110 protein-coding genes, 2 tRNA genes, 1 other RNA gene and 1 riboswitch (1 of these 114 cut by a window edge) are annotated in these 111,412 nt (G+C 66.5%); of the genes, 78 read left to right on the top strand and 35 right to left on the bottom strand.

The features are described from left to right. Positions 1 to 1,237: the 5' portion of a DNA topoisomerase IV subunit A gene (locus tag PVW49_RS11530; protein ID WP_074835887.1), read on the bottom strand. It extends 1,070 nt beyond the left edge of the window; only the first 1,237 of its 2,307 coding nucleotides appear in the window; it begins with the start codon at positions 1,235 to 1,237; the stop codon falls past the left edge of the window. Between the two features lie 203 nt (positions 1,238 to 1,440). On the opposite strand from PVW49_RS11530, the gene PVW49_RS11525 reads away from it, so the two are divergent. From PVW49_RS11525 to PVW49_RS11505, 5 genes are all read left to right on the top strand, one after another. Beyond that, positions 1,441 to 2,010, top strand: coding sequence for an SH3 domain-containing protein (locus PVW49_RS11525; RefSeq protein ID WP_148562892.1), 570 nt, complete (start codon positions 1,441 to 1,443; stop codon positions 2,008 to 2,010). Positions 2,011 to 2,320: 310 nt separating this feature from the next. Beyond that, complete coding sequence (locus tag PVW49_RS11520; protein WP_274590580.1) at positions 2,321 to 3,061, top strand: SH3 domain-containing protein; 741 nt, start codon at positions 2,321 to 2,323, stop codon at positions 3,059 to 3,061. 79 nt (positions 3,062 to 3,140) lie between these two features. Continuing rightward, the gene (locus PVW49_RS11515) at positions 3,141 to 3,968 is read left to right on the top strand and encodes an SDR family NAD(P)-dependent oxidoreductase (protein ID WP_048533153.1); all 828 of its coding nucleotides are present in this window, start codon (positions 3,141 to 3,143) and stop codon (positions 3,966 to 3,968) included. 70 nt (positions 3,969 to 4,038) lie between these two features. Further along, positions 4,039 to 4,242, top strand: a complete 204-nt coding sequence (locus PVW49_RS11510; protein ID WP_048533994.1) for a twin transmembrane helix small protein — start codon at positions 4,039 to 4,041, stop codon at positions 4,240 to 4,242. A gap of 1 nt (position 4,243) precedes the next feature. Continuing rightward, entirely contained in the window at positions 4,244 to 4,816 is a 573-nt protein-coding gene (locus tag PVW49_RS11505) for a cob(I)yrinic acid a,c-diamide adenosyltransferase (protein ID WP_048533152.1), read from the top strand. Positions 4,817 to 4,882: 66 nt separating this feature from the next. On the opposite strand, the gene PVW49_RS11500 is transcribed toward PVW49_RS11505, so the two are convergent. The 3 genes from PVW49_RS11500 to nudC are packed head-to-tail and all read right to left on the bottom strand — an operon-like array spanning position 4,883 to position 7,242. Then, positions 4,883 to 5,698: a DUF4198 domain-containing protein gene (locus tag PVW49_RS11500; RefSeq protein ID WP_074835883.1), complete on the bottom strand. Its 816-nt coding sequence runs from the start codon at positions 5,696 to 5,698 to the stop codon at positions 4,883 to 4,885. A 58-nt stretch (positions 5,699 to 5,756) separates the two neighbouring features. Then, positions 5,757 to 6,236 (bottom strand): hypothetical protein, encoded by a 480-nt coding sequence (locus PVW49_RS11495; protein ID WP_074835882.1) that lies wholly within the window; start codon positions 6,234 to 6,236, stop codon positions 5,757 to 5,759. A 40-nt stretch (positions 6,237 to 6,276) separates the two neighbouring features. Next, positions 6,277 to 7,242, bottom strand: a complete 966-nt coding sequence (nudC, locus tag PVW49_RS11490) for an NAD(+) diphosphatase (protein ID WP_274590579.1) — start codon at positions 7,240 to 7,242, stop codon at positions 6,277 to 6,279. An 86-nt stretch (positions 7,243 to 7,328) separates the two neighbouring features. Between nudC and ffs the strand changes: the two genes are divergently transcribed. Together ffs and PVW49_RS11480 are read left to right on the top strand one after the other, a co-directional pair. After that, positions 7,329 to 7,425: signal recognition particle sRNA small type (gene ffs, locus PVW49_RS11485), an RNA gene on the top strand. 328 nt (positions 7,426 to 7,753) lie between these two features. Further along, positions 7,754 to 8,506, top strand: a complete 753-nt coding sequence (locus PVW49_RS11480; protein ID WP_074835879.1) for a helix-turn-helix transcriptional regulator — start codon at positions 7,754 to 7,756, stop codon at positions 8,504 to 8,506. 59 nt (positions 8,507 to 8,565) lie between these two features. On the opposite strand, the gene PVW49_RS11475 is transcribed toward PVW49_RS11480, so the two are convergent. Together PVW49_RS11475 and PVW49_RS11470 are read right to left on the bottom strand one after the other, a co-directional pair. Further along, a complete protein-coding gene (locus PVW49_RS11475) occupies positions 8,566 to 8,940 on the bottom strand; it encodes an STAS/SEC14 domain-containing protein (RefSeq protein WP_074835877.1) in 375 nt (124 codons plus the stop codon). Positions 8,941 to 9,008: 68 nt separating this feature from the next. Continuing rightward, positions 9,009 to 9,311, bottom strand: a complete 303-nt coding sequence (locus PVW49_RS11470) for an HNH endonuclease (RefSeq protein WP_274590578.1) — start codon at positions 9,309 to 9,311, stop codon at positions 9,009 to 9,011. Between the two features lie 272 nt (positions 9,312 to 9,583). Here PVW49_RS11470 and PVW49_RS11465 point away from each other — a divergent pair, with 272 nt between their 5' ends. The 4 genes from PVW49_RS11465 (at position 9,584) to PVW49_RS11450 (ending at position 13,758) form a co-directional block, all read left to right on the top strand. After that, entirely contained in the window at positions 9,584 to 10,774 is a 1,191-nt protein-coding gene (locus PVW49_RS11465; protein ID WP_074835874.1) for a TIGR03862 family flavoprotein, read from the top strand. A gap of 27 nt (positions 10,775 to 10,801) precedes the next feature. Further along, on the top strand, positions 10,802 to 11,977 hold the full coding sequence (locus PVW49_RS11460; protein WP_048533144.1) for an MFS transporter: 1,176 nt from the start codon (positions 10,802 to 10,804) through the stop codon (positions 11,975 to 11,977). A gap of 171 nt (positions 11,978 to 12,148) precedes the next feature. Beyond that, the gene (locus PVW49_RS11455; protein ID WP_048533143.1) at positions 12,149 to 13,171 is read left to right on the top strand and encodes an aspartate-semialdehyde dehydrogenase; all 1,023 of its coding nucleotides are present in this window, start codon (positions 12,149 to 12,151) and stop codon (positions 13,169 to 13,171) included. A 233-nt stretch (positions 13,172 to 13,404) separates the two neighbouring features. Beyond that, entirely contained in the window at positions 13,405 to 13,758 is a 354-nt protein-coding gene (locus PVW49_RS11450; protein ID WP_048533142.1) for a hypothetical protein, read from the top strand. 88 nt (positions 13,759 to 13,846) lie between these two features. On the opposite strand, the gene PVW49_RS11445 is transcribed toward PVW49_RS11450, so the two are convergent. Next, a complete protein-coding gene (locus PVW49_RS11445) occupies positions 13,847 to 14,500 on the bottom strand; it encodes a carbonic anhydrase (RefSeq protein WP_048533141.1) in 654 nt (217 codons plus the stop codon). 133 nt (positions 14,501 to 14,633) lie between these two features. Here PVW49_RS11445 and PVW49_RS11440 point away from each other — a divergent pair, with 133 nt between their 5' ends. The 4 genes from PVW49_RS11440 (at position 14,634) to speB (ending at position 18,368) form a co-directional block, all read left to right on the top strand. Beyond that, positions 14,634 to 15,029, top strand: a complete 396-nt coding sequence (locus PVW49_RS11440) for a hypothetical protein (protein ID WP_274590577.1) — start codon at positions 14,634 to 14,636, stop codon at positions 15,027 to 15,029. Positions 15,030 to 15,134: 105 nt separating this feature from the next. Next, positions 15,135 to 16,547, top strand: coding sequence for a leucyl aminopeptidase family protein (locus PVW49_RS11435; protein WP_274590576.1), 1,413 nt, complete (start codon positions 15,135 to 15,137; stop codon positions 16,545 to 16,547). Continuing rightward, positions 16,544 to 17,416: a C40 family peptidase gene (locus PVW49_RS11430; protein ID WP_274590575.1), complete on the top strand. Its 873-nt coding sequence runs from the start codon at positions 16,544 to 16,546 to the stop codon at positions 17,414 to 17,416. The genes PVW49_RS11435 and PVW49_RS11430 overlap by 4 nt, the downstream gene beginning before the upstream one ends. A 1-nt stretch (position 17,417) precedes the next feature. Beyond that, the gene (speB, locus tag PVW49_RS11425) at positions 17,418 to 18,368 is read left to right on the top strand and encodes an agmatinase (RefSeq protein WP_074835868.1); all 951 of its coding nucleotides are present in this window, start codon (positions 17,418 to 17,420) and stop codon (positions 18,366 to 18,368) included. A gap of 56 nt (positions 18,369 to 18,424) precedes the next feature. Here speB and PVW49_RS11420 read toward each other — a convergent pair whose 3' ends face one another. Beyond that, positions 18,425 to 18,910 (bottom strand): DUF3576 domain-containing protein, encoded by a 486-nt coding sequence (locus PVW49_RS11420; RefSeq protein ID WP_048533136.1) that lies wholly within the window; start codon positions 18,908 to 18,910, stop codon positions 18,425 to 18,427. A 297-nt stretch (positions 18,911 to 19,207) separates the two neighbouring features. Here PVW49_RS11420 and PVW49_RS11415 point away from each other — a divergent pair, with 297 nt between their 5' ends. The 5 genes from PVW49_RS11415 (at position 19,208) to PVW49_RS11395 (ending at position 24,444) form a co-directional block, all read left to right on the top strand. After that, entirely contained in the window at positions 19,208 to 20,260 is a 1,053-nt protein-coding gene (locus PVW49_RS11415) for a porin (protein ID WP_048533134.1), read from the top strand. Positions 20,261 to 20,398: 138 nt separating this feature from the next. Next, positions 20,399 to 21,055, top strand: a complete 657-nt coding sequence (locus PVW49_RS11410) for a YggS family pyridoxal phosphate-dependent enzyme (protein WP_274590574.1) — start codon at positions 20,399 to 20,401, stop codon at positions 21,053 to 21,055. A gap of 500 nt (positions 21,056 to 21,555) precedes the next feature. Next, positions 21,556 to 22,008, top strand: a complete 453-nt coding sequence (gene hpaR, locus PVW49_RS11405) for a homoprotocatechuate degradation operon regulator HpaR (RefSeq protein WP_048533131.1) — start codon at positions 21,556 to 21,558, stop codon at positions 22,006 to 22,008. A gap of 90 nt (positions 22,009 to 22,098) precedes the next feature. Beyond that, positions 22,099 to 23,430 (top strand): UDP-glucose dehydrogenase family protein, encoded by a 1,332-nt coding sequence (locus PVW49_RS11400; protein ID WP_274590573.1) that lies wholly within the window; start codon positions 22,099 to 22,101, stop codon positions 23,428 to 23,430. Between the two features lie 3 nt (positions 23,431 to 23,433). After that, positions 23,434 to 24,444, top strand: a complete 1,011-nt coding sequence (locus PVW49_RS11395) for an NAD-dependent epimerase/dehydratase family protein (RefSeq protein WP_074835863.1) — start codon at positions 23,434 to 23,436, stop codon at positions 24,442 to 24,444. Positions 24,445 to 24,729: 285 nt separating this feature from the next. Here PVW49_RS11395 and katG read toward each other — a convergent pair whose 3' ends face one another. Further along, a complete protein-coding gene (gene katG / locus PVW49_RS11390) occupies positions 24,730 to 26,901 on the bottom strand; it encodes a catalase/peroxidase HPI (RefSeq protein WP_274590572.1) in 2,172 nt (723 codons plus the stop codon). A 154-nt stretch (positions 26,902 to 27,055) separates the two neighbouring features. Between katG and PVW49_RS11385 the strand changes: the two genes are divergently transcribed. From PVW49_RS11385 to PVW49_RS11355, 7 genes are all read left to right on the top strand, one after another. Next, a complete protein-coding gene (locus PVW49_RS11385; protein ID WP_274590571.1) occupies positions 27,056 to 28,006 on the top strand; it encodes a hydrogen peroxide-inducible genes activator in 951 nt (316 codons plus the stop codon). Between the two features lie 180 nt (positions 28,007 to 28,186). Then, complete coding sequence (locus tag PVW49_RS11380) at positions 28,187 to 28,432, top strand: DUF4170 domain-containing protein (RefSeq protein ID WP_048533120.1); 246 nt, start codon at positions 28,187 to 28,189, stop codon at positions 28,430 to 28,432. A 35-nt stretch (positions 28,433 to 28,467) separates the two neighbouring features. Beyond that, positions 28,468 to 29,652, top strand: a complete 1,185-nt coding sequence (locus PVW49_RS11375; RefSeq protein WP_074835859.1) for a 3-deoxy-D-manno-octulosonic acid transferase — start codon at positions 28,468 to 28,470, stop codon at positions 29,650 to 29,652. Further along, positions 29,652 to 30,641: a tetraacyldisaccharide 4'-kinase gene (gene lpxK, locus PVW49_RS11370; RefSeq protein WP_074835857.1), complete on the top strand. Its 990-nt coding sequence runs from the start codon at positions 29,652 to 29,654 to the stop codon at positions 30,639 to 30,641. The genes PVW49_RS11375 and lpxK overlap by 1 nt, the downstream gene beginning before the upstream one ends. 165 nt (positions 30,642 to 30,806) lie before the next feature. Further along, positions 30,807 to 31,280, top strand: coding sequence for an SsrA-binding protein SmpB (gene smpB / locus PVW49_RS11365; protein ID WP_074835856.1), 474 nt, complete (start codon positions 30,807 to 30,809; stop codon positions 31,278 to 31,280). A gap of 155 nt (positions 31,281 to 31,435) precedes the next feature. Next, entirely contained in the window at positions 31,436 to 32,293 is an 858-nt protein-coding gene (sseA, locus tag PVW49_RS11360; protein ID WP_048533114.1) for a 3-mercaptopyruvate sulfurtransferase, read from the top strand. Between the two features lie 5 nt (positions 32,294 to 32,298). Then, positions 32,299 to 33,483: an amino acid aminotransferase gene (locus tag PVW49_RS11355; RefSeq protein WP_274590570.1), complete on the top strand. Its 1,185-nt coding sequence runs from the start codon at positions 32,299 to 32,301 to the stop codon at positions 33,481 to 33,483. Between the two features lie 122 nt (positions 33,484 to 33,605). Here PVW49_RS11355 and PVW49_RS11350 read toward each other — a convergent pair whose 3' ends face one another. Continuing rightward, positions 33,606 to 35,768 (bottom strand): transglycosylase domain-containing protein, encoded by a 2,163-nt coding sequence (locus PVW49_RS11350; RefSeq protein ID WP_170850521.1) that lies wholly within the window; start codon positions 35,766 to 35,768, stop codon positions 33,606 to 33,608. A 260-nt stretch (positions 35,769 to 36,028) separates the two neighbouring features. On the opposite strand from PVW49_RS11350, the gene PVW49_RS11345 reads away from it, so the two are divergent. From PVW49_RS11345 to PVW49_RS11330, 4 genes are all read left to right on the top strand, one after another. Continuing rightward, a complete protein-coding gene (locus PVW49_RS11345) occupies positions 36,029 to 36,367 on the top strand; it encodes a P-II family nitrogen regulator (RefSeq protein WP_048533111.1) in 339 nt (112 codons plus the stop codon). 27 nt (positions 36,368 to 36,394) lie between these two features. Next, on the top strand, positions 36,395 to 37,735 hold the full coding sequence (locus tag PVW49_RS11340) for an ammonium transporter (protein WP_048533109.1): 1,341 nt from the start codon (positions 36,395 to 36,397) through the stop codon (positions 37,733 to 37,735). Positions 37,736 to 37,956: 221 nt separating this feature from the next. After that, positions 37,957 to 39,822, top strand: a complete 1,866-nt coding sequence (mutL, locus tag PVW49_RS11335) for a DNA mismatch repair endonuclease MutL (protein ID WP_274566218.1) — start codon at positions 37,957 to 37,959, stop codon at positions 39,820 to 39,822. Continuing rightward, positions 39,819 to 40,985 (top strand): DNA recombination protein RmuC, encoded by a 1,167-nt coding sequence (locus PVW49_RS11330; RefSeq protein ID WP_274590569.1) that lies wholly within the window; start codon positions 39,819 to 39,821, stop codon positions 40,983 to 40,985. The genes mutL and PVW49_RS11330 overlap by 4 nt, the downstream gene beginning before the upstream one ends. A gap of 98 nt (positions 40,986 to 41,083) precedes the next feature. Here the strand turns inward: PVW49_RS11330 and PVW49_RS11325 are convergent, their stop codons facing one another. Continuing rightward, complete coding sequence (locus PVW49_RS11325) at positions 41,084 to 41,725, bottom strand: ChrR family anti-sigma-E factor (RefSeq protein WP_274590568.1); 642 nt, start codon at positions 41,723 to 41,725, stop codon at positions 41,084 to 41,086. Positions 41,726 to 41,733: 8 nt separating this feature from the next. Further along, the gene (locus PVW49_RS11320; RefSeq protein ID WP_048533103.1) at positions 41,734 to 42,279 is read right to left on the bottom strand and encodes a sigma-70 family RNA polymerase sigma factor; all 546 of its coding nucleotides are present in this window, start codon (positions 42,277 to 42,279) and stop codon (positions 41,734 to 41,736) included. Positions 42,280 to 42,503: 224 nt separating this feature from the next. Between PVW49_RS11320 and PVW49_RS11315 the strand changes: the two genes are divergently transcribed. The 3 genes from PVW49_RS11315 (at position 42,504) to PVW49_RS11305 (ending at position 45,431) form a co-directional block, all read left to right on the top strand. Then, complete coding sequence (locus PVW49_RS11315; protein ID WP_048533101.1) at positions 42,504 to 43,802, top strand: NAD(P)/FAD-dependent oxidoreductase; 1,299 nt, start codon at positions 42,504 to 42,506, stop codon at positions 43,800 to 43,802. Continuing rightward, positions 43,799 to 44,554 (top strand): DUF1365 domain-containing protein, encoded by a 756-nt coding sequence (locus tag PVW49_RS11310; protein WP_074835846.1) that lies wholly within the window; start codon positions 43,799 to 43,801, stop codon positions 44,552 to 44,554. The genes PVW49_RS11315 and PVW49_RS11310 overlap by 4 nt, the downstream gene beginning before the upstream one ends. Positions 44,555 to 44,699: 145 nt before the next feature. Continuing rightward, on the top strand, positions 44,700 to 45,431 hold the full coding sequence (locus PVW49_RS11305; protein WP_074835843.1) for an SDR family NAD(P)-dependent oxidoreductase: 732 nt from the start codon (positions 44,700 to 44,702) through the stop codon (positions 45,429 to 45,431). 40 nt (positions 45,432 to 45,471) lie between these two features. Here PVW49_RS11305 and PVW49_RS11300 read toward each other — a convergent pair whose 3' ends face one another. Both PVW49_RS11300 and PVW49_RS11295 read right to left on the bottom strand, forming a co-directional pair. Continuing rightward, complete coding sequence (locus PVW49_RS11300; RefSeq protein ID WP_074835841.1) at positions 45,472 to 46,068, bottom strand: MlaC/ttg2D family ABC transporter substrate-binding protein; 597 nt, start codon at positions 46,066 to 46,068, stop codon at positions 45,472 to 45,474. A gap of 1 nt (position 46,069) precedes the next feature. Continuing rightward, positions 46,070 to 46,882 carry an MlaA family lipoprotein gene (locus PVW49_RS11295; protein WP_082154540.1) on the bottom strand — a complete coding sequence of 271 codons (813 nt, stop codon included), beginning with the start codon at positions 46,880 to 46,882 and terminating at the stop codon, positions 46,070 to 46,072. A 192-nt stretch (positions 46,883 to 47,074) separates the two neighbouring features. Between PVW49_RS11295 and PVW49_RS11290 the strand changes: the two genes are divergently transcribed. From PVW49_RS11290 to PVW49_RS11265, 6 genes are all read left to right on the top strand, one after another. Continuing rightward, on the top strand, positions 47,075 to 48,799 hold the full coding sequence (locus tag PVW49_RS11290; protein WP_074835840.1) for a type I secretion system permease/ATPase: 1,725 nt from the start codon (positions 47,075 to 47,077) through the stop codon (positions 48,797 to 48,799). Next, positions 48,796 to 50,094, top strand: coding sequence for an HlyD family type I secretion periplasmic adaptor subunit (locus PVW49_RS11285; protein WP_274590567.1), 1,299 nt, complete (start codon positions 48,796 to 48,798; stop codon positions 50,092 to 50,094). The genes PVW49_RS11290 and PVW49_RS11285 overlap by 4 nt, the downstream gene beginning before the upstream one ends. A 68-nt stretch (positions 50,095 to 50,162) precedes the next feature. Continuing rightward, a complete protein-coding gene (locus tag PVW49_RS11280) occupies positions 50,163 to 50,627 on the top strand; it encodes a RidA family protein (RefSeq protein WP_074835837.1) in 465 nt (154 codons plus the stop codon). Beyond that, entirely contained in the window at positions 50,624 to 51,376 is a 753-nt protein-coding gene (locus PVW49_RS11275; RefSeq protein WP_074835835.1) for a glycerophosphodiester phosphodiesterase family protein, read from the top strand. Before PVW49_RS11280 ends, PVW49_RS11275 begins: the two co-directional genes overlap by 4 nt. 47 nt (positions 51,377 to 51,423) lie before the next feature. Continuing rightward, positions 51,424 to 52,611, top strand: a complete 1,188-nt coding sequence (locus PVW49_RS11270; RefSeq protein WP_074835834.1) for a GNAT family N-acetyltransferase — start codon at positions 51,424 to 51,426, stop codon at positions 52,609 to 52,611. Then, entirely contained in the window at positions 52,608 to 52,904 is a 297-nt protein-coding gene (locus tag PVW49_RS11265; RefSeq protein ID WP_048533087.1) for a 4a-hydroxytetrahydrobiopterin dehydratase, read from the top strand. Before PVW49_RS11270 ends, PVW49_RS11265 begins: the two co-directional genes overlap by 4 nt. Positions 52,905 to 52,999: 95 nt before the next feature. Here PVW49_RS11265 and PVW49_RS11260 read toward each other — a convergent pair whose 3' ends face one another. Next, entirely contained in the window at positions 53,000 to 53,488 is a 489-nt protein-coding gene (locus PVW49_RS11260; protein WP_048533085.1) for a peroxiredoxin, read from the bottom strand. Between the two features lie 101 nt (positions 53,489 to 53,589). Between PVW49_RS11260 and PVW49_RS11255 the strand changes: the two genes are divergently transcribed. Beyond that, positions 53,590 to 54,798: an NAD(P)/FAD-dependent oxidoreductase gene (locus PVW49_RS11255; RefSeq protein WP_274590566.1), complete on the top strand. Its 1,209-nt coding sequence runs from the start codon at positions 53,590 to 53,592 to the stop codon at positions 54,796 to 54,798. Next, positions 54,795 to 55,358 carry a 16S rRNA (guanine(966)-N(2))-methyltransferase RsmD gene (rsmD, locus tag PVW49_RS11250; RefSeq protein WP_048533082.1) on the top strand — a complete coding sequence of 188 codons (564 nt, stop codon included), beginning with the start codon at positions 54,795 to 54,797 and terminating at the stop codon, positions 55,356 to 55,358. Before PVW49_RS11255 ends, rsmD begins: the two co-directional genes overlap by 4 nt. A gap of 267 nt (positions 55,359 to 55,625) precedes the next feature. Here rsmD and rlmH read toward each other — a convergent pair whose 3' ends face one another. From rlmH to PVW49_RS11230, 4 genes are all read right to left on the bottom strand, one after another. Next, complete coding sequence (gene rlmH / locus PVW49_RS11245; RefSeq protein ID WP_074835829.1) at positions 55,626 to 56,096, bottom strand: 23S rRNA (pseudouridine(1915)-N(3))-methyltransferase RlmH; 471 nt, start codon at positions 56,094 to 56,096, stop codon at positions 55,626 to 55,628. Between the two features lie 9 nt (positions 56,097 to 56,105). After that, a complete protein-coding gene (gene rsfS, locus PVW49_RS11240) occupies positions 56,106 to 56,555 on the bottom strand; it encodes a ribosome silencing factor (RefSeq protein WP_082154539.1) in 450 nt (149 codons plus the stop codon). Between the two features lie 63 nt (positions 56,556 to 56,618). After that, on the bottom strand, positions 56,619 to 57,974 hold the full coding sequence (locus PVW49_RS11235) for a mechanosensitive ion channel family protein (protein ID WP_082154538.1): 1,356 nt from the start codon (positions 57,972 to 57,974) through the stop codon (positions 56,619 to 56,621). A 183-nt stretch (positions 57,975 to 58,157) separates the two neighbouring features. Next, complete coding sequence (locus PVW49_RS11230) at positions 58,158 to 58,319, bottom strand: hypothetical protein (RefSeq protein WP_158499046.1); 162 nt, start codon at positions 58,317 to 58,319, stop codon at positions 58,158 to 58,160. Positions 58,320 to 58,572: 253 nt separating this feature from the next. On the opposite strand from PVW49_RS11230, the gene leuC reads away from it, so the two are divergent. Together leuC and leuD are read left to right on the top strand one after the other, a co-directional pair. Further along, entirely contained in the window at positions 58,573 to 59,976 is a 1,404-nt protein-coding gene (gene leuC / locus PVW49_RS11225) for a 3-isopropylmalate dehydratase large subunit (RefSeq protein WP_048533080.1), read from the top strand. Between the two features lie 85 nt (positions 59,977 to 60,061). Beyond that, positions 60,062 to 60,667, top strand: coding sequence for a 3-isopropylmalate dehydratase small subunit (gene leuD / locus PVW49_RS11220; RefSeq protein ID WP_074835828.1), 606 nt, complete (start codon positions 60,062 to 60,064; stop codon positions 60,665 to 60,667). Positions 60,668 to 60,736: 69 nt separating this feature from the next. On the opposite strand, the gene PVW49_RS11215 is transcribed toward leuD, so the two are convergent. Then, complete coding sequence (locus tag PVW49_RS11215) at positions 60,737 to 61,135, bottom strand: CVNH domain-containing protein (protein WP_274590565.1); 399 nt, start codon at positions 61,133 to 61,135, stop codon at positions 60,737 to 60,739. A 508-nt stretch (positions 61,136 to 61,643) separates the two neighbouring features. On the opposite strand from PVW49_RS11215, the gene PVW49_RS11210 reads away from it, so the two are divergent. The 13 genes from PVW49_RS11210 (at position 61,644) to PVW49_RS11150 (ending at position 73,245) form a co-directional block, all read left to right on the top strand. Next, positions 61,644 to 62,471 (top strand): hypothetical protein, encoded by an 828-nt coding sequence (locus tag PVW49_RS11210; RefSeq protein WP_048533074.1) that lies wholly within the window; start codon positions 61,644 to 61,646, stop codon positions 62,469 to 62,471. 68 nt (positions 62,472 to 62,539) lie between these two features. Further along, the gene (locus PVW49_RS11205) at positions 62,540 to 63,517 is read left to right on the top strand and encodes an endonuclease/exonuclease/phosphatase family protein (protein ID WP_244526452.1); all 978 of its coding nucleotides are present in this window, start codon (positions 62,540 to 62,542) and stop codon (positions 63,515 to 63,517) included. Positions 63,518 to 63,680: 163 nt separating this feature from the next. After that, positions 63,681 to 64,787, top strand: a complete 1,107-nt coding sequence (gene leuB, locus PVW49_RS11200; protein WP_074835824.1) for a 3-isopropylmalate dehydrogenase — start codon at positions 63,681 to 63,683, stop codon at positions 64,785 to 64,787. Between the two features lie 155 nt (positions 64,788 to 64,942). Continuing rightward, positions 64,943 to 65,887: a DMT family transporter gene (locus tag PVW49_RS11195; RefSeq protein WP_048533071.1), complete on the top strand. Its 945-nt coding sequence runs from the start codon at positions 64,943 to 64,945 to the stop codon at positions 65,885 to 65,887. Between the two features lie 47 nt (positions 65,888 to 65,934). Continuing rightward, positions 65,935 to 66,011, top strand: a tRNA-Pro gene (locus PVW49_RS11190). Between the two features lie 198 nt (positions 66,012 to 66,209). Further along, positions 66,210 to 66,635: a GFA family protein gene (locus PVW49_RS11185; protein ID WP_274590564.1), complete on the top strand. Its 426-nt coding sequence runs from the start codon at positions 66,210 to 66,212 to the stop codon at positions 66,633 to 66,635. Between the two features lie 492 nt (positions 66,636 to 67,127). Beyond that, positions 67,128 to 67,892 (top strand): FadR/GntR family transcriptional regulator, encoded by a 765-nt coding sequence (locus tag PVW49_RS11180; protein WP_274590563.1) that lies wholly within the window; start codon positions 67,128 to 67,130, stop codon positions 67,890 to 67,892. Between the two features lie 18 nt (positions 67,893 to 67,910). Beyond that, positions 67,911 to 68,882 (top strand): tripartite tricarboxylate transporter substrate binding protein, encoded by a 972-nt coding sequence (locus PVW49_RS11175; protein ID WP_274590562.1) that lies wholly within the window; start codon positions 67,911 to 67,913, stop codon positions 68,880 to 68,882. A gap of 10 nt (positions 68,883 to 68,892) precedes the next feature. Beyond that, complete coding sequence (locus PVW49_RS11170) at positions 68,893 to 69,375, top strand: tripartite tricarboxylate transporter TctB family protein (RefSeq protein WP_274590561.1); 483 nt, start codon at positions 68,893 to 68,895, stop codon at positions 69,373 to 69,375. Positions 69,376 to 69,384: 9 nt separating this feature from the next. Further along, on the top strand, positions 69,385 to 70,884 hold the full coding sequence (locus PVW49_RS11165) for a tripartite tricarboxylate transporter permease (protein WP_048533065.1): 1,500 nt from the start codon (positions 69,385 to 69,387) through the stop codon (positions 70,882 to 70,884). Between the two features lie 19 nt (positions 70,885 to 70,903). Next, positions 70,904 to 71,443 (top strand): 2,4'-dihydroxyacetophenone dioxygenase family protein, encoded by a 540-nt coding sequence (locus PVW49_RS11160; RefSeq protein ID WP_048533064.1) that lies wholly within the window; start codon positions 70,904 to 70,906, stop codon positions 71,441 to 71,443. Then, on the top strand, positions 71,443 to 72,213 hold the full coding sequence (locus tag PVW49_RS11155; RefSeq protein WP_274590560.1) for an SDR family NAD(P)-dependent oxidoreductase: 771 nt from the start codon (positions 71,443 to 71,445) through the stop codon (positions 72,211 to 72,213). Before PVW49_RS11160 ends, PVW49_RS11155 begins: the two co-directional genes overlap by 1 nt. Positions 72,214 to 72,231: 18 nt before the next feature. Next, complete coding sequence (locus PVW49_RS11150) at positions 72,232 to 73,245, top strand: zinc-dependent alcohol dehydrogenase (protein ID WP_274590559.1); 1,014 nt, start codon at positions 72,232 to 72,234, stop codon at positions 73,243 to 73,245. A 12-nt stretch (positions 73,246 to 73,257) separates the two neighbouring features. Here the strand turns inward: PVW49_RS11150 and PVW49_RS11145 are convergent, their stop codons facing one another. Continuing rightward, the gene (locus PVW49_RS11145; protein ID WP_074840075.1) at positions 73,258 to 74,166 is read right to left on the bottom strand and encodes a LysR family transcriptional regulator; all 909 of its coding nucleotides are present in this window, start codon (positions 74,164 to 74,166) and stop codon (positions 73,258 to 73,260) included. A gap of 165 nt (positions 74,167 to 74,331) precedes the next feature. Between PVW49_RS11145 and PVW49_RS11140 the strand changes: the two genes are divergently transcribed. The 3 genes from PVW49_RS11140 to egtD all read left to right on the top strand — a co-directional run bounded on the left by PVW49_RS11140 (position 74,332) and on the right by egtD (position 77,449). Beyond that, positions 74,332 to 75,015: a type 1 glutamine amidotransferase domain-containing protein gene (locus PVW49_RS11140; protein WP_274590558.1), complete on the top strand. Its 684-nt coding sequence runs from the start codon at positions 74,332 to 74,334 to the stop codon at positions 75,013 to 75,015. Positions 75,016 to 75,236: 221 nt separating this feature from the next. Further along, positions 75,237 to 76,499, top strand: coding sequence for an ergothioneine biosynthesis protein EgtB (gene egtB / locus PVW49_RS11135; RefSeq protein ID WP_074840071.1), 1,263 nt, complete (start codon positions 75,237 to 75,239; stop codon positions 76,497 to 76,499). Next, a complete protein-coding gene (gene egtD, locus PVW49_RS11130) occupies positions 76,499 to 77,449 on the top strand; it encodes an L-histidine N(alpha)-methyltransferase (protein WP_074840069.1) in 951 nt (316 codons plus the stop codon). Before egtB ends, egtD begins: the two co-directional genes overlap by 1 nt. Positions 77,450 to 77,489: 40 nt before the next feature. Here egtD and PVW49_RS11125 read toward each other — a convergent pair whose 3' ends face one another. Continuing rightward, on the bottom strand, positions 77,490 to 79,145 hold the full coding sequence (locus PVW49_RS11125; protein ID WP_274590557.1) for a mechanosensitive ion channel family protein: 1,656 nt from the start codon (positions 79,143 to 79,145) through the stop codon (positions 77,490 to 77,492). Positions 79,146 to 79,254: 109 nt separating this feature from the next. Beyond that, positions 79,255 to 79,330 (bottom strand) — tRNA-Lys (locus PVW49_RS11120). 107 nt (positions 79,331 to 79,437) lie between these two features. Between PVW49_RS11120 and dapF the strand changes: the two genes are divergently transcribed. The 7 genes from dapF to PVW49_RS11085 all read left to right on the top strand — a co-directional run bounded on the left by dapF (position 79,438) and on the right by PVW49_RS11085 (position 85,817). After that, the gene (dapF, locus tag PVW49_RS11115; protein ID WP_274590556.1) at positions 79,438 to 80,274 is read left to right on the top strand and encodes a diaminopimelate epimerase; all 837 of its coding nucleotides are present in this window, start codon (positions 79,438 to 79,440) and stop codon (positions 80,272 to 80,274) included. After that, the gene (gene mtaB, locus PVW49_RS11110; RefSeq protein WP_074840063.1) at positions 80,271 to 81,524 is read left to right on the top strand and encodes a tRNA (N(6)-L-threonylcarbamoyladenosine(37)-C(2))-methylthiotransferase MtaB; all 1,254 of its coding nucleotides are present in this window, start codon (positions 80,271 to 80,273) and stop codon (positions 81,522 to 81,524) included. Before dapF ends, mtaB begins: the two co-directional genes overlap by 4 nt. Continuing rightward, positions 81,525 to 82,154 carry an FMN-binding negative transcriptional regulator gene (locus tag PVW49_RS11105; RefSeq protein WP_074840061.1) on the top strand — a complete coding sequence of 210 codons (630 nt, stop codon included), beginning with the start codon at positions 81,525 to 81,527 and terminating at the stop codon, positions 82,152 to 82,154. 43 nt (positions 82,155 to 82,197) lie between these two features. Continuing rightward, entirely contained in the window at positions 82,198 to 82,803 is a 606-nt protein-coding gene (locus tag PVW49_RS11100; RefSeq protein ID WP_048533052.1) for a glutathione S-transferase, read from the top strand. A gap of 281 nt (positions 82,804 to 83,084) precedes the next feature. Continuing rightward, on the top strand, positions 83,085 to 83,648 hold the full coding sequence (petA, locus tag PVW49_RS11095; protein WP_048533050.1) for a ubiquinol-cytochrome c reductase iron-sulfur subunit: 564 nt from the start codon (positions 83,085 to 83,087) through the stop codon (positions 83,646 to 83,648). Positions 83,649 to 83,660: 12 nt separating this feature from the next. Then, positions 83,661 to 85,004 (top strand): cytochrome b, encoded by a 1,344-nt coding sequence (petB, locus tag PVW49_RS11090; RefSeq protein ID WP_048533049.1) that lies wholly within the window; start codon positions 83,661 to 83,663, stop codon positions 85,002 to 85,004. A gap of 18 nt (positions 85,005 to 85,022) precedes the next feature. Beyond that, complete coding sequence (locus tag PVW49_RS11085) at positions 85,023 to 85,817, top strand: cytochrome c1 (RefSeq protein ID WP_074840059.1); 795 nt, start codon at positions 85,023 to 85,025, stop codon at positions 85,815 to 85,817. 144 nt (positions 85,818 to 85,961) lie between these two features. Here PVW49_RS11085 and PVW49_RS11080 read toward each other — a convergent pair whose 3' ends face one another. From PVW49_RS11080 to thiB, 3 genes are read right to left on the bottom strand one after another with little or no spacing between them, the layout of a single operon-like run. Further along, positions 85,962 to 86,654: a thiamine ABC transporter ATP-binding protein gene (locus PVW49_RS11080; protein ID WP_074840055.1), complete on the bottom strand. Its 693-nt coding sequence runs from the start codon at positions 86,652 to 86,654 to the stop codon at positions 85,962 to 85,964. Then, positions 86,647 to 88,176 carry a thiamine/thiamine pyrophosphate ABC transporter permease ThiP gene (locus PVW49_RS11075; protein ID WP_274590555.1) on the bottom strand — a complete coding sequence of 510 codons (1,530 nt, stop codon included), beginning with the start codon at positions 88,174 to 88,176 and terminating at the stop codon, positions 86,647 to 86,649. Before PVW49_RS11075 ends, PVW49_RS11080 begins: the two co-directional genes overlap by 8 nt. Continuing rightward, complete coding sequence (gene thiB / locus PVW49_RS11070) at positions 88,152 to 89,138, bottom strand: thiamine ABC transporter substrate binding subunit (RefSeq protein ID WP_274590554.1); 987 nt, start codon at positions 89,136 to 89,138, stop codon at positions 88,152 to 88,154. The genes PVW49_RS11075 and thiB overlap by 25 nt, the downstream gene beginning before the upstream one ends. A 35-nt stretch (positions 89,139 to 89,173) precedes the next feature. Then, a riboswitch (TPP riboswitch) is annotated at positions 89,174 to 89,282 on the bottom strand. A 92-nt stretch (positions 89,283 to 89,374) separates the two neighbouring features. On the opposite strand from thiB, the gene aroC reads away from it, so the two are divergent. Further along, entirely contained in the window at positions 89,375 to 90,490 is a 1,116-nt protein-coding gene (gene aroC / locus PVW49_RS11065) for a chorismate synthase (protein ID WP_274590553.1), read from the top strand. Positions 90,491 to 90,641: 151 nt separating this feature from the next. Here aroC and PVW49_RS11060 read toward each other — a convergent pair whose 3' ends face one another. After that, positions 90,642 to 93,374, bottom strand: a complete 2,733-nt coding sequence (locus tag PVW49_RS11060) for a [protein-PII] uridylyltransferase (RefSeq protein ID WP_083416193.1) — start codon at positions 93,372 to 93,374, stop codon at positions 90,642 to 90,644. A 28-nt stretch (positions 93,375 to 93,402) separates the two neighbouring features. Continuing rightward, positions 93,403 to 94,596, bottom strand: coding sequence for a penicillin-binding protein activator (locus PVW49_RS11055; protein WP_048533040.1), 1,194 nt, complete (start codon positions 94,594 to 94,596; stop codon positions 93,403 to 93,405). Positions 94,597 to 94,688: 92 nt separating this feature from the next. Here PVW49_RS11055 and rsmI point away from each other — a divergent pair, with 92 nt between their 5' ends. From rsmI to PVW49_RS11035, 4 genes are all read left to right on the top strand, one after another. Next, positions 94,689 to 95,564 (top strand): 16S rRNA (cytidine(1402)-2'-O)-methyltransferase, encoded by an 876-nt coding sequence (gene rsmI, locus PVW49_RS11050; protein WP_274590584.1) that lies wholly within the window; start codon positions 94,689 to 94,691, stop codon positions 95,562 to 95,564. A 17-nt stretch (positions 95,565 to 95,581) separates the two neighbouring features. Next, the gene (locus tag PVW49_RS11045) at positions 95,582 to 95,986 is read left to right on the top strand and encodes a YraN family protein (protein ID WP_074840047.1); all 405 of its coding nucleotides are present in this window, start codon (positions 95,582 to 95,584) and stop codon (positions 95,984 to 95,986) included. 70 nt (positions 95,987 to 96,056) lie between these two features. Then, positions 96,057 to 96,992 carry a glutathione synthase gene (gene gshB / locus PVW49_RS11040; protein ID WP_048533038.1) on the top strand — a complete coding sequence of 312 codons (936 nt, stop codon included), beginning with the start codon at positions 96,057 to 96,059 and terminating at the stop codon, positions 96,990 to 96,992. A 5-nt stretch (positions 96,993 to 96,997) separates the two neighbouring features. Next, a complete protein-coding gene (locus PVW49_RS11035; protein WP_274590552.1) occupies positions 96,998 to 97,888 on the top strand; it encodes an alpha/beta hydrolase in 891 nt (296 codons plus the stop codon). Here PVW49_RS11035 and PVW49_RS11030 read toward each other — a convergent pair. Together PVW49_RS11030 and PVW49_RS11025 are read right to left on the bottom strand one after the other, a co-directional pair. Further along, the gene (locus PVW49_RS11030) at positions 97,854 to 99,368 is read right to left on the bottom strand and encodes a YifB family Mg chelatase-like AAA ATPase (protein ID WP_274590551.1); all 1,515 of its coding nucleotides are present in this window, start codon (positions 99,366 to 99,368) and stop codon (positions 97,854 to 97,856) included. The genes PVW49_RS11035 and PVW49_RS11030 overlap by 35 nt on opposite strands. Positions 99,369 to 99,447: 79 nt before the next feature. Then, positions 99,448 to 100,320: a glutathione S-transferase gene (locus tag PVW49_RS11025; protein WP_274590550.1), complete on the bottom strand. Its 873-nt coding sequence runs from the start codon at positions 100,318 to 100,320 to the stop codon at positions 99,448 to 99,450. Positions 100,321 to 100,518: 198 nt separating this feature from the next. On the opposite strand from PVW49_RS11025, the gene PVW49_RS11020 reads away from it, so the two are divergent. The 6 genes from PVW49_RS11020 (at position 100,519) to PVW49_RS10995 (ending at position 107,004) form a co-directional block, all read left to right on the top strand. Next, on the top strand, positions 100,519 to 101,397 hold the full coding sequence (locus PVW49_RS11020; protein ID WP_048533982.1) for an RNA polymerase factor sigma-32: 879 nt from the start codon (positions 100,519 to 100,521) through the stop codon (positions 101,395 to 101,397). Next, complete coding sequence (locus PVW49_RS11015) at positions 101,394 to 102,167, top strand: ChaN family lipoprotein (RefSeq protein WP_274590549.1); 774 nt, start codon at positions 101,394 to 101,396, stop codon at positions 102,165 to 102,167. The genes PVW49_RS11020 and PVW49_RS11015 overlap by 4 nt, the downstream gene beginning before the upstream one ends. Before the next feature lie 71 nt (positions 102,168 to 102,238). Further along, the gene (coaBC, locus tag PVW49_RS11010; protein WP_274590548.1) at positions 102,239 to 103,432 is read left to right on the top strand and encodes a bifunctional phosphopantothenoylcysteine decarboxylase/phosphopantothenate--cysteine ligase CoaBC; all 1,194 of its coding nucleotides are present in this window, start codon (positions 102,239 to 102,241) and stop codon (positions 103,430 to 103,432) included. A 61-nt stretch (positions 103,433 to 103,493) separates the two neighbouring features. Beyond that, on the top strand, positions 103,494 to 103,931 hold the full coding sequence (gene dut, locus PVW49_RS11005) for a dUTP diphosphatase (protein ID WP_048533032.1): 438 nt from the start codon (positions 103,494 to 103,496) through the stop codon (positions 103,929 to 103,931). Continuing rightward, positions 103,931 to 104,995, top strand: a complete 1,065-nt coding sequence (locus tag PVW49_RS11000) for a HesA/MoeB/ThiF family protein (RefSeq protein ID WP_048533031.1) — start codon at positions 103,931 to 103,933, stop codon at positions 104,993 to 104,995. Before dut ends, PVW49_RS11000 begins: the two co-directional genes overlap by 1 nt. Further along, a complete protein-coding gene (locus tag PVW49_RS10995; protein ID WP_274590547.1) occupies positions 104,992 to 107,004 on the top strand; it encodes a M3 family metallopeptidase in 2,013 nt (670 codons plus the stop codon). Before PVW49_RS11000 ends, PVW49_RS10995 begins: the two co-directional genes overlap by 4 nt. A gap of 10 nt (positions 107,005 to 107,014) precedes the next feature. Here PVW49_RS10995 and PVW49_RS10990 read toward each other — a convergent pair whose 3' ends face one another. The 5 genes from PVW49_RS10990 to msrB all read right to left on the bottom strand — a co-directional run bounded on the left by PVW49_RS10990 (position 107,015) and on the right by msrB (position 111,169). Continuing rightward, positions 107,015 to 107,992: a TraB/GumN family protein gene (locus PVW49_RS10990; protein ID WP_274566251.1), complete on the bottom strand. Its 978-nt coding sequence runs from the start codon at positions 107,990 to 107,992 to the stop codon at positions 107,015 to 107,017. 21 nt (positions 107,993 to 108,013) lie between these two features. Beyond that, positions 108,014 to 108,457, bottom strand: a complete 444-nt coding sequence (locus tag PVW49_RS10985; protein WP_048533027.1) for a hypothetical protein — start codon at positions 108,455 to 108,457, stop codon at positions 108,014 to 108,016. Between the two features lie 26 nt (positions 108,458 to 108,483). Next, positions 108,484 to 109,965 carry a protein adenylyltransferase SelO gene (locus PVW49_RS10980; protein ID WP_274590546.1) on the bottom strand — a complete coding sequence of 494 codons (1,482 nt, stop codon included), beginning with the start codon at positions 109,963 to 109,965 and terminating at the stop codon, positions 108,484 to 108,486. 242 nt (positions 109,966 to 110,207) lie between these two features. Further along, a complete protein-coding gene (gene msrA, locus PVW49_RS10975; RefSeq protein WP_048533025.1) occupies positions 110,208 to 110,723 on the bottom strand; it encodes a peptide-methionine (S)-S-oxide reductase MsrA in 516 nt (171 codons plus the stop codon). Further along, positions 110,720 to 111,169, bottom strand: a complete 450-nt coding sequence (gene msrB, locus PVW49_RS10970; RefSeq protein ID WP_274590545.1) for a peptide-methionine (R)-S-oxide reductase MsrB — start codon at positions 111,167 to 111,169, stop codon at positions 110,720 to 110,722. The genes msrA and msrB overlap by 4 nt, the downstream gene beginning before the upstream one ends. Between the last annotated feature and the right edge of the window lie 243 nt (positions 111,170 to 111,412).

Below are 111,412 nucleotides of genomic sequence, written 5' to 3'. Positions count from 1 at the left end.
CTGCCTTGGGCGCGTCGTCATAGCGGATGATGTCGATCACCCGGTCGAGGTTGAGAAAGGCGATGATCAGGCCTTCGAGCACCTCGAGCCGGTGGTCGATCTTTTCCATCCGGTGCAGCGAGCGGCGTTGCAACACCTCGCGGCGGAAATCGAGGAAGGCGCGCAGCACCTCCTTCATCGAACAGACCTTGGGTGTGACGCCGTCGATCAGCACGTTCATGTTGAGCGAGAACCGCACCTCGAGATCGGAGCTGCGGTAGAGCATGCCCATCAGCACATCGGGATCGACATTCTTGGACCGCGGTTCCAGCACCATGCGGATGTCATCGGCGCTCTCGTCGCGGATGTCGGCGAGGATCGGCACCTTCTTGGTCTGAATCAGCTCCGCGATCTTCTCGATCAGCTTCGACTTCTGCACTTGAAAGGGGATCTCGGTGATGACGATCTGCCATTGGCCACGGCCCAGATCCTCGATCTCGTGTTTCGCCCGCAGGCGGAATGACCCGCGACCGGTGCGATAGGCCTCGGCGATGTTCTCTTTCGGCTCGACGATCACCCCGCCGGTGGGGAAATCGGGGCCGGGCACATAGTTCAGCAGGGTCTCGTCGCGGGCGTCCGGGGTACGGATCAGATGCAGGCAGGCGTCGATCAACTCGGGGATGTTGTGCGGCGGGATGTTGGTGGCCATGCCGACCGCGATGCCCGACGAGCCATTGGCCAGCAGGTTGGGGAACTCGGCCGGCAGGACGGCGGGTTCGGTCAGGCGGCCATCGTAATTGTCGCGAAAATCGACGGCGTTCTCATCCAGGCCGTTGAGCAGCGCCTCGGCGACAAAGGTCATCCGCGCTTCGGTGTAGCGCGAGGCGGCCGGATTGTCGCCGTCGATGTTGCCGAAGTTGCCCTGGCCGTCGACCAGCGGATAACGGACGTTGAAATCCTGCGCCAGACGCGCCATCGCATCATAGATCGCGGCATCGCCATGGGGGTGGAAATCGCCCATGGTGTCGCCCGAGATCTTGGCCGATTTCAGGAACTTGCCATTCGAGGCCAGCCGCAGCCGGTGCATCGCGTAAAGGATGCGCCGGTGCACCGGTTTCAACCCGTCCCGCGCATCGGGCAGGGCCCGGTGCATGATGGTCGAAAGCGCATAGGTCAGGTAGCGTTCGCCCAGCGCCCGGCGCAGGGGTTCTGCCAGATCGGCCTGGCCGATGTTGTTGTCGGAAGTGTCGTCGCTCATGGATATTGTGTAGCCTCAGCAGCGGTGACCGTAAAGCACCTGATGTCTCACAGCGCCTTGTACCTGAAAGGAGATGTAAAGGGGCATCGGGATAGGAGGGGAGCGCCAGGCAGCTTTTCCCTTAGTCCGTGTGTTCGAATCAGCTATCCAGACACCGGAGCAAAGTAAAGTCTGCCAGTACGAGTAAGCGGGGGCGTTTGGGTATGAAATCCTATGTTTGGGTGACGTTCGGGCTGTTGGGGTTGATCTATTACGAGATGTCCGGCGGCGCCGATTTCGTGCCTGGCGACCGGGGCGTCAAGGTTTTTGCCCGGGTCGATCCGGTGATCGTCCGGGAAATGTCCGGCGGAGCCGAGGTGACGCGCCTGGCGCTGGTCGATGCGGCCAGCCTCGGCCCCGATCCGGCCGAGTACCCCGACAGCATGCAGATCGAGCTTGAAACCGCGGTCCTGACCGCGATCCGAAGCCAGGAACCCTCGACCGAACCGGCCGCGTCCCGGGAAGAGAACCGGGTTGCCGTCGCGCTGGCAGTCGCCGAAGCGGTGGCGGATCGGCCGGGTCAGGACGCCGCGCCGAGAGACCTGCGGTCGGTCAATGGTTCGCGGGTCAATCTGCGCGACGGGCCGGGCACCGGCTTTGGCGTTCTGGGCACGCTTGCGCGCGGCACCGAGGTCGAAGTGCTGGAAGACCCCGGTGCCGGCTGGGTGCGGTTGCAAGTGGTGCCCGAAGGACAGATCGGCTGGATCGCGGATTTCCTGCTCGACGGAGCCTGATCTCGGCACCGGTTCGCCGGGCCGCCCTCTCTCTTGCGAGGAATGTGCCATCGCGCGGCCCCCGCAGGCCTCGGGGTGTGTCGCGGATCAACAAAAATCCGGGAGCAATGGAACCATCGGACTCCCCGCAGTGTTAACCTGACAACCGGCCGCGACGGCTGAGACGGCACAATCAGGCGGCACCATTTCCGGGAAACCTGCTTCGGTTTTCCCCGCGTTTCGCGGGCCCTGTTGTGCAATCCAGATCTTAGCCCGGGCGCGGGACCTGCCGCATCGGTTGCGGCATCGGATGTGAACGGGAGATCGCGCCATGAAAACTTATGTCTGGTTGACTTTCGCCTTTCTTGGCTGGGGCTATTACGAGGCCTCTGGCGGCGCAGATTTCCAACCGGGAACCGCCAATGCCGACGGCGCCGCCATTGCCGCCGAAGCGCCGCAGGCCGAGACGCCGCGGAAGGTGGCCCGCCGGCAGGCGGCCGATCTCGCCCCGCGCGGCACCGTCCAGCGGCAGCTTGAAACCGCGTTGCTGACTGCGCTGCGCGACAAGCACCCCGCCGCGCAACCCCGGACATTGAGCAACGTGAAGGCCCTGGCCTTTGCCGCAGAGGCGCAAGAGCCGGCACAGGACGACCAAGTCTCCGCCGCGCCGGCCGTCGCCCGAACCGATGCACCGCCGCTGCGCCCCGATGACCTGGGTGAGGCGGTCGGCGAGTCCGAGATACCCGTGGCCATTGCCTCGAACACCCGGGCGGCCCCCGAGGCCTCGCTTCGCCCGCGCCTGCGTCCGCGCGCGCTGGCCGGAGCGCCGTCGGGCGCGACGCTCACGGTCTCGACCCGCAGCCCGGCCGGGCAATTTGCCAGCGGCCGTATCACCGCCTCGCGGGCCAATCTGCGGATGGGGCCGGGAACCAATTTTCCGGTGCTGTCGGCGATGACCTCGGGGACCGAGGTGCGCATCCTGCGCAGCGGCCAGGACGGCTGGGTCAAGCTGAAGTCGGTCGAGAGTGGCCGGATCGGCTGGATGGCCGGTCATCTCGTCGCCACACGGTGACGCCTGCGGATCTCTGCTTGCGTCTGCCGCCCGCCTCGCTCACATCATGCGCGTGACGTGACCACCGACAGGAGCCCGCATGCGCAAGTCCATCCTGATTACCGGCTGTTCCTCGGGCATCGGCCGCGACGCTGCCCTGGGCCTGCAACGGCGGGGCTGGCGTGTCTTTGCCTCTTGCCGCAAGGAGGCCGATTGCCAGGAGCTGCGCGATCAGGGCTTTGAGAGCCCGCGCATCGATTATGCCGACCCCGACAGTATCCGCTCCGGTCTGGCGCAGGTGCTCGAGGCCACCGGCGGGCGGCTCGATGCGCTGTTCAACAACGGCGCCTATGCGGTGCCCGGCGCGGTCGAGGATCTGCCGCGCGAGGCGCTGGCCGAACTGTTTCAGACCAATGTCTTTGGCGTGCACGACCTGACCCGGCAGGTGATCCCGGTGATGCGGGCGCAGGGCCATGGGCGGATCGTCAATTGCTCGTCGATCCTGGGGTTCATCGTCGCCCCATGGCGCGGCGCCTACAACGCCAGCAAACATGCGCTCGAGGGGCTGACCGACACGCTGCGGATCGAGATGCGCGACACGCCGATCCGGATCATCACGCTCGAACCGGGGCCGGTGACCTCGCGCATCCGGCAAAACTCCGTGCCGCATTTCGAACGCTGGATCGATTGGGAAAACGCGCCCCGCGCCGAGCAGTACCGCACCCGGCTGCGCAAGCGGCTGTATGACGAACGCGGACCGGACCGGTTCGAGCTGCCGGCCTCGGCCGTGACCGAAAAGCTCTGGCGGGCGTTGGAGGATCCGGCGCCGCGAGCGCGCTATTACGTGACCACGCCGACCTATGTCTTCGGCCTGCTCAAGCGGCTTCTGCCGACCGCCTGGCTCGACTGGATCCTCGCCAAGGGGTGAGGCGATACGCCATTTCGCTTTCGCCCGGCGATGGCGTATGTCACAGGCAATCACCAACCGGGAGGCCGTCATGGCGAATGATCCGCTCTTTTACATCATCGGCGTCGCCCTGCTCTGCGTCGTGGCCATTCTGCTCTTTGGCATCGGCAGCTTTGCCAAGGGCGGGGCGTTCAACAAGAAATACGCCAACAAGGCGATGCGCTGGCGGATCATCGCACAGTTTGTTGCGGTGGTGCTGATTCTGCTGTTTGTCTGGATCCGGGGAAAGGGCTGACATGGTTGTACTGAGCAAGATCTACACCCGCACCGGCGACAAGGGCGATACCGCGCTGGGCAATGGCACCCGGGTGGCCAAACATGCGCTGCGGGTCGACGCCTATGGCACCTCGGACGAGCTGAACGCCACTGTCGGGCTGGCGCGGCTGCATGCCGAGGGCGAGGCCGACGCGGCGCTGGCGCGAATCCAGAACGACCTGTTCGATCTGGGCGCCGATCTCTGCAACCCCGAGCCGGAAGACGGCGAGACACCGGAGTATCCGCCGCTGCGGATGGTGGCCGAACAGACCACGCGGCTGGAGGCCGAGATCGACGCGATGAACGCGCGGCTGACGCCGTTGCGGAGCTTCATCCTGCCCGGCGGCTCGGCGCTGGCGGCGCATCTGCATCTCTGTCGCACGGTGGCGCGCCGCGCCGAGCGGCTGGCGGTGGAGCTGGCCGGGGCAGAGCCGATCAACAGCCACGCGGTGACCTATCTCAACCGGCTGTCCGACTGGTTCTTCGTGGCCGGCCGGATCGCCAATGACGATGGCGCCGCCGACGTGCTCTGGGTGCCCGGCGCAAACCGCTAGGCCGGTAATCCCGCGCGCCCCGGGCGTGTCCCGGGGCCCCTGCCTGTCGAGGGGCGGACCTTCTGCCTACTCCGGCACCTTGAAGGTCAGCGAGGCCCAGAGCGATTCCCACACCGGGTCATCCTCGGCCACCGGCTCCAACGGACGGACCACCACCGCATCGGCAAGATAGACCTGCCCCGGGGTCACCGGCAGCAGCGCAACCCCCTCGGCGTCGGTGCGCAGCAGCGTGATCTCGACCTCGCCCTCGGGCGATTTGGCAAAAAGCTCGACCTGCGCATCGGCCCGGGGCGCGCCCTGATAAAGCACCCGGACTGGCAACCCGTCCGAGAGATCGTCGGTATAGGGATTGGCCAGCGCCACGATCTCGGTTTCGAGGCCTGCCTCGCGGTCGGCCCCCGCGCCATCGCCGACCGCGATCAGCGCCTTGCCATACCGCGAATAGCGCTCGCGCACGCCGGTCTCGGACAGGCCGCGCGCCTTGTGTTCCTCAAGCAGCGGCGCCCAGTCCTTGTGGATCAGGAAACTTTCGAACAATTCGTAGTCCTGATAGGTCAGGACGGTGTCGTTGGTCACATGCACGACCACCGCCAACCCGTCGTCCGGCGTCGGCACGCGCAGGGCCGGCCGGTCGCCGGCGCGGCCCCGGATCTGATAGGTCTGGTCGTTCATCAGGATGTCGAACCGCCGGATGCGCGGCGGAAAGTAGGAATAGGCCGGGCCTTCGAATTTTTCTCCGACGCGGATATTGGCCATCAGGAAGCTGTTCGACGGCACCTGCCAGGCCAGCGCATCGATGTAAAACTCATGCGCAGCCGCGAGAAGCGGAAAGGCGCTGAGCCCCAGTCCGAGGCCAAGTGTGGCGGTCAATCGTCGTATCATCGGGAACCCTCCTGCAAGATGCGAACGATAGCGCGCCCGGCGACATCGGCAAGCCGGCTCACGCAGCTTTGCGCGCGCGACCCTCGATGGTCTTGGCGAATTGCGCCACCCGAACCGAAAACTTCCTTGTCATCCGCGCCTTGGCCAGCTTCAGCGACTGCACCAGGAGCCGCGCCGAGAGCGTTCTGGGGGCCAGCCGCGCCTGCACGTTCATCCGGGTGCGATTGGGCGTCAGCGCGGTCAGGTCGATGGTCATCTCGGTCTCCATCCCGCCGGCCTTGCCGGCAAAGGCCAGAGCCTCCGGCGGCAGGATGCGCAGCAGCGCGATATCGGCCTCCATCTCGCGTCCGCGAAACTTGAAACCGGCGGTCCAGCGCTGGCTGGCCTCAGGGTCTGTCCCGACCCCGGCCGGGGCGCCATGCCTGCGAACCTTGACGCCCCGGCGCATCGCCTGGCGTTCCATGGTTTCGAAATCCGAAAGCGCGGCAAAGACCTTGTCGATCGGCGCTTCGATGTCTTCCTGACTGGTGAATTCCATCTGACGGCCCGGCCTGTTTTTGTTGGCCGTCAGTCTTGCGTCAATCCAGCGTATCCGCAAGCCAGTTCCGCAGGAGAAACTGTGCAATTGCACCTTTCCGCGCCGGCAGGAGCACCGGATGATCGCCGGCAAAGGCGGAGACCATCTCCTCTCGGCTGACCCAGCGCGCATCCTCGAGCTCGACCGGGTCGAGGGTGATGGCGCGCGCCAGCGCCTCGCCCTGGCAGCCAAACATCAGCGAGGCCGGAAAGGGCCAGGGCTGCGAGGCGAGATAGCTGACCTGGCCCACCGGAATGCCGGCCTCTTCCAGCACCTCGCGGCGCACCGCCGCCTCGAGCGTTTCGCCCGGTTCGACAAAGCCGGCGAGCAGGGAATACATCCCCTCGGGCCACCCGGGAGAGCGGCCGACAAGCACGGAATTGCCATGGGTGATCAGCATGATGACCACCGGATCGGTGCGCGGGAAATGCTGTGCGCCGCAGTCGCGGCAGGCGCGCTGCCAGCCGGCGTTGATGATCTCGGACTTGCTGCCGCAGCGCGAACAGAAGCCATGGCTGTCGTGCCAGCCGAGGATCGCCTTGGCAGTTGCCGCCAGTTCGGCGTCGCGCGGGGTGAGCCGGGTCATGTTCATCCGCAGCTCGGCAAAACCCATGCCGCCGGGCAGGTCGGGGTGGCGTTGCACCGAGGCATCGACGAAGTGCCCCAGCGTCCCGCCGTCGAGATCCACCGGTTCCCACGCCGAGAGGTTGCAGGCAAAGATCGCCGCACCGCCCTCGCGGCCGAGCAGCATCAGGTCGTCGTCGCCCTGCGCCAGCACCGGGTGATCGAGCGGCAGGCGGATCAGCGCGCCGGTTTCCTCGTCCAGCAGCGGCTTGCCGCGCCAGATCAGCACGGCGCGGGCCTGCGGGTCGGCCTGCGCGGCGGCGAGGGCCGCGGCATCGCCGCGAATCTCGGCCGCGCGGTCGAGGGCCGAACCGCCAAAAGTGACCGTTTCCGCGTGTTTCATGCTGGCTCTCCCGTAGGTGTCAGCGTGGGGATGGCATGCGGATGCCCCTCTTGCAAGCGGCGGCGCGGTTGATTACATAGCGGGTCGAGAGGTTGGCGCGGGCAGGCGCCTCGCCAACCCGGTCAGGTCCGGAAGGAAGCAGCCGTAACGAGCCCCGCTTGGGTCGTTGTCCAGCCTCTCACCAGATTTCTTCACAAGGCGTTGAAATTTATCAAATGCCCTGCTCTCAAGGGCTTGGGACCGTTTGCGGTGACGGTCACGATGACAAAACGGATGTGAAGATGGCAGACGCGACAGATAATCTCGATGTGGCTGGAGGCCGGGCGGTAATTGTTTCGTGCCCTTCCAAGGCGCTACGATTCGGTCCCGGGCAGAGAGCGCCATCAACGGTGTCCGGCCCCGGCGAATGGATGCGGGAGCGTCGCGTGGCCCTGCCGTTTTGCCCGGTCTTCCGCTAAGCTTCTGATCAGAGCCATTTCCTCGACGCCCTCATTTGCAGGAGACCGCCACCGTGAAGACGACGCGCATCGGGCAACTGGTGATCGACACCGCCGATGCGCTGGCGCGCGCGCAGGATGCCGACAGCCATTGGTGGGCGACCATGGGCATTGCGCGTCGCCTTGGTGCCGAGGCGGTGAACATCGGGGGTTTCAACACCGCTCCCCGCCAGGTCAATTGGGTGCGAAGCTCGAAGGATCCGCTCTGGCTCGAGCAATACAGCCAAGAAGGCTTCGCCACGGTCGATCCCCTTGTTCGCGGCGCCTTGTCCAGGGATGTCCCTTTGCTTGTCGATATTGCGCGCGAAGAACGGCGTGCGCCGGCTTCGGGAAAGCTTCGCGACTGGCGCGCCGCGAGCCTGAGCTACGGCTACAATTTCCTGATTTCTTACGGTTGCTATTCAGGGGGGCAGGGAGCGGGCATCACGCTGAGCTGCCGTGATGATCCCACCTCGCTGTTCGGGGCCGGAACCCTGCGAGCGTTTTCCGCCGTTTCGGCGATGATGGCGAACACGCTGATCGAGTCGAAGGACGATATCCACGAGGGCTGGGCCTATGGCGCGGAATGTGAGCGGTTGTCGCCATCGGAACGCGACGTTCTGGCGTTTATCGCCAACGGGCTGACCGGACATATGATCGCGGATCTGTTGAACGTCACCGAATTCGAGATCTGGCGGCGCATTCGCAATGCCTGCCTCAAGATGCAGGCGAAGACCGTGGAACAAGCGCTGGCCAAGGCGATTTCGAGCGGTCTGGTGGAGCCCTGACGCGACAGGGCCCCAGACGCAATCGCGGCGTGCGGGGCAAGACAACCCCGCCTGCCGCCTCAATCCTCCGGGTTTTCGCCGTCGAGCCAGGCCCGCGCCGCATCCAGCCCGTCGCGCGGGAACACCCGCATCCGGGTGGGCAGAAGCGCGCCCACCGACCGGGCAATCGGGCTCAGCCAGCCGATGTCGGTGACCACCGCGATATGGCTGATATGCGGCAGCGCCTTGATGTCAAACCGGAGGCCGGGCAGCAGAAGGCCCGGGTCGAAGCCCGAGAAATGATCGACCACCTCGATCATCTGCACCGTGCCATGGGCGTCGATGAAGGCTTCCATCGGACCGGCAATGCTGTCGTAGTCCGCCTTGGTGATCTGGCCGCTGACGGTGAATTCGACGCGCTTTTTCTCGGGGAACTCGGTGTAGGTGATGGCCATCGTGCGTGCTCCCTTGGTTGGATGCCGGCGGTCTTCAGGCCGGCGTGGCGGAGGCGCCCTCGTCCGGCTCAGCGTTTGCGTCGCCCGCCGGCGCTGCGGGCATGAAAGTCCGGCGGGCGTTTTGCCACCCAGCGGATGAATTTCGCCAGCCGGGGATGGGCGCGCAGGGCCTCGGCCGTGTTGAAGTCGCGCGCCAGTTCGGTCTCGGTCAGCGTGGCGTGTATCTCGTTGTGGCAGATCTGGTGCAGCAGCACCGTGGGCCCACGCTTGCCGCCCTTGAGCCTGGGGATCAGGTGATGCAGCGATTGTTTCGCCGCCGGCGGGATCGGGCGGTGGCAGAGCGGGCAGATCGGGTCGGGCGCGTCGGTCATCCTGGGCCAACCCTAGCCGGAGACGGGCCGGAAATCAGCCCCGACGGCCGGGGCGCAGCAAATCCCCGGCCCGGGGCACCTTGCCAGCCGCGCCACATCGCGGCATCACGGGGCGCGGGTCATCGCGACATGAGGACAGCAATGAACTTCGATCTCGCCGGTGGGCCAACAATTGCACAGCGGGCCCGGGCCATCGCCGCGCACCGGCGCCCGGGTGCAATGCCGCGGCCCGGTGGCCGGGTCGGGACGGGCGATCGCGCCTTTGCGGTGACATGAAGGTCGCGGCGCTGGTCATTGGCGCTGGCCCGGCCGGGCTGATGGCGGCCGAGGTGCTGGGGCAGGCGGGGCATGCGGTTCTGCTGGCCGAGGCCAAGCCCTCGCCGGCGCGCAAGTTTCTCATGGCGGGGAAATCCGGGCTGAACCTGACAAAATCCGAAGACTTCGACAGATTTCTCGCCGCCTTCGGGCCCCACGCCGACCATCTGCGCCCGATGCTGGAGGCCTGTGGCCCGGACGAGGTGCGGCGCTGGGCCGAGGCGCTAGGCCAGCCGCTGTTCACCGGCCCGACCGGCCGGGTCTTTCCGCAGACGATGAAGGCCTCGCCGCTGCTGCGCGCCTGGCTGACCCGGCTCGACGGATATGGTGTCACCCGCCGCACCCGCTGGCGCTGGCAGGGCTGGGCGGACGGGGCGGCGGTCTTTGCCACCCCCGAGGGGGTGCAGCGTGTCACGGCCGGGGTCACCGTGCTGGCGCTGGGCGGGGCGAGCTGGGCGCGGCTCGGCTCGGATGGCGCCTGGGCCGAGGCCCTGCGCGCCGCGGGCGTGCCGCTGGCGCCGTTCCGGCCGGCCAACATGGGCGTTCGCGTCGAGTGGTCGGCGCATATGGCAGCGCGGTTCGGCATGCCGGTCAAGGGCGTCGCCTGGCAGGCAGGCCCGGCCCGCAGCCGCGGCGAAGCGGTGATCTCGGACCGCGGGCTCGAGGGCGGCGGCATCTACGCGATCTCGGCCGCGGTCCGCGACGGCGCGCCCCTGAGCGTCGATCTCGCGCCGGACACGGATGCGGAGACATTGGCCCGCCGGCTCGCCAAGCCGCGCGGCAAGATGACGGCGGCGAATTTCCGGCGCAAGCAGGCCCGGCTCGATCCGGTGAAACAGGCGCTGCTGATGGAATTCGGCCAGCCGCTGCCCGAGGATCCCGGCCAGCTTGCCCGGCGCATCAAGGACTTGCCGATCCGCCACGCCGGGCCACGGCCGATGGACGAGGCAATCTCCACCGCCGGCGGCATCGGCTTCGAGGCGCTGACCCCGGGGCTCGAGCTGATCGCGCGCCCCGGCACATTCGTTGCCGGCGAAATGCTCGACTGGGAGGCCCCGACCGGCGGCTATCTGCTGACCGCCTGTCTGGCCACCGGCGCCTGGGCCGGGCGGCAGGCCGCGGCTTGTCTTGGCGCCGGCCCTGTGTAATCCAGACCGGGTTTCCAGGGAGGTCACATGAACGCCGGTCTGATCCTGCTGACGCTGAGCTATGTGTTCAGCCAGTTCTTTCGCTCGTTCCTTGCCGTGCTGGCCGAGGTGCTCGAACGCGACATCGGCGCCCGTCCCGATGACCTCGCCACTGCCTCGGGCGTCTGGTTCCTGGTCTTTGCGCTGATGCAGATCCCGGTCGGCGCGGCGCTGGATCGGATCGGGCCGCGCCGCACCGCCGCGGTGCTCTTTGCCATCGGCGGCGCCGGCGGGGCGGCGGGGTTTGCCCTGGCGCAGAGCCCGGTGCATGTGACCCTGGCCATGGGGCTGATCGGGCTGGGCTGTTCGCCGGTGCTGATGGCCTCCTATTACATCTTCGCGCGCACCTGCCGGCCGGCGATCTTTGCCTCCCTGGCGGCCACGGTGCTGGGCATCGGCACTCTGGGCAACCTCGCCGGCACCCTGCCACTCACCCTGCTGGTCGAGGCCATCGGCTGGCGCGAGACGCTCTGGGCGCTGGCGGCGGCCTCGGCGGCGATCGCGTTTGGCCTGTTCTTCCTGGTGCGCGACCCGCCCGGCGCCGAAACCACCCTCCGCGGCTCCGTGCTCGACCTGCTGCGCCTGCCGGCGCTCTGGCTGGTCATTCCGATGATGTTCGTCAACTACGCCGCCTCGGGCGGGCTGCGGGCGCTCTGGATCGGGCCGTACCTGCGCGACGTGCACGGGCTGACGCCGGGCGCCATCGGCCTGGCGACGCTGGCGATGGGGGTGGCGATGATCGCCGGCACCTTTGCCTACGGGCCGCTCGACCGCTGGTTCGGCTCGCGCAAATGGGTGGTCCTGCCGGGCAATGCCCTGGTGGTGATGGGCTGCACCGCGCTCTGGCTCTGGCCGGCCCCAGGCGTGGTCACCGTTCTCGCGCTGTTCTGCATCGTGGGGTTCTTCGGCATGACCTTTCCGCTGATCCTCGCCCATGGCCGCAGCTATGCGCCGGATCACCTGATCGGGCGCGGCGTGACGCTGATGAACCTTTTCGGCATTGCCGGCGTCGGCATCTTTCAGGTCGTCACCGGTCGCGTGCAGGAGGGGGCCGCCGCCCAGGGCCCGATCGAGGCCAGCTATGCGCCGGTCTTTGCCATCTTTGCGCTCGTCACCCTGGCCGGGATGATCCCCTACCTGTTCAGCCGCGACCGGCTCGACTGATCCCGCAGCTTCTTCTCTTGTGAAATACCGCCGGGGGGCGGCCGCAGGCCGGGGGGCAGAGCCCCCCTGCACCCGGCCCGCCAGGAGCGTTGCGGCGAATGCCCCTTTAACAACCGGCCGCAACCCTGTATCAGGCGCCCCATTCATACCGAGACGAAGGAAAAGGAACCGATGGGTTATCGAATCGTCGTCGCAGGCGCCACCGGCAACGTGGGCCGCGAAATGCTCAACATCCTCGCCGAACGGGGCTTCCCCGTCGACGAGATCGCAGTGCTGGCTTCGCGCCGGTCGCTGGGCACCGAAGTGAGCTTTGGCGACAAGACGCTCAAGACCAAGGACATCGAGGGCTTCGACTTCGCGGGCTGGGACATGGCGCTGTTTGCCATCGGCTCCGATGCCACCAAGAAATATGCCCCGATCGCGGCCGCGGCCGGCTGCGTGGTGATCGACAATTCCTCGCTCTATCGCTACGATCCCGATGTGCCGCTGATCGTGCCCGAGGTGAACGCCGATGCGATCGAGGGCTATGCCAAGAAGAACATCATCGCCAACCCCAACTGCTCGACCGCGCAGATGGTGGTGGCGCTCAAGCCGCTGCACGACCGCGCCCGCATCAAGCGCGTCGTGGTCTCGACCTATCAGTCGGTCTCCGGCTCGGGCAAGGACGGCATCGACGAGCTCTGGGATCAGACCAAGGCGGTCTACAACCCGACCGACGAATACGAACGCAAGGTCTATCCCAAGCAGATCGCCTTCAACGTCATTCCGCATATCGACGTCTTCCTCGAGGACGGCTCGACCAAGGAAGAATGGAAGATGGTCGCCGAGACCAAGAAGATCGTCGACCCGTCGATCAAGGTCACCGCGACCTGCGTGCGGGTGCCGGTCTTTGTCGGCCACTCCGAAGCGCTGAACGTCGAATTCGAGGATTTCCTCGACGAGGACGAGGCGCGCGACATCCTGCGCGAGGCGCCGGGCGTCATGGTGATCGACAAACGCGAGGATGGCGGCTATGTCACGCCGGTCGAATGTGTCGGCGATTTCGCCACCTTCATTAGCCGCATCCGCCAGGACAGCACGATCGAAAACGGCCTGAACCTGTGGTGCGTCTCGGACAACCTGCGCAAGGGCGCGGCGCTCAACGCAGTGCAGATCGCCGAGACCCTGGGCAACCGGGTGCTGAAAAAAGGCTGATCTCCGTCAAGAGGTTACGAGACAAGGGCCGCCCTGGGGCGGCCCTTTTTCTTTGCCGTGGGGCAAGGGGCAGGGGCCCTGAAGACCGCAGGCAAACGTCCACCGTCTTCACGCGATATTCACGTCTGAGAAACATTGTGTTGCAGTATGGACGCTCCGCACAATATATGAAAACACCTGCCCCGATGTTGCCACAATCCGCGAGCACGCTAGATGCGTAGGAGGTTATGAGCATGGCACATCACATTGAAATCCTCGCCGAGCCCGGTCTGGCACAGACCCGCTGGCGGGGTCCGGAAAGCAGCAATCGGCTGGATTGCGAAACCGGTGTTCTACTGCGGGCAATGCTGGCCCCAGTGTTCCAACAGGCAACAAGCTGGGGCAATCTGAGCCGCAAACTGGCGCGCAAGGGCTTCGGCCTCGGCTTTCACCAGGGACGGCTTGTCCTGACCGACATGGACAGCGGCGAGCGGATCTGCTCGTGCAAATATCTCGGTCATCCGCTTCGGGCGCTGAGCCTGCGGTTGGGCCGGGCCAAGGTGCTGGCCTCGCACGATGGCCGCGGCCGCGGTGTCCTTCTGGCCTGACCCGGTTTGCGGCCGGTGGCAAAACCGGCCCGACGTCAGGCCCGATCCAGTAGCCTTGCCGGGGTTTGACGCCCGGCGCAGGCCGAGCTCAGCCCACCGGGCGGAACTGGTCCGATGCCGGATTGTATTCCTCGAGCGCCCCTTCGCCGATGCCGGTCCATAGGCCGTGCAGCGACAGGGCACCGCTCTTGACCCGCTCTTCGACGAAGGGAAAGGTCATCAGGTTTTCCAGCGAGATCACCACCGAGCGCTTTTCCAGCGCGCGCGCCTGGGCCTCGCCCTCGGGCGCATCCTTGATCGCGTCGTAACCGGGCCGCAGGATGTCCATCCAGCGCCCGACAAAGGAATTGGGCTTTTCCAGCTCCGGCGCCTTGCCGTTGCACATGTCGATGCAGCCCTGCACCCCGCCACATTGCGAATGCCCCAGCACGATCAGATGCGCCACCTTGAGCGCGGTAACCGCGTATTCCACGGCCGCCGAGGTGCCGTGGTGGTCGCCGTCGGGCGCATAGGGCGGCACCAGATTGGCGATATTGCGGTGAATGAAGAATTCCCCGGTGTCGGCGCCAAAGATCGAGGTCACGTGAACCCGGCTGTCACAGCAGGAAATCACCATCGCGCGGGGCCGCTGCCCTTCGGTGGCAAGTCGGCGATACCACGCGGCGTTTTCGGCGTAATCGGTGGCTTTCCATCCCTGATAACGCTGGACCAGGTACTTCGGCAGGCTCTTGGCGTGTTCCATTGGCGGTCTCCCGTCTTCTTTCCGCGCAGCGGTGATACGCCCGAATTGCCGAGAATTCGAGCGAAATAATCTGTCGTCCGCAAGGTTTCCAAAACTCTTTGCCGTCATCCTAAGCCAGGCCGTGGGGGCGTGAATGAAGGTGGGAACCGTGGAACGGATAGGAATGCTCGCATATGACGAAGGCGTCAGGCTCGACCAGGAGCGGATCGAAGACCTCTATCGCCGCATGGGCGACGCCGGCGCCGAGGATGTGGTGTGCCGCGCGCTCGAGGAAATTGCGGTGCGCATGTCTTACGCCAACAAGCTGCACAAGCGCGGCGATCTGGCCGAGATGCGCAAATGCCTGCGCTCGCTGTCGCGGATCGCCGATCAAATCGGGATGGTCGCGCTCTCTTCGGTGGCGCGCGATGTCTGTGCCTGCATCGATCAGAACGATGCGGTGGCCATGGCAGCCACGCTGTCGCGGCTGGCGCGCACCGGCGACCAATCGCTGACGGCGATCTGGGATTTGCAGGAATTCATGATGTAGCCCCCCGCGCTGGCGGCAGGACACGAGACAATCGCACCTCTGCCCTTGCAGGTGCGCCCGGGCAGGCTAGGCTGCGGCAAAATCCATTCCGCCGGAGTAACCGTCATGCCGCAGGACCATCCCCTGACATTCGCCGATGCCGATCAGGCATCGATCCCGCTTGCCCTGCTCACCGCCGAGGCCTTTGACGGCTGGCGCCTGGCCCAGGAGCCGGGCGCGCGTGGCTGGGCCGAAGCCAATGGCTTTGTGGCCGGGCCGGGGCAGGTGCTGCTGTTTCCTGGTGACGATGGCGCGCCCGAGGCCGCGCTGGGCGGTGTCGGATCGGCCAAGGACCGGGCCCGCGGCCGTTTTGCCCTTGCCGCCGTGGCGCAGAGCCTGCCGGCGGGCACCTATCACATCGAAAGCGGGCTGCCGCAGGATCCGGCTGATATCGAGGCCGAGCTTCTTGGCTGGCTTCTCGCCGGCTACAGCTTTGACACCTATAAGGAAAAACCCGGGAAACAGGTCCGCCTCGTGGCCCCCGAAGGGGTCGATACCGCCCGGATCGAGGCGATTGCGGCCGGCGAGGCGCTGACCCGCGACCTGATCAACACCCCCGCCAACGACATGACGCCCGACGGGTTGCAGGCCGCCGCCGCAGCGCTGGCGCATGACCACGGCGCGCAATGCAGCGTGATCGGCGGCACCGAGCTTCTGGCCGAGAACTTTCCGCTGATCCACGCCGTCGGCCGCGCCTCGGATTGCGCCCCGCGGCTGATCGACATGCGCTGGGGCCAGTCCGGCCCCAAGGTGACGCTGGTGGGCAAGGGCGTGTGTTTCGACACCGGCGGGCTCAATCTCAAGCCCGGCAGCTCGATGGGGCTGATGAAAAAGGACATGGGCGGGGCCGCCACGGTGCTGGGGCTGGCGCAGATGATCATGGCGCTGGATCTGCCGGTGCAGCTGCGCGTGCTGATTCCGGCGGTGGAAAACTCGGTCTCGGCCGGCGCCTTCCGCCCCGGCGACATCCTGACCTCGCGCAAGGGGCTGACGGTCGAGATCAACAACACCGATGCCGAGGGCCGTCTGGTGCTGGCCGATGCGCTGGCACTGGCCTGCGAAGAGGAGAGCGACCTGGTGATCTCGATGGCCACGCTCACCGGCGCCGCCCGGGTGGCGGTGGGCCCCGATCTGGCGCCTTTCTACGCCGATGACGCCACCGCCGCCGCACTCGAGGCCGGCGGCAGGCGGGCGCAGGATCCGCTTTGGCGCTTGCCCTTCTGGGAGCCCTACGAGACCATGATCGAACCCGGCATCGCCGATCTCGACAATGCGCCCAAGGGCGGGTTCGCGGGCTCGATCACCGCCGCGCTCTTCCTTCGCCGTTTCGTGAACGAGGATACCCGCTACGCGCATTTCGACATCTACGGCTGGCAACCCGAGGCCCGGCCCGGCCGGCCCAAGGGCGGCGTCGGCATGGGCGCGCGCGCCATCCTCGCCGCGCTGCCCGACCTGATGGGGCTGGAGCCGGCGGAATGACCGCCGACCCCCGGGTGCTCAAATCCAACGGTCGTGTGGCGCATGTCTCGCTCGAAGGGCAGGTGGCGGCGGCGCGGTTCACCGAAGGGGAGCTTTGGCAGGTGGTGACCGCCACCGCCGTAATCAGCGATGCCGACGGAGCCAGGCGCGAACGCGAGCTTTTGCTCGGACAGGGCTTTCGCGTGCTCGAGGTGAGCGATGGCATGGCTTTCGGCTATTGCGAGCACAACGGTTACGTCGGCCATGTCGAGACCGACGCCCTGTCACGTGACATGCCGGCACCGACCCACCGGGTCGCTACGCGGATGAGCTATTGCAAGTCCGACCCGGATCTCAAGGCGCGCAACGAAGTTGCGGTTCTGCCGCATGGCGCCCGGGTCGCCACCCGCGATCAGAGCGGCGATTGGACCGAAATCGCCATCTGCGCCGGCGCAGACAAGGTAACGGCCTGGGTCTGGGCCCCCTCCGCGCATCTGGCGCCGCTGGCGCAGCGCTGCGCCGATCCGGTCGCGGTGGCCCGGCTCTACCTCGGAACGCCTTATCTCTGGGGCGGCAATTCGGCCTTCGGGATCGATTGTTCCGGGCTCGTCGAGGCCGGGTGCCTGGCCTGCGGCATCCCCTGTCCCGGCGATTCCGACCTGCAAGAGGCGGCGCTGGGCGCTACCCTGGCCGCGGATGCCGCGCTGCGCCGCGGCGATCTCCTGTTCTGGAAAGGTCACGTCGGCTGGGTTGCCGGCGCAGACCTTTTGCTCCACGCCAACGCCCATCACATGGCGGTGGCGGAAGAGCCGCTGGCTGCGGCCATTGCGCGAATCGCGGCCCAGGGCGGAGGCCCGGTCACCCGCCGCGCACGACTGGAAAGGCACTGACATGACACAGGATTTCTTTACCCCCGTCTCGGGCATGGAACTGCCGCGCTTTGCCGGCGTGCCGAGTTTCATGCGCTTGCCGGTGGTTCCCCCCGGCCATGCCCGGTTCGACGAGGTCGACATCGGCCTGATCGGCGTCCCCTGGGACAGCGGCACCACCAACCGCCCCGGGCCGCGCCACGGCCCGCGCCAGTTGCGCGACGCCTCGACGATGATCCGCGCCGAGAACGCCGCGACCCGGGTGCGCCCCTTCGAGGCGGCCAATTGCGCCGATCTGGGCGATGTCGGCATCAACCCGGCCGATATTGACGATTCGATGGATCGGATCACGGCGTTTTATCAAAGGCTTGTCCTTGCCGGCATCCGGCCGCTCACGGCCGGCGGCGATCACCTGACCTCGCTGCCGGTGCTGCGCGCCCTGGCCGAGGACGGGCCGCTGGGCATGGTGCATTTCGACGCCCATACCGATCTCTTCCACAGCTATTTCGGCGGCACGATGTACACCCATGGCACGCCCTTCCGCCGCGCCATCGAGGAAGAGCTGCTCGATCCGGCGCGGGTGGTCCAGATCGGCATCCGCGGCACCGCCTATGACTTCGAGGACCGCGATTTCGCCAAGGCGGTCGGCGTCCGGGTCATCCCGATCGAAGAATTCTTTGCCCGTGGCGTCACCGATGTGATGGCCGAGGCCTGCGAGATCGTCGGCGAGGCTCCGGTCTATGTCAGCTACGACATCGATTTCGTCGACCCGGCCTTCGCGCCCGGCACCGGCACGCCGGAAATCGGCGGCCCGAATTCCTTTCAGGCGCAACAGGTGGTGCGAGGCCTTGCCGGGCTCGACATCGCGGGGGCCGATCTGGTCGAGGTCTCACCGCCGTTCGACACCAGCGGCGCCACCGCCTGGCTCGGCGTGTCGCTGATGTTCGAACTGCTCTGCGTGATGACCGGCTAGGCCCGTCCGGCCTCGGCCGAGCGTCCCGGCCCCTCAGAGGCTCCTGAAGGCGGGGGTCAAAGGCGCTTGTCCTGGGCCCGCAGCTGGCGGGCGCGGGTCAAGATGGCATCTTCGATGGCGCGGGCGGTCTCGGCGGAGACCGGTCCGGCGCGGGTCTGAAGCGCGAGGTTGAGCGAGCGGGCGTCCAGCGCCGGATCGGTGACATAGATCGTCGCACGATAGGCGCGGCCACCGCCCGGGGGCGTGCCATAGCCGGTGGTGATCACCCCGGTGAAGGGATCGACCGACTCGACCGGCAGGAAATCCAGCACTTCGAGCGCGGCATTCCAGATATATTTGTTGACCTTGCCGATCCGCGAACGGTCCTGCGGCCCGCGAAAGAAATCCCACAGCGTCGAGCGCGGCGCGCCCCGGTTGCCGTAGATTTCCTCCTCCAGCACCTCGTCGGTGCTGCGTCCCGGAGCGAACTGCGCGCCACAGGCCGTCAGCGCAAGCATGGCGGCCGCCAGAAGAATCGCGGCTTTTCTGGAAGTGGCGGTCATCAAGCGCTCCTGGCCGATTGGTTTCGGTGACGTCAGGCCCCTCAATACAAGCCGGGGCCAGAGACGACAAGATCCTCATTCGCAATCCCAATCCGCGGTTTTTCGGGTGACAGAAGGGTGCGCTGACGGGGGTATTCGCCGGGGCCTGATTTCTTGTGACAAAAGCGCATCACTCATGGCCTTGTTGCCGCCACAGTTTCGGCGCGCGCTTGCATCGGGAGGGTCGGAAGGTGCATGAGAGGCTCATCAAGACCGGGCGACCGGTTTGGTACGTGCACAAGACACATGAGGGAAACAATGAAAAACATTCTGTTTGCAACCACCGCACTGGTCGCAACCGCAGGCTTCGCTTCGGCAGAAGTCACCGGCTCCGGCGCTGGCACCATTGACATCACCGGCCTGGCCGAGATGGGCATCATGGGAGGCGAAAACATCAACTTCGCTGGTCCGCTCGCCACTGGCACCACCGACCAGGAAGCTCAGTTCTTCACCGACATCGACGTCACCTTCTCCATGTCCGGCACCGCCGACAACGGCCTGACCTTCGGTGCGGCTGTCGACCTCGACGAAGGCGGCGCAGTGTCGAACGCGACCCAGAACAACGCAGACGACGGTGGCGTTGCCATGTTCGTTTCCGCTGGCGGCGCGACCCTGACCATGGGTGACACCAACGGTGCATTCGACCAGGCGCTGAAAGAAACCAACTTCGCAGGCGGTTCCATCGGCGACAACGAAGAGCACGTTGCATTCGGCGGCTTCGGCAACAACGGCCTCGACGGCTTCTACGACGGTCAAATCGCGCGTTTCGACTATGCTTTCAGCAACGTCACCGCATCGCTGTCGGCTGAAATCGACGACGCTGGCAACGACGACCCGGTCTGGGGTGTCGGTGTCCGTTACTCCGGCGAGTTCTCGGGCGTTGCTCTGGGCGTCGGCGTTGGCTACCAGTCGGTCAACGACGTGAACACCATCAGCTTCGGCGGTCTGCCGGTTGCCAACGACGCTTCGGCTTCGGTTGTGGGTGTGTCGGTTGACGCGGGCTTCGCCAACGGCGTGACCACCGGCTTCTCCTTCACCCAGCTCGAAATCGACGGTGACGAAGCAACCCACGGCGCTCTGGGCCTCGGCTACGAGATGAACGCTCTGGCAGTCGGCGTGAACTTCGGCCAGTACATGATCGACGGCGATGAGTACACCTCGGGCTTCGGCATCGCGGCGACCTACGACCTCGGCGGCGGCCTCTCGGCCAAAGCAGGTTACGGCAACTCGACCGTTCACGACCAGTTCACCACCACCGGTGACGACGAGAACGGCAACAGCTGGTCCGTCGGTCTGGCAATGTCGTTCTAAGAACGGCGCCAGCCACAGTTAGGGAAGAGCGGGTCGCAAGACCCGCTCTTTTCTTTTTTGAAGCCCTGGTTTTCCGGTGGCGCTTTTCCTCTGGCCCGTGCGAAGGATAGCAGCGGGACAAGACTGACGAGGCGCGCTATGGGACTGAACGAGATCACCGAACGGATGCACAAGGCCGAGGCCGCCGCCGGGCGCGAGACCGGGGCCACCCGGCTGATTGCGGTGTCCAAGAAGCAGCCCGACGACCGCGTTGCCGCCGTTCTCGATCAGGGGCATCGGATCTTTGGCGAAAACCGGGTACAGGAGGCCGCCGGCAAATGGCCCGGCTTCCGCGAGCGCTATGACGGCATCGATCTGCACATCATCGGTCCGCTTCAGACCAACAAGGCGCGCCAGGCCATGGAACTGGCGCAGGCAATCCATTCCCTCGACCGTCCCAAGTTGGCCCAGACGCTGGCGCGGCTGGCCCAGGAACTGGGGCAGTGCCCCGAGCTCTTTGTTCAGGTCAACACCGGCGAAGAGCCGCAGAAGGCCGGCGTCCTGCCGGCCGAGATCGACGGCTTTGTCAGCGAGTGCCGGGCGCTCGATCTTCCGGTGCGCGGGTTGATGTGCATTCCGCCGGTCGACGAGGCCGCCAGCCTGCACTTTGCCCTGCTGGCCAAGTTTGCCGCGCGCAACGGGCTGGACGGCCTGTCGATGGGCATGTCAGGCGATTTCGAAGAAGCCATCGCGCTGGGGGCCACCCATGTCCGCGTCGGATCGGCCATCTTCGGCGCGCGGCCGGCCCCGGCCTGAGACCGAGTTCTATACGAACGTATAGGCCTCCTATCCGACAAGACATATGGCCATCCGGGTGAACCGCTGCCTTTAGTGCGCTCACCATGCGACAAACGGAGCATGGGGGTTCCTACCGCACTGCGATCCCGGAGAGACACGGGGGCGGTCAGGACCTGGACGGTCGTTCTGAACTCTGTTGGGTTCATCACTCACGGAACGATCCGTCGGCGGGCGGCTGGGGGAGCGGTCGCCCGCCTATAGGGCGCGTCTGTGCCATCGCCCTAAGTTTCGCCCCTTTCCGGTATTTTGTCGGCCTGTTCACGGTATCGTGTTCTGGCGGGCTGTGCGACCCTTCCCGTTTGTCAGCCACCCTGCTGCGCGGTAACTGTGGTATCTGCGTAGTTCACACCGTGCCTCAGACGCTTGTGCTTTACGCTATCGCGGCTTACGGAAGCAAAAACGGTACCAATTGGCTCATTTTTGTGATCCGATGGCGTGGCAGGGAGTAAAAAAGCAATATGACGCAAGACGCCGCAGATTTTCCGCCAGTCGATTTGCCGCCCACCGATCAATCCTTGCCAATCGCTCTCTTGCGCGCCCGAGAGAGGTTGATGATCCCGATCCGCGAGGCCCTGCAAGTCACCGGCCTCACGGAACAGCAGTGGCGGCTCTTGCGGGTGCTTGAGGAATTCGGCCCTCAGGACGCCACCAAGCTGGCCGAGCGCGCCAGCCTTCTGATGCCCAGCCAGACCCGGATTGTGCAGAACCTGTCCGAAAAGGGCTATGTCACCCGCCGCACCAATCCCGAAGACCGCCGCAGGCAGGTGGTGTCGATCACCGCCGCGGGTCATCAGGTGCTGGTCAAGAACGCCCCCAAGGCGCGAGAAATCTCCGACGAGGTGGCGGCCGCCCTCGGCGAAGAGAAGGTCAAGATGCTGGTTTCGATCCTGGACGACATCATTCACATGTGATGCTCCGGTCCTGCGGCGCGACCCGAGGATTGGTCTTGCATCGTTGGCCGCGCTGCCGCAGAACGGCAGACATTCTGGCTGGAGGTTTTCATGAAGATCGCAATGCTCGGCACCGGTTACGTGGGGCTCGTCTCCGGCGTCTGTTTCTCGGATTTTGGCCATGAGGTGGTCTGTGTGGACAAGGATCCGCGCAAGATCGAAATGCTCAAGGCCGGCAAGGTTCCGATTTTCGAGCCCGGTCTCGACCGTCTGATGGCCACCAATGTCGAGGCAGGCCGGCTGACCTTCACCCTCGATCTGGCCGAGGCGCTGGACGGCGCGGATGCGGTGTTCATCGCCGTCGGCACGCCGACCCGGCGCGGCGATGGCCATGCCGATCTGACCTATGTGATGGCCGCGGCGCGAGAGATCGCCGGGACCGCCAAGGATTACATCGTGGTGGTCACCAAATCGACGGTCCCGGTCGGCACCAACCGCAAGGTGGCGCGGGAGCTGGCGGCGGCCAATCCCGATCTTCAATTCGACGTCGCCTCGAACCCCGAGTTCCTGCGCGAAGGCGCGGCGATCGACGATTTCATGAAGCCCGACCGGGTGGTCGTCGGCGTCCAGACCGAGCGCGCGGCGCAGGTCATGGCCGAGATCTACCGGCCGCTCTTCCTGCGCGATTTTCCGATCGTCACCACCGATCTCGAGTCGGCCGAGATGATCAAATACGCCGCCAATGCCTTTCTCGCCACCAAGATCACCTTCATCAACGAAATCGCCGCGCTTTGCGAAAAGGTCGGCGCCGACGTCAAGCAGGTGTCCAAGGGCATGGGCCTCGACGGCCGCATCGGCAACAAGTTCCTGCATGCCGGCCCCGGCTATGGCGGGTCCTGCTTTCCCAAGGATACCAAGGCGCTGGCCCGGATCGGCCAGGAACACGCCAGCCCGATGCAGATCACCGAGGCGGTCATCCAGATCAACGAGGAGGTCAAGCGCCGCATGGTCGAGAAGTTGCGCGACCTCTGCGACGGCAGCTTCAACGGCAAGACCGTCGCCGTGCTCGGCGTGACCTTCAAGCCCAATACCGACGACATGCGCGACGCGCCGTCGCTGACCATCGTGCCGGCGCTGGTGGGCGGTGGCGCCAGGGTGCGGGTCACCGATCCGCAGGGCCGCCACGAAGGCGAGGCGCTCTTGCCCGGCGTCGAATGGTGCGCCGATGCCTATGAGGCCGCGGACAAGGCCGATGTGGTGGTGATCCTGACCGAGTGGAACGAGTTCCGCGCGCTGGATCTCGAGCGGATCGCCGGCGGCATGGTGACGCCGCGCATGGCCGATCTGCGCAATATCTACTCCGAGGCGGTTGCGCTTGGCGCGGGCTTTGCCGAATACACCTCGATCGGGCGCGGCCGGGAAGCCAGCGCGCAGGCGGGCTGAGCCATGCCCAAGGCGCTGGTCACCGGCTCGGCCGGCTTCATCGGCTTTCATCTGTGCCAGCGGCTACTCGCCGATGGCTACGAGGTCATCGGCCTCGACGCGATGACCGATTACTACGACGTCACGCTGAAGCAGCGCCGGCAGGCGATGCTGTTGCAGGCCCCGGGGTTTCGCGCCGTCACCGACCGGATCGAGCGCGACGGGGTGCTGCAAGAGCTGATCGCGGCGGAGCGGCCGGATGTGATCGTGCATCTCGCCGCCCAGGCCGGGGTGCGTTATTCCATCGACAACCCGCAGAGCTATGTCGAGGCCAACCTGATCGGCACCTTCAAGCTGCTGGAAGCGGTGCGCGCTACGCCCTGCGCGCATCTTTTGATGGCCTCGACTTCTTCGGTCTATGGCGCCAATACCGAGATGCCTTATGCCGAGGGGCACAAGGCCGATACCCAGATGTCGTTTTACGCCGCCACCAAGAAGGCGAACGAGGCGATGGGCCATTCTTATGCCCATCTCTACGACCTGCCGATCACCATGTTCCGCTTCTTCACCGTCTACGGGCCCTGGGGGCGGCCGGACATGGCGCTGTTCAAGTTCACCAAGGCGATCCTGAACGGCGAGGCGATCGACGTCTACAACCACGGCGACATGCGCCGTGATTTCACCTATATCGACGATCTGGTCCAAGGTATCCGCCTGCTGATCGATGCGGTGCCGGAACGGCCCGGGGATGGCGTCGTGGCCGATGGCGACAGCCTGTCGCCGGTGGCGCCGTTCCGGGTGGTGAACATCGGCAATTCCGAGCCGGTGCAGCTTCTGGCTTTCATCGAGGCGATCGAAGCGGCCATCGGGCAGAAGGCCAGGCGCAACTACATGGAGATGCAGCCCGGCGACGTGCCCGCCACCTGGGCCGACGCCTCGCTGTTGCAGACCCTGACCGGGCACCGCCCGCAGACCGACGTGACAGCCGGCGTCGCGGCTTTTGTGGACTGGTATCGGGACTACTACGGGGTGTGACCCGTTCGCCCCCGCGCCCCGGGCCCGACCCGGGGCCCCTTGGTTCCGGGCGCGCGGTCCCGGAGCGGGGTCCGGGACGGGTGGTTTGCGGCAAGGACGCTGCGCAGACGGTCACGCGGCGCGGTGAGGCGGCTACGGTTTTCCAGCAAACAGGGGAGCATCTTCGCGCCCCGGGCCTGACCCGGGGCCTCTTGGTTCCGGGCGCGCGGTCCCGGAGCGGGGTCCGGGACGCGAGGGTTTCGGGGCGCGCCGTCCGGGGCTTGCACGGGCGACGCGCGTCTTGGCTCAGGCCGCCGCTTCGAGGTCGAAGCGGTCGGCGTTCATTACCTTGGTCCAGGCCGCGACGAAGTCACGCGCGAATTTCTCGGCGTGGTCGTCCTGGGCATACAGTTCGCAATAGGCCCGCAGGATCGAGTTTGACCCGAAGACCAGATCGAGCCGGGTGGCGGTCCATTTCTCTTCGCCGGTCTTGCGGTCGATGATCGCATAGGAGCCGTCGTCCTTCTTCTCCCAGCGGTTCGACATGTCGGTCAGGTTGACAAAGAAGTCCTGAACCAGCGCGCCTTCGCGGTCGGTGAACACCCCGTGCTTGCTGCCGCCGTGGTTGGTGCCCAGCATCCGCATGCCGCCGACCAGTACGGTCATCTCCGGCGCGGTCAGGCCGAGAAGCTGGCTGCGGTCGACCAGAAGCTCCTCGGGCGGCACCCCGAGATCCTCCTTCAGCCAGTTGCGATAGCCATCGGCGAAGGGCTCCAGCGGATTGAAGCTCTCGGCGTCGGTCATCGCTTCGCTGGCATCGCCCCGGCCCGGGGCGAAGGGCACGTCGACGGTCAGGCCGGCGGCGGCGATGGCCTTTTCGATCCCGACATTGCCGCCCAGAACGATGGCGTCCGCGAGCGAGGCCCCGGCGTCCTTGGCCAGCGGCGCGAGGGTGTCCAGCACCCGGGCCAGACGCTCCGGCTCGTTGCCTTGCCAGTCCTTCTGCGGCGCAAAGCGGATGCGCGCGCCATTGGCGCCGCCGCGCAGGTCCGAGCCGCGGTAGGTGCGCGCGGCGTCCCAGGCGGTTGAGACCAGCTCGGAGACCGACAATCCGCTGTCGGCGATGCTGGCTTTCAGCGCCGCGACGTCATAATCGGTCGCGCCGGCGGGGATCGGGTCCTGCCAGATCAGGTCTTCCTGCGGCACATCGGGCCCGATGTAGCGCACCTTGGGGCCCATGTCGCGGTGGGTCAGCTTGAACCAGGCGCGGGCGAAGGTGTCCTTGAAATACTCGGGATCGGCCATGAACTTCTGGCAGATCTCGTTGTAGATCGGGTCAACCTTCATTGCCATGTCGGCATCCGTCATCATCGGCATGGTGCGCTTGGACGGGTCCGAGGCATCGACAGGCATGTCCTCTTCGCGGATGTCCACCGGCTTCCACTGCTTCGCCCCGGCGGGAGATTCGGTCAGCTCCCACTCGTAGCCGAAGAGCATGTCGAAATAGCCCATGTCGAATTTGGTGGGATCGGCGGTCCAGGCCCCCTCGATCCCCGAAGAGATGGCGTTCGACGCCTTGCCGCCCTGGTTCTGGTTGACCCAGCCAAAGCCCTGCGCCTCGACGCCGGCCGCTTCCGGGTCCGGTCCGAGGGTCGAGGCGTCGCCCGCGCCATGTGCCTTGCCGATCGAGTGGCCGCCGGCGGTCAGCGCCGCGGTTTCCTCGTCGTTCATCGCCATGCGGGCAAAGGTTTCCCGCACATGCAGCGCGCTGCGCGCCGGATCGGGGTTGCCGTTGACGCCCTCGGGATTGACGTAGATCAGCCCCATCTGCACCGCCGCCAGCGGGCCGGTCATGGTGCCCGGATCTTCGATATCGCCGTAGCGTTCGTCCGACGGCGCCAGCCATTCCTTTTCCTCGCCCCAGAAAACATCGTTCTCGGGGTGCCAAATGTCCTCGCGGCCGAAGGCAAAGCCAAAGGTCTTCAGGCCCATGGATTCATAAGCCATGTTGCCGGCGAGGATCATCAGGTCGGCCCAGGAGATCCTGTTGCCGTATTTCTTCTTGATCGGCCAGAGCAGGCGGCGTGCCTTGTCGAGGCTGACGTTGTCGGGCCAGGAATTGAGCGGCGCAAAACGCTGGTTACCGGTGTTGCCACCGCCGCGACCGTCAGAGAGGCGATAGGAACCGGCCGAGTGCCAGGCCATCCGCACCATCAGCCCGCCATAGTGGCCCCAGTCCGCCGGCCACCAGTCCTGGCTGTCGGTCAGGAGCGCTTCGACGTCCTTTTTCAAGGCGTCGACATCGAGCTTTTTCAGCTCTTCGCGATAGTCGAAATCCTTGGGCATCGGATTCACTTTGGCATCGTGCTGATGCAGGATGTCGAGGTTGAGCGCGTTCGGCCACCAGTCGCGCGAGCGGCGCCCGGCCGGGCTGCTGCCATGCATCACCGGGCATTTGCCCATATCGTTACCGTCCATGTCCTTGTCTCCCATGATTGGCTGTCGTGACTTGCTTGTCAGGCACCCAACCGGTTTTCGCCACGCGGCGAATCCGGCTGGTCTGACGCGAGGCTAACAAAGGATTTCGATACAAGAAAATTGTATTTACGGATCGTTGTGATAAATAAATCTTATGATCAATCTGACCCTGAGACAATTGCGCTATTTCGAGGCGCTGGCACAGCACGGCCATTTCGGCCAGGCGGCGGCAGCCTGTTCGGTGTCACAGCCGGCCTTGTCGGTGCAGATCAAGGACATGGAGGAAACTCTCGGGGCGCCGCTCTTCGAGCGCGGCACCCGGCAGGCGCGGCTGACCGGCTTCGGCGAGGCGCTGGCGCCCAGGGTGCGCGAGATCCTCGGCGCGGTGGACGAGCTGGGCGAGATGGCGCGGGCGACGCGCGGGCGGCTGATCGGGCGGCTCAGGATCGGGGTGATCCCCACCGTCGCGCCCTATCTGCTGCCCCGGGTGATCGCCGCGCTGACCCGGGGGTATCCCGGCATCGACCTGCACATCCGCGAGACCCTGACCGAGACGCTGATCGACGAGCTGACCGGCGGCCGGATCGATTGCGCCATCGTTGCCCTGCCGATCTCGGAAAGCGGGTTGACCGAGGTGGCGCTGTTCGATGAGGATTTCATGCTGGTGCGGCCCCGGGCGGATGCGGACAAGCCTGTGCCAGACCGCGAAAAACTGCGCGAGATGCGGCTCTTGCTGCTGGAAGAGGGGCATTGCTTCCGCGATCAGGCGCTCAGCTTCTGCAATATCCGCTCGGCGCTGTCGCGCGATGGGCTGGACGGCTCGTCGCTGACCACGCTGGTGCAGATGGTGGGCGCCGGCATCGGCGTGACGCTGATCCCCGAGATGGCGGTCGCGGTCGAGACCCGATCGGCCGATGTCGCGGTCTCGGCTTTCACCGAGGTCCGGCCCTCGCGCACCATCGGCATGATCTGGCGCAAGACCTCGCCGCTGGCGGCACAGCTCGCCGAACTGGCCACGGTGGTGCGCGCGGCGGGCACAGGGGCCGCCCGAGAGACCCGACCCGGGTCTGCCCCGGGTCCTCGTGGCCCCGGGGGCGCGGGCTGAAACGGCATGCAACGCGGCGCGAGCCCCCGGCGCGCTGGGCGGGAGGGGGCGAGGCATGGCGGGAAGGTTCGGGGCTGGAGCCGGTTTGCGGCGCCGGCGGAGGGCGAGATCCCGGCACCTTGACCCCGGCCCCTGCGGCGGTAGGTTCTGGGGCACATCACCGGCCAAAAGGAACCCTGAATGACCCAGCGTCTGCACCTTGTCTTTGGCGGCGAGCTTGTCGATCCCTCGGGAACCACCTTCAAGAACGTCGACGACATCCATGTCGTGGGAATTTTCCCCGATTACCAGACCGCCTACAATGCCTGGAAGGCCGAGGCCCAGCGCACGGTGGACAATGCCCACATGCGCTATTTCATTTCGCATCTGCACCGGATGCTGGACGAAGAGGCCGAAGGCTCGCCGACCGAAGAGGTTGAAAACTGACAGATCAGCCGCGCCCCCTGACCGTTCAGGCCCATATGGCCTGGGCCCGCCGCCGCGAGCGGCAGGACAGGATCTATCCGCCCCGGCCGCCGGGGCTTCTGGTCTGGGTCCATGCCACACGTGGCGAGCGCATCTCGGCCATCATGCAGCTGGCCGCGCGGTTGATCTCGCAGCGGTCGAATGCCTACGTGCTGGTCACCCTGGCCCCCGGCGTGACCGGGCCGAAACGGTTGAAGAAACAGATCATCATGGTGCCGGCCCCCGGCCTGCACCCCGAGGACATGCGCGAGTTTCTGGCGCATTGGCGGCCCGAGCTCTGCCTGTGGACCTGTGGCGATCTGGTGACCTCGCATGTGGTGACGGTGGCCGAGGCCGGGCTGGCGCTGTACCTGGTGGATGCACGCGAGGACGGGTTCGACACCCGTCCGGTGCCGCTGCTGCCCGACCCGGCGCCGGTGCTGCTGGAATATTTCACCGCGGTCATGGCCTCGGACGCCAATGCCGCACGGCGGCTGCGCAAGCTCGGCATGGCCGAGGAAGACCTGACCATCACCGGACCGCTGCAAGAGGGCAGCGCCGCGATCGGCTGCAACCAGACCGACCTGGCCGATATGCGCTCCGCCATCGGCACCCGGCCGGTCTGGCTGGCGGCGATGGTGCAGCCGGAAGAGCTGACCACGGTATTGCGCGCCCATCGCGCGGTCTCGTCCTGGGCGCATCGGCTGCTGTTGATCATCGTGCCGGACAAGCCCGAGATGGGCGATGACATGGCAAGACGGATGGAGCGCGGCGGCATGAGTTTCACCCGCTGGTCCGACAGCGAGTTTCCCGACGAGACAACCGAGGTGCATCTCGCCGACACCTACGGCGAGATGGGCCTGTGGTATCGGCTGTCGCCGATCTCCTTCATGGCCTCGTCGCTGGTGGCCGGGCATGGCGGCTGCGATCCGTTCGAGCCGGCGGCGCTGGGCTCGGCGATCCTCTACGGCCCCAACATCGGCCGGCATCTGCACGCCTATTCGCGCCTGGCCGAGGCCGGTGCGGCGCGAATCGTGCGCGACACCGACACGCTGACCACGGCGCTCAAGCAGCTGGTGGCCCCCGACCGGGCGGCGGCGATGTCGCTGGCCGCCTGGGAGATCGTGTCGGAGGGTGCGCAGGTGTCGGACCGGATCATGGACCTGATTCAGGACGCGCTCGACCTGGCCGAGGTGACCTGATGCGCGCGCCCGGCTTCTGGTTTACCCCGCCGGACCGGCTGGCTCTGGCGGCGCGCGCGCTGGCGCCGCTCGGCGCGCTGACCGCGCGGGCGACGGCGCGGCGGGTGGCGCGGGCGCCCGATCTGCGCGCCGAGGTGCCGGTGATCTGCGTCGGCAACCTCAATGCCGGCGGCACCGGCAAGACGCCGACGACGATGGACCTGCTGATGCGGCTGAGGGCGCGGGGGCGCCGACCGGTCGTTCTGTCGCGCGGCCACGGCGGCGCGCTGGAAGGGCCGGTCGTGGTCGATCCCAAGCGCCACGGCGCGGCGGATGTCGGCGATGAGCCGCTGTTGCTTGCGGCCTTTGCGCCGGTGGTGGTGGCGCGCGACCGGGCGGCGGGCGCCCGGCTGGCGGTGGCGGACGGCGCCGATGTTCTGGTGATGGACGACGGGTTCCAGAACCCGGGGCTGGCCAAGGACCTGTCTCTGGTGGTGGTGGATGCGGCCAAGGGCTTCGGCAACGGGCGGTGCCTGCCGGCGGGGCCGCTGCGCGAGCCGGTGGCGGCGGGGCTGGCGCGCGCCGATCTGCTGCTGTCGATTGGCGGGGCGGCGGCGCAGGCCGAGTTTCGCGCCACCTGGGGCGGGGCGATCAGCGTGCCGCATGTGACCGGCCGGCTGGAGCCCTTGCAGACCGGCATGGACTGGCAGGGGCTGCCGGTTCTGGCCTTTGCCGGGATCGGCCATCCGGAAAAGTTCTTTGCCACGCTGCGGGCGCTTGGCGCCGATCTGCGGCGCGGCGAGGCGCTGGAGGATCACCAGCCGCTGACCGCGGCCTTGATGGCGCGGCTCGAGGCGGAGGCGGCGGCGCAGGGGGCGCAGCTGGTCTGCACCGAGAAGGATGCGGTGCGCTTGCCGGCGGAGTTCCGGCAGAAGGTGCTGACCGTGCCGGTGCGTTTGGCGATTGCCGAGGATGCGGCTTTGGAGGCGGCGCTGGACCGGGCGCTGTAGCCCGACCCGCCCCGTCGCGCCAAAGGTGCACCGGCGATGATCGGCGCGCCACCCCGCCGATCGGCAACCGCGCGACTTGCGCTCCGGGGTGCGCAGCTCCTGTTTGACCCGTCTGCCATCAAGCCCTTGATGGACACGCCCCGCCGCCCGATATAGTCAGGTCCAATGGCCAAGAAGAAACAGACCGATCCGAACTACAAGGTGCTCGCGGAAAACCGCCGGGCCCGCTACGATTATGCCATCGCCGATGACGTCGAATGCGGCATGATCCTCACCGGTTCCGAGGTCAAATCCCTGCGCGAAACCTCGGCCAATATCGCCGAGAGCTATGCCGCCGTCGAGGATGGCGAGCTCTGGCTGGTGAACTCCTATATCGCGCCTTACGACCGTGCGATGTTTCCGCATGAAGAGCGCCGCCGCCGCAAGCTTCTGGTCTCCCGGAAGGAGCTGTCGCGGCTGTGGAACGAGACCCAGCGCAAGGGCATGACCCTGGTGCCGCTGGTGCTCTATTTCAACCACAAGGGTCTGGCCAAGCTCAAGATCGGCATCGCCAAGGGCAAGAAGAACTACGACAAGCGGGCGACCGATGCCAAGCGCGACTGGAACCGGCAGAAACAGAGGTTGCTGAAGGACGGCTAGGCCAGCGCCGCCCGGCACGCCGGCGCGGTGACAGGTCATCGCCCTCGCCGCGCCCGCACTGTGGCGGCGGGCGATGCGGGGCTGACCGGACAGCCCACTTGTCTCCTTCCCTGGGCTTGGATAGGAAGGGCCAATCGCATTTTTCAGGGGGCTTCATGGCGCAGGACGATCCCGGAACGCTGGTCTCGACCGACTGGTTGGCGCAACATCTCAAGGATCCGGATCTTCGCATCCTGGATGCCAGCTGGCACATGCCGGACGCCGGCCGTGACGCCCGTGCCGAATACGAGGCCGGGCATATCCCCGGCGCGCGTTTTTTCGACATCGACGAGATCAGCGACGCCCGTTCGGACCTGCCGCACATGGTGCCGCCGGTCGAGAAATTCATGAGCCGGATGCGCAGCCTGGGCGTCGGTGACGGCCATCAGGTGGTGGTCTATGACAGCACCGGCCTGTTCTCGGCGGCGCGGGTCTGGTGGCTGTTCCGGCTGATGGGCCAGGACAATATCGCCGTGCTCGACGGCGGTCTGCCGAAATGGCAGGCCGAGGGCCGCGAGATCGAGGACATGGCGCCGGTGATCCGTGACCGCCACATGACGGTGCGGGTGCAGAACGGCCTCGTGCGCGATGTCACCCAGGTCAGCGCTGCGGCCAAGCTGGGCACCCATGCCATCGTCGACGCCCGCAGCCCGACGCGCTTTACCGGCGAGACGCCGGAGCCGCGCGAGGGGCTGCGCTCGGGCCATATCCCCGGCGCGCGCAACGTGCATTACGCCAGCCTGCTGAATGCCGATGGCACCATGAAATCACCCGACGAGACCCGCGCCATCTTCGAGGCGGCGGGGGTCGATCTGTCCAAACCGGTCATTACCTCCTGCGGGTCCGGCGTGACGGCGGCGATCCTGTCGCTGGCACTGGAACGCATGGGGAAGGCCGATCATTCGCTTTATGACGGCTCCTGGGCCGAGTGGGGGCAATTCCCCACCGTGCCCGTTGCCACTGGAGAGGCCTGACGCCCATGCTGTCACATCTGACCGATCAACCCGCCGACAAGATCCTCGAGTTGATGAAGCTCTATCGCGACGATCCCCGGCCGCAAAAGATCGACCTCGGGGTCGGCGTCTACAAGGATGCCGACGGCAAGACGCCGATCTTTCGCGCCATCAAGGCGGCGGAAAAGAAACTCTGGGAGCAGGAAGAGACCAAGAGCTATGTCGGGCTGATCGGCGATCCGGCGTACCGCGATGCGCTGGCCGGTCTGATCCTCGGCGACGCGGTGCCCAGCGACAAAATCGCCGGCGCGGCGACGCCCGGCGGCACCGGCGCGGTGCGCCAGTGCTTCGAGCTGGCGCGGATGGCCAACCCGGACGTGCGGGTCTGGGTCTCCGATCCGACCTGGCCGAACCACCTGTCGATCCTCAAGTTTATGGGGCTGCCGACGCAATCCTATCGCTATTTCGACAGCGAGACCCGGGCGGTGGATTTCGACGGCATGATGGCCGATCTGGCCGAGGCGCAACCCGGCGACCTGGTGCTGCTGCACGGCTGCTGCCACAACCCGACCGGGGCCAACCTGAACATGTCGCAATGGCAGGCGGTGGTCGACCTGCTCTTGAAGACCGGCGCGACGCCGATGATCGACATCGCCTATCAGGGCTTTGGCGACGGCCCGGATGCGGATGCGGCGGGCACCCGGCTGGTGGCCTCTTCGGTGCCCGAGCTGCTGATCGCGGCCTCCTGCTCGAAGAACTTCGGCATCTACCGCGAGCGCGCGGGCCTCGCCCTGGCGATCAGCCAGGAGGCGGCGCGGCGCGACACGCACGAAGGCGCGCTGGCCTTCCTCAACCGGCAGAACTTCTCCTTCCCGCCGGATCACGGCACGCGGCTGGTGACGCTGGTGCTGACCGATCCCGATCTGCGCGCCGACTGGGCGTCCGAGCTGGAGGACATCCGGCTGGGCATGCTCAAGCTGCGCGAGCAGCTGGCGGCGGAATTGCAGGCGGCCTCAGGCTCGGACCGCTTCGGCTTTGTCGCCGAACACCGTGGCATGTTCTCGCGCCTCGGCACCACCCCGGAGATGGTCGAACGTCTGCGCGAGGATCACGCGATCTACATGGTGGGCGACAGCCGGATGAACATCGCCGGGCTCAACGCCCACACCGTTCCCGTGCTGGCCAAGGCCATCGTCGACACCGGCATCTGAGGCCTTGCGGGGGCAGGGGGCTCTGCCCCCGTCCGGCAGAGCCGGACTCCCCCGAGGGTATTTTGAGCAAGAGGAAAGCAAGGGCCGGTCCGTCAGGGGCCGGCCCGCTATGTTTGTCGGGTTCAGTTGCCGCCGAACAGGTCGCGCAGCACCTGTTGCAGCACCGTCTCGGCGAGGTTCTCGGCCGGCGCCCGGCGGCGCGGCTGCTGTTGTTCGGGTTGCGGCTCGGGCGCCGGGGCGGCCGGCACATCCATCGGCAGCTCGCGCACCGGCAGGCCTTCGTGCACCCGCCGCATGGTCTCGTGCCAGATCGCGGCCGGCAGCCCGCCGCCGGTCACGCCGGTCAACGGCGTGTTGTCGTCATACCCCATCCAGACGCCGGCGACGTAATCGGCGGTGAACCCGATGAACCAGGCGTCGCGCGCGGCTTGCGTGGTGCCGGTCTTGCCCGCAGCCGGACGGTCCGGCAGGGCGGCGCGGCGGCCGGAGCCTTCCGAGACCACCTTTTCCATCATGTAGACCAGCGCGCGCGCGGCTTCCTTCTGGATCACCCGTTCGCCGATGCCGCCGGTGGCGTCCATCATCGGGACGTCCTCGCCCAGCAGCTTCAGCTCGACCAGGCCATAAGGCGTCACCGCCGAGCCGCCGTTGAGGATACCGGCATAGGCGCCGACCATCTCGATCAGCGTCGATTCCGAGGCCCCCAGCGCCATCGCCGGCGTGTCGGCCAGGGTGCTGTCGATGCCGAAATCGCGCGCCACCTTCTGCACCAGGTCACGGCCCAGCGCCTCGGAAATCTTGACGGCGGGGATGTTGAGCGAGTTCTTCAGCGCCTCGGTCAGCGTCACCGTGCCCTTGAAGTCGTTGGTGTAGTTCTTCGGGCACCACTCGCCGGACCCGGGAATGTCCATGCAGAACGGCTCGTCGCGGACCTTGTCGAAGGGCGAATAACCCATCTCCATGGCGGTGGCATAGACAAAGGGCTTGAAGGACGAGCCGGTCTGCCGCTGGGCCTGGGTGGCGCGGTTGAAGACGCCCGACACCCGCGTCCTGCGGCCGCCCACCATGCCGCGCACCGCGCCATCGGCCGACATCACCACGATCGCGGCTTGGGCCTTGGAGCCTTCGCGCACGTTGTTTTCGAAGATCTGGATCATCGCCTCTTCGGCCGCGCGCTGGATGCGCTGGTCGAGCGTGGTGCGGATGATCACGTCCTCGGTGGTGTTGCGGGTAAAGAACTCGGGGCCCGACGCCATGACCCAATCCGCGAAATAACCGCCGGCTTCGGCCTCGGCCGCCTCGGACAGCACCGCCGGGTTGGCCTGGGCGCGATCGGCCTCGGCCTTGTCCAGATAGCCCTGTTCCTCCATCAGCCGGATCACCGTCGCGGCGCGGCGCTGCGACCGCTCGAGGTCGTTGGTCGGCGCATAGCGCGACGGCGCCACCAGCAGCCCGGCCAGCATCGCCGCCTCGGCCGGTTCCACCTCATTGGCGGATTTGCCGAAGTAGCGCTGGCTGGCGGCCTCGAATCCGCGCGAGCCTTCGCCGAGGAAGGCGCGATTGAGATAGACCGTCAGGATCTCGTTCTTGGAATATTTGACCTCCATGGCGATGGCATAGGTCGCTTCCTTGATCTTGCGCCAGAGCGAGCTTTCGCGGCAATCGGCCTCGTAGGCGCGTTCGCTCTCCCAGTCCTTTTCGTTGTAGGGGGTGCCGAGGCACAGCAGCTTGGCGGTCTGCTGGGTGATGGTCGAGCCGCCGTGGCCCGACAGCGGCCCGCGCCCTTCGCTGAGGTTGATGCGAATGGCGCTGGCCACGCCGCGGGGCGAGACTCCCAGGTGGTTATGGAAGCGGCGGTCCTCGGTGGCCACCACGGCGTTGCGCAGATGCGGGCTGACGGTCTCGGCATCGATGGCGCCGCCGAACTGTTCGCCGCGCCAGGCAAAGACCTCGCCGGTGTTGTCGAGCATGGTGACGGAGCCACGGGCCCGGCCGTCAAGCAGCGCCTGCACCGGGGGCAGGGTGGAATAGTAATAGGCCACGCCGCCGCCGATCAGCAGGGCGATCACCGCGGCCACCCGCACCGCCGCCTTCCAGAGCAGCCCGAAGACCCAGCGCAGCATCATCGACAGATAGCCGACAGGCCCTCGCCGCACCGGTTTGCGGCTGGGCCGGGCCGTGCGTTTGCGGCTCTTGGGCGGTGTCTTGCCCGAAGGGGCGCCGGATTTTCCGGGGTACCTCTTTTCCGCCACCAACCGCGGTTTCCGACGACCGGAATCACTCATGTCACTAACCTGCTCGGGATTATCGCTTTGCACCCAAATTAGCGGTTTCGACCCGAAATGTTGAGAGCATGCGACCGATCCCACCGTTTATTTACTGACTAATTTTTAATCACGCCACAGCGATTGTGCAAAAATTGTGCAAACGCCGATGTTTTCGCCGTCTTTTACTGCACTGAAAACTTCACCAACACCCTGAAGCACCGTTTTTCTGCATCTGCGAAATCCGCGGGCCCCGGGCTCGCTTACCGAAAGGGAAGAACGTGAAACTCATCATTGCGACAATCAAGCCGTTCAAGCTTGAAGAAGTGCGCGAGGCGCTGACCGGCATCGGCGTGCGCGGCATGATGGTGACCGAGATCAAGGGCTTCGGCTCGCAGTCCGGGCACACCGAGATTTACCGTGGCGCGGAATACGCCGTGAACTTCGTGCCCAAGATCAAGCTCGAAATCGTCGTGTCCGCCGCCATGGCCGACCAGGTTGTCGAGACCATCACCAGCACCGCCCAGACCGGCAAGATCGGCGACGGCAAGATTTTTGTGCTCGACGTGGCACAGGCCGTGCGCGTGCGCACCGGCGAAACGAACGACGACGCGCTGTAAGCGCAGCGGACATAGGGGATAGACCACATGAAAACTCTTACCAAACTGGGACTTGCCGCCGCGTTGATCGCCGCGCCCAGCCTCGGGCTTGCCCAGGATGACGGCCCGGTGCCCGGCGTGAACGCCGCGACCGACAGCGTCTTCATCTTCAATTCGCTGCTGTTTCTGATCGGTGGCTTTCTTGTCTTCTGGATGGCCGCGGGTTTCGCCATGCTCGAGGCGGGTCTCGTGCGCGCCAAGAACGTGACCATGCAGCTGACCAAGAACATCGCGCTGTTTTCCTTTGCCGCGATCTTCTACTACCTGATCGGCTACAACCTGATGTACCCGCTGGGCACATGGGCGATTGACGGCATCCTGTCGGGCGTCTGGGGCCCCGGCGTGCTCGAGGCCGTGGGCGTGACCGCCGATGCGGCGGATGACTACGGCTATGCCTCGACCGGCTCGGACTTCTTCTTTCAGCTGATGTTCTGCGCCGCCACCGCCTCGATCGTGTCGGGTGCGCTGGCCGAACGCATCAAGCTCTGGCCCTTCCTGATCTTTACCGTGATCCTGACCTCGATCATCTATCCGTTGCAGGCGTCGTGGAAATGGGGTGGCGGCTTCCTGGATGCGATGGGCTTCCTCGATTTCGCCGGTTCGACCGTGGTGCACTCGGTCGGTGGCTGGGCCGCTCTGGCCGGCGCGCTGATCCTCGGGCCGCGTATCGGCAAATACACCAAGGACGGCAAGACCGTGCCGATCCCGGGCCACAACCTGGCTCTGGCAACCCTCGGCACCTTCATCTTGTGGCTCGGTTGGTTCGGTTTCAATGGCGGCTCGCAGCTGGCCATGGGCACCGTGGGTGACGTCGCCGACGTGTCGCGCATCTTTGCCAACACCAACACCGCCGCGGCCGGTGGCGCCATCGCCGCGCTGATCCTGACCCAGGTACTCTACAAGAAGCCGGACCTGACCATGGTGCTCAACGGCGCGCTGGCGGGCCTGGTCTCGATTACCGCAGAGCCGCTGACCCCGACGCTCGGTGCCGCGACCCTGATCGGTGCGGTCGGCGGCGTGATCGTGGTCTTTGCGGTGCCGTTCCTCGACAAGCTCAAGATCGACGACGTGGTCGGCGCCATCCCGGTGCACCTCTTCGCCGGCGTCTGGGGCACCATTGCCGTGGTCTTCACCAATGGCGACGCCTCGCTGGGCACGCAGCTCTATTCCATCATCGTGGTCGGTATCTTCGTCTTCGTGGTCTCGAGCGTGATCTGGTTCATCCTCAAAACCACCGTGGGCATCCGCGTCGGCGAGGAAGAAGAGATCAACGGTCTCGACATGGCCGAGCTGGGCATGGAAGCCTACCCGGAATTCTCCAAGGGCTAAGCCCGGAGTGACAGGACTGAGAGGCCCGGGTGGAAACGCCCGGGCCTTTTTCATGTCAGGGTCATTCCTTTTGTGCTCCCGTGTTGGAGGCCGCGCGGGGGCCCCGGATCAGGTCCGGGGCGCGAACGCGGGACATGCCCGCCCCGGCCCCTTGGGGCCGCTCGAGGTCAGCCGCGAAACCCCCTCGCAGAATCAAATGCGGCCATGCTAGGTTTTGGGGTATGAAGGATCAGCCCCCCAATATCCGCGACAGAGACGCACCTGAAATTCGCCAGCTCGATGATGCGGCGGTGAACCGCATCGCCGCCGGCGAAGTGGTGGAGCGCCCGGCTTCGGCGGTCAAGGAACTGGTGGAAAACGCGCTCGATGCCGGTGCCACGCGGATCGAGATCGACATTGCCGCCGGCGGCAAGAGCCTGATCCGGGTGCGCGACAACGGTTGCGGCATGACGCCCGAACAGCTACCGCTGGCGCTCAGCCGCCATGCCACCTCCAAGATCGATGGCTCCGACCTCCTGAACATCCATTCCTTTGGTTTCCGGGGTGAAGCGCTGCCCTCGCTTGGCGCGGTGGGGCGTCTGACGATCACCTCGCGCGCCGGCGGGCAGGAGGCGGCGATGATCCACGTCGAGGGCGGCGATCATGGGCCGGTCAAGCCCGCCGCCTGCAACCGGGGCACCACGGTCGAGCTGCGCGACCTGTTCTTTGCCACCCCGGCGCGGCTCAAGTTCCTGCGGTCGGACCGGGCCGAGATGCAGGCGATCTCCGACGTCGTGAAACGGCTGGCCATGGCCGAGCCCTTCACCGGCTTCACGCTGCGCGATGTCACCGGCGATCAGGCGCGGGTCAGCTTTCGCGCCGAGCCGATGTCGGGCGAGCTGTTTGACGCCCTGAACGGCAGGCTGACGCAGATCCTCGGCCGCGAATTCAGTGAGAACGCGGTGCCGCTCGATGCTGAGCGCGAGGGCCATCACCTCACCGGCTTTGCCGCGCTGCCGACCTATTCGCGCGGCTCGGCGGTGGCGCAGCACATGTTCGTCAATGGCCGCCCGGTGCGCGACAAGCTGTTCTACGGCGCGCTGCGCGGGGCCTATGCCGATTTCCTGTCGCGCGACCGGCATCCGGCGGTGGCGCTCTTTGTCGATTGCGATCCGCGGCTGGTCGACGTCAACGTGCACCCGGCCAAGAGCGAAGTGCGTTTCCGCGACCCCGGTCTGGCGCGCGGGCTGATCGTCTCGGGGCTGCGTCATGCGCTGGCGGGGGCCGGGCACCGAGCCTCGACCACCGTCGCCGGTGCCACCCTGGGTGCCATGCGGGTCGAGCCGACCGAGCCCCGCGTCTACCAGATGGACCGGCCGCCGCTCGACCGTCCCGGCCCGGCGGCGCGGCAGGCGGCGTATCAGGCGCAGGCGCCCGGCTTTGCCGAGATGGCACAGAGCTACAGCGCCCGGGTCGAGCCGGCGCCGGAGCCCGTGGTCGACACCACGGATGCGCCGGCGCCGCAGAGCCATCCGCTCGGCGCCGCACGGGCCCAGGTACATGAGAATTACATTATCGCCCAGACAGAACAGGGCATCGTGCTGGTCGATCAGCATGCTGCGCATGAGCGGCTGGTCTATGAACGGTTGAAGCGGCAGGCGGCGGAAAGCGGCATCGCTGCCCAGGCGCTCCTGATCCCCGAGGTGGTGGAGTTGTCGGGCACCGATTGCGCCCTGCTGCTGGAACATGCTCCGGCGCTGGCGGATCTCGGTCTCACCGTCGAGCCTTTCGGCGGCGGTGCCGTGGTGGTGCGCGAGACCCCGGCGATCCTCGGCGAAGTCAACGCCGAGGCGCTCTTGCGCGACATTCTCGACGAGCTGCATGATCTCGGGCAATCCGCCCAGCTGCGCGAACGGATCGATGCCATCCTCAGCCGCGTCGCCTGTCACGGCTCGATCCGCTCCGGCCGCCGGATGCAGGCCGAAGAGATGAACGCGCTCCTGCGCGAGATGGAGGCGACGCCGCATTCCGGCCAGTGCAACCACGGCCGCCCGACCTATGTGGAGCTCAAGCTCTCCGACATCGAGCGGCTGTTCGGCCGCACATGATCCGGATCGGCGACACCCCCCTGACGCTGGATGACCCGCAGGTTCTGGCGCTGCTGGTCGCTGGCCTGGTGCTTGTCGTCGTGCTCTGGCTGCTGGTCTCGACCGCCCGCGCGGCCGCCCGTTCGGCCCGGCTGACCGAACCACTGGCGCAGCAGATGGGGATGCTGGGCCATCGGGTGCAGAGCCTGAGCGAAGGCCAGGAGCGGCTGTCGGGCGGGCTGCATCACGTCAGCGAGGCGCAGGCGCAGAGCCAGATCAAGATGCTGCAACTGATGGAGCAGCGCCTGGGCCAGGTGCAGCAGCAGATGCAGGAGAACCTGCACGGCTCGGCCCGCCGCACCGCCAGGAGCCTCGGCGAATTGCAGGAGCGGCTTTCGGCCATCGACAAGGCGCAGGACAATATCACCAAGCTCTCGGGCGACGTGCTGTCGTTGCAGGACATCCTGTCGAACAAGCAGACCCGGGGCGCGTTCGGTGAGATCCAGCTCAACGATATCGTCACCAAGGCGTTGCCTTCTGACAGCTACACCTTGCAGGCGACGCTCTCCAATGGCCGTCGCGTCGATTGCCTGATCCACCTGCCCAACCCGCCGGGGCCGATCGCCATCGATTCGAAATTCCCGCTCGAGGCCTATGAGGCGCTGCGCCGTGCCGACAGCCCCGAGCGGGCGCAACGCGCGGCGCAGTTGCTGCGGCAATCGCTGCGCAAGCACATCCGCGACATCGCCGAGCGCTACATTCTCGACGGCGAGACCGCCGAGGGCGCGCTGATGTTCCTGCCCTCCGAGGCGATCTATGCCGAGCTGCACGGCAATTTCCCGGAAGTGGTGCGCGAGGGGTTCGCCGCCCGGGTCTGGATCGTCTCGCCCACCACCTGCATGGCGACGCTGAACACCATGCGCGCGATCCTCAAGGACGCGCGGATGCGCGAACAGGCCGGCGCGATCCGCAAGGAACTAAGCCTGCTCTTTGCCGATGTCGAGCGGCTGGGCACACGGGTCGAGAATCTCGACCGGCATTTCGGCCAGGCCGCCAAGGATATCTCCGAGATCAAGATCAGCGCCGACAAGGCCGGCCGCCGGGCGCGCCGGCTCGACAATTTCGATTTCGAGGAACTGGCGCCTGAGAGCGGTGAAAACGTGGTGCCCCTGCCGCGGACATAGGGCAGTCGCGCCCCGGACCTGGTCCGGGGCCTCCTGGTGGGCAGGCGAGGTCCCGGATCGGGTCCGGGACGGGGGCGCCAGGCCCGAAGCCTCCGGCCTCAGATACCGAGGAAGGGTTGCGCCAGGCGGGGCAGCCAGCCGCGGAATTTCAACGGCGCGTCGGTGACGGCGAGGCAGATGCAATCCTCGCCGATATCGGCGATCGGCGTGTGTTCGTCGGCCTCGGTGGCAACCTCGACATCGCCGGGGCCAAAGCGCGCGTCCTCGTCGAAGAACGCGCCGCGCAGCACCAGCGTCAGTTCGAGCCCCTTGTGACCATGGTCGGGCATCGCCGCCCCGGCGGGAATGTACAGCAGCCGCGCGGTGGCCTCTGGCGAGGTCTTGAGCACGGCCTGTTTGACCCCCATGCCCACCGGACGCCAGGTTACATCCGCCAGGCTGCCGCCGATGTAGCCGGCCAGCGGCGCCGGAACATCGGCCGGGCGCGGCGCCGGGGCTTCCGCCGGTGTGTCGCGGATCATCGCCAGCGCCGATGAAAGGGCATCGGCGGCCATCTCTTGGCTCTCGGTCTCGGCCAGAAGCGCGCCGCCCACTGCGTCATAGCTCTCGACAGCGGCACGGCAGGCGTCGCACATCGAGACATGGGTGGCGACGGCGAGGTTGAAGGCCTCGGGCAGGGTGCCCGCCGAATAGGCCATCAGCAGGGCGTCGGTCAGGTGGTGGGTGATCTCATCGGTCATGGCGGTGCTCATTTCATGGCATGGCGCAAGCGGTCGAGCGCCAGTCGAATGCGGGATTTGATCGTGCCCAGCGGCAGGCCGGTGGCCGCGGCAATCTCGCCGTGGCTCATCTCGCCGAAATAGGCGCGCTGGATCAGCTCGCGCTGCGTCTCGGGCAGGCGGGCGATGGCCGCGCTCAGCTGCGCGCTTTCCTGTTGCAGCGTCACGATATCGGCCTGATCGGGCGCTTCCTCGGGGCCCCAGCTCAGGTCTTCGGGCTCGGGGCGGCGCTGTCGGCGCAGCACATCGATCCGTTTGTTGCGGGCGATGGTAAAGATCCAGGTGGCGACGCTGGCGCGCGCCGGATCGAACAGATGCGCCTTGCGCCAGAGCGTGACCATCACCTCCTGCGCGCATTCCTCGGCAATCGCCGGATCCCCGCCCGAGCGCATCAGAAAGGCTTTCACCCGTGGCGCGAAATGCGCAAACAGCTCGGCAAAGGCGGTCTCGTCCCGCGCGTCGCGGATGCGAATGACATGGGCCACCCAATCGGCCCGTGCTGGCGCGGATTTCATCTGTCGTTTCTGTTCCCCTGACGTCACGGAGCCGATGGCCCCGGGAACATAAGACGGCGAAACCGGCGGAATGTCACCCGCCTGACGGGGTTTTGTCGCGATCAGCATGTGCAGGATACGGCGGGGCGCGGGGAATGGATCATTGGTTCTGCCAGTTTTTTTCATCCGTTTCGCGGCTGGCGCCGTAGACCTGATGATACCGAGCCAAACAACAGGACGACCTCATGCCGCTTGACCCCTCTTCCCCCTTTCGCCGCAGGATTGCCGTCATCGGTGGTGGCATTTCCGGCATGGGGGCTGCGCATTTCCTGGCCGACGCGGCCGAGGTCACGCTGTTTGAGGCCGGGCCGCGGCTGGGGGGCCATGCGCGCACGGTGATGGCGGGGCAGGGCGGGCAGCAGCCGGTGGACACCGGGTTCATCGTCTTCAACCACGCCAATTATCCGCGTCTGTCCGCGTTGTTCCAACAGCTCGGCGTGCCGGTGGCGCCGAGCAACATGAGCTTTGCCGCCTCGCTGCGCGGCGGCGAGATGGAATACGGGCTCGAAAACCTCAAGGCGGTGTTCAGCCAGCGCCGCAACATGTTCAACCCGAAGTTCCTCGGCATGATCCGCGACATCCTGCGGTTCAACGCCCGGGCGCTCGATGCCGCCAGCGACCGGCACCAGCCGCTGGGAGATTTCCTGGAGCAGATGCAGCTTGGCGACTGGTTCCGCGATTACTACCTGCTGCCGCTCTCCGGTGCGATTTGGTCGACGCCGCCGGAGCAGATCATGCGGTTTCCGGCGCAGGCGCTGATCCAGTTTTTCGAGAACCACGCGCTGTTGCACCATTCCGGGCAGCATCAATGGTATACGGTGCAGGGCGGATCGGTGGAATATGTGCGCCGGCTCGAGGCCAGCCTGCGCCGCCGTCTGGTCGATCTGCGGATCGGCGCGCCGGTCCGCGCCGTGCGTCGCTTTCCCGATCATGTCGAGCTGCGCGTCGCGGGCGGCGGCTGGGAGGTGTTCGACGAACTGGTGCTGGCCACCCATTCCGACGACAGCCTGGCGCTGCTGGCCGATCCCGCGACCGAAGAGGCCCGGGCGCTGGGCGCGATCGGCTATCAGCCCAACGAGATCACCCTGCATGCCGATCCCCGCGCTATGCCACGGCGGCGCGGCTGCTGGTCGTCCTGGAACTACACCGAAGGCCGCAGTGCGCGCGATGGCAAGATCGACCTGACCTACTGGATGAACAAGTTGCAGCCGATCCCGGCGAACGACCCGATGTTTGTCACCCTGAACGCCCGCAAGCCGATCCGCGACGAACTGATCTACGATCAGGTCACTCTGCGCCATCCGGTATATGACCTGGCCGCGCTGCGGGCGCAGGGCGAGGTGGCGGGGTTCAATGGCGCGCGGCGCACCTGGTTCTGCGGCGCCTGGATGCGCAATGGCTTTCACGAAGACGGTCTGGCAAGCGCGGCGGATGTCGCCGACCGCATCCTGGCGCGCCCCGATGTCATGGTGGCCGCGGAATGACCCAGGTCGAGCATATCGCCGGCCACACCTGGCACGGACGCAAGGGCGAGGTCGAGAACAGCTTTCGCTATGCGGTCGACTATGTGCTGCTCGATGCCGAGGCGGATGTGGCGGGCCCCCGGCTCTTTGGACGCAACCGGGCCGGGCTGACCTCGGTGCACGACAGCGACCACGGCGGCGCGCCGAAACAGGGGCGCGGCCCGGCCTGGCTGCGCGAGGTTCTGGCCCGATATCAGGTGCCGCTGGGCGGGCGGGTGCAGCTTCTGGCGCAGCCACGGGTGTTGGGCCATGTGTTCAACCCGGTGAGCTTCTGGCTGATCCATGACGAGGCGGCGCGGCTCTGCGCCGTGATCGCCGAGGTGACCAATACCTTCGGCGACCGCCATTGCTATCTCTGTCACAAGCCGGATTACTCACCGCTCACGGCAGAAGACCGGATCGCCGCGCGCAAGATCCTGCATGTCTCGCCGTTTCAGCCGGTGGCCGGGCAGTATACCTTCCGCTTCGACATCCGGGCCGACCGCATCGGCATCTGGATCGATCTCGACACCGGCCAAGGCGGGGTGACCGCCACCCTGACCGGCCCGCGCGCGCCGCTGACCGATCGGGCGATCCTGGGCTTCTGCCTGCGCCGGCCGTTCGGAGCGCGGCGGGTGCTGGCGCTGATCCACTGGCAGGCGCTCAAGCTGTGGTGGAAAGGCGCGCGGTACCGCAGGCGGCCGGAGGCGCCGCGCCAGGAGGTTTCGCGCTGAGGCTGGCGCCGGGCTGCGACCGGCCTATCTGTGCCAGAGCCTGGCGGTTGTATCCCGGGCCGGATGGCCCGATCATCAACCGGAGCCGATTACACAAATTTGGCGCGCCGGGCCGCGAGGCGGGGGCGCGCCTGCTGGAGGCAAGATGACGGAATTCGTGGGCAAACGCTATTGGATCGTGGGCGCGAGCGAGGGGCTGGGCCGGTCGCTGGCGCATAAGCTCAGCCGGGCGGGGGCGCATCTGATCCTCTCGGCGCGGTCGGAAGACCGGCTGCGTGAACTTGCGGCGGAGCTGCCCGGGCGGGCGCAGGTGGTGGCCTGCGACGTGACCGATGCCGACGGGGTGGCGCGCGCCGCCGCCGAGGCGGGGGAGATCGACGGGCTGGTCTATCTCGCCGGGGTCTACTGGCCGCAGCCGGCGCAGGCCTGGAACGCCGAAGAGGTCGCCGCGATGTGCGACGTGAACTTCACCGGCGCCGCGCGGGTGCTGGGGCAGGTGGTGCCGGGCATGGTGGCGCGCGACAGCGGCCATATCGTCATGACCGGCTCGCTCGCGGGCTTTCGCGGGCTGCCCGGCGCGACCGGCTATGGCGCCTCGAAGGCCGGCGTCATGGCCATGGCCGAGGCGCTGCACGCCGATCTGCGCGGCTCGGGCGTCAGGGTGCAGCTGGTCAATCCCGGGTTCATCCGCACCCGCCTGACCGACAAGAACGACTTCAGGATGCCCGCTCTGATGGAGCCCGAGACGGCCGCCCTGTCGATCTTCGAGCACATGAATTCCGACCGGTTCAAGAAGAGCTTCCCCGTGCCTTTCGCCTGGCTGTTTCGGCTTGGGCAGTTCCTGCCGGACGGCATTTACTACCGGCTATTTGCCTAGGATCAGCGGCGCGGCCGCCGGCGTCGGGCAAGCCCCTCCGTCAGCTTGCGCTGCGCAGGTCCTGGATCATCGCGTCGATATCGCCGCCCCGGCGGTCGATCATCGCGCCGATTTCGGTGCGTTCGGTCAGCAGCAGGTTCACGCCTTCGATCTTCATGTTGAAGAACAGGTCGCGGCCGGCATTGTCCGACACCATGAAATCAAGCGCGAAAGGTGCCTCGCCGCGCAGATGCGCGATGCAGTTCACCTCGTAGAAGCTCTTGACCTGGCGCACGCCGTTCACCTCGATCCGGCCGCCGATGAATTCGCGGAAGCGGGCGCCGTATTTGCGTGAGATATAGCCGGTGAAGGCCTCCTGAAAGGCGCGTTTCTGCGCGGCACTGGCGCGGCGGCCGTCCACCCCCAGCGCATAGGCGGCAATCGTCGGCACATCGGCATAGCGCCGGAAGATCCGCTCGAACTCGGCGTTCATCGCGCTCTGTGACTGGCCGGAGGCGATCACCCGGTTAATATCGGCCACCAGCGCGTCGACCAGGGTTCTGGCGCGGGCCGGGGTCAGGGCCAGGGCGGGCAGGGCCGAAAAGGACGTCGCCGCCACAGCTGCCACGGTGCCGGTGAGGAAGTGTCTGCGCAACATGTCACTGTTCTCCGTAAAGCTCTTCATATGGGTCGACAATCTGGTCTGACAACTCTGCATAAGGGTCAATTTCGCCCGAAGCCGCGTCAAGACCTGAGCCTTGGCCCGTTCCGACTTCGAACCGGCGGTTCTGGAGGTAGATCAGGCGGGATTGGGCGTAACTGTCTGCGCTTTCGTAGAAAATCGAATCCACCGAGGCCGCGTAACGGCCCCTTTGACCGACTTCGGCGACCGCTGCCGGCAGCCTGAGATAGAGCTTTTCCGGCCAGGGGATCACATTCAGGGGATCAAGCGCCAAATCCACCACCTGGCCCACTGCGTCGCGTTCGGTCGCGGGGCCGAGGATGGGCAGTTCGAGAAAGGCGCCTTCGGGCACGCCCCACACCGCCAGGGTCTGACCAAAATCGGCCTCGTCCTCCTGAAGGCCGAAATCGGCCGCCACGTCGAAGACCCCGCCAAAGCCCAGCGTGGTGTTCAGCCCGAAGCGCACGCTGTTGTGCAGCGCGCCGCCAAGGTCGAATTGCAGCACCTGGTTGACCACCGCGCCCGGCACCGCAAGGTTGTTGGCGAAATTGGTCACCATGTCCTGGGCCGGTTCCGGCACGTTCCGGGCATAGGCGATCGCTACCGGGCGGGTGACCTGGCGATCAAAGTCCTTGCTGCGTTCGTGTATCTGGCGGTTGCGGGCCTCGTAGGGATCGAAGATGCCGTCGCGGGTCACCTGCCCGGGCTCGGGCAGGGTGCAGGCGGCCAAAAGGCCAAGCGCGAGCCCGGCTAGGGCCCTGCGGATCCTGGATGTAAAATCTGACGGCACTGGCAATCTCAATCGCTTCGCAATAATCGCTATGTAGTCTATTCAGGACCGATGCCCACGGCGTAATCCGGGGCTTTGCGGCGTTGTGGCCATTTGGCGACACTGGTTTAATCTGACCTATCGGGGCATGGTGAGCAAGCCGTCCGGCGGCCATCAAGTCCGGGTCACGGTAACAAGAGCGAGAAACCGCGTATGCAACCACGCGAAGCCGGTCTGAGCGAATTGCGCAAGGTGCGCCGGGAGAGCCGCGGGCTCTATTGGGCGGTGGGGCTGTTCAGCTTTTTCGCCAACCTGCTGATGCTGACCGGGCCGCTTTACATGCTTCAGGTCTATGACCGCGTGCTGTCGAGCCGGTCCGAGGCGACGCTGGTGGCGCTTTCGGCGCTGGTGATCTTTCTCTATGCGACGATGGGGCTGCTGGATTTCGTCCGCGGCCGGATCATGGCACGGGTCGGCGCGCGGTTTCAGGCGCGGCTGGATGACCGGGTGTTCAACGCCAGCCTGCGGCGCGCGGCGGCGCGACCCGACGCGGCCGCGGCCACCGGGCTGCGCGATCTGGAATCGGTGCAGCGCTTTCTGACCTCGCCGGTGCTGATGGCGCTGTTCGATCTGCCCTGGACGCCCTTTTTCCTCGCCGGGATCGCCATCTTCCATCCGTTGCTCGGGCTGATGGCGCTGGGCGGCGGGGCGGTGCTGGTGGCGATCGCGCTGGTCTCGCAACAGATGCAGAAAGCGCCGGTGCAGGCCCATGGCCGCGCCGCGCATGAATCCGAGGCGGTGGCCAGCCGGATGCGCGACGAGGCCGAGATGGTCCATGCCATGGGCATGCACAAGGCCGCGCTGGCGCGCTGGAAAGGCGCCCGCAAGCTGGCGCTCGACGGCCAGATCCGAAGCTCTGACGTCAGTGGCGGCTTTACCGCGCTGACCCGGGCGCTGCGGCTGCTGCTGCAATCGGCGATGCTGGGGCTCGGCGCCTGGCTGGTGCTGCGTGGCGAGCTGTCGGCCGGCGCGATGATCGCCGGCTCGATCCTGCTGGGTCGGGCGCTGGCGCCGATCGAGGTGCTGATCGGCCAATGGGGTGTGGCGCAGCGCGCGCGCCATGGCTGGCAGGCGCTGGCGCAGCTCCTGGGCAGCACGCCGCCGGAAAAGCCGCGGATGGAGCTGCCCCGGCCCAGAGCGCGGCTCGAGGTGCAACAGCTCACCATCATTCCGCCGACCGAGCGGCAGGCCGCGCTGCGGATGATCTCCTTCGATCTCAAGCCGGGGCAGGCGCTGGGCGTGATCGGCCCTTCGGGGGCCGGCAAATCGACCCTGGCGCGCGCGCTTACCGGGCTCTGGACGCCGGCCTCGGGGCGGATCCGCCTCGACGGTGCGACGCTCGATCAATATCCGCCGGAAAAGCTTGGCCAATACATCGGTTATCTGCCACAGAAGGTCGAGCTGTTCGATGGCACCATCGCCGAGAACATCGCCCGGCTCGAAGCGGAGCCGGATGCCGACAAGGTGGTGCAGGCGGCACAGATGGCGGCGGCGCACGAGCTGATCCTGAAGCTGCCGAACGGCTATGACACGGTGATCGACGCGCATGGCGGGCGGCTCTCGGGCGGGCAGATGCAGCGTATCGGGCTCGCCCGCGCGCTGTATCGCAACCCGGAGATCCTGGTGCTCGACGAGCCCAATTCCAACCTCGACAACCAGGGCAGCGCCGCCGTCAATGCCGCCATTCGCGCCGTCAAGGCGCGCGGCGGTGCGGTGCTGATCATGGCGCATCGGCCGGCGGCGATCCAGGAATGCGATCTGTTGCTGGTGCTCGATCACGGCGCGCGGGTGGCCTTTGGCCCGCGCGACGAGGTGCTCAAGAAAACCGTGCAGAATGCGGCACAGATCCGCCAGGCCGGGCCGGGAGGGGTGCAATGAACCGGGAATTCTCTGTCCGTACGCCGCTGTTTCTCGGCGCGCTGGCGCTGGTGGCGCTGGTCGGCGGCTTTGGCGGCTGGGCAGCGCTCAGCCGGATCAGCGGCGCGGTGATCGCCTCGGGGCAGGTCGAGGTGCACCAGAACCGGCAGGCGATCCAGCACCCCGATGGCGGCACGGTCTCGGAACTGCTGGTGGGTGAGGGCGATATCGTTGCCGGTGACCAGGTGCTGCTCCGGCTCGACCCGGCGCTGGTGCGCGGCAAGCTGACCATCGCCGAAGACCAGATGCACGAGATCATGGCCCGGCGCGGACGGCTCGAGGCCGAGCGCGATGGCGCCGCGCGCCCGGAGTACGACCCGCGCCTGCGTGACGCCGCCGCCGAGATGCCCTCGGTGGCCGAGATGATCGCCGGCCAGACCCGGCTGTTCCAGGCGCGCGCCGAATCCACCGCGGGCGAGATCGACCGGCTGCGCGCCCAGTCGCGGCAGATCGCCGTGCAGATCGAGGGCATCGAGGCGCAACAGGAAGCGCTCGATGAGCGCCGGGCGTTGATCGAAGAGGAGCTGGAGAACCAGCAGACCCTGCTCGACAAGAAGCTGGCCCAGGCCTCGCGGGTGCTGGCGGTGCAGCGGCAGCGGGCCGAGCTTCAGGGGCTGGCGGGCGAGTTGACGGCACAAAAGGCACAGGCGCTGACCCGGATTGCCGAAATCGACATCACCATCCTGTCGATCGGGTCGCGGCTGCGCGAAGAGGCGATCACCCAGCTGCGCGACCTGCGCGTGCGCGAATGGGAGCTGGCCGAGGAGGTGACCGCGCTGCGCGACCGGCTGGGCCGGATGGAGATCCGCGCACCGGTGGCTGGCGCGGTCTATGATCTGGCGGTGTTCGGCAAGGGCGCGGTGATCCGCCCGGCCGAGCCGCTGATGTACCTGGTGCCGCGTGACCGCCCGGCGGTGATTGCCGCCCGCGTCGCGCCGATCAATATCGACGAGGTGCGCGTCGGTCAGGAGGTGCTTTTGCGCCTGACCTCGCTGAGCCAGCGCGAAACGCCCGAGATCTTCGGCGAGGTGGTCAAGATCTCCGGCGACGCCTTTGTAGACGAGGTCAGCCGCCAGCCTTACTACCGCGCCGAGATCGTGCTGCGGCCGGGCGAAGTGGCCAAACTGCCGGCGGGCACGGCGCTGATCCCCGGCATGCCGGTCGAGGCGTTTCTGCGCACCGAGGCGCGCTCGCCGATGGTCTATCTGCTCAAGCCGCTGGCCGATTACCTGGCCCGGGCGATGCGCGAAAGTTGAGCCATCGAAGGGCCTTGCCCTGAGGTCCGCCGCGCACTAGCGTCGCGGCAAATCTCAGGAGGTGCCCGATGGACAACCCGATAGAAGCCCGCATTGCAGAGCTGGGCCTTGCCCTGCCCGACGCCCCCGCGCCGGCCGCGAACTACGTGCCTTTCGTGCGCTCCGGCGACACGCTTTACGTCTCTGGCCAGATCTCTTCCGGTGCCGAGGGGCTGATCCTCGGCAAGCTGGGAGAGGACATGGCGGTCGAGGCCGGGGCGGCGGCGGCGCAGGCCTGCGCGCTGAGTCTGCTGGCCCAGGTGCGCGCCGCCTGCGAAGGCGATCTGGGGCGGTTGAAACGGGTGGTCAAGCTTACCGGCTTTGTCAATTCCACCCCGAATTTCACCGACCAGCCCAAGGTGATCAATGGCGCCTCGGACCTGATGGTCGAGGTTCTGGGCGAGGCCGGACGGCATGCCCGCTCGGCGGTCTCGGCGGCGTCGCTGCCGCTCGGCGTGGCGGTCGAGATCGAAGGCATCTTCGAGATCGCATGACCCTGCCCGCCGCCTTTCAGACCCGCCCGATCGCCCACCGCGCCCTGCATGACCGCAGCGACGGGCGGCCCGAGAACTCGCGCGCCGCGATCCGCGCGGCCATCGCGCGGGGCTATGGCATCGAGATCGACCTGCAACTTTCGGCCGACGGTCAGGCGATGGTGTTTCACGATTATGCCCTCGACCGGCTGACCAGCGCGCGGGGCGCGATCCGGGACCGGACGGCCGAGGCCCTGGGCGCGATTGCGCTGACCGGCGGCGACGAAGGCATTCCGACCCTGGCCGAGGTGCTCGCGATCACTGCGGGACAGGTGCCGCTGCTGGTCGAGATCAAGGATCAGGACGGCGCGATGGGGCCGGATGTGGGCCCGCTGGAACAGGCCACCGCGCAGGCGCTCGACGGCTATGCCGGGCCGGTGGCGGTGATGTCGTTCAACCCGCATTCCATGGCCGAGATGGCGCGCCTCGCGCCCGATCTGCCGCGCGGGCTGACCACCTGCGCCTTTGACGATGGCGACAGCGCGAAGCTGCCGGAGGCGACCCGCGCGCATCTGCGCGACATCGCCGATTTTGACCGGGTTGGCGCCAGTTTCATCAGTCATGATCTTTCGGATCTGACGGCCGCCCCGGTCACCGCGCTCAAGGCCCGCGGGGTGCCGGTGCTGTGCTGGACCGTGCGCACGCCCGCGCAGGAGGCAGCGGCGCGCCGGGTGGCCTGCAATATCACCTTCGAGCAGTATTTGGCTTGAATGCGCGTCCCGAGACGCCAAGTCTCTGAAGGACGAAGGCAGGTGTGATGCGCGAAACCCAGATTGAAATCCAGACCCATGACCGGATATCCGAGATCGGCGCCGCCGTCTGGGATGCCTGTGCCTGCCCCGAAACAGACGACGGCGGGCGGCCTTTTGACCCTTTCACCACCTACCGCTTCCTCGAGGCGCTTGAGGCCAGCGGCTCGGTCGGGCGCGGCTCCGGCTGGCAGCCGACCTACCTGACCGCGCGGCTGGGCGGCGAGGTGATCGCCTGCGCGCCGCTTTATGCCAAGAGCCACAGCCAGGGCGAATATATCTTCGACCACAATTGGGCGCATGCCTATGAGAACGCCGGCGGCGACTATTACCCCAAGCTTCAGGTTGCGGTGCCCTTCACCCCGGCCACCGGTCGGCGCTTTCTCACCCGGCCGGGCTTTGCCGAAATCGGCGCCTCGGCGCTGATACAGGGCGCGATCCGGCTGGCGGCCAACAATGGCCTGTCGTCGCTGCATGTGACCTTCTGTACCGAAGAAGAGGCCCGGGCGGGCGAAAGCATGGGTCTGCTGCGCCGTCAGACCCAGCAGTTCCACTGGGAAAACCACGATTACGAAGATTTCGACGCCTTCCTCGCCGCGCTCTCGTCGCGCAAGCGCAAGACCATCCGCAAGGAACGCCAGCGCGCCCGAAGTTTCGGCGGCACGATCCGCACCCTGACCGGCGATCAGATCGAAGCCGAGCACTGGGATGCCTTCTGGGTGTTCTACCAGGACACCGGGAGCCGAAAATGGGGCACGCCCTATCTGACGCGGGCGTTTTTCGACATCGCCCAGGAGGCGCTGCGCGACGATATCGCGCTGGTGCTGGCGGAGCGCGACGGCAGGCCGGTGGCGGGGGCGCTGAATTTCATCGGGCGCGAAGTGCTGTATGGCCGCTATTGGGGCTGTATCGAAGATCACCCCTGCCTGCATTTCGAAGCGTGTTATTATCAGGCCATCGACTTTGCCATCAGCCGGGGGCTGGCGCGGGTCGAGGCCGGGGCGCAGGGCGAACACAAGCTGGCGCGCGGATATCTGCCGGTGCCCTGCCATTCGCTGCATTGGGTGGCCGACAAGGGCTTTGCCGAGGCGATTTCGCGCTATCTCGAAGCGGAGCGCACGGCGATTGACGAGGATATCGAGATCCTGACAAGTTATGGCCCGTTCCGGCGCGACCAACAGGAGGAACAGCAATGAGCGAGAAACTGTCTGACACGGGCCGCAAGACCATGCTTGCACCGCTGGTCGCCAAGGGCTGGACAATCGACGACGATCGCGACGCGATCTGCAAGACCTATGTGTTCGACGATTTCATCGACGCCTTCGGCTGGATGACGCGGGTCGCGATCTATGCCGAGAAATGGAACCATCACCCGGAATGGTCGAATGTCTACAAGACCGTCGAGGTGGTGCTGACCACCCATGACGTCGACGGGCTGTCCTCGCTCGACGTCAAGCTGGCCCGCAAGATGGACCAGCTCGCCGATTGAGCCCCGCGCCCCGGACCTGATCCGGGTCCTCATGGTCGGGGCCGTGGTCCCGACCTGCGGGGCGAGGTCCCGGATCGGGGTCCGGGACGGGGAGATCAGATCGCCGCCAGCAGCGCTTCGCCGGCCGAGGCTTCGCAGACGCCGGGGCTTTCCTCGCGGTGCAGCACCTGGACGACGCCGTCCTCGGCATAAAGCGCGTAGCGCACCGAGCGGTCAAAGAACCCCACGGCGGGCGCGGTGAAGTTCATGCCGATCGCCTTGGTGAACTCGGCCCCGGAATCGGCCAGAAAGCTCAGCCCGGCGGCATTGGCACCGCTGCTTTCGCCCCAGGCGTGCATGACGAAGGGATCGTTGACCGAGACGCAGATGATGTCCTGCACGCCCTTGGCCTCGAACGCCGCCCGGGTGCGAATGAAACTCGGCACATGGGCCGAGGAACAGGTGCGGGTAAAGGCGCCCGGCAGCCCGAAGATCACCGTTTTGCGGCCCTTGAGCCGTGCCCCGAGATCCACCGTCTCGGGCCCGTCGGCGCCGATCCGCAGCAGGGTGGCCGTGGGCAGGGTGTCGCCGGATGAAATCGTCATGTCTGTGGTCCTATTCGAATTGCGTTCGCCGTGACGCCCGATATAGGCTTTGCCGCGGCGAGGGCCAGCAAGATATTCGGATTTCAGCGAAAGGACAGCCCATGGCGCATTTCATCGTGGTCGGCGGCGGGCAAGCCGGGGCATCGCTTGTTGCCAAGCTGCGCAACAGCGGCTTTGACGGCCGGATCACCTTGATCGGCGCGGAGCCGGTGCCGCCTTATGAACGGCCGCCGCTGTCCAAGGCCTATCTGCTGGGCGAAATGGCGCAGGAGCGGCTCTATCTGCGGCCGGCGCACTTCTATGACGATCTGGACATCACGCTGCGGCTGAACACCGAGGTGACGGAGCTCGACGTCGGCGCCAAGACGGTGTCGCTGGGCGCGGAGGTGACGGCCTACGACAAGCTGGCGCTCTGCACCGGGTCGCACCCGCGCAGGTTGCCGGCGGCGATCGGCGGCGACCTGGGCAATGTCTTTACCGTGCGCACCCTAGCCGATGTCGACGCGATGGCGCCGCAGGTGCGCGAGGGGGCGCGGGCGCTGATCGTCGGCGGCGGCTACATCGGGCTCGAGGCGGCGGCGGTGGCGGCCAAGAAGGGCATGCAGGTAACCCTGGTCGAGATGGGCCAGCGCATCCTGCAACGGGTGGCGGCGAGGGAGACCTCGGACCATTTTCGGGCGCTGCACAAAAGCCACGGGGTTGATATCCGCGAAGGTGTCGGGCTCGAACGGCTGCTGGGCGACGGCGATGTCAGCGGCGCCAGGTTCACTGATGGCAGCGAGATCGCGGTCGACATGGCGGTTGTCGGGGTCGGCATCGTGCCGGCGACCGAGCTGGCCGAGGCGGCCGGGCTGGAGATCGACAACGGCATCAAGACCGACGCTCGTGGCAGGACCTCGGCGCCGGATGTCTATGCGGCCGGGGATTGCACCTCGTTTCCCTATCGGGGCACACGCATCCGTCTGGAAAGCGTGCCCAACGCCATCGATCAGGCCGAGGTTGTGGCGCAGAACATGATGGGCGGCGATGTGGACTATGTCGCCAAGCCGTGGTTCTGGTCGGATCAATACGATTGTAAGTTGCAGATTGCCGGGCTCAATACTGGCTATGACCATGTCGAGACCCGCCATGGTGACGAGGGGCGCACCTCGTTCTGGTATTTCCACGGCGCGCAGTTGGTGGCGGTCGACGCGATGAACGACGCCCGCGGCTACATGGTGGCCAAGCGGCTGATCGAGGCCGGCAAGACCATCACCCGCGACGAGGTGCACACCCCCGACGGCGATATGAAGACGTTGTTGAAACGGTGAGGATCATTGCCGGAGAACATCGCGGCCGGGCGCTGACCCCGGTTGGCAAGGGCGATGCGGGCGCGCATCTGCGGCCCACCACCGACCGCGTGCGCGAGAGCCTGTTCGGGATGCTGGGTGGCGGCCGCTTCGGTGCGCCCTTCGATGGCACGCGGGTGCTCGATCTCTTCGCCGGCACCGGCGCATTGGGGTTCGAAGCGCTGTCGCGCGGCGCCGCCGAGGTGGTGTTTGTCGATGACGGCCGCAAGGCGCAAAAGCTGATCCGCGCCAATATCGCGCTGCTGCGCGAGGCCGGGCGGGCGCGGCTGATCGCCCGCGATGCCACCCGGCTTCCGGCAAACGAGGGGGCGGGGTTCGATCTGGTCTTTCTCGATCCGCCATATGGCAAGGCGCTGGGCGCCAAGGCGCTGGCCGCGGCGCAGGCCGGCGGCTGGATCGCCGCCGATGCGCTGATCGTCTGGGAGGAAAGCACGGCACAGGTCGCGCCCGAGGGATTCGATCTGCTCGAGGCGCGCCGGTACGGCGATACCTTTATCAGCCTTCTGGAGCCAGTAAACTGACGGCTGTGGCATTGCGGTGACAGCGGATCTGTGGCATTGTGTCCCTGTCTTGCATGCGACCACCCTCACGGCGGCCCGACGGGCCGCAGCACGGCATGCCACGGCGCCGCCCGGCTGCGCACGGGCCGCAAGCAATTGCGGCTAAGCCGAAGCGGCGCCGTGGCTACGTGTGCGGGGCAGGGGCCGCGCAAAGCGTCTTTTCTGACAACGCCGATCTGACTTCGCTTCGGATGAGACGTCGGCGTGAGGGGCGGGCAGGAGCGCGTTTCAGACCCGGTGATACGGCGCGCCGGCCAGGATCGAGGCGGCGCGATACAGCTGCTCGCTCAGCATCACCCGCACCAGCATATGCGGCCAGACCATCTTGCCGAAAGACAGCGCCATGTCGCATTCCGCGCGCAACCCGCGGTCGATGCCATCGGCGCCACCGATGATCAGCGCCAGATCGCCGCGGCCATCATCGCGGTGACGCGCAAGGACATCTGCAAAGTCGGGAGAGCTCATCAGCTTGCCGCGCTCGTCCAGCGCCAGCTTGACCGCGCCATCGGGCAGCGCCTTGCGCAACAGGGCGGCCTCGGCGGGCATGCCGCCGCCCTTGCGGTCCTCGACCTCGTGAAAGGTCACGGGGCCCAGCCCGAGAGCCCGGCCCGTCCTGTCGAAGCGCGTGGCATAATCCTCGATCAATGTCTTCTCGGGGCCCGCCCTGAGGCGGCCCACCGCGCATATATGCACACGCATCCGGCTGGGTCAGTGGCCCGTGGGCCGCGACGCGGCTTCGCCTGTCGGCAGCCACATCTTCTCCAGCTGGTAGAACTCGCGCACCTCGGGGCGGAAAACGTGAACGATCACATCGCCGGTGTCGATCAACACCCAGTCACCGGTTTCCTTGCCCTCGGTCTTGGCGCTGCGGCCAAGATCGGCCTTGAGCATGTCGACAAGCTTTTCCGAAATCGCCGCGACCTGACGTGACGACCGGCCGGAGCAGATCACCATGTAGTCGCCCATGGCCGTTTTGCCGCGGAGGTCGATCTCCACGATGTCCTCGGCCTTGCTGTCGGAAAGAGATGTCAGGATTTGCGCAAGCAGCTCTTCGCTGGTGACTTCCGCATGTTGGCCCGTACGGGGCGCGCCTTGAACGGCAGAATTTGCCGCAACGGTAAGAGTCAGGACTCGGTCCTCCTTGGTTTCGCGCCGCATCGCCCGGCGCTTGGCGTACCCTCAATCTAGCAATCCGAGGGTCACAATTCAATGAAACTGGGCTCAGGGTTGCAATATGCCGCCGGACTCGGTTTCCTCCGCCCGGTCATTGAGCATCCGCACCTCGCGCTGCGGGAAGGGGATCGAGATGTCGTTTTCCTGGAAAGCGTCCCAAAGCGCAAGGTACACATCGCCGCGGATGTTGGTCAGCCCGCCGGTCGGATCGCTGATCCAGAAGCGCAGGATGTAATCGACCGAACTGTCGCCGAAGCCGACGATATGGCAAACCGGGGTCTTGGGATGTTCCAGCACCCGTTTGACGCCCGAGGCCGCCGCGATGGCCAGCTTGCGCACCTTGTGCGGGTCGTCGCCGTAGGCGGTGCCGAAAAAGATATCCAGCCGCACGAAATCCGAGGAATGCGACCAGTTCACCACCTGGCCGGTGATCAGATCCTCGTTGGGGATCAGGTATTCGCGGCCATCGCGGGTGACGACGCTGACATAGCGCGCGCCGAGCGCGTTGATCCAGCCAAAGGTCTCGCCCAGGCTGATCACATCGCCCGGCTTGATCGACTTGTCGATCAGGATGATGATGCCCGACACTAGGTTCGACACCACCTTTTGCAGCCCGAAGCCGAGGCCGACGCCGATCGCCCCCGAGAGCACCGCCAGCCCGGTCAGGTCGACGCCGACCATGTTGAGCCCGATGAAGAAGGCCGCGCCGTAAAGCACCACCTGGAGGAATTTCACCGCCAGCACCTGCATCGAGGGCGAGATATCCTCGTTGCGCCGGATCCGGGTGGCGGTGGTCTTGGCGATGAAGCGCGCCAGCGCAATTGTCACCGTCAGGATCACCAACGCCTGCACCAGCAGCCAGGCCGAAAGCCGCATGTCGCCGAGAGTGATTGCCAGGCCTTCGAGCAGGCGCTGGGTGTCCGCGGTCAGCCCGAGGATCGACAGGGTGACCCAGATCCAGGCGCCGTACCGGACCGTGGTGCGCAACAGCGGATTGTCGATCAACCGGGTGGCAAAGACGACAAACAGCCAGGCGGCGGCAAGATTGGCAAAGATCGCAAGCAGGTAGGAGCGCGAGGGCCAGGTCACCTCGCGCATGATCAGCACGGCGATCCACATCAGGGCGACAAAGAAGATCATCCTGAGCCGGCGATGCACGATCACCAGCACCCGCATCCGCCAGCGCGGCCAGCCTTCGCGGCCGCGCATCCAGTCGTGCAGCCGCGGACGGGCGAGGCTTCCAACGCCCCAGGCCACCGCCAGAAGGGTCACCGCGATGAGCACCTGATAGCGGATCCAGGGGCGCAGCAGCATGTTGAAATAGAACTCGGCCCAGGCCTGCGCGTTGGTAAGAAAGCCCTCGAGCAGGGCGATTGCGTTGGCGGGGTCGGTCTGCGGGTCCATCTGGGCTCCTGGTGCGGGGAAGATCAGCTTGCACCGTCAGGTTTCACCAGACAAGCCTTGTCGGGCGGGCGGTTAGGCGCCGCTCGGACCACAGGCGCAACGCGCCGGGGCCATGGCGGCCCGACCGGCGCTGCCGGGACAATACGTTTCGAGCGCTGCGATGGCGCGGCGCCGCAGGGGCGCCTAATGCGGCCCCTGGCCGGTCGCGTCGATCACCGCGCGGAGGGTGTTTTCCGAAAAGCCGGTCTGCGAGGGTGTCGCGCCGCCCTGGACAGATTGCACGGCAAGCCCCGCGGTCAGGACCGCGGCGCAGAGGCCCAGATAGATCACGCTCAGCTTGCTCATTGTTCAACCCCGCCCACGCCCCGGCCCCGGCTTTCAGGGGGATCACGTTTTCCGGGAAACCTTCGCTTAGGCTTGCGAGAATCTCGCCCAACCTGTAAGGGCCAGCTATGCAAATGCTGACGGATATTCAAGACCGCGCCCGCCTGAGCGAGCGGTTCTTCGGTGCGACCTTCACGGTTCTCGCACGGCTATAAGCGGCCTTTTGCCAATCCGCCCCTGAAATGATGATTAATTGAACGGGAGAGGACCAGCCATGTCCCCCAAAACGCTCTATGACAAGATCTGGGATGCGCATGTCGCGCATGAGGCCGAAGACGGCACCAGCCTGCTGTATATCGACCGCCATCTGGTGCACGAAGTGACCAGCCCGCAGGCCTTTGAAGGCCTGCGCATGGCGGGCCGCAAGGTGCGCGCGCCGGAAAAGACCATCGCCGTGCCGGATCACAACGTCCCCACCACCCCCGACCGGGTGAACGGCATCGACAACCCCGAAAGCCGCATCCAGGTCGAGGCGCTCGACAAGAACGCCAAGGAGTTTGGCGTGCATTACTACCCGGTCAGCGACGTTCGCCAGGGCATCGTGCACATCGTCGGGCCGGAACAGGGCTGGACCCTGCCGGGCATGACCGTGGTCTGCGGTGACAGCCACACGGCGACCCACGGCGCCTTTGGCGCCCTGGCGCATGGCATCGGCACCTCCGAGGTCGAACACGTGCTGGCCACCCAGACGCTGATCCAGAAGAAATCCAAGAACATGAAGGTCGAGATCACCGGCAAGCTGCGCCCCGGTGTCACCGCCAAGGACATCACCCTGTCGGTGATCGGCGAGACCGGCACCGCCGGCGGCACCGGCTATGTCATCGAATATTGTGGCGAGGCGATCCGCGACCTGTCGATGGAAGGCCGGATGACGGTCTGCAACATGGCGATCGAAGGCGGCGCCCGCGCCGGCCTGATCGCGCCGGACGAGACCACCTTCACCTATATCAAGGGCCGGCCGCACGCGCCGAAAGGCGCGCAATGGGAAGCGGCGCTGACCTGGTGGAAGACGCTCTTTTCCGACGATGACGCCCATTGGGACAAGGTGATCACGATCAAGGGCGAAGACATCGCCCCGGTGGTGACCTGGGGCACCTCGCCCGAGGACGTGCTGCCGATCACCGCCAAGGTGCCGGCGCCCGAGGATTTCAAGGGCGGCAAGGTCGATGCGGCGAAACGCTCGCTGGATTACATGGGCCTCAAGCCGGGCCAGCCGCTGACCGAGATCGAGATCGACACGGTCTTCATCGGCTCCTGCACCAACGGCCGGATCGAGGACCTGCGCGCCGCGGCCGAGATCCTCAAGGGCAAGAAGATCAAGGACGGCATGCGGGCCATGGTCGTTCCCGGGTCGGGCCTCGTGCGGGCCCAGGCCGAGGAAGAGGGCCTGGCGGATATCTTCAAGGAAGCCGGATTCGAATGGCGCATGGCCGGCTGTTCGATGTGCCTGGCGATGAACCCCGACCAGCTGTCCGAGGGCGAGCGCTGCGCCTCGACCTCGAACCGCAACTTCGAGGGCCGTCAGGGCTACAAGGGCCGCACCCACCTCGTTTCCCCCGCGATGGCGGCGGCGGCGGCAGTGACCGGCCACCTGACCGATGTGCGCGAGATGATGTAACGGCACAGGTGCGCGGAAACCGCACACCCTACGCCCCACCCGTAGGGTGCGCATGTACTGCGCACCGTCCGACAAGGAAGAACCGATGGAAAAATTCACCAAACTCACCGGCACCGCGGCGCCCATGCCGCTGGTCAATATCGACACCGACATGATCATCCCCAAGGTGTTCCTGAAATCGATCCAGCGCACCGGCTTCGGCAAGAACCTGTTCGACGAGATGCGCTACAACCGCGACGGCTCGGAAATCCCGGATTTCGTGCTGAACAAGCCGCAGTACCGCGACGCCGAGATCCTCGTCGCCGGCGACAACTTCGGCTGCGGTTCGTCGCGGGAACACGCGCCCTGGGCGCTGAAGGATTTCGGCATCAAATGCGTGATCTCCACCTCCTTCGCCGACATCTTCTACAACAACTGCTTCAAGAACGGCATCCTGCCGATCGTCCTGCCGCAGGAAGATGTCGACAAGCTGATGGATGACGCCGAGCGCGGCGCCAATGCCAAGCTGACCATCGACCTGGAAAACCAGACCATCCAGGGCCCCGATGGCGGCACCATCACGTTCGAGGTCGATGCCTTCAAGAAACATTGCCTGATGGAAGGCCTCGACGACATCGGGCTGACCATGGCCAAGGAAGCCTCGATCGACAGTTTCGAGGCCAAGGCGGCGCAGGAGCGTCCCTGGGTCTGAGGCCCACGGCCTGCACGACGGTCACGGAAACGGCGCGGTCCTCCGCGCCGTTTTTTGTTGCGGCCCCGTTCAGTTCGACAGGGTGCCGTCGGAATTGCCGATGCCGGGCACATTGATCGAGGTCTCTTCGAATGTGCCGGCCTCGGTGCGGCAGTTGGCGGTCAGGGTCACGCCGTCGATATTGGTCTCGAGCATGATGTTGCCGCAGCTCTTCTGAAAGCTGGCGGCGTCTCCCGACATCTCGAGCCTGCCGTTGTTGTTGGCGATCGCCGGCATGGCGATGCTGGTCTGGTTGGGCGAACCGTCGGCGCGCAGGCAGGTGGCATGGATCTCGGCCCCGCCGTCAGCGCCGTATTGAAACGAGGTGTTGGAGCAGGTGTTCGGAAAGGTGCTGGCGTCGGAATGGCCGGCGGCCAGAACCGCACCCGGAACGAGGCTCAGCAGGGCGGTTGCGACAAGCGTTCTCATGGAGGTCTCCCCTTGATCTATCCGGCCGCTTCAGGCGCGACCCGAGCGGAGCGTACCCGAGGCAACCTATCACCCAAAGGTAGAATCGCGCGAATCGGGCTCTCTCAGAGCAGGAAAGGTGGTGCCCCGTGACCGGGGTCACAGGCGGATGCGATTGTGAGGGGGCGCCGCAATCGCGCTCGAAAGACGATTGCAGCGATACTTTCGAATAGGGCGGCAATTCGAAGGAATATGGTGGGGCTTGTATCCCTATACCTATGCGCCGCTACATCTGGTGTGCGCTGTTTTCATTGACGTTTTCCTGCCCTATTATTGATGCAATCGGGCACCACCTATCCCACGAAATTGCCCGAATAGTTTCAATACTGTGAACAGACGGTTGAGAGACCGGCCGAAAGGGGGCAACAATTGGGCAAGAATGAGGCAGGCCGCGCCACCCAAGCGGCATCAAACTGGAACAAGGGCACGGCATCGTACCGTGTCCAACCGGATTGAAGGGAACGGGGCAGTGATTTCACGCATATTCGGTGCGGCGGTACGGGCGTTGCTGGTGTCAAGCCTGGTGGTTCTGCCAGCTTTGATGCTGGGCCCGAACGGTTCCGATGGCGCACAGATATCGGTGCTGGTCGCGCTCCTCGCGGCGGTCTTTGTCTTTGCCGAATATTCCTCGTCCTACCCCAGCTTTGTCGAGTTCCGGCACGCGCCGCCGTTCAACCGCATGCGCTTTGTCATGCTGATGCTGATGGTGATCTGCCTGACCTGGCTGACCCGTCATGCCGGGCATCCCGGCGTGCTGACCGGCATCGTCTCGCGCGGGGCTTCGGCAATGGGCGAACTGCTCGATCTGCCGTATTCGCCGGTGCGCATCTTCATCTACGGCCTGCCCACGGATTCCAGCCTCGAGCTGATCGAGCGGGCCCGCGACGGCGCGGCGATGGTCTATGCCATGTCGCTTACCGCTCTTGGCACGTTCGCGCTTCTGGTGCATGTCTATGACTGGCCGTCGCGCAACGGGGCGTTCAACGTCTGGGTCAACCTGCCGCTTTTCGATCCGACCACCGGCGGCGACGTGCTGCCCCGGCTGCGCCGCGACGGCTGGCTCAACATCGCGGCAGGGGTTGTCCTGCCCTTCGTGATCCCGGCCGGTATCCGGCTGGCCTCCGGGGTGTTCGATGCCTTCACGCTGTTTGACTCGCAGAGCTTTGTATGGACGATGGTTGCATGGGCCTTCATTCCCGCCAGCATGATCATGCGCGGCATCGCCATGGGCCGGGTGGCCGACCTGATCGAGGAAAAGCGCCGCCGCGCCTATGCGCGCGCCCAGCACGCTGGCTGATCCTTCTTTTCTGTTGCCTGGTCGGGCCGCCGCTTGGCGCCGAGCCGCTGCGCCTTGCCACTTGGCATGTGGAACTGAGCCGCAAGGGGCCCGGCCTGCTGCTGCGCGATATCCGCAAGGGTGAGGATCCGCAGGTCGCGGCGGTGGTGCGGCTGCTGGCCGAGGTGCGGCCCGATATCCTGCTGCTCACCGACATCGACCATGACCTGACGCTGCTGAGCCTGCACGCGCTGCGCGACCGGATCGCCACGGCGGGACCCGATTATCCGCATCTTTTCGCACCGGCACAGAATGCCGGGCGCGACATCGGGGTGGATCTCGATGCTGACGGGCGCCGGCAAGAGCCCGAGGATGCGCTGGGCTTCGGCTTTTTCACCGGCGACAACGGCATGGCGCTGCTGTCACGCTATCCGCTGGCGGCGGGCGCGCGGGATTTCTCGGCGCGGCTCTGGCGCGACCTGCCGGGCAATCTGATGGCGGGGGCGGAGCTCCCGGCGGCGGCGCAGGACGTGCTGCCGCTGTCAAGCGTGGCGCATTGGGCGGTGCCGCTGACCCTGCCGGGCGGCCAGTTGACCGTGCTGGCCTTTTCCGCCACGCCCCCGGTGTTCGACGGGCCCGAGGACCGCAACGGCCGGCGCAACCACGACGAGGTGATCTTCTGGCGGCACTATCTCGACGGCGCTTTCGGGGCGGTGCCGCAAAACCTGGTGCTGATGGGCAATGCCAACCTCGACCCCGAGGATGGCGAGGGCCGCCATGCGGCGATCCGCACGCTGCTGGCCGACCCGCGCCTGCAAGACCCGGCTCCGCGGGATCCGGCCGCCGCGGAAGAGGCCACTCCCGGCCAGCGCGGCGATCCGGCGCGCGACACCGCCAATTGGACCGATCCGGTGCCGGGCAACCTGCGGGTCGATTACGTCCTGCCCGCGGCCGATCTGACGGTGCTCGGCAGCGGCACCCGCTGGCCGGCGCCCGACAGCCTGGCGGCACGGGCCTCGCGGCATGCGCTGGTCTGGGTTGATATCGACTGGCCGCCGGGCCGGTGACCCCGTCCCGGACCTGATCCGGGGCCTCCCCCTTGGCCCGGAGGCCCCGGAGCGCGGTCCGGCGCGCGCGGGACGAGAGGCGCGCGGGCCTCGTCATTCTTGACCCTCCGGCAGGCATTGGATAGGCGATGCGGGAACGTTTTTGTGACAAAGGAACCGCCTCATGAGCACGCCTTCCCTTCTGATCCTGCCGGGTGACGGCATCGGCCCCGAGGTCATGCAGCAGGTCCGCCGGATCATCGACTGGTACGGCGACAAGCGCGGGCTCAAGTTCGAGGTCAGCGAAGATCTCGTCGGCGGCTGCGCCTACGACAAACACGGCACGCCGCTGCATGACGACACCATGGCCAAGGCGCAGGAGGTCGATGCCGTCCTGCTGGGCGCCGTGGGCGGGCCGCAATACGACACCCTCGACTTCTCGCTCAAGCCCGAGCGCGGCCTTCTGCGTCTGCGCAAAGAAATGGACCTCTATGCCAACCTGCGCCCGGCACAATGTTTCGACGCGCTGGCGGATTTCTCGTCGCTGAAAACCGACGTGGTTTCGGGCCTCGACATCATGATCGTGCGCGAGCTGACCTCGGGTGTCTATTTCGGCGAGCCGCGCGGCGTGATCAAGGAAGGCAACGAGCGCGTCGGCATCAACACCCAGCGTTACACCGAGAGCGAGATCGCGCGCGTCGCCCGGTCGGCCTTCGAACTGGCCCGCAAGCGTGGCAACAAGCTCTGCTCGATGGAAAAGGCCAATGTGATGGAAAGCGGCGTGCTCTGGCGCGACGTGGTCACCGAGGTGCATCAGGCGGAATACCCCGATGTCGAGCTGTCGCACATGTATGCCGACGCCGGCGCCATGCAGCTCACCCGCTGGCCCAAGCAGTTCGACGTGATCGTGACCGACAATCTCTTTGGCGACCTGCTGTCGGACCTCGCGGCGATGCTGACCGGTTCGCTCGGCATGCTGCCCTCGGCCTCGCTCGGCGCGCCGATGGAGAACGGCCGGCCGAAGGCGCTCTACGAGCCGGTGCATGGCTCGGCGCCCGACATCGCGGGGCAGGGCAAGGCCAACCCGATCGCCTGTATCCTGAGCTTTGCCATGGCGCTGCGCTACAGCTTCGACCAGGGCGCCGAGGCCGACCGGCTGGAAAAGGCTGTCGAAAAGGTGCTGGCCGACGGCGTGCGCACCGCCGACCTTTTGCAGGCCGAAGGCGCCAAGCCGGCCTCGACCTCCGAGGCTGGCGACGCCGTTCTCGCGGCGCTCGACGCCTCGCTCTGAGCCAGACCGCGTGATCGCCCCCGCGCGGGGCGATCACGCCACGGCTTGCGGCTCCGGTCCGGGCCGCGCCGCCCCGGGGCTTGATCCCCGGCGTCAAATCGCCGTAACACGTGCATGACGCAAATTGGCCGCGGCCAGAACTTCTGCGAGACCCCATGAACATCAAAGGCCTGCTCTTTGCCCTTTTGGGCTTTGCCATGTTTTCGGTGCATGATGTCGTGGTGAAATACCTCGGCAGCAGCTATTCGCCGGTCCAGATCATCTTTTTTGCCGGGCTGTTCAGCTTTCCGTTGCTGACCTTCGTGCTGATGAGCGATCCGACCCGCGAGAACCTGCGCCCGGTGCATCCCTGGTGGGTCTCGGTGCGGGTCTTTGGCGCGCTGGGGGCGGGCCTTCTGGCGTTTTATGCCTTTTCCGTGCTTCCCCTTGCCCAGACTTACACGCTGCTCTTTGCCGCGCCGATCCTGATTACCGTGCTGGCGATCCCGATGCTGGGCGAAAGCGTCGGCCCGCACCGCTGGGCGGCGGTGCTGATCGGGCTGCTGGGGGTGATCGTGGTGCTGCGGCCCGGTGCGCAGGAGCTGACGCTGGGCCATGCGGCGGCGCTGGGCTCTGCCTTCTGCAACGCGCTGTCCTCGGTGGTGGTGCGCAAGATCGGCAAGGAAGAGCGCACCGTTGTGCTGCTGCTCTATCCGCTGGCGGGCAATTTCATCCTGATGGGCCTGGCACTGCCCTTTGTCTATGTGCCGATGCCGATGCTGGATCTCGGCGGTCTCGGCATCATGGCCTTGCTGGGCTTTACCGCCAGCATGTGTGTCATCGCCGCCTATCGCTTCGGCGAGGCGGCCATCGTGGCGCCGATGCAATATTCGCAAATCATCTGGGCCACCTTCTTCGGCTTTCTGCTGTTCGGTGAAAGCCTGGATCGGCCGACGATTTCCGGCGCCGGGCTGATCATCCTTTCCGGCCTCTACATCGTCTATCGCGAGAGCCGCGGCGGCAAATCCAGCAACACGCCGGTGCTGCGCAACCGCAGTCGCGGCTACAGCCCCGGCAGCCTTCGCACGTCGGCGATCCTGAAGCGCTGGAAAAGCGACTGAAACCTCTTGCATTGCCGCAAGCACCGATGTAATCCGCCGGTCACGGTCGGAGTGTAGCTCAGCCTGGTAGAGCACTGTCTTCGGGAGGCAGGGGCCGGAGGTTCGAATCCTCTCACTCCGACCAATGAAACAAGGCGCCCTTGCGGCGCCTTTTTTTGCGCTTCGTGGTGCAGGTGAGCGAGATTTGGGCCCAAGGTGCAATCTCCGCTTCGAGCTCAGATTGACACTGAGCTGCGACGTTTTCTGCTGATGAAACGTCCAAAAATCGCCATCTCAAAACCCGCCTGCTTCCTATGTTTCCGGGGGTTTGGAGGAAAATAGAATGGCGACGCGCGGGTATTGTCTGTGTAAAAAAACAAGCTGGGTCTACCAGGGTGATCAAACATGGGCATGCTATTGCCACTGCGATGACTGCCGTCGGAATTGTGCCGCGCCGGTGGTTGCGTGGTTCGGTGTGCCAATAGAAAGCTTTGAGTGGACCGGTGACAAACCCCGCATTTATGAAAGCTCCAAAGGCGTTGTTAGGCACTTTTGCGGGACGTGCGGGTCACCCATTGCATTCGAAGCCGATCACTATCCGGGTGGTATAAACCTGTATGCTGCGTCGCTCGAAAACCCGCAAGATTTCAAGCCGACTTTTCACGTCAACAAGCAGAGTAGGTTGCCATGGCTGCTATTAACTGATGATCTCGACTCGTTTGAAGGCACATTGCTAAACACCCCTAACGATCCAGACGGGTATCAATAGCGCGGGAAGTCACCTGATTATCGAAATTGCAGCTTTGTCCGCTTAGCTGACATCGAACAGAGGCTCCCAGGGATTTTTCGGGCGCCTCTGTTTGACATGCCTTCGCACTCACAACGGCCTTCTTCGGAGGCTGCGCCGCGAATCGCGAAGGGCTGGCCCTTGCGGCGCCGTTTGTTTTTTCTGGCCCCGGTTTCCGCCGCAGCTTGCGCAGGCGATGGCCTCTGCCTCGGCTGCCCTGCCGTTGGTCAGGCCCTTTTCCTGATCGAACTCCCTGATTTGCTGAGCGGCGCTCTGCGGTGCGTCACGGGCATGGCGTTTGTTGCCCTGGGCCGGGGTGCGGGGCCTGGGGACGCCGTCGCCGCGTATTTCGATAAATGGTGTGATAAATGAAAACCATTAATCGTACCATTGACAGCGCTGGCGATTCGTCATACCAATCACCAAGATGCATGGTGGCCCCTTCGCCGGGGCGAGTCGAAAAGGGAGGTGAAAATGGAAAAGCCGAACATCACCGCTCAAAGCGCCATGCGTGCGGCCGGAGGCCGGCCGGCCAAGGTCTCGGAGGTGCTGGAGCTTCTCGGCCGGCGCGTCGTGACCGGCGACTACGCCGTCGGCGAAACGCTTCCGGTCGAGAAAGAGCTGATCGAAGAGCTGTCGGTCAGCCGAACCACGTTGCGCGAGGCGATCAAGACGCTGACGGCGCTGGGTCTGCTCGAGGTGCGCACGCGCCACGGCACGCGGGTCCGGCCACGGCAGGACTGGAGCCTGCTCAGCCGCGACGTGCTGCGCTGGATGCAGCCGGTGGAGGGGGTCAACGTCGAGCTGTCCTCGGCCATCGACGAGGCGCGCGAGGTGTTCGAGCCGGCGGCCTGCGCGCTGGCCGCTGTCCGCGCCGACCGGCGCGAGATCACCCGCATCCGGCTGGCCTATGAAGCGATGGAGCAGGCCGCCGAAAACGACGACGTGGAAGCGGCCATTCAAGCAGACAAGGATTTCCACCTCGCGATCCTGGCCGCCACCGGCAATCCGATCCTCGAGGCATTCGACACTGCCATCGATGCGGTACTGGGGCTGTTGTTCAAGGCCGCGATCGAACGGCACATGGAAAGTTTTCGCAAGAACCTGGCCAATCACCTGCGGGTTCTCGAAGCGATCGAACAGCGCAGGCCGGAGGAGGCGCGACAGGCGATGCTCGACATGATCGGCTTTACGCGCCGAAACCTGGAGAATTACCAGATCATAAAACCAATCAGCTGAAATCAGGAGGAATTTTACATGCTGAAGAACACCCTGTTGGCGATGGCCGCAGCGGTGGCCACCACGACGATGGCCGCTGCACAATATCCCGAGAAACCCATCACCCTGATCGTGCCGTGGAATGCCGGCGGCGGCACCGACGCGATTGCGCGCACCCTGGCCAGCGGTCTCGAGGCCGAGCTGGGCGTGCCGGTCTCGGTGGTCAACCGTTCGGGCGGCGCCGGCGTCGTCGGCCACAACGCGATGGTGACCGCGCCGACCGACGGCTACACCATTGGCTTTGCCACCGCAGAGATGCTGACCTATTACTGGACCGGCAATGCCGAGTTCCAGGCCGAGGATTTCACGCCGATCGCGCTGATCAACTTCGACCCGGCGGCCTTTCACATCGCCGCCGGCAGCGACTGGCAGAACGTCGAGGAGGCGGTGGCCGCGATCAAGGCCGATCCGCAGGGCACCTACAAGATGTCCGGCACCGCCGTGGGCGCGGCCTATCACCTGGCCTTCGCCGGCTTCCTGCAACAGCAGGGCATCGATCCGCTGAAGGTCACCATGGTGCCGTCGCAGGGCGCCGCGCCTGGGTTCCAGGAACTGGCTGCCGGGGGCGTGCAGATCATCCCGTCCTCGCTGCCCGAAGGCAAGACGATGATGGATGCGGGCCTGTCGCGCGCCATCGCGGTCTTCTCGGAAGAGCGCAATGCCTCCTTCCCCGAGGTGCCGACCGCCTCCGAACAGACCGGCGAGCCGTTTGCCGGCGGTACATGGCGCGGAGTTGTCGGCCCTGCGGGCATGGATGCAGAGGCGGCGGCGCGGCTGGAAGAGGCGACCCAGGCGGTGTTTGACAGCGAGGCGTTTCAGGGCTTCATGTCCAAACAGGGCTTTGGCGCCGACTACCGCGGGTCCGAGACCTTCGAGACCTTCCTGGCCGAAACCCAGCAAAGCGTTGGCGCGGTCATGAAGTCCATCGGCCTGTCGCAGCGCGAAAACTGAGGCCGGACAGATGCGGCTCCCCGATATCTGGACAGGATTCGGCTTCGCGTGTCTGGGCGGGTTCGTGGCGCTGCGCGCCACGACCTTCCCGGAACCGGCCGGAGCCGCATCCCCACGACTGTTCCCTTACATGATCGGCAGCGCCTTTGTGCTGCTGGGACTGGCCGTCGTGGCGCGCAGCCTGCGCGCCCGCCGGCATGACGACGGCCGCCTGTTCCGGCCCGTGGCCGAAGACTGGATGCGGTCGCCAAGGCGGATGGTCCGGGTTCTTCTGATCCCGCTGACCATCGTCGCCTTCGGCCTGCTCTCGCCGGCCTTCGGCACGCTTCTGGTGGCGACGCCGCTGATCTTTCTCAACGCGCTGGCCTGGCAGGAAAAACCGGTGCCGGCGCTGGTGTCGGCGGTGGTCATCTGCGTGGTGGTCACCGTGTTCTTTACGCGGGTGATGCGCGTTCCGCTTCCCACCGGGCCGTTTTTCGGCCCCTGGTTCTGAGGTTTCGCCATGGATGTGTTCCTGTCATCGCTTCAGATGGTCTTCACCTATCAGGTCATCGGCGTGATCCTTCTGGGCGCGGCCTTCGGCCTCTTTGTCGGCGCCACTCCGGGGCTGAGCGCGACGATGGCCGTCGCGCTGCTGGTTCCGGTCACCTTCTTCCTGTCGCCGGTCGCGGCCATCGGCGCCATCGTCGCCTGTTCGGCCATGTCGATCTTTGCCGGCGACATTCCGGGGGCTTTGTTGCGCATCCCCGGCACCCCGGCCTCGGCCGCCTACATGCGCGAGCTGGATGCGCTGACGCAGAAAGGGCGGCTTGACCTGTCGCTCGGGCTTTCGATGTGCGTCTCGGTCATGGGGGGGCTGGTCGGCACCGCGGTGCTGGTGATCGCCGCGCCGCAACTGGCGCGGGTGGCGCTCCGCTTCTCGAGCTACGAATATTTCTGGCTGGCGCTGCTCGGTCTGTCCTGTGCGACGATGGTGGCCGGCAAGGACAGGCTGAAGGGCACGCTGTCGCTGCTGCTCGGGCTGGCGCTGACGATGGTCGGGCTCGACGTGACCACCGGCCTGCCGCGGTACACCTTCGGGGTGATCGATCTTCAGGCCGGCGTCTCGCTGATCGCCGTCATGATCGGCGCCTTCGCGGTCGCGGAGATCCTGCGCTCGGCCGCGGCACCTCTGACGCAGCCCAGAAAGCCCGCCGCCGCCGGGTTCTCGATCCTCAAGGGACAATTCGGCAACCTCTGGCGCTTCAAGCTGCCGGTGCTGCGCGGCAGCCTGATGGGCACGGTGATCGGTGCCTTGCCCGGGGCAGGGGCCGATATTGCCGCCTGGATCGCCTTTGCGGTCAGCCAGCGGTTTTCCAAGGTCAAGGCCAACTACGGCAAGGGCGAGCCCGAAGCCATCGCCGGCTCCGCCTCGGCCAACAACGCCGCGCTCTCGGGCAGCTATGTGCCGGCGCTGGTCTTTGGCATCCCCGGCGATTCGATCACCGCCATCGTCGTCGGCGTGCTGGTGCTCAAGGGCATCCAGCCGGGGCCGATGGTCTTTGTCACCTCGCCCGATCTGGTCAATGCGATCTACATCGTCTTTGTCCTAGCCAACCTGTTGATCATCCCGCTGGGGCTGGCGGCGGTCATGGGCGGGCGGCACGTGCTGGGGCTGCGACCCGGTCTGCTCTATCCGGCGATCCTTCTGATGTGCGTGCTGGGCACCTTCGCCACCAACAACGCGCTTTTCGACCTCTGGACGCTGGCCGCAATCGGCGTGCTGGTCTGGATTATGGAGGCCAACGATTATCCGGCCGCGCCGCTCGTTCTGGGCCTGGTGCTGGGAAAGATCGTCGAAGAGAGCTTCATGTCCAGCATGATCAAGGCAGACGGCAACCTGCTGACCTTCTTCGAACGCCCCATTGCCGGAACGCTGGGCGTGATCACCATCCTCGTCTGGATCCTGCCGCCCCTTGTCGCCATGTGGCGGCGGAGACGGCGCACCCCCGAACTCACGTAATTCGACAAAGGAGACCCCCATGCCCGTCGAACCCGATAAAGTGGAAGCGCAGGACGATGCGCGTACCCCCTATCAACTGCCTTTTCCCAAGGATGCCGCGGAAGAGATCGTCGTTCCCGAGGCGATCGCCAGCGATGAACGCGTCTGGGTGCCGCAGACCGAAACGGTGTCCTTCCGGCCGCTCTGCCTCAATGCCTCGCAGGGCTACTGGATGAACCTGCTGCGGGTGCGCCAATCCGGCGTGCTGTCGCGTCACCGCCATCCGCAGCCGGTGCATGGCTTTGTCCTCAAAGGCCGCTGGCACTATCTGGAGCATGACTGGGAGGCCCGCGAAGGCGGCTATGTCTACGAGCCGCCGGGCGAAACCCATACGCTTGTGGTGCCCGAGGATGTGACCGAGATGATCACCTTCTTTCAGGTCAATGGCGTGATGCTTTATGTCGATCCCTACGGCAAGACCATGGGGTTCGAAGACGTCTTCACCAAGATCGAGATGTGCCGAAATCATTATGAAGAGGTGGGGCTGGGGGCGGATTACGTCGACCAGTTCATCCGCTGATGTCGGGGGCGGCAGACACCGGCGCCTGGGCGGCGCCTTTCCTGTCGGGCCGGCAAGTCCTGGTGACCGGAGGCTCCTCGGGCATCGGCCGCAGCATTGCGCAGGCCTTCGCTCAGGCCGGCGCCGAGGTGGTGGCGACCGGTGTGGCCGAAGCCGACATCACGGCGGCCCGCGACTGGGCCGAGGCGGAGGGGCTGGGCGCCAGTCTCTCTTTCCGCCAGCTTGACGTGCGCGACGATGCGGCAGTGGCCCGAGAGGTCGGCGGCATTGCGGATCTCTTCGCATTGGTCTGTTGCGCCGGGGTGATCCGGCGGGGCGCCGAATTGGAGCCGGAGGTTTTCGCCCAGGTGGTCGACGTCAACCTCAACGGCGCGATGCGTTGTGCCCATGCGGCGAAACCGGCGCTGGCGCGCACCGGCGGCTCCGTGGTGATGACCGCCTCGATGCTGTCGTTCTTTGGCGGCGGGCTGGTGCCGGGCTATTCCGCGTCCAAGGGCGGTGTGGCGCAGCTCACCAAGTCGCTGGCCATCGCCTGGGCGGCAGAGGGCATCCGCGTCAACGCCATCGCTCCGGGCTGGATCAGGACACCGCTGACAGCCGGCTTGCAGGAAGACGCGGCGCGCGCCGAGGCGATCCTGTCGCGGACCCCGATGGGCCGCTGGGGCGAGCCGGGTGATCTGGCCGGTCCCTCGCTGTTCCTGACCACGCCGCTGGCCGGTTTCATGACCGGCACGATCCTCCCCGTGGACGGCGGCTATGCGGTCGCCTGACGTCAGAAGGCAAACCCCGTGAAAGCTCTTGTCTACACCGGCCCGAAATCGGTCGAGATCCGGGACACCGCCCTGCCCAGGCCGAAGCCGGGCGAAGTGCTGCTGAAGATGCAGCTCTGTGGCGTCTGCGGCACCGATATCGGCATCCATTCCGGCACCCATCCACGCGCCGCCGCGCCGCTGATCCTCGGGCATGAGTTCGTCGGCGAGGTTGTCGAAGCCGGCGCCCGCTTTGCCAGGGGGCAACGGGTCGTGGCCTATCCGCTGCTGTCCTGCGGCGCCTGCCATCCCTGCCGCACCGGCAGCCCGCATGTCTGCACCGGCCTGCGCTCGATCGGCATCGATCAGGCGGGCGGACTGGCGGAATACCTGTCGGTGCCCGAGGATATGCTCTTTGCGGTGCCCGAGGATATGGATAATCGCATCGCCGCGCTGGTCGAGCCTCTGGCGGTGGCGCTGCGGGCGGTCGAGCAATCGCGCCTGGGGCTTGCCGACCGGGTGGCGGTGCTGGGCGCCGGGCCCATCGGGCTGCTGACGGCGCTTGCGGCGCGCCAGGCCGGCGCGGCCGAGGTGCTCGTCTCCGATATCGATCCGGTGCGACTGGCGCTGGCCGGGGCGCTCGGCTTTCGGCCCGTCGATCTGCGCCAGGACGACCTGTCCGAGCAGGTTCAGGCGGCGACCGATGGCGACGGTGTCGATGTGGTCTTTGAATGCGCCGGGGTCGGCCCCGCCGCGCGCGACATGACTCGGATTGCCCGGCCGGGCGGCACGATCTGTTTGACGTCGCTGCACAAGGCGCCCTGTCCGGTGGCGCTGCTCGACATTGCCTTCAAGGAGCTGCGCCTGATCGGCTCGCGGGTCTATACCCGCGAACAATTCCGCCGCAGCATTACTCTGGCACAGGCGATGGCCGAGGATCTGGAGCGGGTGATCACCCGGACGCTGCCGCTGAGCGGGTCTGCCCATGTCTTTGACCTGATCGCCGCGCCGGAGGAGGCGGATGTGAAGATCCTGATCGATTGCACCGCCTAGCGCCTTTCCGGCTCAGCGGCCCGTGGTGAAGCCGGCAACAAGCTCGGCGATCAATGCGCGCAGCCAGGCATGGCCGGGATCGCGACGCAGCCGGGGATGCCAGGCGATTTGGCTGGGGAATGCACCAAGTTCCACCGGCACGGCGACATCGCGCAGCCCGTAGGGGGCGGCGGTCATCGTGGCCACCCGCGTGGGCACGGTGGCGATGCCGCCCAGCCGGGCGACAGCCGGCGGCGCCGAGAGAAAGTGCGACACCACCACCGCCGTGTTGCGGCGCAGCCCGGTGCCCTCCATCCGCTTGTGCAGCCCGGTGCGCCACTTGCCGGGCGGCGCCACCACCACATGCGGCAACCGTTCATAGAGCGCCCGGTCGAGTGTCGCGCCCGGCGGCAAGGCCCGGGGCGCGACGAGGCAGCGGAAGCCGTCTTCGAACAGATCCGAGACCACGAGATCCTCTGGCGGCGCATGAAACCTTCCAATCGCCAGGTCGAAGGCCCGCCCGGCCAGGCTGCGCGGATCGAGATCGGGGCCGAGCGGGGCGATCTCCAGCGCTGCTCGCGGTGCCTTTTCGGCAAAGGCCGCCGCCAGATCCGGCACCAGCACGATCTCGGCGTAGGGCCCCAGCAACAGCCGAAACCGCCGTGTGGTACGGGCGGGATCAAACGGTTCGGCGGCGCGAAAGGCCTGTTCCAGCTGCGCCAGCCCGGCGGCGATCTCGGGGGCGAGTGCCAGCGCCTTTTCGGTCGGCTCGACGCCGTAGCGGGCGCGCAGGAACAACTCGTCCCCCAGCGCCTCGCGCAGCCGCGACAGCGCCGCGCTGACCGTGCTTTGCGATTGGCCGAGCCGTTCGGCGGCGGCGGTGACATTGCGCTCTTCCATGACGGCATGAAAGACGCGGAGAAGCGAAAGATCCGGGGTCATATGTCCAGGATATCGATTTCTGACCTTGCCTGCATCAATTTCTCAAACGACTGAGGCGCCCCTATCTGCTGTCCAAGAGGCGCTTAGCCGCCCCGAGTGACTGGCCGGAGCAAGGAGCTCTTTGGTTCGGCCCCGACAAAACCAACGACCACTGGAGACAGCAACATGGCACGTATTCTGATCCTCTCGACCGCATCTGACGCCCTGGGCGAGACCGGCAAGCCGACCGGCGTCTGGTACGAAGAACTGGCGACGCCTTATTACGCCTTCACCGACGCCGGGCACGAGGTGACGCTGGTCACTCTCGGCGGCAAGCCGGTGCCGATCGATCCGAACTCGGATGTCGCCGGCGACGAGGCCCCGGCCTCGGTCTCGCGCTTCCGGGACGATGCGGCGGCAACCGCGCTGCTTGCCGCGCCGGGGCGGCTCGAAGCGGAGGATATCGCGGAATTTGACGCGCTCTACATTCCCGGCGGTCATGGCGCGATGTACGATCTGGCCGAAAGCGATCTGGTGGCCGAGGTCATCGGCAAGGCCTGGGATCAGGGCAAGATCGTCGCTTCGGTCTGCCACGGCCCGGCAGCCTTTTCCAAGGCGGTCGACGCCGAGGGCACGCCCATCGTCAAGGGCCGCAAGGTCTCGGCCTTTACCGACAGCGAAGAGCGCGGCGTGGGACTGGCCGAGGCGATGCCCTTCCTGCTCGAGACCCGCCTGCGCGAGCTGGGGGCGGATTTTGACGGTGTCGCCGACTGGCAGCCGCATTCGGTGGTCGACGACCGGCTGGTGACCGGCCAGAACCCTGCCTCTTCCGACGGCGCTGCCGAAAAGGTGCTGGCACTGCTGGGCTGAGGTCGGAATCCCTGCAAACCGAGACCGTCGCGCCAGGCGCGGCGGTTGCGGGCGTTGCGCAACCCAGGGGTTATGGGGTGAGCCTGCCGTGCAGCTCAGGCGGATTTTTGCGTCAATCTTCACACCCTTGTCAAATCTCGGAATGCAGACTTGATCTGACCGGTCTGCCTCTATGTCTTTGCGGACGACCGTTTGGCCTGTTTCGACCCAAGGACGATTTCATGACCCCAGCACTTGCGCCGCTGACGCCGAATGAGGCGATCGCGCTTTTCACCCGGACCCGCGCGCGCAGCGATGCGCTGGCGGCGCCGCTCAGCCCCGAAGACACCATGCTGCAAAGCATGGAGGATGCCTCGCCCGTCAAATGGCACCTGGCCCATACCACCTGGTTTTTCGAGGAATTCATTCTCAAGCCACGGGTGCCCGACTACCGCTCGCCCGACGACCGTTTCGCCTTTCTGTTCAATTCCTATTACACTCAGGCCGGCCCGCGTCACGCACGCGACAAGCGCGGGCTGGTTTCGCGCCCCGGCGGCCAGGCAGTGCGCGATTACCGCGCCCATGTGGAAGACAGCCTTGCCACCCTGCTGATGCAGCGCCGCGAGGACGGCGACGAGATCGCCGGCCTGGTCGAGCTTGGCTGTCACCACGAAATGCAGCATCAAGAACTGCTGGTGACCGATCTGCTGCACGGGCTGAGCTTCAATCCGCTGCTGCCGGTCTACAAGGAACCCGAGCCGCTCGAAGTGACCGCCGGCACCGAACTGCGGTTTGACAGCCACGAAGGTGGTCTGGTCGAGATCGGCCATGATGGCGCGGGATTTGCCTATGATTGCGAAGGACCGCGGCACAAAACCTTTCTCAGCCCCTACGAGATCGCCAATCGGCCGGTCACCAATCGCGACTGGATCGGCTTTATCGAGGATGGCGGCTATGGCGACGCCCGGCACTGGCTGATGGAAGGCCTGGCCGTGGCGCAACGCGAAGACTGGCAGCATCCGCTCTATTGGTGGCAGCAGGACGGCACCTGGTGGACCTTCACCCTGCGCGGCCCGCAGCCGGTGGCGCTGGAGGCGCCGGTAGTGCATGTGAGCTATTACGAGGCCGATGCCTTTGCCCGCTGGGCCGGCGCGCGGCTGCCCACCGAGGCCGAGCACGAGCTGGCCTTTCGCGACCGGCCCATCGCAGGCAACCTGATGGGCGATGGCGACGATATCGGCATGTTGCGGCCCATGCCCGGCGCAGGTGTTTGGGGCGATGTCTGGGAATGGACAGCCTCGGATTTCGCGCCCTATCCCGGATTTCGCCCGCCCGAGGGCGCGCTTGGCGAATACAACGGCAAGTTCATGGTCAACCAGCGGGTGCTGCGCGGCGGCTCCTGCGCCACACCGCGCGAACAGATGCGGGCGACCTACCGGACGTTTTTCTATCCGCATCAACGCTGGCAGATGATGGGGCTGCGGCTGGCGCGGGACGTGGCCTGATGGACGGTTCGCTTCAGGCCCGCTCCGCCACTGCTGCCGCCCTGCGCGACGATGCCCTGCGCGGGTTGCGACAGCCCCAAAAGGTGCTGAGCCCCAAGTGGCTTTATGATCAGCGTGGCAGCGCACTCTTCGAGCAGATCACCGCCCTGCCGGAATATTACCTGACCCGGACCGAGGCGGCGATCCTGAAGGACAACGCCGCGCGGCTGGCCGGGCTGGTGCCCGAGGGCGGCGCGCTGGTCGAATTCGGCTCCGGCGCCTCGGTCAAGACCCGTCGGCTGCTCGATGCCGGCGGTCATTTCGCGGCCTATGTGCCGATCGACATTTCCGCGGTGTTCCTGGCCGAAACCGCGCAGGATCTGCGGCGCCGCTACACCGAGATCGAGATTGCGCCGGTGGTGGCCGATTTCACCGCCGCGGTCGCCCTGCCGGAGCATCTGGAGGCCACGCCCAAAGTGGGCTTCTTTCCCGGCTCGACCATCGGCAACCTGCCGCCGGAAACCGCCACGGCGCTGATGGCCCATGCCCGTGCCTGGCCGGGGGTCGAAGGCTTCATCCTCGGGGTCGATCTGGTCAAGGACAGCGAGACGCTGGTGGCGGCCTATGACGACAGCCAGGGGGTGACGGCGGATTTCATCGCCAACATCCTGCACCGGCTCAATCGCGAGTTGGGCGCCGATTTCGACCTGTCGCACTTCGCCTATCGAGCCCGCTGGAACGCCGCGGCGGCGCGGATCGACATGGAGCTGGTCTCGCGCCGTGCCCAGAACGTGGCGCTGGGCGGGGCGACCATCGGTTTCGACGCCGGCGAGGCCATTCACGTCAGCGCCTCGCGCAAATACACCGAGGCCTCGCTGGCGCGGCTGGTGCAGCCCGCCGGCTGGCGTGTCGAAACGCTGCTGACCGATGCGGCGCGGCGTTTTGCCGTGGCGGTTCTCGCCCCCGTGTGACCCCGGGTGCGGCAGGGCGCCAGAGGCCGCGCCCTGCCTGTCAATCGTTGTCCGGCACGTGGCGGCCGCCAATGACCCGTTCGCGCGGCCACCAGTCGGGATGGTTAGCGCGGATGAAGGCCAGAAGCTGTTCGCGCAGCCGCATTTCGACTTCCCAGCCGGTCGAGGGATCGGGGGTCATGACGTAGCAGGTGATTTCCTGGCCATGTTCGTTGTGATCGGTCACGAAACACGCCAGCGATTCGGGTTCGATCACGCCGTCCAGGTCTTTGGCCAGCGTCTCGAAGGTCTCGCGCAGAACCTCGGCGTCGGCGGCATGGTCGAGCCAGAGCCGGACGGTCTTCATCAACCGCGCATCCTTGACCGACCAGTTCTCGAACGGCCTGGAGACGAAGTATTTCACCGGCACGATGATCCGCCGCTCGTCCCAGGTGCGCAGCCGCATGAAGGTGTAGAAAATGCTTTCGACATAGGCCCAGTGACCTTCGAATTCGACGCTGTCGCCGATCCGCACAGGCTTGGCCAGGGCGATCTGAAGCGAGGCGAGGATATTGCCCAGCACGGCCTGCCCGGCGATGCCGAGCAGCACGGTCAGCACCCCGGCCGAGGCCAGCAGGGTGATGCCGAGCGATTCGAACAGGTTGAGCTGCACCAGAACGAAAATCGCCGCGAAGCCGACCATCAACAGCACGATGACCCGCCGCAGCGCGTAGATCGAGGTGTAAAGCTCGCGCTTGTCGAGATTGCGCGCATCGTCGATCTCGCCCACGTAGCGCTGGGTCACGCGGTCGAGGACGGCGTCGATCACCCGCAGGATGGCGATGCCCACCGCAGTGGTCATGACCACCACGAAAAGCGGCTGCACCACCGCCGTGACCGGCCCCGAGAAGGACACCGCCAGCTCCAGCACCGTCTGCGCCACCAGCGCCACGACGAACAGCGCAAGCGGCACGCTGGCGCGTTCGGCGGCGGTCTTGAGAAAGGGGCGCCGTAACCGGCCCGAGGCCGCGTCCAGCGTGTTCTTGACCGCCCAGCCCAGCGCGAGCAGCGTGACGACCATCACCGGAAGGCCGATCCACTCCCATATCCGCAGGGCGCCCAACTCGCGTTGCAGGCTGTCGGGAATGTGGCGCTCGAAGGCGCGCGGCCCATAGGCATCGTGCAGCGCCGGCACGTCCTCGACGGTCTGCGGGGTGAACAGCCAATGCGCCTCCTCGCCGGTTGGCGCCTTGTACCGGGCGAGGCGAATCTCGTAGGCGCGCCCATTGAGCTGAAACAGCTTGATCCCGAGGTCGCGGCGCACCTGGCCGGCCTGCGGATTGCTGCTGCTGCCGCTTTCGACCAGCGCATCGGGCCGCGCCGGCAGCCCCGCCCAGTCCAGCCAGACCCGCCGGTCGATCACCTGATAGAGCTGTTGGGCAAAGCGCTCGCCCGCTTCGGCCTGGCGCTCCGGGGGCAGGGCGTTGAGGTTGAGCATATGCTGCGCCGCCGCGAAATTGCCTTCGTCGGACAATTCGACAAAGGCCCGCATCGCCGAGCGCGGCGTCGACCGGTCGAGTTCTTCCGGCGCCGGGCCCAACCCGGCATTGAGCGCATCGACCTCATACCACGACTGGCTTTCCTCTTCCTGGGCCACGAGGGGAAGCGCGAGGCCGATCAGGACCGCGAGGAGAAGAAGCCGGATACGGTGAAGCATACCACCAAACGCCGCGCTGCCGGGTTGGTTCCACGCTGCTGTGCGCACAAGGTCTCGGCGCCCCGGTCCCCGGAGGGGGTGGCATGGAATTTTCGGCGATTTGGTGCAGTGGTGAGCCGTGCAGGATTCGAACCTGCGACCCACTGATTAAAAGTCAGTTGCTCTACCAACTGAGCTAACGGCCCACTGTGTTCGCGGCTTCTAGAAACTGCGGCCGATAGGGTCAACCCCGAAAACGCGAAAAATCGTCAGCCTCTGGAATAAGTTCTGTCAGAGGCGTATATGCGCGCCCATGAACACCATGGATCAGACAGATCGCACTTTCATGAAGATGCACGGGTTGGGCAACGATTTCGTTGTCCTCGACGGTCGTGCGCGCAAGCTTGCGATGACCCCGGCGCTGGCCACGGCGCTGGCCGACCGGCATCGTGGCGTCGGCTTCGATCAACTGGCGGTCATCGTGCCGGGCGCGGAGGTCGATGCCGAGCTGATCTTCTACAACGCTGATGGCTCGATTTCCGCCGCCTGCGGCAATGCCACCCGCTGCATCGCGCGGCACCTGATGGACGAGACGGGCAAGACCCGGCTGCGCCTGAAGGCCGGCGCGCGCGTGCTCGAGGCGCGGGATGCGGGGCAGGGGCTCACTTCGGTCAACATGGGCCCGCCCGAGACCCATTGGCAGGGGGTGCCGCTGGCGCGCGCGATGGAGACGCTGGAGCTGCCGATCGAAGGCGGCCCCACCGCCACCGGCATGGGCAACCCGCATTGCACCTTCTTTGTCGCCGACGCCGAGGCGGTGGATCTGGAGAGCCGAGGCCCCGAGATCGAAAATCACCCGCTGTTCCCCGAACGCACCAATGTGCAGTTTGCCAGCGTGACCGGCGAAAACATCCTGCGGATGCGCGTCTGGGAGCGGGGCACCGGGGTGACACTGGCCTCGGGCTCGTCGTCCTGTGCCACCGCCGTGGCGGCGCATCGCCGCGGGCTGACCGGGCCCGAGGTGACGATCCACCTCGACGGCGGCGAAATCCGCATCCGCGTCACCGACGAAGGCGTCTGGATGACCGGGCCGACGGCGCATGTCTTTACCGGCACCCTGACGGACGCCTTTCTGGAGAGCCTGACATGAGCGCGCCGGTGTTTTCGACCATGGGTTGCCGCCTGAACGCCTATGAGACCGAGGCGATGAAGGAGCTGGCCGCCGAGGCCGGCCTTGATGGCGCCGTGGTGGTCAACACCTGTGCCGTCACCGCCGAGGCGGTGCGCAAGGCGCGGCAGGAGATTCGCAAGCTTCGGCGCGAGAACCCGCAGGCCCGGCTGATCGTCACCGGCTGTGCCGCGCAGACCGAGCCCGAGACCTTTGCCGCGATGGACGAGGTCGACCTGGTGGTCGGCAATACCGAAAAGATGCAGCCCGAGACTTGGCAGGGCCTGGCGGCGGATTTTGTCGGCGAGACCGAGAAGGTCAAGGTCGATGACATCATGTCGGTCACCGAGACCGCCGGCCATCTGATCGATGGTTTCGGCACCCGCTCGCGCGCCTACGTGCAGGTGCAGAACGGCTGTGACCACCGCTGCACCTTCTGTATCATCCCCTATGGCCGGGGCAATTCGCGCTCGGTGCCGGCGGGGGTCGTGGTGGACCAGATCAAGCGGCTGGTGGATCGCGGCTACAACGAGGTGGTGCTGACCGGGGTCGACCTGACCTCCTGGGGCGCCGACCTGCCGGCGACGCCGCGACTGGGCGATCTGGTGCGGCGCATCCTCAAGCTGGTGCCCGATCTGGCGCGGCTCAGGATCTCGTCGATCGATTCGATCGAGGCCGACCCGGCGCTGATGGAGGCGATTGCCACCGAGCCCCGCCTGATGCCGCATCTGCACCTCAGCCTTCAGGCCGGCGACGACATGATTCTCAAGCGGATGAAGCGCCGCCACCTGCGCGACGACGCCATCGCCTTCTGCGAAGAGGCGCGGCGGCTGCGGCCCGACATGACCTATGGTGCCGACATCATCGCCGGTTTCCCGACCGAGACCGAAACGATGTTCGACAATTCGCTCAAGCTGGTCGAGGAGTGCGGGCTGACCTGGCTGCATGTCTTCCCCTACAGCCCGCGTCCGGGCACCCCGGCGGCGCGGATGCCGCAGGTCGATGGCCGGGCGATCAAGGACCGGGCCGGGCGGCTGCGTGCGGCTGGTGCGAGACAGGTCGCGGCGCATCTGGCGGCGCAGCAGGGCCGCGTTCATCATATGTTGATGGAAAACCCGCATATGGGACGGACCGAACAATTCGCCGAAGTGCGCTTTGCCGCGGCCCAGCCCGAAGGCGAGATCGTGACCGCAACCATCTCCGGCTTCGACGGCCAGCAGCTGGTGGTCTGAATGCATCCCAATCCGGCGTTCCGCCGCGAGGATGCGGCGCGCAATCTGGCTTTCGCCCGCGCGCGCGGCTTTGGCGTGCTGGCGATGTCGGGGGGCAGCGGTGCGCCGCTGTTGTCGCATGTGCCCTTCCTGCTGAACGCCGAGGGGACCGAAGCCGATCTGCACCTCGTCCGCTCCAATCCGATTGCACGGGCCTGCACCGGCGCGATGGCCGGGCGGATCGCGGTGAGCGGTCCTGATTCCTACATCTCTCCCGATTGGTACGAGCTCGCCGATCAGGTGCCGACATGGAATTATGTCGCCGTGCATCTCACCGGCGAATTGCGCCCGCTGCCGCCCGAGGCGCTCTGGGATCTGCTCGACCGGCTGACCGCAAAGTTCGAGGAACAACTGCTGCCCAAGCCGCCCTGGACCTCGGGCAAGATGTCGGCCGGGGTGATGGACAAGATGATGCGGATGATCCGGCCGTACCGTTTCGAGGTTACCGGTGTCGACGGCACCTGGAAGCTGAGCCAGAACAAGCCCGGGCCCGTGCGCGCCCGCGCCGCCGAGGGGGTCGCAGCCTATGGCCAGGGGCAGGAGCTGGCTCTGCTCGCCGCCCTGATGCGGGGCGTGGACACCGGCGGATAGGCTGCTAACCTGCCGCAAATTCCGCAATGGAAAGGACAGCGGCATGAAACTTCTGATGGCGGGGCCGTCGCCCTTTGTCCGCAAGGTCATGGTCACCCTGCATGAGACCGATCAGGTCGATGCGGTGGAATACGAAACCGTCGTGGCCTCGCCCACCGGCCCCTCGCCCGAGCTGATCGCGGCCAATCCGGTGGGCAAGATCCCGGCGCTGATCCGGCCCGATGCGCCGACGATCTACGACAGCCGGGTGATCTGCCGCTTTCTCGATGCGCGGGTGCAGGGCGGGCTTTATCCCGAGCGCCGTCAATGGGATACGCTGACCCTCGAGGCGACGGCGGACGGCATGATGGATGCCGCCGTGCTGATGGTCTACGAGGCGCGCTTCCGCCCTGAGGAAAAGCAATCGGCGGAATGGGTCGAGGCGCAATGGGCCAAGATCGACCGCGCGGTCTCGGCGCTCAACACCCGCTGGATCAGCCATCTGCGCGGACCGCTGGACATCGGCCAGATCGCGGTGGGCTGCGCGCTCTCCTATCTCGACTTCCGCCATGCCGCGCGGGTCTGGCGCACCGGCAACCCGGCTCTGGCCGATTGGTATGCCGAATTTGCCGAGCGGCCCTCGATGCAGGCGACCGCACCGAAGGACTGAACGGCCAAAGATTCGTCCGAGTCGCCGAACGGTCGGGAATTCGGCCCCAAGCGCTTCGCCGGGTTGGCGAAATTTCGGCCCTCGGCCGGCTCATGGGCGTCGGGAACGCGATTTCAATGCTTTTTTGGCGCGACAATACGGCGCGATGGCCCCTGCGCGCTTTTGAACGCTGGACGCCATTTTGAGGCTTGGTTACATACCGCACCAGGAAAGCTGCATTCGGTCTCGTGTGCGGCCATGATTTTATAGCCAGTCATCTGGCGCTGAAATGGAGATCACTCGTGTCCCACGCAGACGATCACGAAGGCACCCGCAGAGATTTTCTCTACTATGCCACCGCCGGCGCGGGCGCCGTTGCGACCGGTGCAGCGGTCTGGCCGCTCGTCAATCAAATGAACCCCTCCGCCGACGTGCGCGCGCTGAGCTCGATCCGGGTCGATGTCTCGGGTGTCGAGCAGGGCACGCAGCTGACGGTCAAGTGGCTCGGCAAGCCGGTCTTCATCCGTCGCCGCACCGCGGCCGAGATCGAAGAGGGCCGCGCCGTGGATCTGGACGACCTGATCGATCCGATCGCGCGCAACCCCAACATCTCGGGCGAGACCGCGGCCACCGATGAGAACCGCACCCTGGACGAAGCCGGCGAATGGCTGGTTCAGATGGGCGTCTGCACCCACCTCGGCTGTGTGCCGCTGGGCGATGGTGCCGGTGAGTTCGGCGGCTGGTTCTGCCCCTGCCACGGCTCGCACTACGACACCGCGGGCCGCATCCGCAAAGGTCCGGCGCCGGAAAACCTCCATGTGCCGCCTGCCGTCTTCGAAGACGAAACCACTCTGCTGCTGGGATAAGGAGCGTAAGATATGGCTGGTATTCCTCACGACCATTACGAACCGAAGACCGGTGGCGAGCAGTGGCTGCACAAGCGGCTGCCGATTGTCGGGCTGCTGTATGACACGATCATGATCCCCACCCCCAAGAACCTCAACTGGATGTGGATCTGGGGCATCGTTCTGACCTTCTGCCTTGTGTTGCAGATTGTCACCGGCATCATTCTGGTGATGCATTACACGCCGCATGTCGATCTGGCCTTCGCCTCGATCGAGCACATCATGCGCAACGTCAACGGCGGCCATTTCATCCGCTATCTGCACATGAACGGCGCCTCGCTGTTCTTTGTCGCGGTCTATATGCACATCTTCCGCGGTCTCTACTACGGATCGTACAAGGCCCCGCGTGAAGTGACCTGGATCATCGGCATGCTGATCTACCTGGCGATGATGGGCACCGCCTTCATGGGCTACGTTCTGCCCTGGGGCCAGATGTCCTTCTGGGGCGCGACGGTGATCACCGGCCTGTTCGGCGCGATCCCCTTCATCGGCGAGCCGATCCAGACCTGGCTTCTGGGCGGGCCGGCGGTCGACAACGCGACGCTGAATCGCTTCTTCTCGCTGCACTACCTGCTGCCCTTCGTCATCGCGGCGCTGGTCGCGGTGCACATCTGGGCCTTCCACACCACCGGCAACAACAACCCCACCGGTGTCGAAGTGCGCCGCACCTCGAAGGCGGAAGCCGAAAAGGACACGGTGTCGTTCTGGCCCTATTTCGTGATCAAGGATCTCTTTGCCCTGGCGGTGATCCTGGTTGTGTTCTTTGCCATCGTCGGTTTCATGCCGAACTACCTCGGCCACCCCGACAACTACATCGAGGCCAACCCGCTGGCGACGCCCGCGCATATCGTGCCGGAATGGTATTTCCTGCCGTTCTACGCGATCCTGCGCGCCTTCACCTCGGAAGTCTGGGTCGTGCAATTCGCCTCTTTCGTGACCGGCGGCATCGTCGATGCGAAATTCTTTGGCGTGCTGGCCATGTTCGGTGCCATCGCGGTGATGGCGCTGGCACCTTGGCTTGATACCTCCTCGGTGCGCTCGGGCCGTTATCGCCCGATGTTCAAGTGGTGGTTCTGGCTGCTGGCGCTCGACTTCATGCTGCTGATGTGGCTGGGCGCCATGCCGGCGGAAGAGCCCTATGCCACCTTCTCGCTGATCGCCTCGGCCTATTGGTTCGCCTATTTCCTGGTGATCCTGCCGCTGCTCGGCGTGATCGAGAAACCGCAGACTCCGCCCGCCACCATCGCGGATGACTTCGACGCGCATTATGCCCCCAAGACCGGCGGCACCAAGACCGTCGTGTCCCCCGGCGAATAATCGAGAGGCAAGAGACAGATGACCATCAAGACCCTCACGATCTCGGCCGTCACCGCGCTTGCGCTGACGGCGACCGGGGCCCTTGCCGCCGTCGCGGAAGGCCCCAAGGAAGATGTGGACTTTTCCTTCGAGGGCCCGTTCGGCGCCTTTGACGAGTTTCAGCTTCAGCGCGGCCTTCAGGTCTATACCGAGGTCTGCGCCGCCTGCCACGGGTTGCAATATGTGCCGATCCGCACGCTTGCGGACGAAGGCGGCCCGCACCTGCCCGAAGATCAGGTCCGCGCCTATGCGGCCCAGAACTTCGAGGTGTTCGACGCCGAGCTGGATGATTTCCGCCCGGCGAAACAGACCGACAACTTCCCGGCCAACACCGCCGTTGGCGCGCCCGACCTGTCGCTGATGGCCAAGGCGCGCGCCGGCTTTCACGGCCCCTATGGCACCGGCCTGAGCCAGCTCTTCAATGGCATGGGCGGCGCGGAGTACATCACCTGGATCCTCACCAGCTATACCGGCGAGGAAAAGACCGAGGCTGGCGTGACGCTGTATGAAAACACCGCCTTTCCGGGCGGCTGGATTTCCATGGCGCCGCCGCTGGACGACGGGCTGGTGGATTACGCCGACGGTCATTCCAATGACCAACAGGCCCTGGCCGAAGACGTCTCTGCCTTCCTGATGTGGACGGCGGAGCCGAAGATGATGGCGCGCAAGCAGGCCGGTCTGACTGGCGTCCTGTTCCTCGTGCTGCTTTCGGTGCTGCTCTACCTGACCAACAAGCGCATCTGGAAGCCGGTCAAGAACCGCACCAAGGCCTGAGGCTCGGCCGATATCATTCCGAAAGGCCCCGCTTCGGCGGGGCTTTTTTTGTTGTCGCCGTGCCTGCGCACGCCGACCGGGGTGGGGGCTTTGCCCCCACACCCCCAGGCGTCTTTTCAAAGAGAAGAAGCCTTGGAAAGGGGCTCAGCCGTCGCCGAGATAGGCTTGCAGCTGTTTGCTCGGCGTGGCGAAGAAGCCCTGGGTGGGCTGCGGCGGGTGCAGCGCGCCCTGCGAGACCAGCGCCACCTCATCGGCGACCCGGCGGGCGTCTTCGGGGGCGTGGCTGACCATCAGCACCCGGATGCCCTGCTCTGCCGCCAGCCGGGCGACCAGATCCAGCATCTCGCTGCGCAGCGCCGGACCCAGAGCCGAGAACGGCTCGTCCAGGAGCATCAGCGGGCGGTCCTGAAGCAGCACCCGCGCCAGCGCCGCACGGCCCTGCTGGCCACCCGAGAGCGCCGCCGGCCTGCGCCCGCCCATGCCGCCGAGGCCGACCTGCGCCAGCGCCGCCTCGATGCGCGCGAGCTGGTCCGCGTCGGGGCGGCGGGTGGTCATCGCAAGCGCCAGATTGGCGCGGACAGTGAGATGCGGAAAGAGATTGTTGTCCTGGAACAGGATGCTCACCGGACGTTTCGCCGGCGGCAGGCCGGAAATCTCCTGCCCGTCCCAGAGCACCTGGCCGGAGGTCGGCGCGAGAAAGCCCGCGATCATGTTGAGCAGGGTGGACTTGCCGGCGCCCGAGGGGCCGATCAGCGCGGTGAACCCGGCGCTGATGCGGGTGTCGGCGGTGAGGTGGAAATCCTCCTGGTGATAGGCGATCCGGCGCAGCTCAAGCATTGGCGCGCCCGCCCTTGTCGAACAGCCAGAACAGCCCGAGGCTGAGGGTCAGAAGCAGCAGGGCCGCGCCTTGGGCGGCCTCCATCCGGTAGGCGGCCATCAATCGGTAGAGTTGCAGCGGCAGGGTGGCGTGTTCGCCATCGGCAAACAGCGCAATGACCCCGAGATCGCCCATCGACAGCGCCGCCGTCAGCCCGGCGGCAAAGCCCAGCGGCCGGCGCAGGCGCGGCAGCAGCACGATGCGCCACAAAGCGAAGCCGGTGATGCCCAAGGTGGCGGCCAGGCGGCCGAAATCGGCGCGGGCGGCGTCGAGTTCCGGGCGCAGGATGCGCAGGACGAAGGGCAAGGCCATCAGCGCATTGACCAGCAGGGTGACAGGCAGGGCGGCCTCGGCCGGGCGCATCAGCGGCTGGACGATGAGGAACAGCCCGGTGCCCAGCACCAGACCCGAGACCGCGACGCCGAGCAGGCCGGCCAGTTCGCCGGCCCTAGTGGCCAGCGGCAGGGCCAGCACCAGGGTGAGCGCGGTGGCGCCGAGGGCCACCGAGACCGAGCGCAGAGCGGCCTGCCAGGTCTCGACCGGCAGGACCATCAGGCCGGGCAGCCCGGCCAGCACGATCATCGCCAGCGGGGTCAGCAGGAAGAGCGCGGCGAAACCGATCCAGAGCGCGTCGCCCAGCCGGGCGGGCCGGCTCCGGCCGTCCCAGCGGGCCTGGAGGCGGTCGAGGCCGGCGCCGAAACCGTCGGGCGGCGAGAGCAGCAACAGCGCCAGTGCCGAGGCGATGCCCAGCGCCAGCTGCACCAGCGCCAGCGTCGCCGCCTTGGCGAGATCGAAGTCGAACTTGAAGGCCTGGTAGATCGCCAGTTCCACCGTGGTGGCGCGCGGCCCGCCCCCCAGGGTCAGTGCGACGGCAAAGGAGGTCAGGCAGATCACGAAGATCACCGCGAAGGCGCCGGGCGCGATGCGGCGCAGCATCGGACGTTCCAGAAGACGCCCGACCGGCGCGTCGAGCGAGGCGGCGAGGCGGAAGCGCTCGGCCGGGATGGCAAGCCAGCCTTGCAGGATCAGCCGGGTGGCCAGCGGCAGGTTGAAGAAGACATGCGCCAGGATCACGCCGTGATAGCCATAGATGTCGATGCGCGGCAGGCCGAGCGCGCCGGTGAGCTGGTTGACCAGACCGTTGCCGCCGAACACCGCCAGAAGGCCCAGCACCGCGACGATCACCGGCAGAATGAAGGGCGCGCCCAGCAGGGCGATCAGCGCCCCGCGACCGGGGAAGCGCTGGCGCGACAAGGCGCGCGCCACCGGCACCGCCAGCGCCACGCTGAGCCCGGCCGAGACCGCCGCCTGCCAGAGGGTGAACCAGAGCGCGTCGAAATCGGCCGGCCCGAGCGCGCCGAGCCCACCGGCGCGCCAGATCACCGCGGTCACCGGGCCGATCACCAGCCCCGCGACCAGGAGCGCCCAGAGCCCCGCCCCGGACCGGGGCAAAGAGCTCAGCGGGAGAGCGCGCTGCGCCATGCCTCGATGGCCTCGTCACGCAGCGCGGCGGCCTCGTCCTCGTTGTAGAACAGCACCTTTTCCGGCATCGGCAGCGCGCGGAACCCTTCGGGCCATTTCTCCTGCGGCAGCGCCGAGGGGAGCGACCAGTTCGAGGTCGGGATCATCGACTGGAAGTCTTCGGTCAGGACATAGGCCATGAATTGATCGGCGAGTTCGGGGTTGTCGGTGGTGGCCAGCTTGGCGGCGAGTTCGACCATGAAGTAATGGCCTTCGGGAAAGATCGCCGCCGCCTTGGTGTCATCCTCTTCCGCGATGATGTGATACGCCGGCGAGGTGGTGTAGCTCAGCACCATGTCGGCCTCGCCATCGGTGAACAGGCCGTAGCTCTCCGACCAGCCCTTGGTGACGGTGACGATCTTAGGGGCGAGCTTGGCCCAGGCGGCCTCGGCCTCGTCGCCATAGACGGCATGCACCCAGAGCACCAGCGCAAGGCCCGAGATCGAGGACCGCGGATCCTGGATCACCAGCCGCAGGTCGTCGGGGGCATTCAGCAGATCGTCGAAGCTGGCCGGAGGGGTGGCCACCTTCTCCTTGTTGTAGACAAAGGCGGTGTGGCCGTAGTTGAACGGCAGGAAGGTGTCGTCCTGCCAGGCGACCGGCAGGGTCAGGGCCGAGGTGTCGAGGCCATGCGGCGCAAAGAGGCCGCTTTCGCGCGCCTTCTTGGTGACGTCGGAGGTGAGGCCGATCACCACGTCGGCTTCGGTGCGTTCGCCTTCGAGCAGGATGCGGGGCAGCAGTTCGCCGGTCTTGTAGACCAGATCGCAGCCACAGCGCGCCTCGAACCCCGCCTCGATGCCGGGGCCGGGGCCCCATTCGGATTTGAAGTAATCGCCTGCGTAAACGGTCAGCACGGGGGTCTCGGCCGCCGCCATGGTGGCGGTGGCGGCGATCATGCCCGCGGCAAAGGTGCGTCCCAGCATGGGTCTCTCCACAGTTCGGGGCGGAGTGGGGGAGCGCCGGGGCGGTCGACCTTCCCTCCGCCGGTTCTAGCCGGTTCAGGTTCAACGGGTTCGCGATTTGCATCTCAGCTGGTTTGAACTGCGCCAGCACCCCGAGGTGGCCTCATACCTAGGGTGCGGGCCGGGCCGCATCAAGCCAATAGTGCTTGAGCGTCGCCGGGCGGGGCCTTAGGGAAGGAGCAAATGGAGGGTCTGACATGAGCTACAATACCTTTGGCCGCATGTTCCGCATCACCACTTGGGGCGAGAGCCACGGGCCGGCGCTGGGGGCGACGGTGGATGGCTGCCCTCCGGGGATCGAGATCGATCCGGACTTCCTTCAGCGCTGGCTGGACAAGCGCAAGCCGGGGCAGAACAAGAACACCACCCAACGCAAGGAACCCGACGCGGTGGAAATCCTGTCGGGCGTCTTCGAGGGCAAGTCGACCGGCACGCCGATCCAGCTGATGATCCGCAACACCGACCAGCGGTCGAAGGATTACGGCGATATCGTCGAGAAGTTCCGCCCCGGTCATGCCGACATCACCTATTGGCAGAAATACGGGATCCGCGATTATCGCGGCGGCGGCCGGTCCTCGGCCCGCGAAACGGCGGCGCGGGTGGCCGCCGGTGGCGTGGCGCGGGCGGTGTTGAACCAGATGCTGCCGGGGCTGAAGATCACCGGCTACATGGTGCAGATGGGCGAGAAACACATCGATCGATCGCGGTTCGACTGGGACGAGATCGGCAACAACGATTTCTGGCTGCCGGATGCCGCGGCCGTGCCGGAGTGGGATGCCTATCTGGGCCATCTGCGCAAGGATGTGCATAATTCGGTGGGCGCGGTGATCGAGGTGGTGGCGCAGGGCGCTCCGGCCGGCTTGGGCGCGCCGGTCTATGGCAAGCTGGACACCGATCTGGCGACCGCGATGATGAGCATCAACGCGGTCAAGGCGGTGGAGATCGGCGACGGCATGGCGACGGCGGCGCTGACCGGCTCCGAGAATGCCGACGAGATCTTCATGGGGCCGGACGGGCCGGTCTATTCCTCGAACCACGCCGGCGGCATCCTGGGCGGCATTTCCACCGGCCAGGAGATCGTGGTGCGGTTTGCGGTGAAGCCGACCTCTTCGATCCTGACCACGCGCAAGACGATCACCAAGGGCGGCGAAGAGACCGAGATCATCACCAAGGGAAGGCACGACCCCTGCGTCGGCATCCGCGCGGTGCCGGTGGGTGAGGCGATGATGGCCTGCGTCCTGCTCGATCACATCCTGATGCATCGCGGCCAGATCGGCGGCGCCGTGGGCGACACCCTGGGCCGCATCGGCTGAGCCATGTGACACCGTCCCGGACCTGATCCGGGACCTCATGGCCGGCTGGATTGCGCGCGGTTTCGACGTGCCGGCGTGGCTGCGGACGCCCCGGATCAGGTCCGGGGCGCGGGTCGCGACGTGCCGGCGGTGGCGCGGTTTGCCTTTGGGCTCAGGACGCGGCCCGTTCCGCGCCTTTCTCGATCGCCTCGCGCAGCTTGCGTTCCAGCGCCTTCTGTTTTGACGGCGCGTGAAACTTCAGGCCGAACATGTCCTTGACGTAGAAGCTGTCGACCACCTGCTCGCCATAGGTCGCGATCACCGCCGAAGAGATATAGACGTTGTTGTTGGCCAGCGTCCGGGTCAGGTCATAGAGCAGCCCGGGCCGGTCGCGGGTGTCGACCTCGATGATCGTGTAGATCTCGGAGCCGTCGTTGTCGAAGGTGATATGCGTCGGCACCCGGAAGGCGCGTTCGCGTTTCTTGATCTTGTCGCGCGACTTGATCGCCTCGCCGGTGACCACTTCGCCCATCAGCGTCTTGTGGATCATCGAACGCATGCGCGGCAGCTTGCTGGCCTCGTAAGGCGCGCCCTCGGCGTCCTGGATCCAGAAGGCGGCGGTGGCGAAACCGTCCTTGGTGGTAAAGGTCCGCGCATCGACCACATTGGCCCCGACCAGAGACAGCGCGCCGCACATCCGGCTGAAGATGCCGGGGTGATCGGCCATGGCAAAGCAGACGCGGGTGGCGTCGCGCTCCTCGTCGGGATGGACGTCGATGGCGATGGCGTCATCCTCGAGCCCGCGCAGCAGATTGGCAAAGACCACATGCGCGGTGATGTGAAGACCCTGCCAATATGGCGGATAATGCCGTCCGGTCTCGGTCTTAATGTCCTTGGGGGGCCAGTTGGTGAGCGCCCGGCGCAGGTGCTTCTTGGCCTCGGTGCCGCGGTTCTCGCGGTTGAGCGCCTCCATCCCGTCCTCGAGCGCCCGCCGGGTCTGGCGATAGAGCGCGCGCAGCAGTGCCGCCTTCCAGTTGTTCCAGGTGCCGGGGCCGACGCCGCGGATGTCGCAGACCGTCAGAACGCAGAGCAGGTTGAGCCGATCCACCGACTTCACCGCCTTGGCGAAATCGCGCACCGTGCGGGGATCGGCGATGTCGCGTTTCTGCGCCATATCCGACATCAGCAGGTGATAGCGTACCAGCCATTCGACGGTTTCGCTGTCTTTCCGGTTCAGCCCCAGCCGCGGTGCCACGATGCGGGCGATCCGTGCCCCGAGGATCGAATGATCCTCGTCTCGGCCCTTGCCGATGTCATGCAGCAGCAGGGCCACATAGAGCACCCGGCGGTCGATGCCCTTCTCGATGATCTCGGTCGAAACCGGCAGCTCCTCACCCAGCTCGCCGCGCTCGATCTCGGCCAGGTGGTGGATCACCTGGATGGTGTGTTCGTCCACCGTGTAATGATGGTACATGTTGAACTGCATCATTGCCACGATCGGCGCGAACTCGGGGATGAAGGCCGAGAGCACGCCCAGCTCGTTCATCCGTCGCAGCGCCCGCTCGGGGTTGCCGTGTTTCAGCAGCAGGTCGAGAAACAGCTTGTTGGCCGCCGGGTCGCGGCGCATGCCGTCGTCGATCAGTTGCAGGTTGGATTTCACCAGCCGCATGGCATGCGGATGGATCAGCAGATCCGAGCGCAGCGCCTCTTCGAACAGCCGCAGCATGTTGAGCTTGTCGGACAGGAACGCCGCTTCGTCGGCAATCGCCAGCCGGCCATGGGTGACGGTATAGCCGGTCTTGACCTTGGTCTTCCGGGTGAAAATCCGTTCGAGCAGGGCCGGCCCCTTGGTGTGGTCGGCCTCCAGCGCGGTCAGGAAGATACGGGTCAGGTCGCCGACCTCGGTGGCATGCAGGAAGAAATCCTGCATGAAATGCTCGACCGCGCGGCGCCCGCCGGTGTCCTGATAGCCCATGGCGGCGGCGACCTCGACCTGAAGGTCGAAGGTCAGTTGCTCCTGTGGTCGACCGGAGACGAGGTGCAGGTGGCAGCGGGTGGCCCAGAGAAAGGTCTCGGCTTTGACGAAGCCCTCGTATTCCTCTGGCTCGAAGACGCCGAGCCGGACCAGTTCGCTGGAATGGGCGACGTGATGGACGTATTTGGCGATCCAGTAGAGCGATTGCAGGTCGCGCAGCCCGCCCTTGCCCTCCTTGACGTTGGGTTCGACCATGTAGCGCTGGCCGCCCTGCTTTTCGTGCCGGGTGTCGCGCTCTTCGAGCTTGGCCTCGACAAACTCCCGCTCGGACCCCTTGAAGAGATCATTGTTCAGCCGCCGCGACAGATCGGCGGCCAGCGCCGCGTCGCCGGCCAGAAGCCGGTGTTCGAGCAGGGCGGTGCGGATGGTGAAATCCTCGCCGCCGAGCCGGATGCAATCGCGGATCGTGCGCGAGGAATGGCCGACCTTGAGCCGCAGATCCCAGAGGATGTAGAGCATCGATTCGATCACGCTCTCGGCCCAGGAGGTGATCTTGTAAGGCGTCAGGAACAGCAGATCGACGTCGGAATAGGGCGCCATCTCGCCCCGGCCATAGCCACCCACGGCAATCAGCGCGAGCCGTTCGCCATCGGTGGGGTTGGACAGCGGATGCAGATATTCGGTTGCCGCGCGCCAGGCGCTCAGGACAAGTTCGTCGGTCAGCCAGGTATAGCTGCGCTTGGCGGCCTCGGCCTCGAGCGGGCGGGCGCGCAGGGCCTCGGCAATGGTGGCCATGCCGGCCTTGCGGGCCTGAAGCAGCTGCCCGACCAGCGCCTTGCGAAAGGCGGCCGGATCGGTCCTGTCGAAGTCCTCCATCAGATCCGCAACCGCGGCGGCATCGAAGATGCGCGCCGCGGGGCAGATCAGCATGGTCTCAAGTCGGGTCGTATCAACCGGTTCAGAAACCGGCAGTGCCAAATCGATTGGGCGCTGGGTCAAGTATCACCACCTTGTTGTCGCGCACGGTGGCGACTGCCAGCGCGCGTTCGTTCGTGCCATCCGCGCGCAGCCGGAAAATGCCGCCGGTGCCCTGGAAGCCCGAGGATTGGGTCAGCGCCGTCGCGGTCAGCGCGTCGGATTTGCCCGCGCCGACCAGCGCGCCGATGGCGGCGATGCCGTCAAAGCCGAGGCCCGCGAGCGGATGCGGCGCGGTGCCATAGGCGCCCTGGTAACGCGACGCGAAATTCGCCGTGCGGGTCTGATCGGGCAGCGCGAACCAGCCGCCCTGGACACCGGGCAGCGACAGCGTTTGCGCCGGCACGTCCCAGCGGGCGAGGCCAATGTATTGCGTGGCGTCCGGGCTGATGCCGTTTTCGGGCAGCAGCTGCACCAGCAACGGCAGCGCGCCAGCGGCGTTCGAGGTCAGGAAGACCGCATCGGACTGCCGGGCGGCGGCCGCGATGCGCGGCATTGCGGCGATCACGCCCTGCTGCGAGAAATCAAAGCCTTCGGCAGCCACGACCCGCACGCCATTGGCGCCGGCGGCGGCTTCGATGGCGCCCTTGCCGAACTGGCCCTCGACATTGTCGGGGTAGACGACGGTCACCGACTGTTTGCCCTGGCGCGCGGCAAAACCCATCAGGCGGTCGGCCGTGTTGCGGAAGGTCGGGCCAAGCACAAAGACATTGCCGCCGGCGATCGAGGGGTTGTTGGAAAAGCTCAGCACGTTGACGTTGTCATCGGCCACCTGCACGCCCACGGCGTTGGCGGCTTCGCCGAACAACGGCCCGAGAATGATCTTGGCGCCGGCGTCCACCGCCTGTTGCGCCTGGGCGGCGGCAGTGGCGGCATTGCCGGCGGTGTCATAGACCCGCAGGTCGATCTGGACCCCGTCGAGATCGGCGACGGCGAGCCTGGCTGCGTTTTCCAGCGCGCGGGCCACCGCGCCGGCGCCGGCGTCGCTCTTGGGCACCAGCAGCGCCACTGGCACCGGCCGGCTGGTGTTGATGCGCGGTCCCGTGCCGCCGCCGACTCCGCCGATCTGCACCGGCTCACAGGCGGCGAGAGCGATCAGGCCGAGCGTGGCGGCAGCACCGCGGGCAAAACGCGGCAGGCGCAGCCGCTTGCGGGCGGCAGACAAAACGGCAAACATGGTCTATCTCACTTCGCGGTTGGGTGGCGCGGCCGGAGCCGTGCGGTTCGCCGCGATAATAAACACAGAGCGAGGCGGGTCCAGTGGCGAATGTGACAGAGGGGCGGAACTGGCAGAGAGACGCCCGCAAACTGCCGGGCGGGCTCTATTTCGTGGCGGTGCCGATCGGCAACGCCCGCGACATTACCCTGCGCGCGTTGGATGTGCTGGCCGGGGCCGATGTGCTGGCGGCCGAGGACACCCGCGCCTTACGCCGGCTCATGGAGCTGCACGGGGTGGCGCTGAACGGACGCCAGATCCGCGCCTATCACGAGCACAACGGCGAAAAGATACGCCCCGGGTTGCTTGCGGCGCTCTCCGAGGGGCAATCGGTGGCCTATGCCTCCGAGGCCGGAACGCCGCTGATTTCCGATCCGGGATTCGACCTGGCGCGGGCCGCCAGCGAGGCCGGCGCGGCGGTGACGGCGGCACCGGGCGCCTCGGCGGTGCTGGCGGCGCTCAATGTCGCCGGATTGCCCACCGACCGGTTCTTTTTTGCCGGTTTCCTGCCCTCGTCCGGTGCGGCCCGGCGCAAGGCGCTGGAAGAGCTTTCGAGCGTGGCGGCAACGCTTGTGTTCTACGAATCACCGCGCCGGGTGGCGGCGATGCTGGCCGATGCCCGCGATGCGCTTGGTGCCGACCGCCCGGCGGCGGCTTGTCGGGAATTGACCAAGAAATTCGAAGAGGTGCAGCGCGCGCCGCTGGGCGCGCTGGCGGATCGCCTGGCCGAAACCGAGCCGCGCGGCGAATTTGTCGTGGTGATCGGCCGGGGCGCGGCCCCGGCAGAGAGCGCGGAAGACATCGAAACCGCGCTGCGTCAGGCACTGGAAACCATGTCGGTGCGCGACGCGGCGGATGTGGTGGCCAAGGGATACGGGCAAAAGAAACGGATTGTTTATCAGATGGCCCTAGGCTTGGCGAAGGATTGACGCCGGAGGGGCCGGCAATGCCACCGGAACTCGAAAATGACGACATCGGCGCCGCGCGCGCCCGGCGCGGAGAGCGCAATCACCGCGCGGGGACCTGCGCCGAAGAGGCCGTCGCGCGGCGCTATCTTGCGGCGGGCTATACCGCCGTCGCCCGCCGCTGGCGCGGCAAGGGCGGTGAGATCGATCTGGTGTTTGGCGATGGCGCCGGCGGTTTCGTCTTTGTCGAGGTCAAGACCGCCCGCGATCTCGACGGCGCGCTGGCCCGCATTTCCCCGCGACAGGTGGCGCGCATCCACGCCGCCGCGGCGGAATTTCTGGCCGATTGCCCGGCCGGGCTCGACAGCGCGGCGCGCTTTGACGCGGCGCTGATGGACGGCCAGGGCCGGATCGAGATCATGGAGGGTGCGCTGCTGGGCTACTGATGGGGGCTGCGGCATTGAACCCGCCCCGGCCTTGGGCCATGTAAGGGGCGGACATCAGCAGGAACAGCCCATGAAAATCGCCTTTCAGATGGACCCGATCGGGGCCGTGGACATCAATGCCGACAGCACCTTCCGGCTTGCCGAAGAGGCGCAGGCGCGGGGACATGAGCTGTTCTTCTACCTGCCGGACCAGCTGGCCTATCAGGAGGGCCGGATTACCGCCCGGGGCCATGATCTCACGGTGCGGCGGGTGCAGGGCGACCATGCCGATCTTGGCCCGCTGCGCGAGGTCGATCTGGCCGAGTTCGACGTGGTTTGGCTGCGTCAGGATCCGCCGTTCGACATGCATTATATCACCTCGACCCATCTGCTCGACCGGTTGAAGGGCAAGACGCTGGTGGTGAACGATCCTTTCTGGGTGCGCAACTACCCCGAAAAGCTGCTGGTGCTCGACTTCCCCGAGCTGACCCCGCCCACCGCCATCGCCCGCGATCTGCAAACCCTGCGCGAGTTCCGCGACCGGCATGGCGACATCATCCTCAAGCCGCTTTACGGCAATGGCGGCGCCGGCGTGTTCAAGCTTGCCCAGGCCGACGGCAACCTGGCCTCGCTGCACGAGCTTTTTGCCAGTTTCTCGCGCGAGCCGCTGATTGTGCAGAAATATCTACCCGACGTGACCAAGGGCGACAAGCGGGTGATCCTGGTCGACGGCAGGCCGGTCGGGGCGATCAACCGGGTGCCGGCCAAGGGCGAGACCCGGTCGAACATGCATGTGGGCGGCCGCCCGGAAAAGATCGGGCTGAGCGCCCGCGATCAGGAGATCTGCGAGAAGATCGGGCCGCTGCTGCGTGACAAGGGGCAGGTCTTTGTCGGCATCGACGTGATCGGCGACTACCTGACCGAGATCAACGTCACCTCGCCCACCGGCATTCAGGAGCTCGAGCGCTTCGACGGGATCAACGTCGCCGAGAAGATCTGGCAGGCGATCGAGGCCAAGCTGGCGTGAGCCTGATGCGCCGACTCCTCAACCCCTGGCTGCGGGTGACGGAGCGGCGGCGCCTGGCACGGGCCACCGACCCCGAGACCCTGCGCCGGGCCTTCGAGGTCAATGCGCGGCTGTTTTTCTGGCCGCCGCGCGGTGCGGCCTTTGACGCGGCCGAGATCGCCGGATGCCCGGCCACCTGGGTCGACCGGGGCCGACCCGGGCCGCTGCTGCTCTATTTTCACGGCGGCGGCTATGTCTTTGGCGCGCCGCGCACCCACCGTGCCATGCTGGCGCATCTGACGCGGCGCACCGACAGCCCGGCGCTGCTGCCGGGCTATCGAAAGGCACCGGAACATGCCTTTCCCGCCGCTTTTGACGATGCGCTGGCCAGCTACCGGGCGGTGATGGATCATCCCGGTGGCGTGGTGCTTGGCGGTGACAGCGCCGGCGGCGGGCTCGCCCTGGCGGTGCTGGCCGGAATATTGGCGCAGGGCCTGCGCAAGCCACTGGGGGTGTTTGCCTTTTCGCCCCTGACCGACATGACCTACTCCGGCAACAGCATCGTCGGAAATGCCGGCAGCGACGTGATCCTGCCGGCCGAACGCTGTCATGAGATCGCCGAGATGTACCTTCAGGGCGCCGATCCCGCAGACCCGCGCGCCTCCCCGCTGTTTGCAGAATTCACCGGCGCGCCGCCGGTCTGGCTGACCGCCGCCGACCGCGAGATCCTGCTCGACGACACCCGCCGGATGACGGCGGCGCTGCGCGCGCAGGGCGTCGAAGTCTCCGAGACGATCACCCGGGATCTGCCGCATGTCTGGCCGATCCTGCACAGCTTGCTGCCCGAAGGCCGGGCCACGCTGGGCGATCTGGCGCAGTGGATCAGACGTCTTTCGCCCCGAGAAGCCGGTAGCTGAGCGCCTCGGCGATATGTGGCCGGCGCAGGTCGTCGGCGCCGCCGAGATCGGCAATCGTCCGCGCCACCCGCAGCACCCGGTGATAGCCCCGTGCCGAGAGGCCGAAACGCTCTGCGGCCGTCAACAACAGCGCCCGGCCCTCGGTGTCGGGCGTGGCAAAGGCCTCGAGCGCCTTGCCCTGGATGTCGGCATTGACGCGGGTGTCCTCGAGCGCGGCATATCGCGCCGATTGCACCGCGCGGGCGGTGGCGACGCGGGCGGCGACCTCGGCCGAGCTGTCGCCGCCCTCGGGCAGGTCGAGATCGGCGAAGGACACCGGCGGCACGTCGACGCGTAGGTCGAACCGGTCCATCAGCGGGCCGGAAATGCGGCCCATGTACTCTTCGCCACACTGCGGCGCCCGGGCGCAGGCGCGTGCCGGATCGGGCAGATAACCGCATTTGCAGGGGTTGGCGGCGGCCACCAGCATGAAGCGGCAGGGGTATTTCACATGGGCATTGGCGCGGGCCACCATGACCTCGCCGGTCTCGATCGGCTGGCGCAGGGTTTCAAGCACCATGCGGGGAAATTCGGGAAACTCGTCCATGAAGAGCACGCCATTGTGGGCCAGGCTGATCTCGCCCGGTTTGGCGCCGCGGCCGCCGCCGACGATGGCGGCCATCGAGGCGGTGTGATGCGGCTCGCGAAAGGGGCGGGCGCGGGAAATGCCGCCCTCGTCGAGCAGCCCGGCGAGAGAATGGATCATCGAGGTCTCGAGCGCCTCGGCGGCGGAGAGATCGGGCAGGATGGTGGGCAGGCGCGCGGCCAGCATCGACTTGCCAGAGCCGGGCGTGCCGACCATCAGCAGGTGATGGCGACCGGCGGCGGCGATTTCCAGCGCCCGTTTGGCCCGTTCCTGGCCGCGCACGTCGCGCAGATCACGGCCCTCCGGGACGGCATGGACTTCGCCGGGTTCGGCCGGGGGCAGGGGCGACTGGCCGGTGAAATGGCGCACCACGTCTGCCAGCGTGGCGGCACCGATCACCTGGGTCGCGCCGACCCAGGCGGCCTCTGGCCCCGAGGCGCGCGGGCAGAGCAGGGCGCGGTCATCCTCGGCGGCGGCCATGGCGGCGGGCAGGGCGCCGATCACCGGCACCAGCCCGCCATCGAGCGACAGCTCGCCCAGGGCCACGATCCCGGCAACGGCGTCCTCGGGGATGATCTCGAGCGCCGCCAGAAGCCCCAATGCGATCGGCAGGTCGAAATGCGAGCCTTCCTTGGGCAGGTCGGCGGGCGAGAGGTTGACGGTGATTCGCTTGGACGGCAGGGCGATCGACATCGACGACAACGCCGTGCGCACCCTGTCGCGGGCCTCCGACACCGCCTTGTCAGGCAAGCCGACGATGGAAAAGGCGGGCAGCCCCGGGGTGACGGCGCATTGCACCTCGACCGGGCGCGCCGTCACGCCTTCGAATGCCACCGTATAGGCGCGCGCAACCATGCCACCTCCTCAACCTTTCACGCCTTGACCAAGGTGCCGCGCGAAGGGTTGAGGAAGGGTTAACAGGGGCGAGAGAAGGTTACCGCGCGGCCGCGACCAAGGCGGCAAAGGCGGGCCAGGCGGTGGGGTCGGCCAAGGTCTTGTCGCGGCAGAAGGCGTTGCAAAACCCCCAGGTCCGGCCGCGAAATCCCAGGAAATGCGCCACCGGCGCGCCGGAATAGGGGCAGATGTCATTGACCGAAGGCCCGCTGTCCACCGCCTGCGCTGCCTCTGGCGCGGGTCCGGGCCATTGGGTGGTGGCATGTTCCTGGGCATAGCGCGCGAGGGTCTCGCCCCGGACCAGCCCCATGGCGCGAAAGCGGCGGAAGGCCGGATCGGACAGGTGGCGCGCGACATACCGGGCGGCGGTTTCGCCCACCGGCAGACCGTAGCCGGCGATGCGTGCGGCGACCGGTGCGAAAAACGCGTCGGCCGCGCAATATTCGCCACAGAGCCAGGGGCCGCCGGATTGGGCGAGGGCAAAGCTCCAGATCTCCTCGATGCGGGCGAGATCGGCGGCCAGCGGTGCCGGCACCGGCACGCCGGCATAGGCCAGCCGCAGGTTCATCGGGCAGAGCGTCCGCAAAGTGGCAAAGCCCGCATGCATTTCGGCGGCGAGGGATCGGGCGGTGGCCCGCCGCACCGGATCCGTGGGCCAGAGCCCGGCCTCGGGATGGCGGCAGGCCAGCTCTTCTGCGAGCGCCAGAGAATCCCAGGCCAGCCCGCCGCCCGACAGCTCGGCACAGGGCACAGTGCGGGCCGGCGGCAGGGCCAGCTGGGCGGCCACACTCTCTGCTCGGTTGAAGTCGACCACCGCGATCCGGCAGGGAATGTCGAAGCGGTGATAGAGCAGCCAGCCGCGCAGCGACCAGCTGGAATAGGCGTAATCGCCGATATGAAGCGTATCTGTCATCAGAGCAGGTTAGAAACGCGGATTTTTCTTGTCCAACAAAGTTTTGTTCGCATCCGCATCAGCATTGGTGACGCCATGCGGCTAGGGCCGCACGGCTGAAAATCGAATGTTTTTTCAAGTATTTTTGGTCCGCACCGGAACCGGACCCGTACCTTTGGTGTTTGAAACCAGACATCTACGGAATTGTGGGGAATGGAAATGGCACTCGACGCACTGGATGACAGAACACTGTCCCGCGCCGCCATGAAAGCCGAATTGCTGGACGCGGACACCGAACGCAGGCTCGCCTATGCATGGCGGGACGAGCGAGACGAGGTTGCGCTGCACCGGCTGATCACGGCCTACATGCGGCTGGCGATTTCCATGGCCTCGAAGTTCCGGCGCTACGGCGCACCGATGAACGATCTGATTCAGGAAGCGGGACTTGGGCTGATGAAAGCGGCCGACAAGTTCGACCCCGACCGCGGGGTACGCTTTTCGACCTATGCGGTCTGGTGGATCAAGGCTTCGATCCAGGATTACGTGATGCGCAACTGGTCGATGGTGCGCACCGGCTCCACCTCGTCGCAGAAGTCGCTGTTTTTCAACCTGCGCCGGGTCCAGGCCCGGATCGAACGCGAAGCGGCGGCCGAGGGCGGCGAGTTGGATCGCAACCAGATGCGTCACAAGATCGCCTCCGAGATCGGCGTGCCGCTGGCGGATGTCGAGATGATGGAAGGCCGGCTGTCGGGCTCGGATTTCTCGCTCAACGCCACCCAGTCCACCGAGGACGAGGGCCGCGAATGGATCGACACCATCGAGGACGAAGGCCCGCAGGCCGCCGAGCAGGTCGAGCTTGAGCATGATATGGAGCAGCTGCGCAACTGGCTGGTGGCCGCGATGGGCGATCTGAACCAGCGCGAGCGTTTCATCGTGCAGGAGCGCAAGCTCCGTGACAAGCCGCGCACGCTCGAGAGCCTCGGCAGCGAGCTGAGCCTGTCGAAAGAGCGGGTTCGCCAACTCGAGGCGGCGGCGTTTCAGAAAATGCGGAAATCGCTTGAAGGCCAGAGCAAGGAAGTTCACGACTTCCTCGCATGAGGATTCTGTTTTTCGTCTGGTTGATGAGTTTGACCCCGGTCGCCCTGGCGGCCGGGGCTTTTGATGTGCATGTCCTGGGCGAGGTGCACGACAATCCGACGCATCATGCCGAGCAGGCCCGACGGGTGGCCGAGATCGCCCCGGCGGCGCTGGTGTTCGAGATGCTGACCGAGGCACAGGCGGCTCGCGCCCTGCCGGAACTACGCGGCGATCCGACGGCCCTGGAAGAGGCGCTGGGCTGGGCCGAGAGCGGCTGGCCCGATTTCACGATGTATTACCCGGTGTTTGCGGCGGCGCCCGAGGCGCGGATCCTTGGCGCGGCGGTGCCCCGCGCGGCGGCGCGCGCGGCGATGCGTGACGGTCTGGCTGCCACCTTTGGCGATGAGGCCGGGCGGTACGGGCTGACAGAGGCGTTACCCCCGGCCGAGCAGGCGCAGCGCGAGACCCTGCAACAGGAGGCGCATTGCGGTGCGCTGCCCGACGAGATGCTGCCGGCGATGGTGGCGGTGCAGCGGCTGCGCGACGCGGCGCTGGCGCGGGCGGTGGTCCGGGCGCTGGCGGCGACCGGCGGGCCGGTGGCGGTGATTACCGGCAACGGCCATGCGCGCCGCGACTGGGGCCTGCCGCGCGTACTGGCGCGGGTGGCGCCCGAGGCACGGGTGCATGTGCTGTTGCAGGGCGAGGAGGACGTGGTGCCCGAGGGCGGCCATGACGAGGTGGTTTTTGCCCCGGCGGCGCCGCGCGAGGATCCCTGCGCGGCCTTCCGGTAGCGGGTTCTTCCGCCCTTGCGGGTCTCATTGCAAAGGCCGTAGGGTCGGCGCGATGTTTTTGGAGGCCGGGAATGTTGGCGGGCAAGCGGATACTTCTGATTATCGGCGGCGGAATCGCGGCTTACAAGGGCCTCGACCTGATCCGGCGGCTGCGCGAGCGCGGTGCGACGGTGACCCCGGTGATGACCCGCGCGGCCGAGCAATTCGTCACCCCGCTCAGCGTCTCGGCGCTGGCCGGAGAGGCGGTGCACCGCGATCTCTTCGACCTGACGAAAGAGGCCGAGATGGGCCATATCCAGCTCAGCCGGGTGGCCGATCTGGTGCTGGTGGTGCCGGCGACGGCGGACTTGATGGCCAAGATGGTCTCCGGGCTGGCCGGCGATCTGGCGACGACGCTGCTGATGGCGACCGATACGCCGGTGATGATCGCCCCGGCGATGAACGTGCGGATGTGGCAGCACCCGGCGACGCAGCGCAATCTTGCGGTGCTAAAAGCGGACGGCGTGACCGTGGTGGGCCCCGATGACGGCGACATGGCCTGTGGCGAATTCGGCCCCGGGCGGCTCTCGGAAGTGCCGGATATCCTGGCGGCGGTAGAACGGCATTTCGCGGCGGGGCCGCTGGCGGGCAAGCGGGTGCTGGTGACCTCGGGGCCGACGCATGAACCGATCGATCCGGTGCGCTATATCGCCAACCGGTCCTCCGGCGCGCAGGGCACGGCAATCGCCGAGGCGCTGTTGCGGCTGGGGGCGGAGGTGATCTTTGTCACCGGTCCGGCGGATGTGGCGCCGCCCGATGGTGTTGCGCTGCACCGGGTCGAGACCGCGCGGCAGATGCTGGACGCGGTGCAGGCGGCCTTGCCGGTGGATGCGGCGGTGTTCGCGGCGGCGGTGGCGGATTGGCGCGTCCGCGAGGCGTCGGACCGCAAGATCAAGAAACAGGCCGGCGCGCTGCCGGCGCTGCATTTCGACGAGAACCCGGACATCCTGGCCACGGTGGCGCAGATGGCGACCGGGCGGCCCGGGCTGGTGGTGGGCTTTGCCGCCGAGACAAATGACGTGGTGGAAAATGCCACGGCGAAACGGGCACGCAAGGGTTGCGACTGGATCGTCGCCAACGATGTGCGGCCCGAGACCGGGATCATGGGCGGGGCTGAGAATGCCGTCACGCTGATCACCTCCGAGGGCGCCGAGGCCTGGCCGCGCATGGGCAAGCGCGCGGTGGCGGAGCGACTGGCAGAACGGCTGGCGGCGGCGCTGGGCTGAGACGGCGGGATGGCGTATTTTTGAAAGAGAAGAAGGACAGGGCGTGGTTGCTTTGAACATCATGTGGGACCAAGGCGCGGATGTGTCGCTGGGGCTGCCGCGATATGAAACCGCGGGGGCGGCGGGGGCGGATCTCCGGGCGCATTTGCCGGAGCAGCGGCCCCTGGTGCTGGCGCCGGGCGCAAGGGCGCTGGTGCCCACCGGGCTGCGCCTGGCCGTGCCTTTGGGGTACGAGGTGCAGATCCGGCCGCGCTCCGGGCTGGCGTTGAAGCATGGCGTAACCCTGGCCAATGCGCCCGGCACGATCGACAGCGATTATCGCGGCCCGCTGGGGGTGATCCTGCTTAATGCCGGGCAGGCGGATTTCGAGGTCACCCACGGAATGCGGATCGCGCAGATGGTGCTGGCGCCGGTGGTGCAGGCCGATTTCGCGCTGGTCGAGACCCTGGACGAGACCGTGCGCGGGGCGGGGGGCTTTGGCTCTACCGGGGCCGGCTGATGCTGCTGGTTCTGGCGCTGGCGGCGGCGATCTGGGGCCTGGGCTGGGCGCTCGGTCTGCCCCGGGCGGCGCGCTGGCCGCTGATCGGGCTGCTGTTTGTCGCCGTGCTGGGCATCCAGTTCCTGTTTCCCCAGGGGCATGCGCTGCGGGCGGCCACCGGCGGCGAGCCGGCGCTCTGGCTCTTGCTGGCGGGCTTTGTCGCGGTCATCCTGGCCTATCGCCACCTGCTGGGACGGGTGCGGGCCCGGGCGCAGGGGCAGGAGGCGCCGCCTCCGCCGGCGGCGGCGCAGGAGGGGCCGATGGGCGAGGCGGAGCTGGAGCGTTATGCCCGCCACATCGTGCTGCGCGAGTTGGGCGGACCGGGCCAGCAGCGGCTGCGCCGGGCGCGGGTGCTGGTGATCGGCGCCGGCGGGCTGGGCGCCCCGGCGCTGCAATATCTGGCGGCGGCCGGGGTCGGCACGCTCGGGGTGATCGACGACGACGTGGTCGAGAATGCCAACCTGCAACGCCAGGTGATCCACCGTGACGGCGATATCGGCACGCCCAAGGTGTTCAGCGCCCGGGCCGCGATGATGGCGCAAAATCCCTATGCCCGGGTGCTGCCCTATCACCGGCGGCTGACCGAAGAGGTGGCCGATGACCTGTTCGCCGAATTCGACCTAGTGCTCGACGGCACCGACAATTTCGACACCCGCTACCTGGCCAACCGGGCGGCGGTGCGGGCCGGCATCCCGCTGATCTCGGGCGCGCTGTCGCAATGGGAGGGCCAGCTTTCGGTGTTCGATCCGGCGCGCGGCACCCCCTGTTACCAATGCCTCTTTCCCGAGCCGCCCGCCCCCGGCCTTGCGCCCTCCTGTGCCGAGGCCGGGGTTCTGGGGCCGTTGCCCGGCGTGGTCGGCGCGATGATGGCGGTCGAGGCGGTCAAGGTGCTGGCCGACGCCGGCGCGCCGCTTCGGGGCGAGATGCTGATTTATGATGCGCTGTGGTCCGAGACCCGCAAGATCGCCCTGAAACGGCGCGCGGAATGTCCGGTCTGTGGCGGAGCAAAAGGAACCACATCATGACAAATCCCCTGCTGGCCGAGTGGACGGGCCCCTTCGGCCTGCCGCCCTTCGACGCTATCAAGGACGCTGATTTCGGCCCCGCCCTGGAGGCTGCGCTGGCCGAGGATCTGGCCGAGGTCGCAGGAGTTGCAGATGCCGCCGAGCCGCCGACCTTCGCCAATACCATCGAGGGGCTGATACGCTGTGGCGCGACGCTCGACCGGGTGACCGGGGTGTTCTTCAACCTTGCCGGCAGCGACAGCACGCCCGCGCGCGAGGCGCTGATGCGGGAGTATTCGCCGAAACTGGCCGCCCATGCGGCGGCGATCTATGGCAACCGGCCGCTGTTCGACCGCATCCGCAGCCTCTGGGAGCGCCGCGAGACGCTTGGGCTGAACGACGAGCAGGCGCGCGTGCTGATGCTGGTGCACCGCAATTTCATCCGCGCCGGGGCCGCGCTGGAGGGCGACGACGCGGCGCGGATGACCGCGATCAAGCAGCGGCTGGCGGTGCTGGGCACCAGCTTTACCCAGAACCTGCTGGCGGATGAGCGCGACTGGTCGATGCCGCTGTCCGAGGCCGATCTGGAGGGTTTGCCGGGCTTTGTCGTGGCTGCGGCCCGCGCGGCCGGAGAGGAGCGCGGCGCCGCCGGCCCGGTGCTCACCCTGTCGCGTTCGCTGATCGTGCCGTTCCTGCAATTCTCGCCGCGGCGTGACCTGCGCGAGCGGGCCTACAAGGCCTGGGTGGCGCGCGGCGCCGGTGGCGGGGCGACCGACAACCGCGAGATTGCCGCCGAGATCCTCGGGCTGCGGCAGGAGCGGGCGGCACTTCTGGGCTACGCCGATTTCGCCAGCTACAAGCTCGAAACCGAGATGGCCGGCACGCCTGCGAAGGTGCGCGCGCTGCTCTCGGCGGTCTGGGCGCCGGCCCGGGCCCAGGCGGAGGCCGATGCGCAGCTGCTCGAAGAGCGGATGCACGCCGATGGGGTCAACGCTGCGTTGGCACCCTGGGACTGGCGCTACTACGCCGGGAAACGGCGCAAGGCCGAACATGATCTCGACGACGCGGCGCTCAAGCCCTATCTGCAACTGGACCGGATGATCGAGGCCGCTTTCGATTGTGCCAACCGGTTGTTCGGGCTGGAGTTCCGGGCGCTCGATCTGCCGCTCTATCACCCCGACGCCCGGGCTTGGGAGGTGACGCGGGGTGGTGCGCATGTGGCGGTGTTCATCGGCGATTACTTTGCCCGTGGCTCCAAGCGTTCGGGCGCCTGGTGTTCGGCGATGCGGATGCAGGGCAAGTTCCCGAAGGTGCAGCACCCGGTGGTCGTCAACGTCTGCAACTTTGCCAAGGGCACCCCGGCACTGCTGTCTTATGACGATGCGCGGACGCTGTTCCACGAGTTCGGCCATGCGCTGCACCAGATGCTGTCGGATGTCACCTACGACATGGTTGCCGGCACCTCGGTGGCGCGCGATTTCGTCGAACTGCCAAGCCAGCTCTTCGAGCATTGGCTCGAGGTGCCCGAGGTGCTGCGCCGTTTTGCCACCCATGTCGAGACCGGGGACGCCATGCCGCAGGAAATGCTCGACAAGGTGCTCAAGGCCGCAAACTTCGATCAGGGGTTCCAGACGGTGGAATATGTCGCCTCGGCCCTGGTCGATCTGGCCTTTCACGAAGGCGCGGCGCCGGCCGATCCGATGGCGAAACAGGCCGAGGTGCTGGCGGCGCTCGAGATGCCCGCCGCCATCGGCATGCGCCACGCCACGCCGCATTTCGCCCATGTCTTTGCCGGCGACGGCTATTCCAGCGGCTATTACAGCTACATGTGGTCCGAGGTGATGGACGCCGACGCCTTTGCCGCCTTCGAAGAAGCCGGCGGCGCCTTTGATCCCGAAATGGCGCGGAAACTGGAAAAACACATCCTCTCGGCCGGCGGTTCGCAGGAGGCCGAGGCTCTCTATCTCGCCTTCCGTGGTCGCATGCCGGGTGTCGAGGCGTTGCTCAAGGGGCGCGGCCTGGCCAGCTGATCCCCGGCCCTCAGAATTCCAGACGTTCGAGGCTGTAGCCCCGGCGCTGCAACTGGTTGAGCAGCCCGCTCTCGCCCATCAGATGCGCCGCGCCCACCGCCACCATCAGGCGGTCTTCCGGCGCCGCTTCGATCACCTCGATCCAGGCCAGGTTGCGGTCGGTCAGTAGCTTGTTCTCCATCTCGTCGAGCATCGCCTCGGTCTGCGCCTCCGGCAGATCGAGATGGGCAAAGGTCATCATCCGCGACACTTGCCAGTTGTCGGAATGCGCCTCGTCGAAATAGCCGTTGGCCGTGGTCACCAGCAGATCGGCGCCGGTGGCCTCGGGAAAGACGCCAAGCCGCAGCATGTCGAGCTGTTCTTCCAGCGGCTCTTCGTTGAACACCCGGAAGACCGTATCATAGGCCTCGATCGAGCTGCGCGGCACCCCGGCCTCGGTGGCGACCGCTTCGATCTGCGCATCGAGCCCGCCACCGTCCTTCATCAGATCCATCGCGCAGCCCGGCAGCGCCAGCACCAGCGACAGATACCAGGGCTGCATCTTGGCCGCCATCACCGGCGGGATGCCGCGGCTGCGGGCGGCTTCGGCCAGCGCCTGCCAGTCGTCTTCCGCAAGCAGTTCGGGCAGTGAGGTCTCCTGCAACAGCAACAGCGAGGTATCGGCTGCCAGATTGCGCTCCAGCGCCTTGCGGTCTTCGGCGTTGGCCTCGAGAAACAGGCGCTCGGCGCGTTCGATATCGGGTGTCAGCCGGTCCATCACCGGGTCGAGCCGCGGGTCGGGGATGTGGATCGTGCCGACCAGATCGATCACCCGGTCGCCGCGACTTGCGCGCCAGCGGTTGCCCTCGGGAAAAGGCGTCTGTTCCGCCGCCTGCGTCAGCGCCGCCTGTTGTGCCGGCGAGAGGCCGGCGCGCAGGTCGGTGCCTTCGCAACCGGCCCAGAGGGCCTGCGGCAAGAGCGCGATCAGGGCAGAGATGAGCAAGCGCAAACCGGATACTCCTGGTCGGGGTCAGTAGACGGCGGTGATCTGGTGGCGGGTGTCGTTGAATTCGAAACTGTCGCCGGCGCCCAGGCCCTGCATGGCGCGAAAGATCGGCGCGGCGGGGGAAATGCCCATCACCTTGCGGCCATCGAGATCAAACTCGGGTGTCGCCACGCAGACCACCAGCATGCGGCCATCGAGCTCGACGGCGGCACCGGCGGTGACCTCGTCCTTGGCGCCGAAATCGATCTCGTTCAGCCGGCGCAGCCGCGCCTCGTCGTCATGCATTGCCTCGTCCCAGGCGGCAGCCAGCTCGCCGTTCGATTCCGCCCGGCTCTGCTGATCGTGATCCAGCGGCTCGTCACCGGTGACACGGGCCTCGGCGACGAGGGTTTCGTATTTCTCGCGCGCGGCTTCGTAATCGGCGCGGGTGAGTTCGAGAAGGCGGGTCTTGAGCACGGATTTGTCCATGGTGTCTCCGTTCTTTCATCGGGGTGTCAGGTGCCGCAAAAGGTCTTGTAGGGGCCGAAATCCCGAGGCGCCGGGCGGGCGTAATCCTCGAGCCCGGCGCGCTCCTGGTACGGCGCGCGCAACACCTCGAGCAGCCGGGTGATCGGCCCCATGTCGCCCTCGGTCTCGGCCGCGGTCAGCGCCTCTTCGACCTTGTGATTGCGCGGGATATAGACCGGATTGACCGCCGCCATCGCCGCGCGGCGATCCGCCGGATCGCGGCCCTCGCGCGCCAGCCGTTCGCGCCAGTGCGGCAGCCATTCGCGGATCGCCGAGGCGTCGTCGAAAAGATCGGTCACCACCGTCTCATCGCCTGCGATGGCGTCGGGCAGGTGGCGGAAAAACAGCGTATGGTCCACGGATTGCCCCGACATCGCGGCATAAAGCGCGTTGACGAAGCCGATGTCGCTGTCGTCGCCCTCGGTCAGCCCGATCTTGGCACGCGCGCCATCGAGCCACTGTGCGGAGTAGATCTCGGGAAACTCCTCGAGTTCTTCTGTGGCCAGCCGCACCGCCTCTTCCTGATCTTCGTGCAGCAGCGGCACCAGCGTCTCGGCCAGCCGCGCCAGGTTCCACTGCGCGATGACCGGCTGGTTGCCATAGGCATAGCGCCCGCCATGGTCGATCGAGGAGAACACCGCCTTGGCATCGAAAGTATCGATAAAGGCGCAGGGGCCGTAATCGATGGTCTCGCCCGAGATTGTCATGTTGTCGGTGTTCATCACCCCGTGAACAAAGCCCACATGCATCCACTGCGCGATCAGCGCCGCCTGGCGCCGGATCACCGCGCGCAGAAAGCCGAGATAGCGGTCGTCCGTGCCGGCCAGCGCGGGATCGTGGCGGGCGATGGCGTACTCGGCCAGCTGGCGCACCCGGTCACGTTCGCCCCGGGCGGCAAAGAACTGAAAGGTGCCGACGCGCAGGTGTGAGGCGGCCACCCGGGCCAGCACCGCGCCGGGCTTGGCACTTTCCCGCCAGACCGTCTCGCCGGTGGTCACCGCCGAGAGCGCGCGGGTGGTGGGGATGCCCAGCGCATGCATCGCCTCGCCGATGACGAATTCGCGCAGCACTGGACCGAGCACCGCCTTGCCATCGCCGCCGCGCGAAAACGGCGTGCGGCCGGACCCCTTGAGATGCAGGTCGCGGCGATTGCCGTCGCGGTCGATCACCTCGCCCAGAAGGATCGCCCGCCCATCGCCGAGCCGCGGCGAGAAGCCACCGAACTGGTGCCCGGCATAGGCCTGCGCCAGCGTCTCGGCGCCGTCGGGGGCGCGGGCGCCGGCGAGGATCGCCGCGCCTTCGTCGCTGTCGAGCGCATCGGCGTCGAGGTTCAGCGCCTCGGCCAGCTCGGCATTCAGCAACACGATGCGCGGTTCCGGCACCTTGTCGCCCTCCCAGGGGACATAGAAGCCGTCAAGCTCGCGCGCGTAGCTGTTGTCGAAGGTGAAATCCGGCGTGTGATGTGTCATATCTGTAAGGTGTGTCGGTTGCGGCGGATTTCCAAGGGGCGATCGCGCTTTCCGCAGCGCGGCCGACAGCAATGCAGCCGCGGCGGCCCTGCGCGGGCGCGGTCGAGGTGCCGGGGCGCCGGCCGGGTCCGCAGGGCCGAGCTCGGGCCGCCTGTGGCGAGAGGCCCCGGGTCGCGCCCGGGGCGGGGGTGGACACCGACGCCTGTCCCGGGCGTGCCCCGGGACCTCGCCGTCAGACCGGCTTATTCCGCCGCAGAGCGCCGGGGCAGTACCCAGTGCTTGCGCGGGAAGTGGCAGGTATAGCCGCCGGGGAAGCGTTCGAGGTAATCCTGATGCTCCGGCTCGGCCTCCCAGAAATCGCCCACCGGCTCGACCTCGGTCACCACCTTGCCGGGCCAGATGCCCGAGGCGTCGACATCGGCAATGGTATCGAGCGCCACCTCTTTCTGCGCCTCGTCCACGTAGTAGATTGCCGACCGATAGCTCATCCCGCGGTCATTGCCCTGCTGGTTCAGGGTCGACGGGTCGTGAATCTGGAAAAAGAACTCCAGCAGCGCGCGAAAGGAAATCTGGTCGGGATCATAGCTGATCTCGATCCCTTCGGCATGGGTGCCGTGGTTGCGATAGGTGGCATTGGGCACGTCGCCGCCGGTATAGCCGACGCGGGTGGATGTCACCCCCGGCAGCTTGCGGATCAGATCCTGCATCCCCCAGAAGCAGCCGCCGGCCAGCACGGCGCGTTTCACTGTCTCACTCATTGGGTCACCTCCTCGACCTGATCGAGATATTTGCCATAGCCCTCGGCCTCCATGTCATCGCGGTGGATGAAACGCAGCGAGGCGGAGTTGATGCAGTAACGCAGCCCGCCCCGGTCGCGCGGACCATCGGGAAAGACATGACCGAGGTGGCTGTCGCCATGGGTCGAGCGGACCTCGGTGCGGATCATGCCATGCGTGGTATCGCGCAGCTCATTGACATGGGCAGGCTCGATCGGCTTGGTGAAGCTGGGCCAGCCGCAGCCGGAGTCGAACTTGTCGGTGGAGGCAAACAGCGGCTCGCCCGACACGATGTCGACGTAGATCCCCGGCTCCTTGCTGTCGTTGTACTTGCCGGTGAACGGCCGCTCGGTGCCATTCTCCTGCGTCACCCGGTATTCCTCGGGGCTGAGCGCGGCGATCGCGTCAGCGGATTTGTCATATGTCACGTCGGACCCCTCCAGTTTTCTCCGTTGCAGCGAATGTGGGGTGGCGGGGTCGGTTTGTCCAATATCTGTCACTGCCGTCACGGCGGCGTGAGCGGGGGCGGTATCGAGGCGGGCGGTCCCGGGGAAAACCGGGGCCGCGCCATTTGGGGCCGCGAGGCCCCGGGGCAGGCCCGGGGCGGGGTCAGGCGGCCTGGGCCCCGTCCGGCACCTTGGCGCCGGTCATGTAGGCGACGGCGTCGGACA

The sequence above is a fragment of the Marinovum sp. PR37 genome (assembly GCF_028807375.1).
Classification (GTDB): domain Bacteria; phylum Pseudomonadota; class Alphaproteobacteria; order Rhodobacterales; family Rhodobacteraceae; genus Marinovum; species Marinovum algicola.
Note: the sequence above shows the minus strand (reverse complement) of the source record. Positions and strands in the feature narration are given on the sequence as shown.

Coding starts and splice junctions, on each gene's coding strand:
- PVW49_RS11495 (WP_074835882.1), bottom strand. CDS start 6,236: ATGGAATTCACCAGTCAGGAAGACATCGAAGCGCCGATCGACAAGGTC.
- PVW49_RS11310 (WP_074835846.1), top strand. CDS start 43,799: ATGACCCAGGTCGAGCATATCGCCGGCCACACCTGGCACGGACGCAAG.
- egtD (WP_074840069.1), top strand. CDS start 76,499: ATGGACGGTTCGCTTCAGGCCCGCTCCGCCACTGCTGCCGCCCTGCGC.
- PVW49_RS11505 (WP_048533152.1), top strand. CDS start 4,244: ATGGTTGTACTGAGCAAGATCTACACCCGCACCGGCGACAAGGGCGAT.
- leuC (WP_048533080.1), top strand. CDS start 58,573: ATGTCCCCCAAAACGCTCTATGACAAGATCTGGGATGCGCATGTCGCG.
- PVW49_RS11035 (WP_274590552.1), top strand. CDS start 96,998: ATGCGCCGACTCCTCAACCCCTGGCTGCGGGTGACGGAGCGGCGGCGC.
- PVW49_RS11350 (WP_170850521.1), bottom strand. CDS start 35,768: ATGAGTGATTCCGGTCGTCGGAAACCGCGGTTGGTGGCGGAAAAGAGG.
- PVW49_RS11520 (WP_274590580.1), top strand. CDS start 2,321: ATGAAAACTTATGTCTGGTTGACTTTCGCCTTTCTTGGCTGGGGCTAT.
- dapF (WP_274590556.1), top strand. CDS start 79,438: ATGAACACCATGGATCAGACAGATCGCACTTTCATGAAGATGCACGGG.
- PVW49_RS11165 (WP_048533065.1), top strand. CDS start 69,385: ATGGATGTGTTCCTGTCATCGCTTCAGATGGTCTTCACCTATCAGGTC.
- PVW49_RS11450 (WP_048533142.1), top strand. CDS start 13,405: ATGGCACATCACATTGAAATCCTCGCCGAGCCCGGTCTGGCACAGACC.
- PVW49_RS11290 (WP_074835840.1), top strand. CDS start 47,075: ATGCAACCACGCGAAGCCGGTCTGAGCGAATTGCGCAAGGTGCGCCGG.
- PVW49_RS11475 (WP_074835877.1), bottom strand. CDS start 8,940: ATGGCCATCACCTACACCGAGTTCCCCGAGAAAAAGCGCGTCGAATTC.
- PVW49_RS11355 (WP_274590570.1), top strand. CDS start 32,299: ATGCTGTCACATCTGACCGATCAACCCGCCGACAAGATCCTCGAGTTG.
- PVW49_RS11460 (WP_048533144.1), top strand. CDS start 10,802: ATGAACGCCGGTCTGATCCTGCTGACGCTGAGCTATGTGTTCAGCCAG.
- PVW49_RS11170 (WP_274590561.1), top strand. CDS start 68,893: ATGCGGCTCCCCGATATCTGGACAGGATTCGGCTTCGCGTGTCTGGGC.
- PVW49_RS11305 (WP_074835843.1), top strand. CDS start 44,700: ATGACGGAATTCGTGGGCAAACGCTATTGGATCGTGGGCGCGAGCGAG.
- PVW49_RS11180 (WP_274590563.1), top strand. CDS start 67,128: ATGGAAAAGCCGAACATCACCGCTCAAAGCGCCATGCGTGCGGCCGGA.
- PVW49_RS11515 (WP_048533153.1), top strand. CDS start 3,141: ATGCGCAAGTCCATCCTGATTACCGGCTGTTCCTCGGGCATCGGCCGC.
- PVW49_RS11000 (WP_048533031.1), top strand. CDS start 103,931: ATGCTGCTGGTTCTGGCGCTGGCGGCGGCGATCTGGGGCCTGGGCTGG.
- PVW49_RS11410 (WP_274590574.1), top strand. CDS start 20,399: ATGGGACTGAACGAGATCACCGAACGGATGCACAAGGCCGAGGCCGCC.
- leuD (WP_074835828.1), top strand. CDS start 60,062: ATGGAAAAATTCACCAAACTCACCGGCACCGCGGCGCCCATGCCGCTG.
- PVW49_RS11075 (WP_274590555.1), bottom strand. CDS start 88,176: ATGGCGCAGCGCGCTCTCCCGCTGAGCTCTTTGCCCCGGTCCGGGGCG.
- speB (WP_074835868.1), top strand. CDS start 17,418: ATGACACAGGATTTCTTTACCCCCGTCTCGGGCATGGAACTGCCGCGC.
- PVW49_RS11030 (WP_274590551.1), bottom strand. CDS start 99,368: ATGGTTGCGCGCGCCTATACGGTGGCATTCGAAGGCGTGACGGCGCGC.
- dut (WP_048533032.1), top strand. CDS start 103,494: ATGTGGGACCAAGGCGCGGATGTGTCGCTGGGGCTGCCGCGATATGAA.
- PVW49_RS11275 (WP_074835835.1), top strand. CDS start 50,624: ATGACCCTGCCCGCCGCCTTTCAGACCCGCCCGATCGCCCACCGCGCC.
- PVW49_RS11300 (WP_074835841.1), bottom strand. CDS start 46,068: ATGTTGCGCAGACACTTCCTCACCGGCACCGTGGCAGCTGTGGCGGCG.
- lpxK (WP_074835857.1), top strand. CDS start 29,652: ATGCGCGCGCCCGGCTTCTGGTTTACCCCGCCGGACCGGCTGGCTCTG.
- coaBC (WP_274590548.1), top strand. CDS start 102,239: ATGTTGGCGGGCAAGCGGATACTTCTGATTATCGGCGGCGGAATCGCG.
- hpaR (WP_048533131.1), top strand. CDS start 21,556: ATGACGCAAGACGCCGCAGATTTTCCGCCAGTCGATTTGCCGCCCACC.
- PVW49_RS10995 (WP_274590547.1), top strand. CDS start 104,992: ATGACAAATCCCCTGCTGGCCGAGTGGACGGGCCCCTTCGGCCTGCCG.
- PVW49_RS11235 (WP_082154538.1), bottom strand. CDS start 57,974: ATGGACCCGCAGACCGACCCCGCCAACGCAATCGCCCTGCTCGAGGGC.
- PVW49_RS11330 (WP_274590569.1), top strand. CDS start 39,819: ATGATCCGGATCGGCGACACCCCCCTGACGCTGGATGACCCGCAGGTT.
- PVW49_RS11045 (WP_074840047.1), top strand. CDS start 95,582: ATGCCACCGGAACTCGAAAATGACGACATCGGCGCCGCGCGCGCCCGG.
- rlmH (WP_074835829.1), bottom strand. CDS start 56,096: ATGCGTGTGCATATATGCGCGGTGGGCCGCCTCAGGGCGGGCCCCGAG.
- PVW49_RS11265 (WP_048533087.1), top strand. CDS start 52,608: ATGAGCGAGAAACTGTCTGACACGGGCCGCAAGACCATGCTTGCACCG.
- sseA (WP_048533114.1), top strand. CDS start 31,436: ATGGCGCAGGACGATCCCGGAACGCTGGTCTCGACCGACTGGTTGGCG.
- thiB (WP_274590554.1), bottom strand. CDS start 89,138: ATGCTGGGACGCACCTTTGCCGCGGGCATGATCGCCGCCACCGCCACC.
- PVW49_RS10985 (WP_048533027.1), bottom strand. CDS start 108,457: ATGGACAAATCCGTGCTCAAGACCCGCCTTCTCGAACTCACCCGCGCC.
- PVW49_RS11255 (WP_274590566.1), top strand. CDS start 53,590: ATGGCGCATTTCATCGTGGTCGGCGGCGGGCAAGCCGGGGCATCGCTT.
- PVW49_RS10980 (WP_274590546.1), bottom strand. CDS start 109,965: ATGACACATCACACGCCGGATTTCACCTTCGACAACAGCTACGCGCGC.
- PVW49_RS11100 (WP_048533052.1), top strand. CDS start 82,198: ATGAAACTTCTGATGGCGGGGCCGTCGCCCTTTGTCCGCAAGGTCATG.
- PVW49_RS11510 (WP_048533994.1), top strand. CDS start 4,039: ATGGCGAATGATCCGCTCTTTTACATCATCGGCGTCGCCCTGCTCTGC.
- PVW49_RS11055 (WP_048533040.1), bottom strand. CDS start 94,596: ATGTTTGCCGTTTTGTCTGCCGCCCGCAAGCGGCTGCGCCTGCCGCGT.
- PVW49_RS11320 (WP_048533103.1), bottom strand. CDS start 42,279: ATGAAATCCGCGCCAGCACGGGCCGATTGGGTGGCCCATGTCATTCGC.
- aroC (WP_274590553.1), top strand. CDS start 89,375: ATGAGCTACAATACCTTTGGCCGCATGTTCCGCATCACCACTTGGGGC.
- PVW49_RS11435 (WP_274590576.1), top strand. CDS start 15,135: ATGCCGCAGGACCATCCCCTGACATTCGCCGATGCCGATCAGGCATCG.
- PVW49_RS11025 (WP_274590550.1), bottom strand. CDS start 100,320: ATGACAGATACGCTTCATATCGGCGATTACGCCTATTCCAGCTGGTCG.
- petB (WP_048533049.1), top strand. CDS start 83,661: ATGGCTGGTATTCCTCACGACCATTACGAACCGAAGACCGGTGGCGAG.
- PVW49_RS11415 (WP_048533134.1), top strand. CDS start 19,208: ATGAAAAACATTCTGTTTGCAACCACCGCACTGGTCGCAACCGCAGGC.
- PVW49_RS11445 (WP_048533141.1), bottom strand. CDS start 14,500: ATGGAACACGCCAAGAGCCTGCCGAAGTACCTGGTCCAGCGTTATCAG.
- msrA (WP_048533025.1), bottom strand. CDS start 110,723: ATGAGTGAGACAGTGAAACGCGCCGTGCTGGCCGGCGGCTGCTTCTGG.
- nudC (WP_274590579.1), bottom strand. CDS start 7,242: ATGAAACACGCGGAAACGGTCACTTTTGGCGGTTCGGCCCTCGACCGC.
- gshB (WP_048533038.1), top strand. CDS start 96,057: ATGAAAATCGCCTTTCAGATGGACCCGATCGGGGCCGTGGACATCAAT.
- PVW49_RS11395 (WP_074835863.1), top strand. CDS start 23,434: ATGCCCAAGGCGCTGGTCACCGGCTCGGCCGGCTTCATCGGCTTTCAT.
- PVW49_RS11015 (WP_274590549.1), top strand. CDS start 101,394: ATGAGGATTCTGTTTTTCGTCTGGTTGATGAGTTTGACCCCGGTCGCC.
- PVW49_RS11500 (WP_074835883.1), bottom strand. CDS start 5,698: ATGATACGACGATTGACCGCCACACTTGGCCTCGGACTGGGGCTCAGC.
- PVW49_RS11465 (WP_074835874.1), top strand. CDS start 9,584: ATGAAGGTCGCGGCGCTGGTCATTGGCGCTGGCCCGGCCGGGCTGATG.
- mutL (WP_274566218.1), top strand. CDS start 37,957: ATGAAGGATCAGCCCCCCAATATCCGCGACAGAGACGCACCTGAAATT.
- egtB (WP_074840071.1), top strand. CDS start 75,237: ATGACCCCAGCACTTGCGCCGCTGACGCCGAATGAGGCGATCGCGCTT.
- PVW49_RS11085 (WP_074840059.1), top strand. CDS start 85,023: ATGACCATCAAGACCCTCACGATCTCGGCCGTCACCGCGCTTGCGCTG.
- PVW49_RS11380 (WP_048533120.1), top strand. CDS start 28,187: ATGACCCAGCGTCTGCACCTTGTCTTTGGCGGCGAGCTTGTCGATCCC.
- PVW49_RS11215 (WP_274590565.1), bottom strand. CDS start 61,135: ATGAGAACGCTTGTCGCAACCGCCCTGCTGAGCCTCGTTCCGGGTGCG.
- leuB (WP_074835824.1), top strand. CDS start 63,681: ATGAGCACGCCTTCCCTTCTGATCCTGCCGGGTGACGGCATCGGCCCC.
- PVW49_RS11105 (WP_074840061.1), top strand. CDS start 81,525: ATGCATCCCAATCCGGCGTTCCGCCGCGAGGATGCGGCGCGCAATCTG.
- PVW49_RS11315 (WP_048533101.1), top strand. CDS start 42,504: ATGCCGCTTGACCCCTCTTCCCCCTTTCGCCGCAGGATTGCCGTCATC.
- smpB (WP_074835856.1), top strand. CDS start 30,807: ATGGCCAAGAAGAAACAGACCGATCCGAACTACAAGGTGCTCGCGGAA.
- PVW49_RS11195 (WP_048533071.1), top strand. CDS start 64,943: ATGAACATCAAAGGCCTGCTCTTTGCCCTTTTGGGCTTTGCCATGTTT.
- PVW49_RS11080 (WP_074840055.1), bottom strand. CDS start 86,654: ATGCTTGAGCTGCGCCGGATCGCCTATCACCAGGAGGATTTCCACCTC.
- rsfS (WP_082154539.1), bottom strand. CDS start 56,555: ATGCGGCGCGAAACCAAGGAGGACCGAGTCCTGACTCTTACCGTTGCG.
- PVW49_RS11420 (WP_048533136.1), bottom strand. CDS start 18,910: ATGACCGCCACTTCCAGAAAAGCCGCGATTCTTCTGGCGGCCGCCATG.
- PVW49_RS11440 (WP_274590577.1), top strand. CDS start 14,634: ATGAAGGTGGGAACCGTGGAACGGATAGGAATGCTCGCATATGACGAA.
- PVW49_RS11525 (WP_148562892.1), top strand. CDS start 1,441: ATGAAATCCTATGTTTGGGTGACGTTCGGGCTGTTGGGGTTGATCTAT.
- PVW49_RS11430 (WP_274590575.1), top strand. CDS start 16,544: ATGACCGCCGACCCCCGGGTGCTCAAATCCAACGGTCGTGTGGCGCAT.
- PVW49_RS11020 (WP_048533982.1), top strand. CDS start 100,519: ATGGCACTCGACGCACTGGATGACAGAACACTGTCCCGCGCCGCCATG.
- PVW49_RS11160 (WP_048533064.1), top strand. CDS start 70,904: ATGCCCGTCGAACCCGATAAAGTGGAAGCGCAGGACGATGCGCGTACC.
- PVW49_RS11175 (WP_274590562.1), top strand. CDS start 67,911: ATGCTGAAGAACACCCTGTTGGCGATGGCCGCAGCGGTGGCCACCACG.
- PVW49_RS11280 (WP_074835837.1), top strand. CDS start 50,163: ATGGACAACCCGATAGAAGCCCGCATTGCAGAGCTGGGCCTTGCCCTG.
- PVW49_RS11470 (WP_274590578.1), bottom strand. CDS start 9,311: ATGACCGACGCGCCCGACCCGATCTGCCCGCTCTGCCACCGCCCGATC.
- PVW49_RS11260 (WP_048533085.1), bottom strand. CDS start 53,488: ATGACGATTTCATCCGGCGACACCCTGCCCACGGCCACCCTGCTGCGG.
- PVW49_RS11385 (WP_274590571.1), top strand. CDS start 27,056: ATGATCAATCTGACCCTGAGACAATTGCGCTATTTCGAGGCGCTGGCA.
- mtaB (WP_074840063.1), top strand. CDS start 80,271: ATGAGCGCGCCGGTGTTTTCGACCATGGGTTGCCGCCTGAACGCCTAT.
- katG (WP_274590572.1), bottom strand. CDS start 26,901: ATGGACGGTAACGATATGGGCAAATGCCCGGTGATGCATGGCAGCAGC.
- PVW49_RS11400 (WP_274590573.1), top strand. CDS start 22,099: ATGAAGATCGCAATGCTCGGCACCGGTTACGTGGGGCTCGTCTCCGGC.
- PVW49_RS11140 (WP_274590558.1), top strand. CDS start 74,332: ATGGCACGTATTCTGATCCTCTCGACCGCATCTGACGCCCTGGGCGAG.
- PVW49_RS11375 (WP_074835859.1), top strand. CDS start 28,468: ATGGCCTGGGCCCGCCGCCGCGAGCGGCAGGACAGGATCTATCCGCCC.
- PVW49_RS11060 (WP_083416193.1), bottom strand. CDS start 93,374: ATGCTGATCTGCCCCGCGGCGCGCATCTTCGATGCCGCCGCGGTTGCG.
- PVW49_RS11340 (WP_048533109.1), top strand. CDS start 36,395: ATGAAAACTCTTACCAAACTGGGACTTGCCGCCGCGTTGATCGCCGCG.
- PVW49_RS11285 (WP_274590567.1), top strand. CDS start 48,796: ATGAACCGGGAATTCTCTGTCCGTACGCCGCTGTTTCTCGGCGCGCTG.
- PVW49_RS11325 (WP_274590568.1), bottom strand. CDS start 41,725: ATGACCGATGAGATCACCCACCACCTGACCGACGCCCTGCTGATGGCC.
- PVW49_RS11185 (WP_274590564.1), top strand. CDS start 66,210: ATGGCGACGCGCGGGTATTGTCTGTGTAAAAAAACAAGCTGGGTCTAC.
- PVW49_RS11155 (WP_274590560.1), top strand. CDS start 71,443: ATGTCGGGGGCGGCAGACACCGGCGCCTGGGCGGCGCCTTTCCTGTCG.
- PVW49_RS11270 (WP_074835834.1), top strand. CDS start 51,424: ATGCGCGAAACCCAGATTGAAATCCAGACCCATGACCGGATATCCGAG.
- PVW49_RS11230 (WP_158499046.1), bottom strand. CDS start 58,319: ATGAGCAAGCTGAGCGTGATCTATCTGGGCCTCTGCGCCGCGGTCCTG.
- PVW49_RS11145 (WP_074840075.1), bottom strand. CDS start 74,166: ATGACCCCGGATCTTTCGCTTCTCCGCGTCTTTCATGCCGTCATGGAA.
- PVW49_RS11455 (WP_048533143.1), top strand. CDS start 12,149: ATGGGTTATCGAATCGTCGTCGCAGGCGCCACCGGCAACGTGGGCCGC.
- PVW49_RS11125 (WP_274590557.1), bottom strand. CDS start 79,145: ATGCTTCACCGTATCCGGCTTCTTCTCCTCGCGGTCCTGATCGGCCTC.